Origin of the sequence: Salegentibacter sp. BDJ18 (genome assembly GCF_017579965.1) — a bacterium.
Lineage (GTDB): Bacteria > Bacteroidota > Bacteroidia > Flavobacteriales > Flavobacteriaceae > Salegentibacter.
This window is the reverse complement of sequence record NZ_JAFLQX010000013.1, coordinates 173,015-257,426: the sequence shown is the minus strand read 5'-3', so window position 1 is coordinate 257,426 and position 84,412 is coordinate 173,015. Positions and strand designations below refer to the sequence as shown.

Annotated in this window: 79 protein-coding genes and 1 tRNA gene (1 of these 80 only partly in view); 36 read left to right on the top strand and 44 right to left on the bottom strand. The window is 36.6% G+C overall.

The genetic code is table 11. The annotated features are described in order from the left end of the window. Positions 1-207: 207 nt before the first annotated feature. A tRNA-Leu gene (locus J0871_RS08370) sits at positions 208-289 on the bottom strand. A 111-nt stretch (positions 290-400) separates the two neighbouring features. Here J0871_RS08370 and J0871_RS08365 point away from each other — a divergent pair. The 3 genes from J0871_RS08365 (at position 401) to J0871_RS08355 (ending at position 4,129) form a co-directional block, all read left to right on the top strand. Beyond that, positions 401-1,792, top strand: coding sequence for a dipeptidase (locus tag J0871_RS08365; protein ID WP_208224813.1), 1,392 nt, complete (start codon positions 401-403; stop codon positions 1,790-1,792). A 367-nt stretch (positions 1,793-2,159) separates the two neighbouring features. Then, entirely contained in the window at positions 2,160-3,005 is an 846-nt protein-coding gene (locus J0871_RS08360; protein ID WP_208224812.1) for a universal stress protein, read from the top strand. Between the two features lie 119 nt (positions 3,006-3,124). Then, complete coding sequence (locus J0871_RS08355; RefSeq protein WP_208224811.1) at positions 3,125-4,129, top strand: potassium channel family protein; 1,005 nt, start codon at positions 3,125-3,127, stop codon at positions 4,127-4,129. A gap of 149 nt (positions 4,130-4,278) precedes the next feature. Here the strand turns inward: J0871_RS08355 and J0871_RS08350 are convergent, their stop codons facing one another. From J0871_RS08350 to J0871_RS08340, 3 genes are all read right to left on the bottom strand, one after another. Beyond that, positions 4,279-4,794 (bottom strand): hypothetical protein, encoded by a 516-nt coding sequence (locus J0871_RS08350; protein ID WP_208224810.1) that lies wholly within the window; start codon positions 4,792-4,794, stop codon positions 4,279-4,281. Positions 4,795-4,867: 73 nt separating this feature from the next. Continuing rightward, positions 4,868-5,032: a hypothetical protein gene (locus J0871_RS08345; protein WP_208224809.1), complete on the bottom strand. Its 165-nt coding sequence runs from the start codon at positions 5,030-5,032 to the stop codon at positions 4,868-4,870. A gap of 138 nt (positions 5,033-5,170) precedes the next feature. Further along, positions 5,171-6,784 carry a GIY-YIG nuclease family protein gene (locus J0871_RS08340; RefSeq protein ID WP_208224808.1) on the bottom strand — a complete coding sequence of 538 codons (1,614 nt, stop codon included), beginning with the start codon at positions 6,782-6,784 and terminating at the stop codon, positions 5,171-5,173. A gap of 363 nt (positions 6,785-7,147) precedes the next feature. On the opposite strand from J0871_RS08340, the gene J0871_RS08335 reads away from it, so the two are divergent. The 5 genes from J0871_RS08335 to J0871_RS08315 all read left to right on the top strand — a co-directional run bounded on the left by J0871_RS08335 (position 7,148) and on the right by J0871_RS08315 (position 12,532). Next, positions 7,148-7,711: a DUF4256 domain-containing protein gene (locus J0871_RS08335; protein ID WP_208224807.1), complete on the top strand. Its 564-nt coding sequence runs from the start codon at positions 7,148-7,150 to the stop codon at positions 7,709-7,711. A 250-nt stretch (positions 7,712-7,961) separates the two neighbouring features. Continuing rightward, on the top strand, positions 7,962-9,389 hold the full coding sequence (locus tag J0871_RS08330) for an exonuclease domain-containing protein (RefSeq protein WP_208224806.1): 1,428 nt from the start codon (positions 7,962-7,964) through the stop codon (positions 9,387-9,389). A 246-nt stretch (positions 9,390-9,635) separates the two neighbouring features. Next, on the top strand, positions 9,636-10,358 hold the full coding sequence (ric, locus tag J0871_RS08325; RefSeq protein ID WP_208224805.1) for an iron-sulfur cluster repair di-iron protein: 723 nt from the start codon (positions 9,636-9,638) through the stop codon (positions 10,356-10,358). A 285-nt stretch (positions 10,359-10,643) separates the two neighbouring features. Next, positions 10,644-11,858, top strand: coding sequence for a hypothetical protein (locus J0871_RS08320; RefSeq protein WP_208224804.1), 1,215 nt, complete (start codon positions 10,644-10,646; stop codon positions 11,856-11,858). Between the two features lie 77 nt (positions 11,859-11,935). Then, positions 11,936-12,532 carry a Crp/Fnr family transcriptional regulator gene (locus tag J0871_RS08315; protein ID WP_208224803.1) on the top strand — a complete coding sequence of 199 codons (597 nt, stop codon included), beginning with the start codon at positions 11,936-11,938 and terminating at the stop codon, positions 12,530-12,532. A gap of 6 nt (positions 12,533-12,538) precedes the next feature. Here J0871_RS08315 and J0871_RS08310 read toward each other — a convergent pair whose 3' ends face one another. From J0871_RS08310 to J0871_RS08245, 14 genes are all read right to left on the bottom strand, one after another. Then, entirely contained in the window at positions 12,539-13,321 is a 783-nt protein-coding gene (locus J0871_RS08310) for an ABC transporter permease subunit (RefSeq protein ID WP_208224802.1), read from the bottom strand. Positions 13,322-13,326: 5 nt separating this feature from the next. Continuing rightward, a complete protein-coding gene (locus J0871_RS08305) occupies positions 13,327-14,022 on the bottom strand; it encodes an ABC transporter ATP-binding protein (RefSeq protein ID WP_208224801.1) in 696 nt (231 codons plus the stop codon). Further along, positions 14,016-15,251 carry a nitrous oxide reductase family maturation protein NosD gene (locus tag J0871_RS08300; protein ID WP_208224800.1) on the bottom strand — a complete coding sequence of 412 codons (1,236 nt, stop codon included), beginning with the start codon at positions 15,249-15,251 and terminating at the stop codon, positions 14,016-14,018. Before J0871_RS08300 ends, J0871_RS08305 begins: the two co-directional genes overlap by 7 nt. 6 nt (positions 15,252-15,257) lie before the next feature. Continuing rightward, positions 15,258-15,662 carry a nitrous oxide reductase accessory protein NosL gene (locus tag J0871_RS08295; RefSeq protein ID WP_208224799.1) on the bottom strand — a complete coding sequence of 135 codons (405 nt, stop codon included), beginning with the start codon at positions 15,660-15,662 and terminating at the stop codon, positions 15,258-15,260. After that, a complete protein-coding gene (locus J0871_RS08290) occupies positions 15,662-16,276 on the bottom strand; it encodes a hypothetical protein (protein ID WP_208224798.1) in 615 nt (204 codons plus the stop codon). The genes J0871_RS08295 and J0871_RS08290 overlap by 1 nt, the downstream gene beginning before the upstream one ends. A 130-nt stretch (positions 16,277-16,406) precedes the next feature. Then, positions 16,407-18,374: a Sec-dependent nitrous-oxide reductase gene (gene nosZ, locus J0871_RS08285; RefSeq protein ID WP_208224797.1), complete on the bottom strand. Its 1,968-nt coding sequence runs from the start codon at positions 18,372-18,374 to the stop codon at positions 16,407-16,409. A 68-nt stretch (positions 18,375-18,442) separates the two neighbouring features. After that, positions 18,443-18,958 carry a cytochrome c gene (locus J0871_RS08280; protein WP_208224796.1) on the bottom strand — a complete coding sequence of 172 codons (516 nt, stop codon included), beginning with the start codon at positions 18,956-18,958 and terminating at the stop codon, positions 18,443-18,445. Positions 18,959-19,251: 293 nt separating this feature from the next. Beyond that, on the bottom strand, positions 19,252-19,668 hold the full coding sequence (locus J0871_RS08275) for a hypothetical protein (protein ID WP_208224795.1): 417 nt from the start codon (positions 19,666-19,668) through the stop codon (positions 19,252-19,254). Positions 19,669-19,674: 6 nt separating this feature from the next. Further along, positions 19,675-20,088: a GreA/GreB family elongation factor gene (locus J0871_RS08270; protein ID WP_208224794.1), complete on the bottom strand. Its 414-nt coding sequence runs from the start codon at positions 20,086-20,088 to the stop codon at positions 19,675-19,677. Between the two features lie 17 nt (positions 20,089-20,105). Beyond that, on the bottom strand, positions 20,106-21,386 hold the full coding sequence (locus tag J0871_RS08265) for a Glu/Leu/Phe/Val dehydrogenase (protein ID WP_208224793.1): 1,281 nt from the start codon (positions 21,384-21,386) through the stop codon (positions 20,106-20,108). Positions 21,387-21,398: 12 nt separating this feature from the next. Continuing rightward, complete coding sequence (locus tag J0871_RS08260; RefSeq protein WP_156858135.1) at positions 21,399-21,563, bottom strand: hypothetical protein; 165 nt, start codon at positions 21,561-21,563, stop codon at positions 21,399-21,401. A gap of 170 nt (positions 21,564-21,733) precedes the next feature. Then, on the bottom strand, positions 21,734-23,053 hold the full coding sequence (locus J0871_RS08255; RefSeq protein ID WP_208224792.1) for a sigma-54 dependent transcriptional regulator: 1,320 nt from the start codon (positions 23,051-23,053) through the stop codon (positions 21,734-21,736). Position 23,054: 1 nt separating this feature from the next. Beyond that, positions 23,055-24,155, bottom strand: a complete 1,101-nt coding sequence (locus J0871_RS08250) for a HAMP domain-containing sensor histidine kinase (RefSeq protein WP_075326066.1) — start codon at positions 24,153-24,155, stop codon at positions 23,055-23,057. A 159-nt stretch (positions 24,156-24,314) separates the two neighbouring features. Further along, positions 24,315-24,857 (bottom strand): lipid-binding SYLF domain-containing protein, encoded by a 543-nt coding sequence (locus tag J0871_RS08245; protein WP_208224790.1) that lies wholly within the window; start codon positions 24,855-24,857, stop codon positions 24,315-24,317. 317 nt (positions 24,858-25,174) lie between these two features. Here J0871_RS08245 and katG point away from each other — a divergent pair, with 317 nt between their 5' ends. Then, on the top strand, positions 25,175-27,430 hold the full coding sequence (gene katG / locus J0871_RS08240; RefSeq protein WP_208224788.1) for a catalase/peroxidase HPI: 2,256 nt from the start codon (positions 25,175-25,177) through the stop codon (positions 27,428-27,430). A 77-nt stretch (positions 27,431-27,507) separates the two neighbouring features. Here the strand turns inward: katG and J0871_RS08235 are convergent, their stop codons facing one another. The 3 genes from J0871_RS08235 to J0871_RS08225 form a co-directional block, all read right to left on the bottom strand. Beyond that, positions 27,508-28,194: an MCP four helix bundle domain-containing protein gene (locus tag J0871_RS08235; protein ID WP_208224786.1), complete on the bottom strand. Its 687-nt coding sequence runs from the start codon at positions 28,192-28,194 to the stop codon at positions 27,508-27,510. Between the two features lie 136 nt (positions 28,195-28,330). Beyond that, positions 28,331-29,017: an outer membrane beta-barrel protein gene (locus J0871_RS08230; RefSeq protein ID WP_208224784.1), complete on the bottom strand. Its 687-nt coding sequence runs from the start codon at positions 29,015-29,017 to the stop codon at positions 28,331-28,333. 227 nt (positions 29,018-29,244) lie between these two features. Continuing rightward, a complete protein-coding gene (locus J0871_RS08225; protein WP_075326062.1) occupies positions 29,245-29,688 on the bottom strand; it encodes an Hsp20/alpha crystallin family protein in 444 nt (147 codons plus the stop codon). Between the two features lie 182 nt (positions 29,689-29,870). Between J0871_RS08225 and J0871_RS08220 the strand changes: the two genes are divergently transcribed. Together J0871_RS08220 and J0871_RS08215 are read left to right on the top strand one after the other, a co-directional pair. Further along, the gene (locus J0871_RS08220) at positions 29,871-31,160 is read left to right on the top strand and encodes a DUF2254 domain-containing protein (protein ID WP_208224782.1); all 1,290 of its coding nucleotides are present in this window, start codon (positions 29,871-29,873) and stop codon (positions 31,158-31,160) included. A 33-nt stretch (positions 31,161-31,193) separates the two neighbouring features. Continuing rightward, positions 31,194-31,451, top strand: a complete 258-nt coding sequence (locus J0871_RS08215; RefSeq protein ID WP_037319632.1) for a DUF1456 family protein — start codon at positions 31,194-31,196, stop codon at positions 31,449-31,451. Between the two features lie 107 nt (positions 31,452-31,558). Here the strand turns inward: J0871_RS08215 and ettA are convergent, their stop codons facing one another. The 3 genes from ettA to J0871_RS08200 form a co-directional block, all read right to left on the bottom strand. Next, positions 31,559-33,250: an energy-dependent translational throttle protein EttA gene (ettA, locus tag J0871_RS08210; protein WP_075326060.1), complete on the bottom strand. Its 1,692-nt coding sequence runs from the start codon at positions 33,248-33,250 to the stop codon at positions 31,559-31,561. A gap of 65 nt (positions 33,251-33,315) precedes the next feature. Then, on the bottom strand, positions 33,316-33,789 hold the full coding sequence (locus J0871_RS08205) for a DinB family protein (RefSeq protein WP_208224781.1): 474 nt from the start codon (positions 33,787-33,789) through the stop codon (positions 33,316-33,318). Between the two features lie 9 nt (positions 33,790-33,798). Further along, positions 33,799-33,978, bottom strand: a complete 180-nt coding sequence (locus tag J0871_RS08200; RefSeq protein ID WP_075326058.1) for a CAL67264 family membrane protein — start codon at positions 33,976-33,978, stop codon at positions 33,799-33,801. Positions 33,979-34,154: 176 nt separating this feature from the next. Here J0871_RS08200 and J0871_RS08195 point away from each other — a divergent pair, with 176 nt between their 5' ends. Then, positions 34,155-35,798: a carboxyl transferase domain-containing protein gene (locus J0871_RS08195; protein WP_075326057.1), complete on the top strand. Its 1,644-nt coding sequence runs from the start codon at positions 34,155-34,157 to the stop codon at positions 35,796-35,798. Between the two features lie 14 nt (positions 35,799-35,812). Further along, on the top strand, positions 35,813-37,450 hold the full coding sequence (locus J0871_RS08190) for a M1 family metallopeptidase (RefSeq protein WP_208224780.1): 1,638 nt from the start codon (positions 35,813-35,815) through the stop codon (positions 37,448-37,450). 71 nt (positions 37,451-37,521) lie between these two features. On the opposite strand, the gene J0871_RS08185 is transcribed toward J0871_RS08190, so the two are convergent. The 6 genes from J0871_RS08185 to holA all read right to left on the bottom strand — a co-directional run bounded on the left by J0871_RS08185 (position 37,522) and on the right by holA (position 43,360). After that, a complete protein-coding gene (locus tag J0871_RS08185; protein WP_208224779.1) occupies positions 37,522-38,619 on the bottom strand; it encodes an AMP-binding protein in 1,098 nt (365 codons plus the stop codon). A gap of 61 nt (positions 38,620-38,680) precedes the next feature. Then, on the bottom strand, positions 38,681-39,622 hold the full coding sequence (locus J0871_RS08180; RefSeq protein WP_208224778.1) for a CPBP family intramembrane glutamic endopeptidase: 942 nt from the start codon (positions 39,620-39,622) through the stop codon (positions 38,681-38,683). Between the two features lie 3 nt (positions 39,623-39,625). Then, positions 39,626-40,660, bottom strand: coding sequence for an o-succinylbenzoate synthase (locus J0871_RS08175; RefSeq protein ID WP_208224777.1), 1,035 nt, complete (start codon positions 40,658-40,660; stop codon positions 39,626-39,628). Between the two features lie 27 nt (positions 40,661-40,687). After that, on the bottom strand, positions 40,688-41,368 hold the full coding sequence (locus J0871_RS08170; RefSeq protein WP_208224776.1) for a metal-dependent hydrolase: 681 nt from the start codon (positions 41,366-41,368) through the stop codon (positions 40,688-40,690). A gap of 83 nt (positions 41,369-41,451) precedes the next feature. Further along, positions 41,452-42,354 carry a 1,4-dihydroxy-2-naphthoate octaprenyltransferase gene (gene menA, locus J0871_RS08165; RefSeq protein WP_208224774.1) on the bottom strand — a complete coding sequence of 301 codons (903 nt, stop codon included), beginning with the start codon at positions 42,352-42,354 and terminating at the stop codon, positions 41,452-41,454. Position 42,355: 1 nt separating this feature from the next. Further along, a complete protein-coding gene (holA, locus tag J0871_RS08160) occupies positions 42,356-43,360 on the bottom strand; it encodes a DNA polymerase III subunit delta (RefSeq protein WP_208224772.1) in 1,005 nt (334 codons plus the stop codon). A 75-nt stretch (positions 43,361-43,435) separates the two neighbouring features. Between holA and J0871_RS08155 the strand changes: the two genes are divergently transcribed. The 3 genes from J0871_RS08155 to J0871_RS08145 all read left to right on the top strand — a co-directional run bounded on the left by J0871_RS08155 (position 43,436) and on the right by J0871_RS08145 (position 45,820). Next, entirely contained in the window at positions 43,436-43,903 is a 468-nt protein-coding gene (locus tag J0871_RS08155; protein ID WP_208224770.1) for a type I restriction enzyme HsdR N-terminal domain-containing protein, read from the top strand. Continuing rightward, positions 43,900-44,895, top strand: coding sequence for a glycosyltransferase family 2 protein (locus tag J0871_RS08150; protein WP_208224768.1), 996 nt, complete (start codon positions 43,900-43,902; stop codon positions 44,893-44,895). Before J0871_RS08155 ends, J0871_RS08150 begins: the two co-directional genes overlap by 4 nt. Before the next feature lie 91 nt (positions 44,896-44,986). After that, positions 44,987-45,820: an OmpA family protein gene (locus J0871_RS08145; RefSeq protein ID WP_208224766.1), complete on the top strand. Its 834-nt coding sequence runs from the start codon at positions 44,987-44,989 to the stop codon at positions 45,818-45,820. A 70-nt stretch (positions 45,821-45,890) separates the two neighbouring features. On the opposite strand, the gene J0871_RS08140 is transcribed toward J0871_RS08145, so the two are convergent. The 4 genes from J0871_RS08140 to J0871_RS08125 all read right to left on the bottom strand — a co-directional run bounded on the left by J0871_RS08140 (position 45,891) and on the right by J0871_RS08125 (position 50,114). Beyond that, complete coding sequence (locus J0871_RS08140; RefSeq protein ID WP_208224764.1) at positions 45,891-46,727, bottom strand: alpha/beta hydrolase; 837 nt, start codon at positions 46,725-46,727, stop codon at positions 45,891-45,893. Positions 46,728-46,827: 100 nt separating this feature from the next. Then, on the bottom strand, positions 46,828-47,448 hold the full coding sequence (locus J0871_RS08135; protein ID WP_208224763.1) for an L-threonylcarbamoyladenylate synthase: 621 nt from the start codon (positions 47,446-47,448) through the stop codon (positions 46,828-46,830). A 64-nt stretch (positions 47,449-47,512) separates the two neighbouring features. Next, positions 47,513-47,725 (bottom strand): DUF2945 domain-containing protein, encoded by a 213-nt coding sequence (locus tag J0871_RS08130; protein WP_208224762.1) that lies wholly within the window; start codon positions 47,723-47,725, stop codon positions 47,513-47,515. Positions 47,726-47,792: 67 nt separating this feature from the next. Beyond that, complete coding sequence (locus J0871_RS08125; protein ID WP_208224761.1) at positions 47,793-50,114, bottom strand: UvrD-helicase domain-containing protein; 2,322 nt, start codon at positions 50,112-50,114, stop codon at positions 47,793-47,795. A gap of 164 nt (positions 50,115-50,278) precedes the next feature. Between J0871_RS08125 and J0871_RS08120 the strand changes: the two genes are divergently transcribed. From J0871_RS08120 to J0871_RS08110, 3 genes are read left to right on the top strand one after another with little or no spacing between them, the layout of a single operon-like run. Next, positions 50,279-51,559, top strand: a complete 1,281-nt coding sequence (locus tag J0871_RS08120; RefSeq protein ID WP_208224760.1) for an amidohydrolase — start codon at positions 50,279-50,281, stop codon at positions 51,557-51,559. A gap of 3 nt (positions 51,560-51,562) precedes the next feature. Next, complete coding sequence (locus J0871_RS08115) at positions 51,563-53,185, top strand: FMN-binding glutamate synthase family protein (RefSeq protein WP_208224759.1); 1,623 nt, start codon at positions 51,563-51,565, stop codon at positions 53,183-53,185. Continuing rightward, positions 53,182-53,703, top strand: a complete 522-nt coding sequence (locus tag J0871_RS08110; RefSeq protein ID WP_208224758.1) for a hypothetical protein — start codon at positions 53,182-53,184, stop codon at positions 53,701-53,703. Before J0871_RS08115 ends, J0871_RS08110 begins: the two co-directional genes overlap by 4 nt. On the opposite strand, the gene J0871_RS08105 is transcribed toward J0871_RS08110, so the two are convergent. The 3 genes from J0871_RS08105 to J0871_RS08095 are packed head-to-tail and all read right to left on the bottom strand — an operon-like array spanning position 53,700 to position 57,642. Then, the gene (locus J0871_RS08105; protein ID WP_208224757.1) at positions 53,700-54,623 is read right to left on the bottom strand and encodes a patatin-like phospholipase family protein; all 924 of its coding nucleotides are present in this window, start codon (positions 54,621-54,623) and stop codon (positions 53,700-53,702) included. The two genes, J0871_RS08110 and J0871_RS08105, sit on opposite strands and share 4 nt — an antisense overlap. Further along, on the bottom strand, positions 54,623-55,525 hold the full coding sequence (locus tag J0871_RS08100; protein WP_208224756.1) for a patatin-like phospholipase family protein: 903 nt from the start codon (positions 55,523-55,525) through the stop codon (positions 54,623-54,625). The genes J0871_RS08105 and J0871_RS08100 overlap by 1 nt, the downstream gene beginning before the upstream one ends. Next, complete coding sequence (locus J0871_RS08095) at positions 55,525-57,642, bottom strand: M1 family metallopeptidase (protein ID WP_208224755.1); 2,118 nt, start codon at positions 57,640-57,642, stop codon at positions 55,525-55,527. Before J0871_RS08095 ends, J0871_RS08100 begins: the two co-directional genes overlap by 1 nt. A 119-nt stretch (positions 57,643-57,761) precedes the next feature. On the opposite strand from J0871_RS08095, the gene recG reads away from it, so the two are divergent. Continuing rightward, positions 57,762-59,861, top strand: coding sequence for an ATP-dependent DNA helicase RecG (gene recG / locus J0871_RS08090; RefSeq protein ID WP_208224753.1), 2,100 nt, complete (start codon positions 57,762-57,764; stop codon positions 59,859-59,861). 139 nt (positions 59,862-60,000) lie between these two features. Continuing rightward, complete coding sequence (pheT, locus tag J0871_RS08085) at positions 60,001-62,427, top strand: phenylalanine--tRNA ligase subunit beta (RefSeq protein WP_208224752.1); 2,427 nt, start codon at positions 60,001-60,003, stop codon at positions 62,425-62,427. Positions 62,428-62,587: 160 nt separating this feature from the next. On the opposite strand, the gene J0871_RS08080 is transcribed toward pheT, so the two are convergent. After that, positions 62,588-63,172 carry a DUF4136 domain-containing protein gene (locus J0871_RS08080; protein ID WP_208224750.1) on the bottom strand — a complete coding sequence of 195 codons (585 nt, stop codon included), beginning with the start codon at positions 63,170-63,172 and terminating at the stop codon, positions 62,588-62,590. A gap of 130 nt (positions 63,173-63,302) precedes the next feature. Continuing rightward, on the bottom strand, positions 63,303-63,800 hold the full coding sequence (locus tag J0871_RS08075) for a fasciclin domain-containing protein (RefSeq protein ID WP_243870440.1): 498 nt from the start codon (positions 63,798-63,800) through the stop codon (positions 63,303-63,305). Between the two features lie 278 nt (positions 63,801-64,078). On the opposite strand from J0871_RS08075, the gene J0871_RS08070 reads away from it, so the two are divergent. The 3 genes from J0871_RS08070 (at position 64,079) to J0871_RS08060 (ending at position 65,317) form a co-directional block, all read left to right on the top strand. After that, positions 64,079-64,807 (top strand): hypothetical protein, encoded by a 729-nt coding sequence (locus J0871_RS08070; RefSeq protein WP_208224746.1) that lies wholly within the window; start codon positions 64,079-64,081, stop codon positions 64,805-64,807. Positions 64,808-64,884: 77 nt separating this feature from the next. After that, a complete protein-coding gene (locus J0871_RS08065) occupies positions 64,885-65,130 on the top strand; it encodes a DUF2007 domain-containing protein (RefSeq protein ID WP_075326031.1) in 246 nt (81 codons plus the stop codon). Continuing rightward, positions 65,123-65,317 (top strand): hypothetical protein, encoded by a 195-nt coding sequence (locus tag J0871_RS08060; RefSeq protein ID WP_075326030.1) that lies wholly within the window; start codon positions 65,123-65,125, stop codon positions 65,315-65,317. Before J0871_RS08065 ends, J0871_RS08060 begins: the two co-directional genes overlap by 8 nt. 98 nt (positions 65,318-65,415) lie before the next feature. On the opposite strand, the gene J0871_RS08055 is transcribed toward J0871_RS08060, so the two are convergent. Continuing rightward, entirely contained in the window at positions 65,416-66,426 is a 1,011-nt protein-coding gene (locus J0871_RS08055; RefSeq protein WP_208224743.1) for a beta-ketoacyl-ACP synthase III, read from the bottom strand. A 139-nt stretch (positions 66,427-66,565) separates the two neighbouring features. On the opposite strand from J0871_RS08055, the gene J0871_RS08050 reads away from it, so the two are divergent. Beyond that, complete coding sequence (locus tag J0871_RS08050; protein ID WP_208224741.1) at positions 66,566-69,025, top strand: prolyl oligopeptidase family serine peptidase; 2,460 nt, start codon at positions 66,566-66,568, stop codon at positions 69,023-69,025. Between the two features lie 258 nt (positions 69,026-69,283). Here the strand turns inward: J0871_RS08050 and J0871_RS08045 are convergent, their stop codons facing one another. Continuing rightward, on the bottom strand, positions 69,284-70,594 hold the full coding sequence (locus J0871_RS08045; RefSeq protein WP_208224739.1) for an AarF/UbiB family protein: 1,311 nt from the start codon (positions 70,592-70,594) through the stop codon (positions 69,284-69,286). Positions 70,595-70,615: 21 nt separating this feature from the next. After that, positions 70,616-71,284 carry a TetR family transcriptional regulator C-terminal domain-containing protein gene (locus tag J0871_RS08040; protein WP_208224737.1) on the bottom strand — a complete coding sequence of 223 codons (669 nt, stop codon included), beginning with the start codon at positions 71,282-71,284 and terminating at the stop codon, positions 70,616-70,618. A gap of 226 nt (positions 71,285-71,510) precedes the next feature. Between J0871_RS08040 and htpG the strand changes: the two genes are divergently transcribed. Next, a complete protein-coding gene (gene htpG / locus J0871_RS08035; RefSeq protein ID WP_208224734.1) occupies positions 71,511-73,397 on the top strand; it encodes a molecular chaperone HtpG in 1,887 nt (628 codons plus the stop codon). Between the two features lie 184 nt (positions 73,398-73,581). Here htpG and J0871_RS08030 read toward each other — a convergent pair whose 3' ends face one another. Then, positions 73,582-75,795: a response regulator gene (locus J0871_RS08030; RefSeq protein ID WP_208224732.1), complete on the bottom strand. Its 2,214-nt coding sequence runs from the start codon at positions 75,793-75,795 to the stop codon at positions 73,582-73,584. A gap of 581 nt (positions 75,796-76,376) precedes the next feature. On the opposite strand from J0871_RS08030, the gene J0871_RS08025 reads away from it, so the two are divergent. After that, complete coding sequence (locus J0871_RS08025; protein ID WP_208224730.1) at positions 76,377-76,736, top strand: MauE/DoxX family redox-associated membrane protein; 360 nt, start codon at positions 76,377-76,379, stop codon at positions 76,734-76,736. A gap of 2 nt (positions 76,737-76,738) precedes the next feature. Beyond that, the gene (locus J0871_RS08020) at positions 76,739-77,320 is read left to right on the top strand and encodes an alpha-ketoglutarate-dependent dioxygenase AlkB (protein ID WP_208224729.1); all 582 of its coding nucleotides are present in this window, start codon (positions 76,739-76,741) and stop codon (positions 77,318-77,320) included. Positions 77,321-77,374: 54 nt separating this feature from the next. Here the strand turns inward: J0871_RS08020 and J0871_RS08015 are convergent, their stop codons facing one another. After that, positions 77,375-78,157, bottom strand: coding sequence for a S1/P1 nuclease (locus J0871_RS08015; RefSeq protein WP_208224727.1), 783 nt, complete (start codon positions 78,155-78,157; stop codon positions 77,375-77,377). A 160-nt stretch (positions 78,158-78,317) separates the two neighbouring features. Between J0871_RS08015 and J0871_RS08010 the strand changes: the two genes are divergently transcribed. From J0871_RS08010 to J0871_RS07980, 8 genes are all read left to right on the top strand, one after another. Then, positions 78,318-79,178, top strand: a complete 861-nt coding sequence (locus J0871_RS08010; RefSeq protein WP_075326019.1) for an SPFH domain-containing protein — start codon at positions 78,318-78,320, stop codon at positions 79,176-79,178. Positions 79,179-79,185: 7 nt separating this feature from the next. Continuing rightward, positions 79,186-79,605 carry a hypothetical protein gene (locus tag J0871_RS17300; RefSeq protein WP_243870434.1) on the top strand — a complete coding sequence of 140 codons (420 nt, stop codon included), beginning with the start codon at positions 79,186-79,188 and terminating at the stop codon, positions 79,603-79,605. 22 nt (positions 79,606-79,627) lie between these two features. Then, positions 79,628-80,134 carry an alpha/beta hydrolase gene (locus J0871_RS17295; RefSeq protein ID WP_243870433.1) on the top strand — a complete coding sequence of 169 codons (507 nt, stop codon included), beginning with the start codon at positions 79,628-79,630 and terminating at the stop codon, positions 80,132-80,134. Position 80,135: 1 nt separating this feature from the next. Next, positions 80,136-80,306 (top strand): Arc family DNA binding domain-containing protein, encoded by a 171-nt coding sequence (locus tag J0871_RS08000; RefSeq protein WP_075326017.1) that lies wholly within the window; start codon positions 80,136-80,138, stop codon positions 80,304-80,306. Continuing rightward, on the top strand, positions 80,306-81,115 hold the full coding sequence (locus J0871_RS07995; protein ID WP_208224725.1) for an HAD family hydrolase: 810 nt from the start codon (positions 80,306-80,308) through the stop codon (positions 81,113-81,115). The genes J0871_RS08000 and J0871_RS07995 overlap by 1 nt, the downstream gene beginning before the upstream one ends. Before the next feature lie 74 nt (positions 81,116-81,189). Then, positions 81,190-82,455 (top strand): DUF819 family protein, encoded by a 1,266-nt coding sequence (locus J0871_RS07990; RefSeq protein ID WP_075326015.1) that lies wholly within the window; start codon positions 81,190-81,192, stop codon positions 82,453-82,455. A 143-nt stretch (positions 82,456-82,598) separates the two neighbouring features. After that, positions 82,599-83,354, top strand: coding sequence for a DUF4369 domain-containing protein (locus tag J0871_RS07985; RefSeq protein ID WP_075327927.1), 756 nt, complete (start codon positions 82,599-82,601; stop codon positions 83,352-83,354). A 167-nt stretch (positions 83,355-83,521) separates the two neighbouring features. Further along, a protein-coding gene (locus tag J0871_RS07980) for an OFA family MFS transporter (protein ID WP_208224723.1) crosses the window boundary here: on the top strand, positions 83,522-84,412 show its 5' portion. Its footprint extends 384 nt past the window's final position; only the first 891 of its 1,275 coding nucleotides appear in the window; the start codon lies at positions 83,522-83,524; the stop codon falls past the right edge of the window.

The following is an 84,412-nucleotide window of genomic DNA, read 5'->3' as shown; positions in this document are numbered from 1 at the left end:
TCAGCAGAATCCTTTAATGCAAAGATAAAAGCCTTTAGGGCTCAGTTTAGAGGAGTGAAAAATGTAGAATTCTTCTTATATAGATTAACCACAATTTTTGCTTAAACACAACAATTAGGCTTGATCCATAAACTTTTCGTCTCTCCGCTTAGATTTTCATCATTTTCACAAAATAAAAAAAGCCCTTCATTCCTGAAGGGCTTTTTGTGCGGGCGGAGAGACTCGAACTCTCACACCGTAAGGCACTAGATCCTAAGTCTAGCGTGTCTACCAATTCCACCACGCCCGCATTTCAATATGTTTGCTTGTTGTAAGCGGATGCAAATATACATAAATGTTTCAATTCACAAATAGTCTGGAAATATTTTTTTTACCTTTATCTCAATCAAAATTTCAAAGAATGAAAGACATCAAATCTTACGTTGAAGAAAATAAAGATCGTTTCTTAAACGAACTCATTGATTTACTGAAAATTCCATCCATAAGCGCCGATTCTAATTACAAAGATTCTATGCTAAAAACCGCCGAAGCGGTGAAAGAAAATTTATTGCAGGCAGGCTGTGATGCTGCAGAAATTTGCGAAACTCCCGGCCATCCTGTAGTATATGCCGAAAAAATAATAGATAAAAATCTGCCCACAGTTTTGGTTTACGGGCATTACGATGTGCAACCGCCAGATCCTTTAGACCTGTGGAACTCCCCTCCTTTTGAACCCGTAATCAAGGAAACCGAAATCCATCCCGACGGAGCTATTTTTGCCCGTGGCGCTTGTGACGATAAAGGCCAAATGTTTATGCACGTAAAAGCGCTGGAATATATGACCAAAAACGATGAACTACCCTGCAACGTGAAATTTATGATTGAAGGGGAAGAAGAAGTGGGAAGTGAACATTTAGGCTGGTTTATAGAAAACAATAAAGAAAAACTGGCAAATGATGTTATCCTTATTTCAGATACAGGAATGATCGCTAAAGATACGCCTTCTATCACTACCGGACTTCGCGGCCTCTCGTATATTGAAGTGGAAGTTACCGGGCCAAACCGGGATTTACATTCAGGTTTGTATGGCGGTGCAGTAGCGAATCCTATCAATATTTTAAGTAAAATGATCGCTTCTTTAACCGATGAAAACAACCATATCACCATTCCCGGGTTTTACGACAAGGTTGAAGAGTTAAGCTGGGAAGAACGCGCTAAAATGGCTGAGGCGCCTTATAGCGAAGAAGCTTATAAAAAGAAACTCGATATTAAAGATGTGTATGGGGAAGCAGGTTACTCTACTTTAGAAAGAGCTTCCATTCGCCCAACTTTAGATGTAAACGGTATTTGGGGTGGCTATATTGGCGAAGGCGCTAAAACCGTGCTTCCGGGAAAAGCTTATGCAAAAATATCTATGCGCCTTGTTCCAAACCAGGATTGGAAAGAAATTACCCAACTCTTTAAAAAACATTTTGAAAGTATTGCTCCAGATGCGGTTAAGGTAGAAATAAAACCTCATCACGGCGGCCAGGCTTATGTAACGCCAATAGATAATATTGGGTACCGGGCAGCCAGTAAGGCTTATGAGAAATCCTTTGGGAAAACACCTATTCCGCAGCGAAGTGGGGGAAGCATTCCTATTGTGACTTTGTTTGAGAAAGAATTAAAAAGTAAAATTATTTTAATGGGCTTTGGTTTTGATACCGATGCCATCCACTCCCCTAACGAGCATTTTGGGATTTGGAATTATTTAAAAGGAATAGAAACCATCCCCTGGTTTTATAAATATTTTACTGAAATGAAGCAGGAGTAGTTTGATTTGAGGATTTATTTGTTAAGTAAACTACCTCGGAGCAAGCTCACGAGGCATTAATTAAGAACATTGTTTAATTTTCGAGGCAAGCCTCGGAGCATTTAAATCTCGATTATCGAGTAAGGATCTTAATAGCTACGTTGTCTAAAAAATCACGTCATTCTGAATTTATTTCAGAATCTAATATGTTTTAATTATCCACATGTTAGATCTCCGAATAAATTTCGGAGCAGGCTCTGAAACTAGTTCAGGATGACGTCTCCTCAGAGAACTTCGTTTTTCTACCTTTTTCCGTAGAAAAAATAGAAATAACCGGAAGTAAGTTTTAGTATATTTACAGGAATTGCTTATAAAATCAATTTTTTCTATGGAAAAGAAAATTCTTATTCCTACTAATTTCACAAAACACGCCTGGAATACCCTGGTGTATGCCTTGAACCTTTACAAAAACATTCCCTGTACTTTTTATATTCTCAATGCTTATGAAATTCCTGTAAGAATTTCACTAAAACGGAATCATAGTGCAGAACTGGAAGCTGCAAAGGCTGAATCTGAAAACGGACTGCAGAAAACATTGCAGGGTTTAAACTTCAGGAAAGAAAATTCCAAACATAAGTTTGAAACAATTTCCCGGAATAAAGAGCTGGCTGAAGCTATCCAGGAAACCATAGATGCACATAATATAGACTTGATTTTAATGGTTTCCCGGGGCGAAAATGTATCTATAAACGCAGCTTTTGAAAATGAAATTTCTGAAGTAACCGAAAAAGTAGAGCATTGTCCATTTTTAATTCTGCCCGAAAAAATGCAGGAATTGCCCACTGCTAAGCGTGAAATTGTTTTTCCTACCAATTATAAATTTCCGTTTAAAAATAAAGAAGTTGCGGCACTTATAGATATGGCCGAAAATTTAAAAGCCAGCATCAGGATCTTATATATTAATAGCGATGGCAGGCCGCTTACTAAAGAACAGGAACAAAACCAGGAGGCGCTAAAAACTTATTTTTCAGGTGTAGATTTTAGCTTTCATAAACTCACACAAACCACCGAAACTACTGGGATTCATCTTTTTATTGAAAGTCGGGATAGCAATTTCCTGGCGCTTTATAAACGCAAACAGGGGTTTTTTAGCAAATTATTCTCGCAGCGCTTTAAAGAAGAAATAGATTTTAATCCAAAGGTGCCGGTATTGATTTTAAAAGAATTGGAGTAAAAAATTAGCAATAAATATATACCTCTTTGCATCATTTCACAAAGAATTAAGTTTCCTTAAACACTGGTTTTCAGCAATACTTATTAATTTGAAAGCCAAACCACAACCAATCAATAGAGATGAGTTACCTACTAGTTCCGTTAGGCTTATTTATTCTTATAATTGCTCTTGTAGACATTTTTAAAACTATTCTTTACATTAATGGTGGCGGAAGGTTGTCTTCCTTCACCGCAAGAAAAATATGGTGGGTGTATTTTAAAATGGCCCGCGGTAAGGGAAAAGCTCCTATTTTAAATTTTGCCGGCGGTACCATTTTAATGGGCCTCGTGGCAATGTGGATCTTTCTAATTTGGGTAGGTTATAGCTTAATTTACCTTTCAGACCCCAACTCTGTTTTAGAAAGCAGTACCGGTGAAAATGCCGATATTATTGGGAATATTTATTACGTAGGCTATACGCTCACCTCTTTAGGAAACGGAGATCTTAGGGCCGGTAGCGACTTTTGGCGTATTATTTCTAACATTATGGGGATGAATAGTATGATCTTTATAAGTTTGGGAATCTCCTATTTACTGCCCGTACTCCAGGCTGTTATAGATAAAAGAACCCTTGCCGTTTATATTTATCAACTGGGAAATTCGCCAAAAGAAATTATTAATAAAGGTTTTAACGGCAAAGATTTTTCACCGCTATACAATCGCTTACAAAATCTGGAATCCCTGCTTTTAAAACACGGGGAGCATCACCTTGCCTACCCTATTCTGCACTATTTTCATACTAATAAAAGATCGCATAATATAAGATTGAATCTCGCTATTTTAGATGAAGCTTTAAATATACAGGAAGCTTATCATTTAGATAAATCGGCTAATGCATTTACCTGGCGTGTTATACGGGGAGCTATGGATAATCTTGCGGTTAGGCTTCATGAAAGTTATACCTCGCTGGCAGACGATCCGCCTGATTTTGATTATTTCAATGATTTACCCGATGAATTAAAGGCGAATTTTGAAGAAGATCCCGGAATCCCCAAAGATGAAGATTTCAATAAACGCCGGGGGAAATTGTTGGGTTATATCAAAAAAGATGGCTGGGATTGGGAAGATGTGCTGGATGATAAATAAATGGGGTTGTTAAAAAATCGTATCGAAAACTTACTTGCCCCTGCTCACCATACTTTAGGTGATTAGGGCAATCAGTACGTTAAAAGTATAAAGCTAAGAAATGCTAGTTTTTAATGCTGAAGCGGGGAAAATTCCGAAGGATCTTAAGCCTACTTTAAATCTTCCTGCTGTACCGCAACTTTTTCCTCAATTCTTCCTGAATTCACTCTTTTAAAAGAGCTCATAAGCAACCAGTAGAAGATTAAAGAGAAAATAATATCGAAGAAAAATTCCCCGGCATCTTCCCCAAAGAAATCATTGATACTATGCCATAGATCCAGCGGAATTATAAACATAATTATTTTAAAAATCAGCTTCAAAACCAGGTAGAATATTACCAGTCGAAGTCCGTTTACAAAGGAGAGTGAAAAATAGCGTTTTAGGAAATCGCGATTATCCCCGTCAGAATTTACCTTAAATACCAAATAGGTTCCTACAATGGTGATTAATAACTCCAGAATAATATAAGAGATCTCCCAGCCGTAATGGGAAAAATCGGTTTCGGGTGCATTTGCGGATAAGGTGATCAATACCAGGAAAACCAGTAAATACTGGTAAGAAATTGCTTCGGTGATCTTATTTTGAATTAATAGTCGTTCCAGTTTTTTGAGGTTAAACCAAATCATAATTTTCTAGTTGATTTTTTGCAGTTTGTGAAATTAGGAACCCAAAATTGTCCCCTTAATATTGATTTATTGGTCAAGCTGATTTCTTCTCTTTTTTAAAGTCGTTAATTGCTTTTATTGCGATTGCAGCACTCGCTACTGAACCGGCAAGCCCCATAATTTTATTTCCATTTAAGGTTAGAAATATACCCGCAATAAAACCGATGATTCCAATACTTATTAAAAAGACCTTCGGCATACTATTTTTGTTTTCACTTATAATTTATTTTTTTCTCACCTCAACTTTCGCTATACTTTCTTCTACTAACTTTCCACAGTTAAGACCAAGTTCAGCCATTTTTCCTGATATTCCTGGATTTGATTTCTTTGGGCATAATTATTTTAAAGTAGTAATAATATCCTTCACTTCTTGTGCATCTAATTCAAACCATTCTCCTCTAATTCGTTTATTGTCAAAAGTAATATGCAAAGATTTTTCTATACTTTCAGCCATTTTTCGATTTGGGAATTCTTTCGAGCATAATAATTCAATTGTTGGCTTATCAGCTTGTAAAGTTTTCTCTCGGTATTTTGGTTTGTTTGAAATACCAATTTTATGAAAATTGTTTGTTGTGTCTATCATTAAGTAAACAGAGCATTTCTCGTCTGTAAATGTTTTTAATTCTTTTAAATTTTCTCGGTTTTTAAAGGCTATATGATTTTCAATATTTTGATTAACTATCTCAATATATTCAGCTACCAAATTTTTTAAAACTTTGCTATAATTTTCGTTCTTATACCAATAATAATTGTTGGCAACACCAATAATTGAATTATTATTTGATGCAAAATCAATTTTCCACTTTGACAAATTATCTTTTGAAAAAACAGACAACTCATCTTGAGTTATTAAAATTCTTGTTTCAAATAAGTTTTTCCAATTAAGATTCGATTTTATTGGCTTTTCGATTATTTCAAAACTTAAGATATTTTGATTTTCAAACATGAAGGATACTTTATCACCAATATTTAATTTGTAATCTTTAGAGAAAAAATATAATGCCAAATAATCTCTATTATTTATATTCTCAAATGAAAAAATTAAATCTTTACCTACATCAGAATTTGAAATAATTCCTCCAATTGGTGAAGGTGTATCTGAATTATAAGGATATTTATATCCACCTACAATTTTCCATTTAATTGTTTTGGTTTGTTCAAAATCATCATTTTCTATAATGTGTCTATTAAAGTAAGTGTTCTCAAAGACAATATCTTGGTTGTCGGAAATCACATATATTGCCTCATTTTGTTCTAAACCATTGTTTAAAAAACTGGTATCGTTCTTAAAAATTGTAATTATTCCAGATTTTTTTGCCTTTAAATTGTAACTAAAATAAGTGCTTTGAGCATTACCTCCTTTTACTTGCGCAATTTCTTGATCAAAATCAACATTAGTGTTATTCTCAACAAGCCACTTTGAAAGACTTATATGTTTTTTGCCAGTTGAACTGTCCAAATTTCTTAATTCTGGAGGAATTTCATATTTGTTGAATCTTACAGTGTAAGAATTATTTTTAGGTGAATTTGAATCAGCTCTATTAGGTAAAATTTTACATATTAAATCACCATTGTTTAAAATTTCTCTTTCCTTTTTTATTATTTGGATTATTCCAGATTTCGGCGATTCAGCAGGATTTAGAACGTAAACTTCATTTAATAGTTCTTTCACAAAATCATTATTAGCTTTCCTAACCGTAAATAAAGAATTTCCCTCTTCAATAAAATCATTATCGTGAAGAGTCCATTCAAAAATTGAGTTGTAATTTAATATTTCGTCATTATATTGAGGTTCTTGAAATTTATTCCAAGCACTGTTTTCATCATAAACGTACTCACCTTTTATTTTTTTTAAATTAGAATTGTCGAAGTAAATCAAAACAGTACCACTTTCATCTTCTTCGTAAGTTATGTAGCTTCTATTTTCTTTTGTTTTGAAAAGTCCAAACATAGTTTTATTCTAATTACGCCAAACTCGTTATATATAATCTACTCCCTATTACTTTAACAGCAATTCACCCCGGATAACAGGTACCGTGCCTCGTGCAAAAATTTGCATTTTAAAAAACTTCCGGAATAAGTCAGCTTATTCCAAAAAATTCAGAAATATGAGATTTTGATAAAACAAACAGCCTGTAGGGATGGCTGTTCTGATAGTTGCTATTTTAAAAACAACTACCGCTGTTAAATTTTTAACAATATAAGAAGAAGATTAAATTTTTATAGAAAATCCCGGAGAAAATCTTTTAGGCATCAAAAGTTTATTACCTAAAGCAAATAATTATTAAATTAATGCTGGAAAATATTATTGTAGATGAGTAAGAAAAAATCACTTTCAAAAGACCGGGAAGAAGAAATAATTCAAATGCTAAATAGCCGTTTTGAGGAGCATAAAACTCGCTTTAAGCAATTAGAATGGCTTAAAATTGAAGAAAAATTAAAGACTCAGCCAGAGAAACTTTGGGTTTTAAACGAGATGGAAGAAACCGGCGGGGAACCCAATTTACTTGGTTACGATGCTAAAACCAACGAGTTTACTTTCTGTGATTTCTCAAAGGAAAGTCCCAAAGGCAGGAGAAGTCTTTGCTACGATCGCGAAGCCCTGGAATCCAGGAAAAAATTTAAACCAAAAAACAGCGCCCTGGACCTGGCTGCCGAGATAGGTATTGAAATCTTAGATGAAGCGCAATACCGGGAATTACAGCAATTGGGAGAATTTGACACTAAAACTTCCAGTTGGCTGAAAACACCAACCGAAATAAGAGAACTTGGTGGAGCTATTTTTGGAGATTTTAGATATGGAAAAGTCTTTATTTACCACAATGGCGCCGAATCTTATTACGCCGCCAGGGGTTTTCGCGGGTTTTTAAAGGTTTAGGTTGAGGTAGTTCTTATTAAAACGGCGTTTACACCGTCACCCTGAACCTGTTTCAGGGTCTAAGTTGAGATGAAATACGTTTTATGTTAGAAGCTGAAACAAGTTCAGCTTGACGTGCTATTTTAACTTTTTCAGGTAGCCGAGACCTTTTTATTTAAATTTTAGACTGTAATTTGATTCAATAAGGAATATTTCCATTATTTAGTATTTTTTCCTTTTAAACTTTCAGAAATAATCATAATTTGGCCGCATGAAAGATGTGAAATTTGCCATAACCGATATTGAAACCACCGGCGGCGGGATTAAGGGAAATAAGATCACCGAGATTTGCGTGCTGGTAGTTCAAAACGGAAAAGTTATAGACGACTACAGCTCCCTGGTAAATCCCGGGACCGAGATTCCACTATACATTGAAACGCTTACCAACATCAATGATAAAATGGTGGCCGATGCACCAAAATTCGCCGAAATAGCTTCTGAAATTGATAAAATCACCAAAGATTGTGTGTTTGTGGCGCACAATGTGAATTTTGATTATAATATTATAAAGGCAGAATTTAATAGTTTGGAACTGCCATTTCAAAGAAAACGCCTGTGTACAGTACGGCTGGCCAAAAAATTAATTCCGGGGCTTTTTTCTTATAGCCTGGGAAATATTTGCACCTCTATTAATATTCCGCACGTAGACAGGCACAGGGCGCGCGGTGATTGTGAGGCTACAGTCACGCTTTTTCAGCGTTGCCTGGACCTGGATCCCGATTATGAAGTTTTTAAAGCATTTTTAAATCAAAGAACGGCGGCTTCTTATCTTCCGCCCAATTTTAAAAATTCAGATTTCGAAAAATTACCCGCTACCACCGGAGTCTATTTCTTTAAGGATAAAGATGGGATTCCGCTATATATAGGGAAAGCTAAAAATATTAAAAGCCGCATAAAATCTCATTTTCAGGAAAAATCTAACCGGAAATATAAGCTGATGCAAGCCACTTACAGCATAGACTACGAACTTACCGGCAGTGAATTGCTGGCGCTTTTACGGGAATCTGCTTTAATTTTAAAATATTTCCCTGAATTCAATAAAGCTCAGAAAAAGGTAAGCAGGCCTTATACGCTTACCTCCTACCACAACCAAAAAGGGATTGAGCAATTTGTGATACATAAAAATAAAGTCTCACCGGTAAGCTGGATGAAGTTCTATACTCGCGAAGAAGCCATAAAATTCCTGGAAAATATTTGCCAGGAATTTGATTTATGCCCACGGTATTGCGGCTTGCAAACCGGTGTATCGCATTGCAGCCATTACAAAATAACCAGTTGCAGCGGGATGTGTAAAGGCGAAATTGATAAAGAAGAATACAACCGGCGGGTTTCTAAGGCGGTAGAATATATTCAGCAATATGAAAACTCCTGTTTGCTGGTAGAAAAAGGAAGAACTAAAGCTGAAAAATCTTTTATCTATCTCAAGAAAGGTCGCTATGCCGGCTACGGATTTGTAGAAAATTCTGATGATTTTAATGGGCCCGAGCAGTTTGAAGATTACCTGGTACCGCAAACAAATTCCAGTTATGCCGATAGGATTGTGAACCGGTATTTAATCACCAAAAAGAACATTACCCGCTTAGACCTGAATACCGGCGAAGAAGTTGAAGAACGCGAGGCCGAAGAATGGTTTGGGTAAATTAATTCATATTTTTTTAAGTTGAAATACGATACGCATCTTCCGCAGCAGAGTTAAGCGCACAATTTTTTTAAGTTGAATTTTTAATCGGTTTTTGGGAGGATTTTCAGCAAATCCACAACAAATTCAGGAAGGTTTAAATTACGTTTATTGGGCAAATTTTAGGCTTATGACCAGACTCATAAAATAGCAGGAAGTCAAGGCAGATATTTGTAGAGAAATATTGTTCAACTTAAAGTTATTATTATGAATACCGAAACTGTAAAAACCGTAGCCGATTATGTTACCGAAAATATTAAAAACGCGCACCTGTTTAAAAAACACGGGATCGATTTTTGTTGCGGTGGCGGAATTAGTTTAGCCCAGGCTGCGACAAAAGCTAATGTGAGCCTTGAGGTACTGAAGAAAGAATTAGAGGAAACAGCCACGGTTACCACTCCCGGTTACGATTACAAAAACTGGAAACTGGATTTCTTAACCGACCATATTATAAACGTACATCACCAGTATGTAGAAGAAAATATTCCCTTACTTATTCAATATGCGGCGCGTGTTGCCAAAGTGCACGGCCACGAAAGACCAGAGCTTATAAGAATTCAGCAATTATTTACTGAAGTTGCCCAGGAATTAAGCGCTCATTTAAAGAAAGAAGAACTTATTCTATTTCCGTTTATCAAGAAACTGGTAAGAGCGCAGGAAGAAGGAACACCGGCACCAAAACCGCAATTTGGAAAAATTGATAATCCTATTAAAATGATGGAAACCGAGCACGATGATGCGGGTGCCATTTTTAAAGAAATTTCAGAATTAAGCGATAATTACAATTATCCTGAATGGGCTTGTAATACTTACAGGGCATTTTACGCAAAACTGGAAGAATTTGAAACCGATCTGCACCACCACGTGCATTTAGAAAACAATATACTTTTCCCTAAAGCCATTGAGCTTGAACGCAGTTTAAACAGTTAAAGGTTGTTATATCCTGGAATCCCCATGCCAGGATAGATTTAGTTTTTTATTTTAGAATGTTTTAATTGTGTTGATGAAACCCCGTAGCAGCAATGTTACGGGGTTAATTCTTGCTAATAATTACACCAATACCGCCAAAAATCTTCATTGCAATCCCAATTTTTACCGGGAGAAGCAATCTTTAAATTTTAGTCAAACCGGGAGAGATTGCTTCACCTTACTCGGTATTTTGTTCCTAGTTCAATTTTTAAGCTAACTTCTTATCTTTTTAGTATCTTTCGGCCTATGCTGCGTTTAGATTTAAAAGCTCATCACAAAATAGCTCTCGCCTATTTTTTCCTGGCCGCTTTGCTGGGAATTTTCCTGAGATTATTTTACGTAACCCCGGTTCCTGGAAATTATAAATACATTCTTCACACACATTCCCATATTGCTTTATTAGGTTGGGTGTATCTCGCTTTAACCGGTATTATTTATGGATTGTTTTTTCATAAAACTGAACTTTCAAGAAAATACATCTATATTTTCCTGGCTACAAATATTAGTTTGTTAGGAATGTTGTTTAGTTTTCCCTTCCAGGGCTATGCGGTGATTTCCATAATTTTTTCAACCCTTTTCCTAATCTGCTCCTATTTTTATACAGCTTTTGTGCTGCGAAATATTCCGAAAAAGTATCGCAAAACCCAAAGCTTTAAACTTATAAAAGCAGCCTTATGGTATATGGTAATTTCCAGTATTGGCCCCTGGGCGCTGGGAGGTATTATGAGTACCCTGGGCAATACCTCAATTTGGTATAAACTCGCTGTATATTTCTATTTGCATTTTCAGTATAATGCCTGGTTTTTAGTAGCACTGCTGGGAATTGTATTTTATCTTTTTCAAAAATTAAATATAGATTTTGGCAGAAAGAAATTTAAACGGTTTTTCCTGTTGCTTAATTCCGGCGTTATTTTAAGCTTTTTTCTTTCTACTTACTGGACCAATCCACCGTTAATATTTTATCTAATGGGTGGGCTCGGAGTGATTTTACTCCTCCTCGCTTTTTACCAATTTTTCGCCTTTATACTGCGGAATAGAAATCTTCTAAAAACAGGATTAAGTTCTTTTAATTATCGACTTTTAATGATTTCAGGCATATTGCTAATCGGTAAAATTTTAATGCAAAGCCTTAGCGCCATACCCTTTTTCGCCGATTTGGCTTTTAATAATCTTGACTTTGTAATTGGCTATTTGCACTGGGTTTTCCTGGGTTTTGTTTCCCTGGCTTTATTCGCTTTTCTAAACTGGTTCAAGCTAATTAGAATCCCAAAAAATGCTTTTTACCTTTACCTCAGCGGTTTTCTAATTTCAGAGGCACTTATTTTCTATAAAGGCCTGGTACTTTGGTTAGGGCTGCCTTTTTTTGGTAATTACTTTCTTTTACTGGTTTTAGTAAGTGCCTTAATGCCTATTGCCGTGGGATGGATTTTAGGAGTGAATTTGTTGAAGAATAAAAAATGAATTACCAAGCTTTAATATTTTAATTCCTGTTTGGTCTCCTTGTTTTTTATAAGTTTGCTTTGATTAAAATTTAAAATATGGTTGCGGATAATATTTTACTGGAATTTGGAGCTTCAAGAGAAACCTACCATAAAGGCGATCAACTTTTTAGGGAAGGAGAAATTGCGCTTAATTTCTTTCAAATTATTTGCGGGGAGATTAAAATGAATAATTATAACGCCGACGGAAAGGAATTTATACAGGGAATGTTTACTGACGGCCAAACTTTTGGTGAACCACCCTTGCTGGCCGATGTGAAATACCCCGCCAATGCTGAAGCTATAAAAACCTCTGAAGTATTAAAACTCCCAAAACTAAATTTCCTGGAGCTACTTACAAAGCATCCCGAAACCCACCTAAAACTCACCCGCACCCTGGCTGAAAGGCTTTTTTACAAAGCGATTATGGTTTCCGAAATTTCAAGCCAGGACCCGGAGCATCGAATAATCAGGATCCTGGATTATCTAAAGCGTTACGTACATCAAATTGAAGGGCAGTTTAAATTTAAAGTAAACCTAACCCGCCAACAGATAGCCGATTTAACCGGACTTCGAGTAGAAACCGTAATTAGGGCTATGAAAGGCCTGGAAAAGAAAGGCGAACTAAAAATTAGAAGCGGAAAAGTTTATCGTTAATTCGGTTTAAAAATCTTTTTTTGAAGCCAGGCTCAGCATTCCCCAAACCGGTAGAATTACCCAGGCCAGCAACACACCAAAACTTATAATACTCCCTTTAGTTGTACCAAAAAATGATTTAAACACTGCACCGGTATATCCTAAAAGTGCTGAAATATCTAATTTTAGTAAAATTAAGGTTCGGCTTAAATCTATAGGATTTAGTACACTTGCAGCCAACGCAAAATCTTCTAAAGGATATTCCTGGAGGTACATTAAAAGTAAAAGGAAAATTCCGTCGTAAATAATTGCCAGGAAAAGCCACATTAAAATTGCCATCCCGAAACCTTTAATCTTATTCTCAAACCTAAGAGCAATTCCAAAGGAAAGTGCGGTAAAAATAAAAGTAAGAAAAGAACCAACTACCAATAAAGAAAGGAAATCCCAAATGGCTGAAGATTCAAATAAGCCATAAATTATAAAAGGAATTCCCAACCCTAAAACCAGGCTAAGAGCCAACGATATTGCCACGCCTAAATATTGCCCTAAAAAAATATGTTTTCGGGCTATGGGTTGCGCCAGGAGCAGCTCGGTAAATTCCCGGGAATTATAAAAATACATAATTCCAAAAATGGTTCCAATAAGCGGTACCAAAACAATAATAACATTCATTAAGGTAATGATCGCATTAGAAAGGTCGTTGTTTAAAAACAATAATACCAAACCTAATAACAGATAGAAGAAGAAATAAACAAAGCTCCACCGACTTCTAAAAAGATCAAAAAAACTGTATTTAAGAATTTTAAACATAAGGCTTAGGTTAAAATTTGGGCAATAGCGTGTTCAAGATCATCCTGACCGGTTTGTGTTTTTAGCTCGGTAATACTACCGTTAAAATAAATTACGCCTTCTAACAGGAATAAAATTCTATCAGCCGTTTCTTCTACGAAATTCATAATATGAGAAGTAATAATTATTGTTTTTCCGGCTGCTTTTTCCTTTTGCAATAACTCTCTGAGTTTAATTAAAGAAGCAGGATCCAGCCCTGAGGTAGGTTCATCTAAAATTATCAACGGACTGTCAAACATAAAACACAGTACGATATTCACTTTTTGGCGGGTACCACCAGAGAGTTTACTCAGTTTTTTATCCAGGAAATTTTCTATACCAAAAAAAGCAATTAGTTCTTTATCCCGGGCAGGTTTTCCCCTTAGATCTTTGATCATTCCAATCAATTCTTTTACGGTAAGGTTGCCGGGGAAATTGGCAATTTGCGGTAGATAATCAATCTCCTGCCGGTAGTCACTTTGCCGGCGAATTTTCTTACCATTTACAGCGATTTCTCCTTTTTGCGGAATTACCATACCCAGCAAGCTTTTAATAAGCGTGGTTTTTCCCGAACCATTGGGACCAAGCACCGCAATTATTCCCGGGACATTGGTCTCCAGGTTGAGGCCGTTTAAAACCTTTTGGGATCCAAAACGTTTATGAAGATTTGTTACCGTTACCATTGTATTTTTCTAATATAAGGTTGTTCGTCCAGCACATTGGCCGGTGTAAAAATGGGAGAAACTTTTTCTGAAAATTCAATTAAGTCTATAAACAGGCTCCTAAGCATCACAATACTTTCAGGCGTTTTATCTACTAAATAAGAAAATAAACTCACCGGCCTGTAAGGGATATCTCCAAAATTGTTTTTATCAAGATCGTAGCCGGAATAATTGCTCCAATAATTCCCGTTAAAAGTATTCCCGTTACTATGCCCAGTATAGGTTAAATCAAAAGAATTATATAAAAAATTATTTCGCTTAAAAACATTATTGTAGCAGCCACCTCTAATTTTTACAGCATAGCCGTTACTTTTAAAATCGTTTTCTATATAATTTATCCGGTTGGTATTATCGGCGCTAATGCCAACGGTGTTTTCTTCAAAAGTATTCTGTTTTAATTCAGAATCTGTTATGTCTTTTAGCAACAAACCGTAAGAAGCGCTTCCCCAGTTGTTTTTAAAAGTATTACGGTACATTAAAATTTCTTTTGAATACATTACCGCTACTCCTGCTCCATTGTTTTCAAAAAGATTCCCGGAATAGTTATTGCCATCAGAAAACATAAAATGCAGCCCGTATCTTAAATTATTCTTACATACATTATTTATAATTTCGGTATCGTCTGTAAATTCCAGATAAATTCCGTCGCGAACGCCTTCCAGGTGATTATCTTCAATATGCATTTCTGAAGTTTTCCAAAGATGAATAGCATTGCCGGAATGAGCCTGGCTCGTTGCTTTACCGGTCACCTGGTTACCCACTATACGCCCGTTATTAGAACGTTCTATTAAAATTCCGAAGAAAATATTATCAAAACGGTTATTCTTAACTTCAAAATTAGTGGAATTACTGACTAAAATTGCGGAAAAATCGCTGGTATGACTTCTGCCTATATTGATGATTTTGAAGCCTTCAATTGTAAATGCATCAGCCCTAAAACTAATTGCCGTACCTTGCATTTCAGCATCAATAACCGGGAAATCTTCACCTATTAGGGTTAAAGATTTATCACTTATAACAATATCATTTTCCTTGTAAACACCGGGTTTCACCCTAATGGTGTCCCCAGATTTCGCAACTTCAACCGCGTTTTTAATCGATTTGATTTCACAGGTTTCACAAACCGTAATTTCTGTAGCGTAAAAGCTGAAACTAATAAAAGAAAGGAAGATGAAGAGCACAGCTTTCATGGTAAATTACTTAAAATTATTTTTCAATTCTTCCCAGTCCTGAAGTTCTTTGCTATCACGGCTTTCTTTTTTCACAGCGGCAAGGTTAGCTCCCATTGGGCTTCGTAAACTATCATTTTGTACAAAGCCGGCATCAGAAACCGGTAGCATTTTGCCGGGTTTATCGTAATTAGAAACTAAAAGAAAAGAAGTTTGGTATTCTCTCTGGTTCATATCATTCACCAGGCATTCTATAGCATCGTATTTATACTGTTTACCCTTATCTGTTACCAGCTGGGCCGAGTAAGCCCGCTCTACAATCGTCATTTGACAAAAGTGGCAATGGTCTTTACCATACTTAATTGGTTCTGGCTCAAAACTACAGGCCGAAAAAACAAAGACTATGGCTAATATGTAAAATGAAAATTTCATTATTTCAGGGTTTTTAAAGCTTTTTTACGAATCCACCAGGCTACCAAAGTTAATGACATTCCAATAAACATAAGGTAAGCACCGGTTCTGGGATACGAATGAGCCGTAAAGTTCAGAATTTTTTGTGTACCGAATAATGGTGGTTTATAGTTTATAGGGTTGCCTTCAGAATCGGTTAATTTTATAATGGCCTTAGGATCCAGATCTGTACCATAATCTAACAACCAGTTATTGAAATCGTACATTCCCAGCAAACCAAGAACTAGCATTAAGATAAACCAACCTAAAAACCAGGAAGCGGGGATTTTTTTAAAAAATCCTAAAGCACCTAATAGAACTCCTAATATCGCCATACCCGCAATGACTATGGGAAAAACCCGGAACTCCCACATTTCAGCCGGCTTTGGAATTTTCTTCATTCCTATATAATGATTTACCCCGTCTATATTCTGAATATCAAATTCTTCTTCTCCTTCTATCCCGCTAATAAAAATATCCATTCCCATAGGATCGGGGTATTGGGGTGCGCCAAGTTGAATATTCCATAAAGGAAAATAAAACAGGCCTAACAAGAGAAGTGAGCCCAATATCATTAAAATTGCAGAACGTTTCATATGCTTATGTATTATTAAATAGATTTGGGAGGCTATAAAAAAGTATTGTCTTAGAAAGCTTTTAAAAAATAAAGGAGGGCGCAAACAACTGGCCGCCACCCTCCTTTTTCAATCTAAAAACAACCTTTAACTAGTTACTTGTATATTCGTCATCTAAGCCCCATTTCATAGGAGTATTAGCTCCTTCTGCAGAAACTCTTATGTAACCCTGCATTTCCTGGTGAAGTGCAGAACAGAAATCGGTACAATAGAATGGCCATACACCGGGTTTCTTAGGTTCCCACGTAATGGTTTTTGTTTGTCCTGGCATTATTAAAAGCTCTGAAGTATTAGCTCCAATTACTGCGAAACCGTGCGGTACATCAAAATCCTGCTCTAAGTTGGTTACGTGGAAATATACTTTATCTCCCACGTGAATACCTTCTAGGTTATCTGGCGCAAAGTGGCTTCTTACCGTGGTCATATACACGTGAACTTCATTGCCCTCACGAACCATTTTGGTTTCACTTTCATTAACAGCAGCATACTTGTGATTATTTTCATCTAAACGATAAATCTTTTTTGAATTTTCTTTGATTTTATCGGCTTTAATGGCAGCTGCGTAGTGCGGCTCACCGTGTGTTGGAAAATCAAGTAACAACTCCATTTTATCACCTGAAATATCAAACAACTGCGCAGAGTGTTCTAGCTCGGGGCCGGTTGGTAAATACCTGTCTTTGGTAATTTTGTTTAAGGAAATCATATATTTTCCATCTGGTTTTCTTGAGTTTCCTCCAGAAATCATTAAGTGACCTACAGAGTAATAACTTGGCTGTCTATCTACAACTTCCCAGGTATCTAATTTCCATTTTACAACTTCAGAAGAGATAAAGAATGTAGTATAAGCATTTCCTTTATCATCAAATTCAGTGTGCAATGGGCCTAAACCTGCTTCCTTAACGGTTCCGGCTAAGGTAGACTCAAAATTAAGTACTGGAATTCCGTAAGCATCTCCATCAAATTCTTCATTTTCAATAGCATCAAGCATTTTACTGAATGAATGCACGGTAAGGTCACTGGAAAGTTTTCCGTTACCAATAATATATTGTCCTGAAGGATCTACATCACAACCGTGAGGAGATTTGGGAGTTGGCATAAAATATACTGCACCGGGTATATCACGAGGATCTACTCTAAGCACTTCGTTTTTGGTGGTAGAAATAGTAGTTTGAGTATCGTGGTCAAACACATTATGCACATATTCGGCATCCATAGTCTCCCCGCCTCCATTTTCTACATATTCGCTTATTTTCTTCCAGTTAACTGCAGCAATAAAATCCTTATCATTTTGCGAAGCATTTACTTCCTGCATAGTATGTGATTCTTCGGTATTATAAGTGGTAAAGAAGAACCAGCCGTGAGATTCGCCGCGACCGGGGTGAGAAAGATCATAATTAAAACCGGGCATATCTATTTGAAAATCAATTTCCATATGGCCGTCATCGCCTACTGCGATAAAAGTTAAAGGTCCTCTAAAATTTCCTTTCATTTCATCTATAGGCATGTCTTTTTGAGGATAAGGCACTGAAAATCGTGTACCGGCCACCACATATTCGGTGTTTTCGGTAACATAAGAAGAAGAGTGGTTACCCGCACTATGTGGGATTTCAATAATCTCTTCGGTTTCGAATGTTTCCAGGCTTATCCTGGCAATTCTGGGGGTGTTGTTCTCATTTATAAAAATCCACCTTCCATCTATTTCCCCGTTAGTTTGGGAAATATCGGGGTGGTGAGAATCTCCCCACGGCACCATACCAAACGAGGTTTTTAGCATATCTTTAGTTTCTTCAGAATAACCATACCCATTGGTAGGAAACTGAGAAAATACAGGGATTTCTTTAAGCATTCTTCCAGACGGAAGCCCGTAAACGGTTAGGTTCCCACTGTAACCTCCAGAAAGGAAAGCGTAGTATTCGTCGTGTTCTCCAGGGCTAACATAAACTTTTTCTGCAGCACTGGAAGCCATAGCACCCGATTTCCCTCCTTCATCATTCTGGTTACAGGATGTAAAGATTGCGGCAAGTGCAAATACGGCGATAAAATTTGTGATTGTTTTCATATGATTAGGTATTATTTCAAATATGGTTCAAAACTAAAGTGTAGGTTTATAGGTTTTTATGAGTATCATCAGTTTTCGGCATCATACTGTCTAAAATATTCTACAATAGCCCTGGCCTGGTCTTCTTCCAGTCCCTGATTGGCCATAATTGCCATATTAGACTCTACCATTAATCTTTTGGCGATAGGATCTTTTTTAATCATCTCTTCGGGATTAAGAATCATATTCATAATCCATTCTGGCGATCTTCTTTCGGTTACACCTTCTATAGCCGGACCAACAAATTTCTTATCCATTTTATGGCAGGCAGAACACATATTCTTAAAGATATTGGCTCCATTGGCTGCCATATCAGAATTAATGCTTTCTGGCAATTCCAAAGATTTTACCGGGCCAATTCCTTTATTAGATAAATCGTCTCCCGAATCTGCGGCAGCTTCTTTGGTTTCAATTTCTTTTTCTTTTGGTTGTGAAGAGTAATCGTCCAGGCGTAGGCTTTCTTTTTCGTCTTTTTCAGAATTGCCACAAGCCGCAAAAGAAAATACCAGGGCTACAGCCAATCCTATTTTTACAATTAATTTCATAGTTATAGATTTTGATTTCGGTGGTAAAATTACCCGAGAAGTCAATCTTATTTTATGACCCCAATCATAAGGAAGGGGATTAACTGAAACAGAACTACTTAAACCACTGTTAATAGGATATTTACATCAAATATATGGAGTGAAGATTTACAGTAATTTTTAATAAAATATTTCTGTAATTTAAAATGAATCTAATTCTGCGTAGTAGAGGCTACTATTCATTTTTAAAAACAAAAAAGGGGCGATTAAAAATCGCCCCACATTAGTCAACCAAACACAGTCAAATTTAAAAACTAGTTGAAACTAACTTTTAAGAATTTAAATATTAAAACTTTAAGCTGTCGAAAATCTTTAAAATGTTTTCTAAGTGTGGTTTTAAAAACCAGGTGATCTTTTAAATAAAAGTTTTCACACTGCACATCGTCACATTCTTTTAATCCCTCCAGTTTATTTTTATAATCAAAGAAGGTGGTTAAATGAAACTCATTGGCTTTATTTATTAACTCCAGTTGTTTCTTTAAGTAAGAAGCATCTTCCTGGTTTATTTCTACCTTAATAGTTTCTTTTAAGCCTGATTTTAAAATATTGCTGAAGAAATTAATTTCTTCACTTATATAAATTAGGTGTTCTTCCCAGTCTTCTGCTTCAGTTTGGATACTTAAAATTTGTATTTCCTCATCATTATGATGTTCCTGAAATTTTTCCCTCATCTTCCTTTATTTTTGCATTTTCATTTCCCTTACCATCTGTTCTACTTTTATAATATTAATAGCGTTCTTACCGGTTGGGAATTCCCATTCTACCTTATCTCCCTGGGCATAGCCAAATAATGCCAGACCCATAGGAGCAAGAATAGAAATCTTATTTTCTTTAATATTGCTATGATCTGGAGTAACAATTTGGTATGTTCTATTAATACCAAAAGGAGTAGCTATTTCAACTTTAGAGTTGAATCTCACCACATCTTCGGGCATATTTTTTTCACTCACAATTTTAGCAAATTCAAGTTCGTTCTTTAGCTTTTCTATAGACGCACGGTAGGTACTATCTTTATAATATTGCGCCATGGAAACTATACGTTTTAAAAGCTCATATTCTACCTTTTCAATTATAATGACATCATATTTCATTTCTTCACAACAATTAATTAAGGAAAAATACCTCGCTGGTTATAGGCCGTCTCAATCCTGGAAATAGCCAGAATATAAGCCGCAGTTCGCCAGTCGGTTTTTCGTTCTTCAACTTCTTTTTCAACTTTCTTAAACACCTGAAGCAATTTTTTCTCTAATTTCTGCATCACTTCATCGAGTTCCCATAATTCACCATTTCTGTTTTGCAGCCATTCAAAATAACTACCAATCACACCTCCAGAATTACATAAAATATCTGGAATAATGGTGATTCCTTTCTCTAAAAGAATCGCTTCACCTTCTTCGTTTGTAGGTCCATTAGCACCTTCAGCAACTATTGAAGCTTTTATTTTGAAAGCATTATCGCCGGTAATCTGATTACCAAGAGCAGCAGGAATTAGAATATCGCATTCCAGGCCAAAGAAATCTTCAGGATTCATTTCGTTTGCTTCAGTAAAGCCCTGGATAGATCCTTTTCTAGGACTTGAATGTTCAAATAATTTTTCTACTGAAATTCCTTCTTCATTATACAATGTGGCGTGAGCATCCTGTACAGCAATCATTTTAGCGCCGTCTTCAATTAAGAATTTTGAAGCCCAGTAGCCTACATTTCCGAATCCCTGTACAATAAAGGTTTTATCTTTTAAAGATTCTCCACGAGATTTTACAAGTTCTTTAGTGGTTAAATACACTCCAAAACCAGTAGCACGATCACGGCCTTCCAAACCGCCAGAGCCTACCGGTTTTCCGGTTACCACGTGCTGATTTTGCGAACGTTCTGAAGTAGAGATTGTAGACATATAAGTATCTGCAATCCAGGCCATAGTTTGCGCATTGGTGTTTACATCTGGCGCAGGAATATCATGTTCCGGCCCTATATTTTCCCCTAATGCATAGGTAAACCTACGGGTAATACGTTCCAGTTCTGCATCAGAATAATTACGGGGATCTATTTGGATTCCTCCTTTAGCTCCGCCATAAGGTAAACCTGCTAATGAGGTTTTCCAGGTCATCCACATGGCCAGAGCTTTGGCTGCATCTACATCTACCGTTGGGTGGTAACGTAAGCCGCCTTTATATGGTCCCAGGGCATTATTATGCTGAACCCGGTAACCGGTAAAAATCTCTACTTTACCATTATCCATTTTCACGGGAAAATGTACCACGATCTCGTTATTGGTAATTTCAAGTATTTTCTTAATATTTGGATTTAGATCTATGATATCGGCTGTTTTATTAAACTGTTTAATAACCGTATCATACATACTTTGTTTGGGCATTGACTTTGTTGCTATCATTCTTTTATAATTTTATTGAAAATGTTCACAATACATTTTTCTGTTATCTTTCCAGCTGCAGTGGTGCCTTAAATCGCAATTAAAGCAAAGCGTTTTAAAGAGTTCGCTACCTGCATGCTCCAGTTCCTTTTCACTTTCTTCCAAAACTGCCGGTCTTTCCATTTCAACTATATTCATAGAATCTGTATTTTGGAATACACTGAAGCTAAAGCTGTGCCCAAAAAATTAAAAAATGAGAATATATATTTTAAAGTATTGATTATCAGGACTCAAAGAAGTAAAATTGAATTCCTATTATTTTCTGTGTTGGAAAGAAATTACCCGGGTGGGAGATAATTACCCGCAGCTTATTTAATCTTTTCTCGTAAGGTTTTACGGTCTATTTGAAGGATTTCTGCTGCTTTAGATTTGTTTTGATCTACCGCTGCAAGAACTTTTAAAATATGCTTTTTTTCTACTTCTTTTAAGGCAACTAATTCTTCATCTACAGCCGGGACCTGGTATTTTACTGAAGCAGGTAGGTCTTGCGGAAGAATTTCATCTTCACTCATAATTATGGCTCGTTGAATCACGTTTTCTAATTCCCTAATATTCCCCGGCCAATTGTAACGCTTTAAAATCTCAACAGTTTTATCTGATAATTTTAAACCGGTTTTGCCATAATCCCGCTGGTATTTATCCAGAAAAGTTTTTGCAAGGGGAACAATATCTTCTTTTCTTTCCCGTAAAGGCGGCGTAAGAATATCTACCACATTTAAACGATAATAAAGATCTTCCCTAAAAGTTCCCTTTTCTACCATTTCTCGTAAATCGCTGTTTGTTGCAGCAATTACCCGAACCTGGATTTTTTCTGAATTTCTACCGCCCAGTTTTCTCACTTCTTTTTCCTGAAGTACGCGTAATAATCTAACCTGAACCGCCAATGAGGCAGTTCCAATTTCATCTAAAAAAATAGTACCGCCATCAGCCGCCTGGAAGTAACCTTCGCGGGTTTCTGAAGCACCTGTATAAGCACCTTTAGTAGAACCAAATAATTCTGATTCCAGTAAATTCTCGGGAATAGCACCACAGTTTACCGCAATAAATGGATTTTGAGCAAAAGAACCTTTATAATGAATTGCCCGCGCCACCAGTTCTTTCCCGGTACCACTCTCTCCTCTTATTAAAATTGTAGCACGGTTATTTTTCACTCTTTCTATAATATCTACCAACTCTTCAAATTTTGCTGAAGAGCCAACCATTCCGCCATAATTATTTCTAATTTCGGGTGAAGAAGCGGTTTTTTTCGTTGATGTACGGTTAACTAAAGATTTTTTAACTGAAGTAAGTAACTCGTTTTTAGTAAATGGTTTAGGCAAATAATCTAAAGCCCCAGATTTTATTGCGGTAAGTGCATTATCTATAGAAGGATAACCGGTAATTACCAGTTTAGGAATTTCCGGATAATGATCGTCTACATATTTCACCAATTCCATTCCATTCATTCCCGGCATTTGTAAATCGGTAATCAATAAATCTATACTGCTGTGCTTTAAAATATCTATAGCTTCCATCACCGAACCCGCCTTGTAAGTATGGTAATTCTCCTGTTTTAGGTGGCGGTCCAGGACTTCAAGCATATCATAATCGTCATCTACTATAAGTAAGTTTTCTTTGCGTATAGACATATTAGAAATTCAATGGTAATTTTATTTTAAAAATAGTTCCTTTTGGAATGTTATCGGCAATGCTAATTTCTCCTTTATGACTTTTAATTATACCATGAACCACACTTAATCCAAGACCGGAACCTTCTCCCAGTGGTTTTGTAGTATAAAAAGGTTCAAAAATTTTATCTTTCACTTCAGGAGCAATTCCTTTTCCTTCATCGGCAATTTCAATAGTATAATGTGTTTCGTTATTATTAATGGAAATAACAATTTTGGAATTTTCCGGAGAATAATAAATCGCATTAATCACTAAATTAAAAAACACCTGGGTTAATTGTATAGGGTCTACCTGGGCTTTTAAAGCAGGATCCTGAATATTAAATTTAAACCGAATATTAGCTTTTTTAAAATTAGGTTTTAAAAGCGAAAGCGCCTGGGTAATAATGGGTTTTACCTTAATCTTTTTAATATCTTGCGGCATATCACAGGAGAAAAACATAAGTTTTTTTACAACTTCCCTGGAATAAATTGCTGAATTAAGGATCTTTTGCGCATCTCGTTTTGTTTGCTTTTCAGCTGTTTTTTCTTCAATAAATTCAGCAAAACCTAAAATATTACCTAACGGAGTATTAAGCTCGTGCGCTATTCCCGCGGTAATTTCTCCTAGAATAGCCAACCGGTCATTTCTTGCAGCTGTTTGTTTTAAATGCTCTTCCTGTATTTTAATATTTTGGCGTTCAAAAAACAGCGCAATTTCATCGGCTATTTTATCTAAAAGTCGCTGTTCTTCCACCAAAAAATGCGCTTTAGATAAGTCTGATGCCGGGTAATGTACTTTTATGAAACCTATTTCATTCTCTGAAATTTTAATAATACTTTTTTGAGAATAACCTTCTTTTGGAATCGGGTTAGAACTTAAATGATACGATTCACATTGTATCTCTACAGTAGCCAATTCTGGAAAACGCCAGGCATTTTTAAGAATTTTTACAATAGACTCTAAAGTAGCTTCATAAGAACCCTCAAACTCCCTTATTGCCGATGAAACCTGATAAAGACAGGAGAGTTCTTTAATTCGCTCTTGCAATTTCTCTTCTACAGAAATACTTTCAGGTATCATCTTAAACAGGGTTCTTTTAGCAAAGATAAGGGGATTTCTTAAGCTAAATTAATTTGGGTTAAGTTTGATGTAGTTAAGTAAAAATACCTTTTAAATATTAGGGTATAAAACAAAAAAGCGGCCTTTAGAGCCGCTTTCATATTTACAAATAATTATTTTCTATCTAGGTTGAAAGGAAAAACGCTGCCCTCCTACAGAAACTCCTGCCATTGCACCACCTTTTGGAATGGTAACTACGGCAACTCCGTCTTGAAAATCAATACTTTGAGAAGCTCCTTTATCAAGTATTACGGCAGATGCATTTGCAGAAAGCTCGTAATCTCCTTCTTTAAATCTTTCCAGATCGGCATCGGTTTCAAAGAAAAGCACTTCAATAAAAGCCTTTCCTCCAGCCTGCAAGCCAATATCCACCTGTTTAAGGTCTGCATATCCTATAATAGTATTGTTTTTATAAACAACGCCATTACCGGAAGCTCCTCCAATTACATAAGCTCCCTTTCCCACGTTTGGAAAAATAGCGTAACCGGCAGAGCTATTTAGCAACTCAGAGGCGTTAGTATGATTCTGCCTAATTTCATTTCTTGCATCACTAGCATCACTTCTAAGATCATCTTCAGTATTTTGCATACTTCCACAGCTTGCAAAAAGCAAAAGTGCAAATACAAATACTGGTTTGTAAAAATTGTTGGTTAGTGTTTTCATTTCTTCATTAGTTTTTGGTTTCCTTTTGAAATTAGCCATATCCATAAACAAAGATTGTTAATCGATTGTTATTTTGCTTAACATTAGCTTTTTAGCACCAAGAGTTAAAGAAAATTAAAATCCAGTGTTTTTAAATAGAATAATTTGAATAGAGGTGTTAAAAGCAGAAATTTTTTAGGTTAAAAAAAGGTTCGGCATTTTTCACTATATTATAGTTTTAACTATAACCACTATAGTTATTTAATATGAAGAATAAATTTCCATAGGAAATAATTATAGTATTTTTATCTTATTAATCCTTTAAAACTCTCCAAATTATGGAAAAAAACGATCACAGAAACCATCCCGATAATCATAAGGTATGGGAAGTAAACGAATCCAGCCGTTGCCCGTTTATGGGTGGCGCACTTGATAAAACTGCAGGTAGCGGAACCTCTAACCGCGACTGGTGGCCTAACCAATTAAACCTTTCAATTTTAAGACAGCATTCCAATTTGTCCACTCCTATGGACGAAGATTTTAATTATGCAGAAGAATTTAAAAGTCTGGACCTAAAAGCTGTAAAGAAAGATATTTTTAAGTTAATGGAAGATTCCCAGGAATGGTGGCCGGCAGATTATGGTCATTATGGTCCTTTCTTTATACGTATGGCCTGGCATAGTGCCGGAACCTACCGTATAGGTGATGGTCGCGGCGGTGCCAGTTCTGGTTCACAGCGATTTGCCCCATTAAATAGCTGGCCAGATAATGCTAACCTGGATAAAGCCCGACTTTTACTATGGCCAATTAAAGAAAAATATGGAAGAAAAATTTCCTGGGCAGATCTTATGATCCTTACCGGAAACTGCGCCCTGGAATCTATGGGATTAGAAACCTTTGGATTTGGTGGTGGCCGCGAAGACATTTGGGAACCGGAAGAAGACATCTATTGGGGTTCTGAAGGTGAATGGCTGGGAAATAAAGAAAGATATTCTGAAAATAACGAATTGGAAAGTCCGTTAGGAGCTTCCCACATGGGGCTTATCTACGTAAATCCGGAAGGACCTAACGGAAATCCCGATCCGGTTGCAGCAGCCAAAGATATTCGTGAAACTTTTGGACGCATGGCGATGAACGATTATGAAACAGTTGCACTTATAGCCGGAGGCCACACTTTTGGAAAAACTCACGGTGCCGGAGACGCCGAGCAATATGTTGGTGCAGAACCTGCAGGCAGCGCTATTGAAGAAATGGGATTAGGCTGGAAAAATAGTATGGGAAAAGGAAATGCTGAAGATACCATTACCAGTGGAATAGAAGGAGCCTGGACCAATACCCCTACCAAATGGAGCAACAGCTTCTTTGACAATCTATTTAAATATGACTGGGAATGCATTAAAGGACCGGGTGGCGCTTACCAATGGAAACCAAAAGATAATGTCGGTGCCGGTACAATTCCAGATGCACACGATCCTTCTAAAAGTCACGCTCCCTTTATGCTTACTACCGATTTATCTCTAAAGGAAGATGAGGCATACGAGAAGATTTCCAGAAATTTTTACGAGAATCCTAAAGAATTTGCAGAAGCATTTTCTAAAGCCTGGTATAAATTAACCCACCGTGATATGGGACCACTTTCGCGCTATTTGGGCCCTGAAGTTCCTTCAGAAGAGCTTATTTGGCAAGATCCTGTACCAAAAGTAGATCACGAATTAATTAATGATAAAGACGTAGCTGAACTTAAGAAAAAAATCCTTAATTCAGGTTTAACGGTATCGCAGTTGGTATCTACCGCCTGGGGATCGGCCTCTACTTTTCGAAATTCAGATAAAAGAGGTGGTGCAAATGGTGCTCGTATTAGGCTTGAACCACAAAGACATTGGGAGGTTAACAATCCGCCACAATTGCAACAGGTAATCACCAAGCTCGAAAATATTCAAAAAGAATTTAATGATGCGCAAACCGGAAACAAAAAGGTTTCCCTTGCAGATCTTATTGTACTTGGAGGCTGCGTGGCTATTAAGAAAGCTGCAGCAGATGCCGGTTTTGATATTGGGGTCCCATTTACCCCGGGACGTACAGATGCTACGGCAGAGCAAACCGATGTGGAAGCTTTTGAACCCTTAGAACCTAATGCCGACGGTTTCCGAAATTATGCGAGAAACAGGGATAATATTTCAGCTTCGGCTGAAGAAATGCTTGTAGACAGAGCTCAGCTATTAAGCTTAACCCCACCAGAAATGACTGTTTTAGTTGGAGGTATGCGTGTTTTAAATACAAACTTTGACGGCTCTAAACATGGGGTTTTTACAGATCGTCCAGGGCAGCTAACCAACGATTTCTTTAAGAACATTCTGGATATGCGAACTACCTGGAAAGCAACATCAGATTCTCAAACCGAATTCGAAGGAAGCGACCGTACCAGTAAAAAAGTGAAGTGGACCGGCACAAGAGTAGATCTTATTTTTGGATCAAATTCTGAGCTTCGTGCTTTAGCAGAAGTATACGGGTGTGACGACTCACAGGAGAAGTTTGTAAAAGACTTTGTGAAAGCCTGGGATAAGGTTATGAACTTAGATCGTTTTGATATTTAATAACTAAAAATCAGGTAATAATTTAACCCCATAATTATCAAATTATGGGGTTTATTTTTTTTTGAATTTTTTCAATATTAATTCAGCTCAAATTGCTGTTTGGGTTGACGTAATAGCTTTTCTAAACCTAAAAGACGAAGTACAAAAACACCGATTAAAATGGTTAATGCTATTTTAAAATAGTAGAGTAATGAAGTGATTCCCGAACTGGATTTATAATGTGCCATTAATTGTTGTCCTACTTCCGGTTGAATGCTGGCAATATTATGCAAATCCAGGTTTAAAACTTTAAAATAATCGTTTGCATTTTTATTAATAAGATAACTGGCAGTAGTAAAATCTTCTTCCCTTAAATTTTCAAGAATGGTGTTTTCCAAAACCAGGTATTCTTTATAATGCTTCTGAAAATCTTCAAAGTAAACCTTTTCCCGCTCTACTAAATAGGTTTGACTATAATCTTGTAAAACCTGATCCATTTTTGAATTATACGTCTTAATTTCGTTTAAATTGAAGGCCGCATTATAGTCTCCATTGTGCTTAATATCTTCAAAAAGCATTCTTTTCTCATGGAGAATTTCAGAAAGCTCATAAATTTGGGATGCAGGTAGAAGACGATCCTGATAAAGCGAAGAAAAATCCTGATCTATGCTTTTCAAACTCCTTTTCTCAATAAATTCGGTAATTAACAAGAGCGCAAAAAAAGCACTTAACAATAAAATAAGACGTTTGCGTTTTTTCGGCTTTATGGAATAGAGGTCTTTCATTTCAATAAATTTAGGCATGCAAATATAACTATCAATTTAGTGATTTTAAGCCATTTATATTATGATTATGCTCATAAAAAAAGCCTTAATTGAAAAATTAACAATTAAGGCTCTATATTCACTTTTTACTTTTCGGTTAGAAATAACATCCTCCACCTCGTCTTCGCCCGGTATTAGATTCGCTATCGCCTATTTTAAAACTAAGGCTAAGTAGAAATTGATTTAACCTGGTATCTGTAAATTCTGCCCGGTTTACACCGTAATCCCCATTATTAATATCAATGGTCTGAGTTTCTGCTGAAGCTAAACTTCTATCATAGCGTAAATCAATTTCAAACCTTCCAAATCCAACTTTAATTCCGGCCTGAGCTGCGAGTGGAGTATTCTGTACTACAATCGTTTGATTAATAGGTTCTGTACCTTCTAAACTGGAATTCATTATATTCTGGTATGCAGGTCCGGCATAAACATCTACAGGTCCCCATATATTATAACCAAATAATAATGGAATACTTAATTTTTCTACAGCATAGGTAGAATTCTGATTTGGAAAGGGAAATACAGTTTCCATAGAATTGTAAATTACTTCAGGACGAACGAAGAATTTCTCGAAATTCAATTCAAAAAATATACCGGCGTGAAAACCAAACTGCGATTCAGCATTAAAGGTATCTGAGTTAAATCCTTCCCCAGAATCAAGTCCGGTTAATTCGCCTCCCATCACATAATTACCACCACCTTTTATCCCAAAACTATACTTCTGGGCCTGAATAAAAGACACGCAAAAAATGCTAATAATAATCAGTAGAAAATATCTGTTCATAAAAATAGATTTATAGGTCTGTTCTTCGCGGGTAAATATATCAATTATCTAAAATAATAATAGAGTTCCCGGTTTCTTTTTAACGCATAAAAATTCAATTGCGTATATATCCTCCATATAAATATAATAAGACCCGATTTAAAGAAACTTTAAATACCTAAATAATCAACATAAAAAAAACGTCCGGCTAGGGACGTTTTTTTAACTAATCAAACTAATTATCTAAATTACGCAATCTCAATCATTCGTTTAGCCTGTACTTTAGCTTCTTCCCGCTTTGGCAGTTCTATAATAAGAACCCCATCTTTATAAGAAGCAGAAATTTTCTCACTGTCTACTGAATCTGGTAAACTAAAAGCTCTTTTAAAGGTACTATAGCTAAATTCCTTCCTGGTGTACCTTCCATTTTTTTCTGAAGTTTCATTTTCTTTTTTCTCTTCAGAAGAAATGGTTAATACATCGTTGTCTAGCTCAATATTAAAATCTTCTTTAGTTTTACCCGGTGCAGCAACTTCAACGCTAAAGTTGTCTTCGGTTTCCTGAATGTTTACAGCAGGAATACTGGTTCCTATACTGTTAACATTTGTAGTTCCTCCTAACCAATCGGTTTTAAACATATCGTCAAAAACCGATGGCAGCCAATTGGCCTCATTTCTTTTAATTAAACTCATAGCTTTTATGTTTTTGTTAGACTTTATTTTTTATTATTTCTGATAAATTATTAGCAATTTAAATTCCAATCTTAATTTTATGCCTTTTTGGCATTTTTATTCATAATTAAACAGACAATTTGTCAATTAAATTAAAGAAGCTTATTTCTATTGACTTTTGAGTAACTTTCCAATAAAATTAAATGAAGTATTTTTTCAATCGCATTTATATTCTCCTTTCCAACCTGCAAAGTAAAATTGCTTTTTATCCCAGTGTTTTTGCAATTTTTGGTTTCCTAATAGCTTTCGCGCTTATTTATATTGAAAATCAGGGTGTATCCAGGTATCTTTTAGATCATATCCCAATGCTGGTGGTAGATAATGGCAACACCGCACTTAGCATATTAACCGCCTGCATTACCGGCCTTATTTCTATGATGGTTTTTAGCTTTTCTATGGTGATGGTACTATTAAATCAGGCGGCGAGTAATTATTCTCCCCGGTTGCTTCCCGGACTTATTTCTGATAAAAATCATCAGGTTATTTTAGGAATCTACCTGGCCACTATACTCTACTGTATTTTCGTGGCGGTTTCTATCCAGCCCGAAGGAGACTCTTATCAAACCCCAGGTTTTTCGGTATTAGTCGGAATTATTTTTACCGTGATTTGTATTGGTGCCTTTATTTATTTTATTCATAATATTTCGCAAAGCATACAGATTAACAATATCCTGGATCGCATTTTTAGACAGGCAAAAACACGTTTAAATTTTCTGCTAAAAACTGAAGAAAACGAAGATCAGGAATTCCCTGACACGAAAGAATGGTACGAGTACCATTCTGAAAAAAGTGGGTATTTTCAGAATTTATCTTCGGATAATTTATTAGATATCTGTAACGAAAAAGACACCCAGTTTGAAATTCTTCTTGTAAAAGGAATTTTTATTTTAAAGGGAATTCCGCTTTTAAAATCAAAAGAAAAATTAGACGACGAAACATTAAAAAAAGTACTTGCTAATTTTAACCTTGCCCGCGGGGAGTTAGTAAACACCAATTATGTACTCGCATTTAAACAAATTACCGAGGTTATTGTAAAAGCCATGTCTCCCGGAATTAACGATCCCGGAACCGCCCTTAACGCGCTGGATTATTTAGCCGAACTTTTGGCTTTACGAATGCAAAAACAAGATAGGCAATTTTTAAAGGCAGATAAAAAAGTTTTAATCAAGATGAGAAGTGTAGATTTTGAAGAACTTTTATACCAGGTTTTAGCGCCTATAAGAGCATATTGCAAACACGATATAATTATTATTCAAAAACTGGGCATGCTTTTTTATTATCTGAAATCTCAAAAAGCAGTTAACGCAAAATATTATGAAGTATTAGATATTGAAGCTAAAAACCTGTTTGGCGATGCAAAGTCTGTAATTAAGAATGAGGCGGATCTCAAAAAAATAAACGCAATTGAAAAACAATTAAACCTGAAAAGTTAAAAGCAAAACTCAGGAAAAAGCTAAATTTGCGCTATGGGATTAACAAACAACGATATTTTTAAAAAATTAAGAGTCGCTCATAAATTACGAGACGACGATATTGTAAAAATTTGCGCTTTGGTAGATTTTAAAGTAACTAAAAGTGAATTAGGTGCAATATTTAGAGCCGAAGACCATCCAAAATACGTAGAGTGCGGCGATCAATTTCTTCGGAATTTCCTAAACGGACTCATAATCCACCTTCGCGGCCCTATGCCACCTAAGAAAGAAAAGAAACCAGAGAAAGAATAGCATAAAAAACCTCACAGGTTTTTAAATCTGTGAGGTTTTTTAGCTTACGTCAACCTGTCTCGAAGCTTCGGGACAGGTTGACGTTTTTTTCTGCGAGATTAAAAAAATTATCTCACCAACTTCTTATACTTAATACGTTTAGGCATAATATCTCCACCCAAACGTTTTTTCTTGTTCTCTTCGTAATCAGAGAAGCTTCCTTCAAAGAAATAGACTTGAGAATCTCCTTCAAAAGCCAGGATATGTGTACAAATTCTGTCCAGGAACCAACGGTCGTGGGAAATAACTACTGCGCAACCGGCAAAATTCTCTAAACCTTCTTCCAGCGCTCGCAGCGTATTTACATCTAAATCATTAGTAGGCTCATCGAGTAGTAGAACGTTTCCTTCCTCTTTTAACGTCATCGCCAAATGAAGTCGGTTTCTTTCTCCACCAGAAAGCATATTTACTTTCTTATTTTGTTCACTTCCGCTAAAGTTAAATCGGCTTAGATAAGCTCTTGAATTTACTTGGCGACCGCCCATCATAACCAACTCCTGCTCATCGCTAAAGTTCTGCCAAATAGTTTTTTCGGGATCAATATTAGAATGCGCCTGGTCTACATAAGCTATCTTTGCGGTTTCACCAACTTCAAAACTTCCTTTATCAGGCTCTTCTTCGCCCATAATCATTTTAAAAATCGTGGTTTTACCAGCACCGTTGGGTCCAATTACCCCAACAATTCCAGCCTGCGGAAGTTTAAAATTTAAATCTTCATAAAGCAATTTATCCCCAAAAGCTTTACTCACTCCATTGGCTTCAATCACATTGGTTCCCAACCTTGGACCGTTAGGAATATAAATTTCCAGCTGCTCATCCATTTGCTTTTGATCCTGGCTCAACAACTTATCATAATTATTTAAACGCGCTTTTTGCTTGGCCTGACGTCCTTTCGGATTCATTTTAGACCATTCCAATTCTCGTTCTAAGGTTTTTTGACGCTTACTGGCTTGTTTTTGTTCCTGCGCCATACGTTTAGACTTCTGGTCTAACCAGGAAGAATAATTTCCCTTCCATGGGATACCTTCGCCCCTGTCCAGTTCTAAAATCCAACCGGCTACGTTATCAAGGAAATAACGGTCGTGAGTTACAGCGATAACGGTCCCTTTATACTGGGCCAAATGATGCTCTAACCAATGTACAGATTCAGCATCTAAGTGGTTAGTTGGCTCATCCAGGAGTAAAATATCTGGCTCCTGAAGCAAGAGTCTACAAAGCGCCACACGCCTTCTTTCCCCTCCTGAAAGCACCGAAATCTTTTTATCGGCTTCAGGAGTTCTTAAAGCGTCCATTGCAATTTCCAGTTTTGTATCGAGTTCCCAGGCGTTAGAAGAATCAATTTTATCCTGAAGCGCAGCCTGCTTATCCATAAGCTTCTGCATCTTATCGGCATCTTCATAAACCTCGGGCAATCCAAACTGGTCGTTAATTTTATTGTACTCATCAAGAATGGCCACCGTTTCGGCGACTCCTTCTTTTACCACTTCCAGTACGGTTTTATCTTCATCTACCTTTGGTTCCTGCTCAAGGTAACCAACGGAATAGCCAGGAGAGAAAACCACATCGCCCTGGTAATTTTTATCTTCGCCGGCGATGATTCTAAGTAAAGTAGATTTACCCGAACCATTTAAACCAAGAATCCCAATTTTTGCACCGTAGAAAAAACTAAGGTATATATTTTTCAAAACCGGGGTATTCGCATTTTTATAAGTCTTGGTAACCCCAGACATTGAAAAGATCACTTTTTTATCGTCTGCCATAATGAATTTTTTAAGCTATTTTAAGATTTGCAAATATCTGAAATTAAAGTCAGAATTCGGTTTGATTATTTATAAAGGCCAAGTAAGCGCAAGATGATTAACATTTGCCCGGTGTGATAGGCCGTATGTTCTATAACCAGCATAACTTCCCGCAGTAAGCTATGATTGTCAGAGTTTTTAACCGGAAGATTTAAATCAATGTCAGCATCTAAAATAAAATTTTTAAAACGCTCCCTATCTTCAAAATAATCTTTCTTTAATTTTCCCCAGTCTTCTTTACTTGGGGGAGCCGATTCGTTCGGCCAATAGTCGTCGGGCCATTTTGAGGTTTTATAAGCTTCAGAAGTAGTATATTCCAAAATATCCTTTTGAGCATAAGAGATATGATAGAAAAGCTCGTAAAAGGAATAGGGTAAATTACAAGGCTTTTCTCCTAATTTTTCAAAAGGAATTTTATCGATAAAGTCTTCTAAAGCCATAAAAGCTTCACCTCCTTCTAAATGCTTAATTAATTGTTTTTTACTTGCGGAATCTGACATATAATTGACTTAAATTCTACCTTTTAATGCGTTAAACGCCCAGGAAATGGCAAAAAATCCAATTCCCGTGACCGAGAAACCAATGGCGTAATCTCGATATTTAAGCACACCCAATAAAATAATAGCGGCACCAATAATGAACAAAGCAAAAGATGCCCAGGCGAAAATGGTATTCTTATTCATTCCCATATTAAAGATTTTATACAAATATCGGCTATTTTACATTCCCAAACCACAACTAGAATTCACGCTATTTTGTATTTTAGCCAAAAGACGGCTGCAAATTTAAAATTTACTGAAATTTTGATAATATATCTACCTATTTAGAAGATATTTCTAATTTCAGGAATAAAAAATCATAATATATGAATATGAAATTCAATAAAAATGAAGACCATAACAAACTCCTGGTTTCTTCATTAAATCATAAACTTAAACGCGTAAAGCTCGGTGGTGGTGAAAAGCGCATTGAAAAACACCACGCCAAAGGAAAAATGACCGCCCGCGAACGTATTGATTTTCTATTAGACGATAAATCCAATGCTATTGAAATTGGGGCATTTGCTGGCGAAGGAATGTACGAGGAGCACGGGGGCTGCCCTTCGGGAGGTGTTGTTGTTAAGATAGGTTATGTTTCAGGGAAACAATGTATTGTTGTTGCCAATGATGCTACGGTAAAAGCAGGAGCATGGTTTCCTATAACCGGAAAGAAAAACTTAAGAGCGCAGGAAATAGCGATTGAAAACAGGTTGCCAATTATTTATCTTGTAGATAGCGCCGGAGTTTATTTACCAATGCAGGATGAAATTTTTCCGGACAAGGAACACTTCGGAAGAATCTTTAGGAATAATGCGGTAATGAGCAGTATGGGAATTACTCAAATTGCAGCGGTGATGGGAAGCTGTGTAGCCGGTGGCGCATATTTGCCTATTATGAGTGATGAAGCACTTATCGTCGAAAAAACCGGAAGTATTTTCCTCGCGGGAAGTTACCTGGTAAAAGCTGCAATTGGAGAATCTATAGATAATGAAACTCTTGGTGGTGCCACTACACATTCTGAAATTAGCGGGGTGACCGATTATAAAGCGAAAGATGATAAAGACGCGCTCACCCGCATTAAAAATATTATGGATAAAATGGGCGACTTCGATAAAGCCGGATTTAGCCATAAAAAACCCGTTAAACCAAAAGAAAAACAGGAAGATATTTACGGAATTCTACCTAAAAAACGAAGCGATCAATATGATGTTAGGGAAATAATTTCCCGTCTCGTAGATGGATCGGAATTTGAAGAATATAAAGAAGGTTACGGGCAAACCATTATTACCGGCTACGCCAGGATAGATGGCTGGGCCGTGGGTATTGTTGCTAATCAGCGTAAAATTGTAAAAACTACGGCATCAAAAACGAAACCTACAGAAATGCAATTTGGCGGTGTGATCTATTCAGATTCAGCCGATAAAGCAACTCGTTTTATTGCAAATTGCAACCAGAAAAAAATTCCGTTGGTTTTCCTTCAGGATGTTACCGGATTTATGGTAGGCAGCAAAAGTGAACACGGCGGCATTATTAAAGACGGCGCTAAAATGGTGAGCGCAGTTAGTAATTCTGTAGTGCCTAAATTCACCATTATCATGGGGAATTCTTATGGTGCAGGAAATTACGCCATGTGCGGAAAAGCTTACGACCCTAGACTTATCGCAGCCTGGCCTAGTGCCGAGCTTGCAGTAATGGGAGGAACACAAGCAGCAAAAGTTTTAGCGCAAATTGAAACGGCTGCAATGGAGAAAAAAGGCGAAAAGGTTGATGAAGAAAAAGAAAAAGAAGTTTTTGAGGCGATAAAATCACGTTATGATGAACAAACTTCGCCTTATTACGCTGCTGCACGTCTATGGACAGACGCCGTAATAGATCCTTTAGATACCAGGAAATGGATCTCTATGGGAATTGAAGCCGCCAACCACGCGCCTATTGAAAAAGATTTTAATTTAGGAGTGATTCAAACATAATTTCAGAAATAAATATGAAAAACTTAATTTTAATGCTGGCCGTTTTCATTGCCGCATCTAATACTTCCTGCGCCCAGGTTTTAAGCAACAAAGAAGGTAACTATACTGAAGCCGATTCACTTAGAGGATCGTTAAGACCTGAACGTGCTTTCGATGTTCAGAAGTATCATTTAAAGCTTAAAGTTGAACCCGAAAAGCAGTTTATTTCAGGTTCAAATACTATTAGTTTTATTGCTGAAGATGATCTTTCTACCATTCAAATAGATCTTTTTGAAAATATGAAAGTGGATTCTATTCTTCAGAATGACGAAGTTTTAGTTTTTGAGCGTAAACACAATGCGGTTTTTATCGATTTGGAAGAAACGCTAAAAGCCAAGGAAAAAGGAGAGATTCAATTTTATTATTCCGGAAAACCTATCGCAGCAAAAAATGCGCCATGGGATGGTGGTTTTGTGTGGGATAAAGATGATAATGGAGATCATTGGATAGGAGTTGCCGTGCAAGGCACCGGGGCCAGCCTTTGGTATCCAAATAAAGACCATCAAAGCGATGAGCCTGAAGAAGTTCAGTTAGATATCGCAGTTCCTAATGGGTTAATGAATGTATCTAATGGGCAATTCTTAGGAGAAAAAGATTTAGGCGACGGCTTTACCGAGTGGAGCTGGAAAACTGTGAACCCGATCAATAATTATAATGTAATGATCAATATCGCGAATTATAAACATTTCTCTGATTCCTACGGGGATCTAGATCTTGATTATTATGTTTTGCCTTACAACCTGGAAAAAGCTAAAGAGCAATTCAAAGAAGTTAAACCGATGATGGATTGCTTTTATGAAAAGTTTGGCGAGTATCCTTTTGTTGAAGATGGATTCAAACTAATTGAAACTCCTTACCTGGGGATGGAACACCAAAGTGCAGTAGCCTATGGAAATGAATACAAAATGGGTTATTTAGGCAACGACCTCTCCGGGACAGGGATTGGTTTGAAATGGGATTACATCATTATCCACGAATCGGGTCACGAATGGTATGGCAACAGTATTACCGCGAAAGATATTGCCGATATGTGGATTCACGAAGGTTTTACTTCATATACCGAAGCTGTTTATGTGGAGTGCCGCTGGGGAAAAGAAGAAGCCCTCGAATATCTAAAAGGCACGCGCCGCGGACTCGGGAATAACGCAACAATTATTGGTGATTATGGTGTGAATAGCGAAGGCTCTGGAGATATGTATTTTAAAGGTGCCAATCTATTGAATACCATTCGCAGCATTTATGATAACGATGAATTATGGTGGAAAACACTAAAAAATTATACCGAAACCTACAAACATCAGATCATAGATACCGAAACTACAGAGAACTTCTTTAATAAGGAAACTGAAGTAGATTTACAACCTATTTTTGATCAATATTTAAGGCATTCTGATTTGCCTAAACTTGAATTTAGAAAAAAAGAAGGTGAAACCCAGGCAAGATGGATAGCCGATGTTGAAGATTTTAAAATGCCGGTAGATATTTTGGTTGATGGAAATGAAATTAGAATTTATCCTACAAACGAGTGGCAGAATTTAAAACACAATATTGCGCTGGATAAAATAAAAGTTAACGAACTGGAATTTTATATAACTTCTGTTTATATAAAATAAATAAGAAAATTAGTTTATTCAACAACCTGCAGATTATTTAATTCTGCAGGTTTTTTTATACATATATGGAATTAATTTACCTTGCTTTTAAAGGTATTTTCTCTATGAATTTTACCCGTATGGGTTTCTTCAAATTTTTCTATAAAATAGATTTTTTTAGGCCGCTCGTATTTTTCCAGACTTTTTAATTCATTAATTTCTCTTTCTAGTTTTTGCAGAAAATCTTCTGAAAATTCATTTTCAACAAAAAGTACCAGTTTTTCACCTAAAGAATCATCTGGCATTGCCGTTACAAATAACCGCTGATCTATAATTTTGGAAAGCTTCTTTTCAATTTGTTCTGGATGAAGTTTTATTCCGCCAGAATTGATCACATTATCTATTCTCCCTTTCCAAATAAATTTCTTGTAGGTAAGAATCTCCACCACATCATTAGTGGTAATTATTTCATCTGAAAGTTTAGGAGCTTTAATCACTAAACATCCCCTATCATCTTGCGAAATATTAATATTCGGCAAAACTTTAAAAGGACGGGATTTTTTCCTGTTTTTTGATGGATTTAGCCTTTTTGCGGCAATATGGGTAACGGTTTCCGTCATTCCATAAGTTTCATAAACCTTGGTGCTAACTTCTTTTACCATTTTTTGAAGCCTGGGCGAAACCGCACCACCGCCAACAATAAGTTTCTTTATAAGATGCAAGCGCCCAACCGAGTTATCCAGCTGAAACGGTGTCATTGCACAAAAATCGTAACGTTTAAAAACCTGGTCTAAAGGATTTGAGGAAGGTGGCACCATATCTAATTGCCAGCCCAAAACCATAGCCCGAACCAGCATCATTTTCCCGGCAATATAGGTAGCGGGCAAACATAGTAAAGCAGTAGTTTTCTCGGGGAGATCAAAGAAACGGGAAGTTGCAATGGCAGAGTTGATCATCTGCTCTTTTTTAATCCTTATAGTTTTTGGTTTCCCGGTAGAACCCGAAGTTTTTACCTCAACATATTTTGAAGGTTTTATCCAGTCTAATAAAAAGCTTCCTATTTTCTCTTCAAAAGCTTCCCCTTCTTTTATAAAGCTATAGGCCACTAAATGCAGTTCGGCATTGGTATAATGACGTTTATTAAGCCTAAAATCGGGATGAGTTTCCGGTACTTTGTATTTATCTGCCATATTTAAAACCAAATATGTTACAATTCTCCATATTGAAAGTTAGCAAATTGTAATGATAAATTTAACTTTCTTCTGAAAGTTTTAAGGTTTCGGGTTTTTCTACTTTTCCGAAAAGTTTATTTTTCCAATTGCTCCAGCCATATTTTTTAGCCATAATGAAAAGAAAAAGGGGATAAATTATAAATACTGGAATGGCCACATCCCAAAAACCTGCTATAGGTGCAGAAACGTCCTTAAATATAGATTCGGTTTGGAAAGCAGTCCAGTCGGCAGTAACCAGTAGCGCTGCTACCAAATTATTGGCGGCGTGGAAGCCCAGTGCCAGTTCAAGACCTTCATCCATTAGCGTCATAATTCCCAACATAAATCCTGTGCCAATGTAGTGTATCATAATGATATCTCCCAGCTGGCCTACCTCTGGATTAAAATAATGCAGTCCACCAAAAATAATAGAGGTTAGAAATAATGGAACCCAGCGATTTTTAGCAAACACACCCAATCCCTGCATTAAATACCCCCGAAACATATATTCCTCAAAACTGGTTTGCAATGGAATAAATATAACCGCAATTCCTACCAGAATAAGAAATGAGGTGGGTTCAAAATTTAACTGATAATCTTCAGGATAAAAGAAATAATATGCCAGGGTGGTTAAGATAGTAAAGATAGCTACCAGGGTAAAAGCAAAGAAAAACCGGTTCCAATCTACTTTTTTTCGTGTAGTGGTTAAGGTTTTTAATGGCTGCGAATGCAGGTATTTTGCATTGAATAAAACCGCCACCAATCCGGCTGCAAAAGGTAATAATAAGAAAAACAACGTTAGATTAGAATCAAAGACTTTTAAAACTGCTGTTTCGTCCATAGCGGCATCAAACCCACCTTCCAAAAAAAGAGCTATCAGAAACGGGATTTGGGCCATAAAAACCGCAATCATAATTATAACTACCCCAATAATGTATCTCCATAATTCATGATGATACCGAAACGCCTGCGCTATATACATTTACTAAAAATTAAATTCCCAGCTTTTAGCCGGATTATATTGAATATTTCCTTTTTCTACCTCTAAAGGGCTTTGAATATTATTGGTATACAAACTTCCGGTGCCAAGTCCCTGGGGCATTTTATTGTTTTTTGTATAAGTAAATTGGGAAATTGCATTTAGCCCTACATTACTTTCTAAAGCACTGGTGATCCACCAGCCAATATTGTTTTCTTCGGCTAAATCTATCCATTCTTGTGTGCCTTTAAAACCACCGATTAAACTGGGTTTTAAAATTATATACTGCGGCTTTATTGTATGTAACAATTCTTTCTTCTTTGTTACATTAAAAACGCCAATCAATTCTTCGTCTAAAGCAATTGGCAGCGGAGTTTCCAGGCATAAACCTGCCATTTCCTTCAGCTGTCCCTGTTTTATAGGTTGCTCTATGCTATGTAGTTGAAATTCACTTAAACGCTTCAGTTTTTCCAGGGCTTCTTCAGGTTTAAAAGCTCCATTTGCATCTACGCGTAATTCTATTTCTTCGGAAGAAAATTCAGAGCGAATATATTTTAAAAGCTCCAGTTCGGTTTCAAAATCTATCGCGCCAATTTTCATTTTAATACAATCAAATCCCGTTTCAATTTTCTCCTGAATCTGGGATTTCATAAATGATTTCTCCCCCATCCATATTAATCCGTTAATAGGAATTGAAGCTTTTCTTTTTGTAAATTCTGAAGGGAATATTTCAAATGGATTTTCAGCTTTTAAAGATCTAAAAGCCATTTCTACTCCTATTTGAATGCTGGGGAATTCTTCTAACTCTTCCCAAAGCATCGTTTCGCCCAAACTAATATTGTTGCAAACCCACTGCAATTTTTCTTCGTAATCTGGCCTATCGTCTACACTCAGACTTCTAAGAATACCGCATTCACCAAAACCAATTTTATCGCCTTCGGTAATTTTTAAAAACCAGGTTTCTTTAGTAGTAAGAACGCCCCGCGAAGTTCCGCTGGGGCGCTTAAATTTTAAGATATACTTTTTATAATCTGCCTGCATATATTTTTATTGCGGAAAAAGTTGAAATTAAAGTTCCAGGCTCTCTCCTATTTCAAGAAGCATAAGGTCTTTACCTTCATCAAAGAATTTTCTTTTTGCTTCTTCGTGGTCTATTTCAATATAACCAAAAGTATCATAATGGCAACCCAAAACTTTGTCACATTCTACAAAATCACTGGCTACTATGGCATCTTCTACACCCATTGTAAAATTATCACCAATTGGGAGAATTGCAAGATCTAGAGTAGTGCGCTGCGGAATCAATTTCATATCCATAGTAAGAGCAGTATCGCCGGCAATATAAATATTTTTGTGTTCTCCTTCAATTACGAATCCACCGGGTTGACCGCCGTATTTTCCATCGGGAAAAGAGCTGGTATGAATTGCATTTACGTATTTTACTTTTCCGAATTCAAAATCCCAGCTTCCGCCGTGATTCATTGGGTGAACTTCAATCCCTTTTTCTTCGTAATGATTTGCGATCTCAAAATTACTCACAATTACAGCGCCAGTGTTTTGGGCAATTTCTTCAGCATCTAAGGTATGATCCTGGTGTGCGTGAGTCAGCAAAATATAATCGGCTTTAATATCTTTAATATTGATTTTATCTTTGGCCAGTTCATTCCCGGTAATGAACGGATCTACCAAAACATTGATATCTGCTATTTTAATTCCGAAGCAACTTTGTCCGTAATACGTGATTTTCATAATGTAATTTTTATGTTCGCCCTAATTTAAGGATTCGCTGAAAAAGGTTAGAAACGCCCAAATATATAATTTTGTTAAACTTCTTACCATATCTGGCCTAAACCAAAAAGTACAGCGGTGGCAAAGGTAGAAAGGGCTAAAATTTTAAGTTCAGGATCTAGTAAAGTAGCATTTTCATTTTCTACCACTCTTTTAAGATGCATTATTAAAGGAATAAAAGCCGGCAGATAAAAAAAATCGTTTACACTTTCCAGGGTAAGTACGGTGAATAAAACCAAACAAAGTATGGCTCCCAGAATAAGTGCATAATGATAGTTTTTGGCATTTTTAGCGCCGAGTTTCACTACAAGAGTATTCTTTCCCGCTTTTTCATCAGAAATTCTATCTCTCATATTATTGAGATTTAAAACCCCCATACTTAAAAAACCGATACTGAATGACGGAAGCATCACTAACCAGTTCCATTGATGTGCATATAAAAAATAAGAACCGTAAACGGCAACCAAACCAAAGAAAATAAACACAAAAACATCTCCCAGCCCACGATAACCGTAAGCCGATTTACCAACTGTATATTTTATGGCTGCAGCAATTGCCCCAACTCCCAGTAGGAAAAAAAATAAAGCATAACCTAAATTTTCTTTCCCGAAAGCAGCATAAATAAGTAAAACAGCAAATAATAAGGTAACAATTGCAGTGATTACAATTCCCTGAAACATTTCCTTTTGAGAAATAAGTCCGCTTTGTATGGCCCGTTGCGGGCCTACCCTATCTTCATTATCGGTTCCTTTTACCCCATCTCCATAATCGTTGGCAAAATTTGAAAGCACCTGTAAGCCTAAAGTGGTGGCTAGTGCAAGACTAAAAATAGTAATACTAAAAACACCTTCGTTAACCGCAATGGTGGTTCCAACAATAATCCCTGAAACCGATAATGGTAAAGTTCTTAACCTGGCAGCGCTAATCCATGAATTTATTTTACCCATTTTAGTTTAAGATCTTAACCATTAATTCTTTAAGTAAATCGCCATGAGAAATATTCACCGCGCCCACGCCTTTTCCTTTTACGTCACTTTCGTGCAGCAAGCCAATAACCTGACTCACTTTTTTCATCGGGTAATTTTTTGCTGCGGCTATATAATCCCCAACAAAATAAGGATGCACTTTAAGCTGTTTGGCCACGTTAGCCTTAGATTTATCGGGCAGCCCATGATATTGCATAATTTGTGAGAAATAAGAAAATAAAAGCGAAATAGTCACCACCATTGGGTTGTCTTTCGGGTTTTGGGCAAAGTAATTTACAATGCGGTGCGCCTTTAAAGAATCTCGCATTCCAATGGCTTTCCGCAGTTCAAAATTGTTAAAGTCTTTACTTATTCCTATATTTTGCTCAATAAGCTCGGGAGTGATTTGAGTTCCTTCAGGCGTAATTAATTGAAGTTTATTCAATTCGTTATCAATTTTTCCTAGATCAATTCCTAAAAATTCTACCAACATCTGTGCTGCTTTTGGAGAAATGGTATAGTTTCTTGCCTTCAGGGTTTTCATGATCCAGTCGGCCACCTGGTTTTCATAAAGGCGTTTACTTTCAAATAGAATCCCGTTTTTCTTTAAAACTTTAGAAAGCTTCTTCCTTTTATCAAGGCTTTTATATTTGTAGCAAAAAACCAAAGTGGTGGTAGGCTGCGGATTTTCGGCATAATCTACCAGTTTCTCTATGCTTCTGGAAAGATCTTGTGCTTCTTTAACAATAATCACCTGTCTTTCAGCCATCATAGGGTAGCGCTTGGCATTGCTCACAATTTCATCTATATTGGTATCGCGACCATACATAATGATTTGGTTAAAACCTTTTTCTTCTTCTGCCAGTAAATTTTGCGCTATAAAATCTGAGATCCTGTCTATATAATAAGGTTCTTCGCCCATTAAAAAGTAAAGCGGCGATACACTACCTTTTTGAATATTATTTACAATCTCTTTTGCTTCTTCCATTAAGGTGAAGGATTTTTGAATTTTAAATTAAACTGAAGCTTGCTGCGCTGTGGTTTTCTTTTTTACTTTTGGCCTATGTTAGCGCTTAATTTTCCAAAATATTCGTTCCGGTTCAAAAATAGTGAAAATAAAATAGCCGTTTTTGATGAACTCCGGAAAAAATTTGTGGTTTTAACTCCCGAAGAATGGGTGAGACAACACGTGGTTAAATTCCTTACTTTAGATAAGAATTATCCTAAAAACCATATTAATGTTGAAAAACAATTAAAACTGGGAAAGCTTACTAAACGCTATGATGCGGTAGTTTTTTATCCTGACGGAAGAATAAAAGTGGTGGTAGAATGTAAAGCCCCACATATTAAAATAACCCAGGAAGTTTTTGACCAGATCGCCAGGTATAATTTGAGTTTAAAAGCCGATTATTTAATGCTTACCAATGGATTGCAGCACTACTTCTGCAAACTGGATTACAAAGAAGAGAAATATCATTTTCTACCTGAAATTCCCAATTATATTTCTTCTAAAACTTCTGAAAAATCATGACCACTGCAGTAGTAATTTTAAATTGGAATGGCCGAAGTTTACTGGAGCAGTTTCTGCCTTCGGTAATTCGTTTTTCTGAAGAAGCTAATATTTACGTAGCCGATAATGCTTCTACAGATGATTCAGTAGAATTTGTACAGGAAAATTTTCCGCAGGTAAAAATTATTCAGAATAAAGAGAACGGCGGATTCGCCAAAGGTTATAACGATGCGCTTTCCGGTTTATCCGAAGATATTTTTGTCTTGCTAAATAGTGACGTAGAAGTTACTAAAAACTGGCTAAACCCTATTCTTGAAATCTTTAAAAACGAACCTAAAACGGCTGCAGTTCAACCAAAAATACTTGATTTTAAAAGAAAAAACTACTTTGAATATGCCGGGGCCGCCGGGGGCTATATTGACAAATACGGTTATCCATTTTGCCGTGGGAGGATCTTTGAAACTTTAGAAGAAGACCAAGGGCAGTATAATGACGATACTCCTATTTTTTGGGCCAGTGGTGCTTGTTTCGCAATTAGAAATACAGTTTATTGGGAGGCCGGTGCGCTCGACGAAGATTTTTTTGCCCATCAGGAAGAAATAGATCTATGTTGGCGCATCCGTAATTTGGGCTATCAAATAAAATTTTCTGGAATTTCCAACGTTTACCACGTGGGTGGTGCTACCCTGGATAGTATGAATCCCCGGAAGACGTTTTTCAACTTTAGAAACAGTTTATATATGCTTTTAAAGAATGTTCCCACACCCAATGTTTACAGCATTTTAATTATGAGAATGATCCTGGATGGGATTGCGGGAATCAAATTTCTGGTAAATGGGAAATTCTCACATTTACATGCAATCCTGCAGGCGCATACCGCCTTTTACCGTAATTTTCAAAAAATGCATAGAAAACGAAGAAGAATTACAAAAAACTCTGAATATTATCAGGTAAAATCTATTATTTGGTCTTATTTTTGTTTAGGCAAAAATGAATTTTCTAAATTAAAATAAAGGTATTCAAACTTATAGTAAAGCTTCTTTTTCCGCTTTACTTTTTTTTGATACTTTTGAATCATCTAACATTAATAACAATTACAAGATTATGAAACGAATTATGCTTTTATCGGCAACCGCCGTTCTTTTGTTTTCCTCTTGCGTATCTAATAAGAAATACGCTGAACTGGAAGAAAAACAAAAACAAACCCAGGATGAACTAAACACTGCAACCATTAAATTAAACGCGTGTTTAGAAGATAAACAAAACCTTAACCAGCAAATCACAAGACTTAACAATACCAACGCGGCATTGCTTAACAACGTAGGTGACCTTGCCACTCTTTCTAAGAAAGAAGCAGAAAACCTTGAGCGTTCTCTTGAAAGCATTAAAGAAAAAGATCTTGCTATCCAGAGTATGCGTGATGCTATTAGCAAAAAAGACTCTGTAACTTTAGCGCTTGTAACAAGCTTAAAAGGTGCTTTGGGTAATATGGCCGATGAAGACATTGAAATAAATGTTGAAAAAGGTGTAGTTTACGTTTCTATTTCTGACAAACTTTTATTTGACAGTGGAAGATACAATGTAACCGACCGTGCTAAAGAAGTACTTGGTAAAGTTGCTACTGTAGTTAAAAATAAGCCAGACATCGAGTTTATGGTAGAAGGACATACTGATGATAAAGCTATCAAAACTTCAATGTTTGAAGATAACTGGGATCTTAGTGTGAAAAGAGCTACTTCTGTAGTTAGAATTCTTCAGGATGAGTTTGGTGTAGCACCAGCTAGAATGACTGCCGCTGGTAGAAGTTACTATGTTCCTGTAGCAACTAACGAAACTGCTGAAGGTCGTGCAAAAAACAGAAGAACAAGAATTGTAGTTCTTCCTAAACTTGATCAATTCTACGGAATGATCGAAGAAGGAATGAAATCTGCTAAATAAGCTTTGATTCTTTTAAATATAAAAAAACCCCGCAATTGCGGGGTTTTTTACTTTCTAATAAGGGATAATGCTATTTCTTTAAAAAGCGCAATAAGATCTCATTAAACTCCTTTTTGTGCGTCATCACCAGGCCGTGTGGTGCGCCTTTAATTACTTCAAAAGTATTATCTTTAACCAGATCTTTACTTTTCTTACCGGCAATATCTATTGGCACAATTTCATCGTCATCTCCATGGACTATTAGCGTTGGTACATCAAACTGTTTTAAATCTTCTCTAAAATCTGTTAATCCAAAAGAATCTACACAATCCAGGGTGGCTTTAGCTGAAGCTTTGCAGGCAATACTCCAATCGTAATGTTTTTGATCTTTACTAATACGATCTTTATTTTTATCATAATTGTAAAACTTATCGCCAAATCCAGCTAAGAAACCTGCGCGGTCTTTTCTAATCTCCTCTTTAAAACCTTCAAAAACTTCTTTCTCAAGCCCATCGGGATTATCATCGGTTTTCAGCATAAAAGGTGGTACTGCAGAGATTAATGCAGCTTTAGATACATTGGCGGTTCCATATTTCCCTATAAAACGGGCAACTTCTCCTCCACCCATAGAGAAACCTACAATAATTGTATCAGAAAGTCCCAGTGCTGTAATTACATCGTTTAAATCTGAAGCCAATGTATCGTAATCGTAACCTTCCCAGGGTTTGTCACTATCCCCAAAGCCGCGGCGATCGTAACTTATACATCTAAACCCTGCATCTACAATTTTCTCTACCTGGTATTCCCACATTCTGTGACTTAGAGGCCAGCCGTGAATAAGAATTACCGGTTGCCCTTCCCCATAATCTTCATAAAAAAGTTTAATTTTATTACCTTTTTCTTCGTTTTTAGTCTCTATATAATTCATTGCTTATTTTTTTAATAAGGTATGCACTAAAAATCCCGATAAAAAAGTAAAGCCTGCATTTAGCAGGCTTTTAACGTGTTATCAAAAATTTTATTTAAAACTACATAATTTCAATACTTCCTTTTCCCTCCCTTATTACTTCAGGTTCAGAATTTGTGAGATCTATAACGGTAGATGGAATGTTATCACCATACCCACCATCAATTACAAGGTCTACCAGGTGATCCCATTTCTCTTTAATTAATTCGGGATCTGTGGTGTATTCTATAACCTCATCTTCATCATAAATAGAAGTTGAAACAATTGGATTTCCTAAAGTAGCCACAATACTTTTACAAATATTATTGTCTGGCACCCTAATCCCAACGGTTTTCTTCTTTTTAAAGACATTTGGAAGATTATTATTTCCGGGTAAAATAAAAGTATATGGTCCTGGAAGATTTCTTTTGAGAATTTTAAAGGTAGCCGAGTCTATTTGTTTTACGTAATCCGATAGATTGCTTAAGTCTTCGCAAATAAAGGAGAAATTAGCTTTTTCTAGTTTTACCCCCTTAATTTGAGCAATTTTTTCTAAAGCTGAGGTATTGGTAATATCACATCCAAGGCCATAAACGGTATCGGTTGGATAAATAATAAGTCCACCATTCTTCAGGACTTCTACTACTTTATTAATATGTTTTTGACTCGGATTTTCGTCATAAATTTTAAGTAATTCAGCCATAATTATGATTTTTAGTAATTGAGAATTTACAAATTTTCGTGCAGATAATTTTGAAATAGCCTGATTAATCTAATTTAGAAACTTCACTTTCCAACTTCAGTACTTTGCTTCCGTCTTTCTGCTCTATAAAAAGTGCTTTGTTGTCTTCTTCGCCTTTTCGGGTAATTTCACTGCCGGCTATTGTTTTGGTGACTTCTTTGGTACAAGTTTCGGTCACTTTTCCTTTTGCTTCTCCATCACCCCATTTCCAACTAACATTGCTACCTTCTCTAATCATTTTTTTATTTTGAAGATAAAAAGAAAGCCGCGTGAAGCGGCTTTATATAACAGAAGTTTAACGAGATTTAGGAGATCAATTTCAATTTAGCAAACCTTAGCAGTAACTTTTTAATTCCGCCATTTTCAAAATCTATTTCGGCTTTTTTATCCTGCCCAACACCATCTATGGCCAGCACTTTTCCTTTCCCAAAACGCATATGTTCTACCACGTTACCGGCTTCCAGTTTTATAGCATTTGTAGCTTTTTCTGGCTCCGGGCTTGCGGGTTTTAATTTCCGAAGTTTTCTTAACTGCGACTCGCTTGGTTTATGTGCAGGCGGCGGAGTTCCTTTTTTAGGCTTGGTTTGTCGCAGTTTACTTTTATCAATATCATCCCCAAAAATATCGGTATCTATAAGCGGTTTGTATTTATAATCATCCTGCGGAATCATATAATCCATATACTGCTCATCTACTTCTTCTATAAACCTACTTGGTTCAGCATCTACCAATTTCCCCCAACGGTATCGAGATTGCGTATAAGTTAAGTAAGCCTGTTTTTCGGCACGGGTAAGTGCCACATAGAATAATCGGCGTTCTTCTTCCAGTTCGCTTCGGGTATTCATACTCATTCCTGAAGGAAAAAGATCTTCTTCCAACCCAACAATATACACATATGGGAACTCCAAACCTTTTGCCAGGTGAATGGTCATTAAAGCCACGCGGTCGTCATCGCCGGTATCTTTATCCATATCTGTAGCAAGCGCTACATCTTCCAGGAATTCAGCCAGAGAACCATCGGCATCTGCCAGTTCTTTTTGACCTTCCACAAAATCCTTGATCCCGTTTAATAATTCCTCGATATTTTCAATTCGAGCAATTCCTTCCGGAGTACCATCTTTCTTTAATTCCTGAACCAAACCGGTTTTTTTGGTCACAGTATCGGCTACAGTAAAAGCATCGGCGTTTTCGGCTAAAATCGTGAAACTCTTAATCATATTCACGAAATTATTAAGCTTGGTCTGGGTACTTCTATTTATTTTTAGATCCAGATGATCTATATTTTCAATAATTTCAAAAATGGTCTTGCCATATTGATTTCCGGCAATGCTCAATTTATCCATGGTAGTTTGCCCAATTCCACGGGCAGGATAATTAATTACCCGCTTAAGCGCTTCCTCATCTTTCGGGTTAATCAAAAGTCTTAAATAAGAGAGTACATCTTTAATTTCCTTTCGCTGGTAGAATGAAAGTCCGCCGTAAATCCTATACGGAATTTCCTTTTTTCTGAGAGCGTCTTCCATCGCCCTACTCTGGGCGTTGGTTCGATAAAGAATCGCAAAATCGCCGTTATTCATCTGGTTTTGCATTCTATTTTCAAAAATAGAACCCGCAACAAAACGGCCTTCTTCCCCATCGGTAAGCAAACGATTTACTACAATTTTTGGCCCTTCATCATTGGCTGTCCAAACTACTTTTTCAAGCTTAGTTTTATTCTTTTCAATAATGGAGTTTGCAGCGTTTACAATATTTTTGGTAGAGCGGTAATTTTGCTCCAGCCGGTACATCTGCACATTCTCGTAATCTTTCTGAAAATTCAGAATATTATTAATGTTCGCCCCGCGGAAAGCATAAATACTCTGCGCATCATCTCCCACCACGCATATATTCTGAAACTTATCGGAAAGTGCTTTTACAATTAAATACTGAGAATGGTTAGTATCCTGGTACTCATCTACCAAAATATACCTGAAACGGTTTTGGTATTTATGAAGCACTTCAGGAAACCTGTTTAAAAGTTCGTTGGTTTTCAGCAGCAAATCATCAAAATCCATCGCGCCGGCTTTAAAACAACGCTCTACATATTCCTGGTAGATTTCCCCTAAACGCGGTTTTTTAGACATCGCATCGGCTTCCTTTAATTCCGGATTTTGGAAATAGGCTTTTACCGTGATTAAACTGTTTTTATAAGAAGAAATTCTGCTATAAACCTGCTTGTATTTGTAAACATCCTTATCCAGGCGCATATCTTTTATAATCGCCCTAATTACACTTTGCGAATCCTGTGTATCGTAAATCGTGAAGTTTGAGGGATAGCCCAATTTATCAGCTTCAAAGCGTAAGATCTTAGCAAAAATGGAGTGAAAAGTACCCATCCAAAGGTTCTTCGCTTCACTGTTCCCTACAATCTTAGCGATACGGGTTTTCATTTCCCTTGCAGCCTTATTCGTAAAGGTTAAAGACAAAATATTAAAGGGATCTACACCCTGGCTCATAAGGTAAGCAATACGGTAAGTAAGTACCCGCGTTTTTCCAGATCCTGCTCCTGCAATCACAATCATTGCGCCATCCTTTTGCAGTACAGGCGCGCGTTGTGCATCATTTAATTCGGCTAAATAAGCTTCCAATCTCTTCAGTTTTTTAAATGCGTGAAATTAACCAAAATGATACAATTTATAAACCCGTAAACCTACTTTGTTTTAAACAAACTCAGATTAGCTTTGAGCAATTGCTTAAGTTTTTAATATCTTTAAAATTCTGCAATTCAAATTGAGCGCTAAATAAATTTACTATGAAAAAAATTATATGCAGCTTTCTTGGGCTTTTCAGCTTTACTTTAGCGGCGCAGGAGATTAATCCCGAAATTAATTCGGCTGCTGAAGAAATAGAAGAACAGGTGATTGAGTGGCGAAGGGATTTTCATCAGCACCCTGAACTTTCCAACCGGGAAACCGAAACCGCTAAAAAAATTGCAGCTCATTTACAAAGTTTGGGAATTGAAACTACTACCGGAATTGCAAAAACCGGCGTGGTAGGAATTCTAAAAGGCGATAATGAAGGCAAAACCGTGGCTTTAAGAGCAGATATTGATGCGCTCCCAGTAACCGAAAGAAATGATCTCCCATTTAAATCTGAAGTAAGAACAGAATTTTTAGGTTCAGAAACCGGGGTAATGCACGCCTGTGGTCACGATACTCACATCGCAATTATGATGGGTGTTGCTGAAGTGCTTTCAAAGCATAAAGATAAAATAAATGGCACGGTAAAGTTTATCTTCCAACCCGCCGAGGAAGGTCCGCCGCCGGGCGAAGAAGGTGGTGCTTCGCTTATGATCAAAGAGGGTGTGCTAAAAAATCCTGATGTAGATGCAATTTTCGGGCTTCATATAAATTCGGAAACACCCGTGGGAACAATTCGTTATAAACCTGAAGGCACTATGGCTGCTGTAGAACGTTTTGTAATAAATGTAAAAGGAAAACAAACCCACGGATCTGCTCCCTGGAGCGGGACCGATCCTATTCTTATTTCAGCAAAAATCATAGATGGTTTGCAAACCATCATTAGCCGGGAATCGAAACTGGTATCTGCCGCTGCGGTAATTTCCGTAGGAAAAATCACCAGTGGCGTTCGCTTTAATATAATTCCGGAAACTGCCGAAATGATTGGTACAATAAGAACTCTTGATCCAGATATGAAAAAATTAATTCTGAAAAGAATGAACGAAATGGTTCCGGCAATCGCGAAAGCTTATGGCGGGGAAGCTACGGTAGAAATTCAAAATAATACCGCCATTACTTATAACGATCCTGAACTTACCAGCAAAATGTTACCTACGTTACAGAAGGTCGCTGGAGAAGAAAACGTGGTTTTAGCCAAAGCCACCACCGGCGGGGAAGATTTTTCTTTCTTTCAGGAAGAAGTACCCGGTTTTTACTATTTTCTTGGCGGAAAACCTTTAGATTCTACCGAACCCGCACCGCATCACACCCCCGACTTTTTTATTGACGAAAGCGGAATGTTACTGGGTGTAAAAACAATGTCTCAACTGGCTATAGATTACCTAAACCAATAATTTATGGAAAGTATTTTAGATTTTTTTGCAAGTATTCCCTGGTGGGGATGGATTCTTATCGCTATTGTTTTAATTGCTATAAAAGATATCTTCTTTAGCCGTGCGCACACCATAAAACACAATTTTCCTGTGGTAGGGCATTTGCGGTATTTCCTGGAAGGAATTGGCCCGGAACTGCGGCAATATATCGTTGCCAGCAATCGGGAAGAATTACCCTTTAACCGGGTAGAACGAGGCTGGATTTATGCTTCAGCAAAAAATGAAAACAATTATGAAGGTTTTGGAACCGATCAGGATATTTTTTCTACGCATTATATTTTTATAAATAATGCCATGATTCCTTATAAACTGGATGAAAAACATCCTAATTCAATAGACCCTAATTTTATTGCCTGCGCAAAAGTAATGGGCGAATTTAATAAAAGAAAACGCCCGTTTAGACCGGCCTCTATCATCAATGTGTCGGCTATGAGCTTTGGTTCACTTTCTGCCAGAGCCATAGAATCTTTAAACGCTGGCTGTAAGGAAGCCGGGGCTTATCACAACACCGGTGAAGGCGGACTTTCGCAATACCATAAGAAAGGGGCCGATGTAGTTTTTCATTTTGGAACCGGATATTTTGGAGTTCGGGACGAAAATGGAAACTTTTCTATGGAAAGAATGGTGGCACTCGTAAAAGAAAACCCTCAAATACGCGCCATTGAAATTAAACTTTCTCAAGGTGCCAAACCCGGTAAAGGCGGTGTATTACCCGCTTCAAAAATTACTAAAGAAATTTCTGAAATTAGACACGTGCCTATAGGTAAGGATGTACTTTCCCCGCCAAACCATTCAGCCTTTAGTAACATTCCAGAACTAGTAGATTTTATTGAAGATATCGCTGAAGCAACCGGACTTCCTGTAGGGATTAAATCGGCCGTGGGAAGGTTAAATCAATGGGAAGAACTTGCCGCTCTTATGGCAAAAACCAAACGAGGACCCGATTTTATTACTATTGATGGTGGCGAAGGCGGAACCGGGGCCGCGCCTCCAAGTTTTGCCGATCACGTTTCATTACCCTGGATTTACGCATTTACCGATGTTTACCAAATATTCTTAAATGAAGGAATTACCGATAGAATTGTCTTTATTGGAAGTGGAAAACTCGGTTTTCCAGCAAAAGCTGCAATGGCCTTTGCCCTGGGCGCAGATTGTATAAATGTAGCCAGGGAAGCAATGATGAGTATTGGATGTATACAGGCACAAGCCTGCCACAATAACACCTGCCCTACTGGCGTTGCTACCCAGAACAAATGGTTGCAGGCGGGGATTAATGTAAAAGACAAGGCCCGGCGGGTAAATTATTATTTTACCAAGTTTAGAAAAGAGCTTTTAGAGATTACCCATGCCTGCGGTTACGAGCATCCTTCACAATTTACTATGGACGATGTAGAGATAAATTTAAGCGATAAGAACCTGGCAAAAACCCTGGCCACCACTTTTGGATATCATAAAGAAAAAGTACCTTTCGACGGTATTCAAATGCATATGGATAGCCCACATCTGGGTGGCATTCAGAAGCAAAAAGAAGTGACAACCAAAGAAGCTGAAACCGAAGAAACCGCACCCCATAATAAAAACGAATGAACCAGATAGAACTTTCTCAAATACTTTTAGCCATTTTGCCGGCTTTAATTGTTGGTGTAGTAGCCTTTTATTTTTTTAGTTCATATAATAAAAATGAAGAAAACAGAAGACGTTTTCTATTGCATAGAGAAAACCAGAAAACCGCGCTTCCTTTAAAGTTGCAGGCTTATGAAAGGATGACGTTATTTTTGGAAAGAATTTCACCCGGAAAAATTTTATTTAGGGTAAAGCCGAATTCTAATGATAAAGAAGCTTATGAGCGGGCATTAATAAATACTATTGAACAGGAATTTGAGCACAACCTTGCGCAACAAATCTATCTTTCGGTTGAATGTTGGGATTATATTAAAACGGCTAAAAATGCTACTATTGGTATTATTAGAAAGGCTAACCAACAGGAAGGAGTTACTGATGCCGATAAATTAAGAGAAATAATTCTTAAAAATTTAATCGAAAAACAATCTCCTACTGAAGCTGCAATCGCTTACCTAAAAAACGAGGTAAAACGCTTTATTTAAAACAATCCGAAGAAACTTTTGCGTTTGGTAGCCAAAAATTGCAGATGCTTCTCTTTGGCGTGATCGTAACCTTGCTGCCACCATTCTCCCATTAACTTTTTATTGAAAACCAATGAGTTTTCAGTCAGTTTTGTAGGCGTGTAATAGGTATTTAGTTTTACTTTTTTGTTTAAAGCGGCTAGTTTTCCTTCTACAATATCGTGGTATTCTACCTGGTCCAGTAAAAACCCAAAAAGGTTAATCATTAAAGAAAACGGATTTTTCCCCAAAACCTTATTATACTCCATATTTTCGGCTTCAAGAATAATCGCATCCACTTCAGTAGCCCCTCGTTTTATAGCTTCTCTAATAGGCACCACACATCCAAGTCCGCCATCGGCATATTCAAATCCGTCTTTATTGGCAAGGCTCATAAACGGAATATAATTACAACTTATCCAGATCCAGTCACAAAAATCTTCATAAGCAAAATCGTTAATCGACTTATATTCTACGCGGTTTTTAGATAAATTAGAAACCGTAACAATCACATCTTCTACCTGATTTTTAAGCTTATCAAAATCTTCTTCAGAAAAATTCTTTTTAATATGTTTTCTAAGGTTCTGGCTTTCTCCAAAAGTTCTTTTCTTCCGCACAAATTGCCAGAACATATTAAAGTAATTAATAGTCACATACTCCCTACCTTCTTTGCGCTTCACCACAAAAGGATTTATGCTGAAAATTTTACGCTGATTTACATTCGTGTAAATCTCGTAAACCTTATCTATATTCCCCATCGCGAGGTGCGGAATAAGCAAGCTCCCGGTTGAAGTGCCCAGAAATAAATCGTATTTCTTGCCTTCCTCCTGAATTAAATATTGAGCAACGCCTCCTGCGAAGGCGCCTTTACTGCCCCCGCCAGATATTACCAGTGCACGCATTAAGGTTCAATTTGATTAATTTCCTCGCTTTTATCTTCGGCAAATTTATAACCGCTTTTCCACCAGGATTTCATTTGCTTTTCATCAAAAATAAGGGAATTGGTAGTTAATACCGTAGGCGTGTAGTAAAAATTTATTGTTACATTTTTATTGGCAGCAGCAAATTTCCCTATTTTAATATTTTGTGCCTCGATTCTATCTAACATAAACCGAAACAAATTTGTAATTAATCCAAAGACATTTTTAGAGGCCATTCTATTATAAAAAGTAGCTTCAGTTTGTAAAATAATCGCATCAATATGGGTGGCGCCCCGTTTTATTGCTTCTTCAATTGGCACCATGGTACCCAAACCACCATCGGCATATTCGCAACCATTTTTATACACTAAACTCATAAAAGGCGTGTAATTACACGAAATCCAAATCCATTCGCAAAACTCTTCGTATTCAAAATCTTTAATAGATTTATATTCTACCGTATTTAAAGAAATATTAGAAACCGTTACCACAATATCCTTTTTCGCGGCTTGTAAACTTAAGAATTCTTCTTTGGTTAAAGTGGCTTCAATAAGTTTTTTAAGGTTTTTACTTTCACCAAAAGTCTTTTTTCCTTTTAGAAAATTTAGAAGTACGTTTAAGTGATTTATGCTAATTTGATCGTAGCCGTGACGTCTTTTTATAAGAAAAGGGCGATTACTAAAGATACTACTTTGATTTACCGTAGTATAAATGTTTTTTATTTTTTCACACTTATTTAAAGCAAGATGAGAAATAAGTAAACTCCCCGTAGAAGTTCCTAAATATAGTTCGTAATCGCGCTGTAATTCTTCAATTAAATACTGGGCTACCCCACCGGCAAAAGCGCCTTTACTGCCTCCTCCCGATATTACCAATGCCCTCATTAATTGAGTTTTGTTTGCAAATAATCCTGTTCTTTTTGAGAAAGACTATCCTTTAAAGCTAAGAATTTCTTACGATATTCTTCGTTTTTAAGCAGCTCATTTAATAACTGCCTGGAATAATTTCTAAACCTGTAAGTTGGGTGCTGGGTTCCCTGCATCAAGTCCAGCAGGTTTTGATTGGTAAAACTATTTATCTGGTATAAATAGCCAAAAGCATTCTCCCTTACTTCAATGGGAAAATGGGTAGCGGTATAACCCGAAAGCTCATTATATGTTTCCTGTTGTTTCTCAGGTTCGTAATTTGGTGTCACCAGGTTTAAGGTAAGCCAGAGCATTCGTACATTTTTATTGGTAAATCCTTCGATTCCCTTGGTCTGATCTAAATAGGTGGAAACTTCTTGGGGAAAATTCATCCATAATTTAAGTAGAGCGGCTTCTTTAGTAACATAGGATTCATCCTTGAGCAGAGATTCAAATTTTGATTTTAATTCCTGCGGAATTCTCTCCATACTGGTGGCAATAGCCTGGCGAACGTAAATATTGTTTGTTTCAAATGCTTTTTTGTAAAGATTTATAGCTCTGGCAGAAGTTTCACCTTCTAATTGATAAACCACTTCCTGGCCGGTATAATCGCTTACCGGGAAATCGAGTTCTGCACTTAAAAGTTCTTCCTTTTTTTCTATAGGTGTTTCTCGCAGTGCCAGAATATTTAAATGATTTTGAATGAATTCTGAATTCTTCAAAGAATTTAAAGCTGCAAAACCCTGAAAAGCGGCTTGGTTTAACCATTTTGCCATAAAATCGGATAGGCTAACATTCCCAGCGGCTTCAACCTCAGCAATAAAATTCTCTGTAGTAGCGGTTTGAAACTTGTAGCGTTCCAAATAATTTTTCACCGCTTTTTTAAACGCCCCATCTCCCACTCGCTCACGCAAAATATGCAAAACCCAGGCTCCTTTTTGATAATAGGTTAAGGATGTTGCCCTAGCTTTGGTAACCGGTTCACCTTTTCCGCTATCGCTTATTTCTTTCAGTTTTTCACCAGATTCATAAAGTTGCCAGTAATAGTAATCATCTCCAAAGATTTCACGTTCGGCCAGCAGCGCGTAATAAGTAGAAAATCCTTCGTGTAGCCAGTGATCGTTATTCGTTTCAGCGGTCACCAAATTTCCAAACCATTGGTGGGCCAGTTCGTGTGCATTGACGCTCACATAATTTCGGTCTGTAAAACCTATCGAATCGGTAATAAAAGCGTGGTCAAAAATAGTAGCCGTAGTATTTTCCATTCCAGAATATAGAAAATCGCGTACCGGTGCCTGCTTGTAATTTTGCCACGGATATGCTACCCCAATTTCAGTTTCGAGAAAGTCGAAAATCTCTTTACTGTGCCTATAAGTCGGTTCCATATTTTTCTTTTCTGAAACCGGCATATAAAACTGTAAAGAAACCCCTGAAGCAGATTTCTTTTCTTCCACAACATAATTTGCCGCTGCAAAAGCCAGTAAATAACTGCTCATAGGCTGTTGCATATCAAAATTCCAACTTTTTAAAGAATCACTAACCGATGTGCCAGAAAGTTTTCCGTTGGCCATCACTTCTAAATCATTCGGAAAATGATAGGTGATATCAAATTCTACTTTTTCCCGCTGATCATCAAAAGAAGGCAACCAATTAGACGTGTATTTCCCCTGTCCCTGCGTCCATATTTGTTTTTGTGCCTTTATAGAATCGGCAATATTCCAGTTAATAAAATAAACCGCTTCTTTTGGTCTTACAGAATATTTAAGTTGAAGAGAATTATTTTCTGATGGATTTATTTCATTTTCTATCCAAATACGTCCCCCGGAATTCCTGAAGTTTTTTTGTTCCCCGTTCAGCAAAACCTCATCAAAATTCATATTACGCGCATCAACATAAAAGGAATCGATGCTTTTTAAAACATTAAAACTATAAGTTATCTCCCCCGTAATCTCCTCGCTAACAGTATTTACAAAGACATCTGCATCAGCTTTTATAAAATCTATGTTTTCAACTTGATTAAGGGAATCTGCAATGGGAGCCTGGCTATAAAAGTTCCAGCTACAGCAAAAAAGGAGGGCGATAAATGAATATTTCATACTAAAAAACTACAGGGCACAAATTACAAAAACTGGATAAATTTAATCGCTGAAAATTTCAGGTTTAATTTTTAAGCGAAATTCAGCCTAAAAAACCTGATTTTAATATCTTCGTTTGCATGAACGCCAATATTTTGCAAACACCCATAGATTATCTAAAAGGGGTAGGTCCAAACCGCGCCGATCTACTGCGGAAGGAACTTGGCATTCACACCTACCAGGATCTATTAAATTTATTTCCAAACCGTTACCTGGACAAAACCCGTTTTTATAAAATAAACGAGTTGCAAAGAAACTCGGCTGAAGTTCAGGTGGTAGGCAAAATCACCCATATAAGAAGTGTAGAACAAAAACGCGGAAAGCGCCTGGTAGCCGATTTTATTGATGATACCGGAAAAATGGAACTGGTTTGGTTTCGTGGCCAAAAATGGATTCGGGAGAATTTAAAGATCAATACACCTTATGTTATTTTTGGTAAAACCAATTGGTTTAACGGGCTCTTTAGTATGCCGCATCCAGAAATGGAACCGGTAGAGGAATATAAAAAACAACTGCGTACCGCGATGCAGCCTATTTATCCTTCTACCGAAAAACTGGCAAAATCGGGGATTACCAACCGGGTTATCAATAAACTGATGCAACAGCTTTTTATTGAAACCAAAGGAAAATTCTACAATACGCTTTCTGAAGAAATCACTTCAGAATTAAAACTGATCCCAAAGGCAGAAGCCGTATTTAATATTCATTTTCCGCAGAGCCAGGAACTGCTGGCTAAAGCACAATTTCGATTAAAATTTGAGGAACTCTTTTATATTCAGTTGCAATTGCTGATTAAAAATATGCTTCAGAAGCAAAAAATAAAAGGTTTTGTTTTTGAAGAAATTGGGCAAAATTTCAGCGAATTCTACAGCAATCATCTGCCTTTTGAACTAACCGGCGCGCAAAAACGAGTAATCAAAGAAATACGCGCCGATCTTGGCAGCGGTGCGCAAATGAACCGTTTGCTACAAGGTGATGTGGGTTCAGGAAAAACCATTGTTGCTTTGATGTCTATGTTTATTGCATTGGATAATGGTTTCCAGGCCTGCTTAATGGCACCTACAGAAATTCTCGCAATTCAGCATTATAACGGTCTTGTAGAACTTTGCGAAAACCTGGACACCAGTATTTATTTACTTACCGGTTCTTCTAAAACTAAAGCCCGCCGCGAAATTCACGAAAAGCTTGAAAATGGGGAAATAGATATCCTAATTGGCACCCATGCATTGCTGGAAGACAAAGTGAAATTTAAAAATTTAGGGCTGGCAGTTATAGATGAACAACATCGTTTTGGCGTGGCGCAACGGGCCAAATTATGGCGCAAAAACCAGGTGCCACCCCATATTTTAGTGATGACGGCAACGCCAATTCCCAGAACTTTAGCAATGAGTCTCTATGGGGATCTGGATATTTCGGTAATTGATGAATTACCGCCGGGAAGAAAACCCATCAAAACCGTACATCGCTACGACAGCAACCGACTTAAAGTTTTCGCTTTTATAAAAGATGAAATAAAAAAAGGTCGGCAGGTTTATGTAGTCTATCCATTAATCCAGGAATCGGAAAAAATGGATTACAAAGATTTAATGGATGGTTATGAAAGTATTGCCCGCGAGTTTGCAGATGAACAAATTTCTATAGTTCATGGCCAGATGAAATCTGACGCCAAAGACTATGAAATGGAGCGTTTTGTAAAAGGCGAAACTCAAATTATGGTGGCAACTACTGTTATAGAAGTTGGAGTAAATATACCAAATGCCAGTGTCATGATTATTGAAAGTGCCGAGCGATTTGGCCTTTCTCAACTTCACCAACTTAGAGGCCGTGTAGGCCGTGGTGCCGAGCAGAGTTTCTGTATTTTAATGACAGGACATAAATTATCTAATGATAGCAAAACCAGGCTGGAAACAATGACCGCTACCAACGATGGTTTCGAGATCGCTGAAGTAGATCTAAAATTACGTGGCCCCGGCGATATTATGGGCACGCAGCAAAGTGGCGTTTTAAACCTGAAAATCGCTGATATTGTAAAAGACAACCAGATATTAAAATCGGCTCGTTATCACGCTATGAAGATTTTAAAAGAGGATCCTAACCTCTCTATGGAAAAGAATAAAGTGCTTCGTTTTACTTACGCGCAGGTGGCAAAACATAAAAATATCTGGAATTATATTAGTTAGACTTAAGGTTTTAAAAAATGATGAATCTACTTCCTCATTCTTAATTCTCACAATTCTTAAAATAAGGCATAAAATTAAAATTTGAAATTATGCCAAAACTATTCGTAATACTATCTTTGCCAACTGAAAATATTGAGACATGAAAATTTCATATAACTGGCTTAAACAATTTATTAAACTTCCCGAAGATCCGGAGAAAACGGGAGAATTACTCACCGATCTTGGCCTCGAAGTAGAAGGACTACAGTCTTTTCAAAGCATTAAAGGTGGTCTTGAAGGTATTGTTGTGGGCCACGTGCTGGAATGTAAAAGTCATCCAAATGCCGATAAGCTACAACTTACTAACGTAGATCTTGGAAATGGCGAGCAGGTACAAATTGTTTGCGGTGCACCAAATATTGCTGCTGGGCAAAAAGTTCCTGTAGCGACTATTGGTACAACTCTCTATGATGAAAAAGGTGAAGCCTGGCCAATTAAGAAAGGTAAAATTAGAGGTGAAGCCAGTTACGGGATGATTTGTTCTGAAAAAGAACTTGGCCTGGGACAAAGCCATGAAGGAATTATGGTAATGCAAGACGACCTAATTCCAGGAACTCCAGTAGCCGAAATTTTTGATGTTGAAAATGACCAGGTTTTTGAAATTGGTCTTACTCCAAACCGTGCCGATGCTATGAGCCACTGGGGCGTGGCCAGAGATTTAAAAGCCGGTTACACCCAACAAGGCAGGAATTTAGAGCTTATCACCCCTTCAGTTAGTAGTTTTCATGTAGACAACAGAAGTTTAAAAGTACAGATACAGGTAGAAGATTCCGCGCTGGCACCAAGATATTGCGGCGTTACTATATCGGGGCTTAAAGTAGAAGAATCTCCAAAATGGCTTCAGAATAGGTTAAAGGCAATAGGTCTTAGCCCTAAAAACAACGTGGTAGATGCTACCAATTACGTGATGCACGAGCTTGGGCAACCGCTACATGCATTTGATGCTGCAAAAATTGCCGGTAACGAAATCAATGTAAAAACATTAGAAAAAGGAACAAAATTTACCACTTTAGATGAGGTAGAAAGAGACCTTCACGAAGAAGATCTTATGATTTGTGATGCCGAAAAACCGCTTTGTATTGCAGGAGTTTTTGGTGGTGCTACCAGCGGAGTAACCCAGGCTACCACACAAATCTTTTTAGAAAGCGCCTATTTTAACCCGGTGAGCGTTAGAAAAACTGCAAAAAGACACGGTTTAAATACCGATGCTTCTTTTAGATTTGAACGGGGAATTGATCCTAATATTACTGAATATGCTTTAAAACGCGCTGCTCTTCTAATTACAGAAATCGCCGGCGGTGAAGTAACCAGTGATATTGATGATCTTTATCCTAAGAAAATTGAAGATTTCCAGGTTTTCTTAACCTTTGATAAAGTGAATAAATTAATTGGGGAAAATCTTGAAGAAGAAACTATAAAATCTATCCTGGCATCACTTGAAATAAGGGTAAATAATGTTACCGAAACCGGGATGGGACTTACCATTCCTTCTTATCGTGTAGACGTGCAACGGGAAGCTGATGTGATTGAGGAGATTTTAAGGGTTTATGGCTATAACAATATAAAGTTTGGCGAAAAACTAAATGCCTCAGTTGCTAATTCTTCTAAATACGAGGATTATAAACTTCAAAATATAATTGCGAACCAATTGGTGGGACAGGGTTTTTACGAGACCATGGCCAATTCTTTAACCACACCGACTTATTCAGAATTAAGTGAGCAAATTAAAGAATCTCAAAATGTAAAAATGCTAAATCCGTTGAGTCAGGATTTATCGGTTTTGAGACAATCTATGCTGTATTCCGGTTTAGAATCTGTGAGTTATAATATTAACAGGAAACGCAGTGATCTTAAATTATTTGAATTCGGGAAAACGTATCACGATTTTAATGGTAGCCGTGTAGAAAACAAACACCTCTCCATTTTTATTAGCGGAAACCGAAATGCCGAACGTTGGAATTCAGTTTCTGCCAGAACAGATTTCTTTTTATTGAAAGGAGTAATTCAGTCAATTTTTCAAAGATTTGGAATTGAAAATTTAAAGCCTTCCGCAGTAAAATCTGACGTGTTTTCTGAAGGACTTATATTTTCTTCAGCAAAAAATAATTTGGTTTCTTTTGGAGTGATTCGCAAAAAGGTTTTAAAGCATTTTGATATTGAGCAGGAAGTACTTTATGCCGATATCAACTGGGATGCTTTACTGGACGTTGTAAAATCCAGGAAAACTAATTTTAGCGCAATTCCTAAATATCCGGCCGTAAGACGTGATTTTGCCTTATTGCTGAATAATAATATTTCTTACGATCAAATTGAAGAAATAGCTTTAAAAACAGAGAAAAAACTCTTAAAAGAAATTGATCTTTTTGATGTTTACCAGGGAAAGAATCTTCCCGAAGGCAAGAAAAGTTACGCTGTGAGTTTTAAATTTCAGGATGAACACAAAACTCTAACCGATAAGCAGGTAGATAAAATGATGAAAAAACTTCAGCAAAGATTTGAAGAAGAACTTCAGGCTGAGTTGAGGTAATTATATAAAATTGGCTGTTTAAATTTCCATCTTACGTCAACCTGAATTTATTTCAGGTTCTAACTTGAATTAAGTTTCAATTTAGCCTAGACTCTGAAACAAGTTCAGAGTGACGTTAGGAGCATTTAAACAGCCAATTTTTATTTTTAGCTAAGAAAAACTATGGAAACTTTTTAAAGATTTCATCTACATAATTTCTTAGATCTCTTTCTAATCTTCTTGACCCAATTTCCTCATCGGCGGTTCCACGCCATAAGATTTGATTGGTTCTGCGGTCTATAAAATCTATAACAATAGATTTTTCTTTATAAGGTATTTGTTTAATGGCACCATCGGCCCCAATACGCTGAATCGTAAAATAATTCTCGTAGGTATAATCTTCATAATATGGCCCTATATAAAGTCCCGGACGATAATATGAGAAATTTGTATACACAGGATTCGCATTTACATCTACCTTTTCATCAAACATAGTGTGCACATAGACTAACACATCGGGTTGACGATTATCTATTGCAAAATCTTCGCTAGACATATTATTGTTTATGGTAGAGATAATCACCTCGTGTACACGGTTATTATTATAATCCCGATTCAAAATAGTGTCCTGATTTGGCAAATAAGAATAGGTATCGTAATTTTTTAATTTTCTGGCAGAATCTTTAGAAATATTGCTTCCAGAGCCGCAAGACATCAAAAAAGCAGCCGCCATAATTGTGGTAATAAAAAGTTTCAATTTCTTCATAGGTTTCAATTTTAAATGAAAATAAGTTTTACTTTATAATTAAAAAAAGGATCTTTCCTAATTGATATTTAATTAACAAACAAAAGCGGCCATTTAGGCCGCTCTTAAGTTTTCTTTTTCAATTAGCAATTTATTTCCCCGGTAATACTACAGTATCAATTACGTGAATAACCCCGTTAGATTGGTTTACATTTGCAATAGTTACCGTTGCAACATTCCCTGAAGCATCTTTAAGTTTCACTTTACCATCTTCCATCATAGCATAAAGTTTTGCACCGCTTACCGTTTCAAAAGTGGCTTTTCCGTCAGCCTCTTTAATTGCCGCTACCACATCGTTAGCACTAAAATTACCAGCTATTACGTGGTATGTAAGTACTGCTTGTAGTTTAGCCTTATTCTCTGGCTTTAGTAAAGTTTCCACGGTTCCAGAAGGTAACTTTTCAAATGCCGCATTAGTGGGAGCAAATACGGTAAAAGGACCATCGCCCTGTAAAGTCTCTACCAAACCGGCAGCTTTTACTGCTGCTACCAAAGTTGTATGATCTTTAGATTGTGAAGCATTTTCCACAATATTCTTGCTGGGATACATTTCTGCACCACCAACCATTGTAGCTCCGTTTTGGGCCATTAAAGTCCCACCAATAAATAGGAAACAAAGAATTCCTAAGTGTTTTAATTTTCTCATAACAATAATTTTTAAGTGTTTTATTAGATAAAATCTGTTCTGCGAATATTTATACAGAATAACCTACTTATCTAATTTTTGTCTAATTTAATTCTATTTTAGTTAAACAGTTTTTAAATTTAACCAATTATGAAAGGTTTAACATGCATTCGGTTAAAAAAATGGATTGCATGAATCATCTTAATTACTTAATTTAGTGATAGATGCTAAAGAAAAAGAAAATGAAGTTGAAGTTAGGCTTGCGCCGCACTAATCTGGAAGAGCAATTATATAAATCCCGAAAACAAAGAGTTTCTTCTGAAAATATTCTGCAACAGGTCCAGGAAATCTTTGAACAGGAAACCACTAAGGACGATACTATTCTAAAAGAAATTCAAGGTGGAAATTCTGGAAATAATCATTTTAGTCTTGATTTATTAGAAAGCTCTAGAATTTTTCATCTCTCAGATATTGAAAAACTATGTATTGATTATCGTCTACGCTTCTTAGACAGCAGTTATTTTAAAGGTAAAATTCCTTATGAAGCCCTGAGCAGGATTAAGGCTATAGAAAAGGAACAACAAATTACCCTGAAAGGTTTTAAAATAGTTGCACCATCTAAACTTTTTAAACTGGAAAATGCTGACGATCCCTTACTTTTCGCTCCCATGGGGAACGATTATTTTTACCTAATACATAAATGGGGCAATGACCTACATCCATTGAGAAAATTATTAATGTGGCCGTTTAGACATCTTGAGAATTTTGTTGGCTTCTTACTTGTGCTAAGTTTTATAATTGCACTTTTAATTCCCGACGGACTTTTCTCACCACAGCAAACCACTACCCAGTTTTTTTTGATCTTTTTCTTTGTTTTTAAATGGGTGGCAGGACTTTCAATTTTCTATGGCTTCAAAAAAGGAAAGAATTTTAGTTCGGCTATTTGGCGAAGTAAATATTATAACTCATAGAACGTTAAACTCAGTATAAAATACACATTAAGCTATATTGTTATTTGTATTTTAGATAGGACTAAAAACTATTAATTATGAGTTTAGACGAATCTTACGAAAGAGTATATACGGGTTCGGAACCCAATGTGCAATATTTGCAGGAATTATTTGATAAAGCCAATATTTCTTCCCGGGTTAGAAACGATTTTGATTCAGGATTACGAGCCGGATTTGGCGGCGGCCTACGAGGACAGGTGCAACTTTTTGTGGTTAAAAATCATTACGATGAAGCCTTGAAAATAGCTAAAACCACCTTCCCAAAAGATTATACAGATGAGTAACCTCAACGAAGGAGGAAGACGCAATAAATGGTATTTAATACTGGGAATTCTATTCCTGGTTTATGGAGTTTATAGACTCTATTCACACCTATCTGCAGAAGAAACCGATAATTTTGGCTCGGTACTCGCGGTTGGTTTTATAGTTTTTGGACTTTACGATCTATTTAGATATTTCAGGAAAGTTTGAATCAATTTTTCAGAAGAAATTTCTATAAGAATTTAGAAAATAAAAAAGGTTATTTCGCGCAACGAAATAACCTTTTTTAATCTTAGTAATTAATATTCTTACCAGCTAATTACAGCACTTGCCCAGGTAAATCCGCTACCAAAAGCTGCAAGAACCACTATATCTTCATTTTTAATTTTGCCCTGTTCCCAGGCTTCGCATAAAGCAATAGGAATAGAAGCCGCAGTAGTGTTCCCATACTTTTGAATATTATTGTGCACCTGGTCGTCACTCAATTTAAATTTTTGCTGAACATATTGTGAAATACGCAAATTTGCCTGGTGCGGAATTAACATATCAATATCTTTCACTTCAAGTCCGTTCGCTTTTAAACCTTCCATAATAACGTCAGAAAAACGCTGAATGGCATTTTTAAAAACAAATTGCCCATTCATATATGGATAATAAGGAATATCGTCTCCCTGTGGGTTTTCAGCAATAATTTCAGGAACCCAGTGCTCTGTACTTGGGCCTTTTAAAGAAAGTTCTAAAGCGTGTTTTCCTTCAGAATGTAAGTGTGTAGAAAGTATTCCCTCTCCATTATGGTCGCTTCGGGTTAGAACCACTGCTCCTGCTCCATCTCCAAAAATCACTGAAACAGACCGGCCACGTGTGGTAAAATCGAGTCCCCCGCTATGGTTTTCACTTCCAATAACCAAAACGTTTTTATACATTCCGGTTTTAATAAATTGGTCGGCTGTAGAAAGCGCATAGATGAATCCGCTGCATTGGTTTCTAACATCTAATGCCGGACAGGTTTTTATATCTAACATTTCCTGAACCTGCACCCCGCAACCAGGAAAATAATAATCTGGACTTAGGGTTGCAAAAACGATTAGGTCTATATCGTCTTTATCTATTTTAGCACATTTAATAGCAATTTTAGCGGCTTTTACGCCCATTTTAGCGGTACTATTACCATCGCCTTTTTTAATATGTCGGCGTTCTTTGATACCCGTTCTTTCCTGGATCCATTCATCGTTGGTATCCATTCTTTTAGCCAAATCATCATTAGTAACAACATTTTCTGGCACGTAACTCCCAACTCCGGCTATTTTAGATTGATACATATTTTATTGTTTAGTATATTTAGACCTTATTGAATTTAAATTTAAGCATTTAATAAAAAATGGGTCCGCAATATACTAAAGATTAGCATGACTGCGATTATGACGCATTTTTATTTTCATTTCCTAAAACCACAAATTTATGAGAAAAATTATTTTAAGCATTTTTAGCCTATTGCTAAGTTTGCCCACGCTTTTTGCCCAGGAAAATTTAACTTACCAGAAACCGCCACAGGAGATCCTGGATTTGGTAGATGTACCCCTGGCGCCTTCTACAATTTTAGATAGTGATGGGGAAATGATGATCTTTTTATATCGCGACCAATATAAATCTATTGCTGAATTAAGCGAAGAAGAATTGAGACTGGGCGGATTAAGAATTAACCCTGTAACTAATATTAGCAGCCGTGCAACTTATTATAACAATCTTGAAGTAAAAGAAATTGAAGCCGAAACGCCAACCCAGGTACAAGGCCTGCCTGAAAATCCCAGGTTATCAAATTTTAGCTGGTCTCCAGACGAATCTAAGATCGCTTTTACCCATACTACAAATACCGGCGTAGAACTTTGGGTATTGGACATTCATAATGCACAAGCGAGAAAATTAACCGATGCAAACCTAAACGCAAATATGCGTGATGTTATTAACTGGTTTAAAGACAACTCGTCTGTTTTAGTAAAAATGCTCCCAGAGGATCGTAAAGATTTAATTGATCCCGAAACCGCAGTTCCAACCGGACCAACAATTTCTGTGAGTGACGGCAAAGAAGCTCAGAACCGTACTTACCAGGATTTACTTAAAAATCCTAATGATGAATATAATTTTGAACAATTAGCGCGTTCAGAATTGGTGAAAATTAATTTAGACGGTACTTCAGAAAAGTGGATGGATGCTAAAATGTATAGCAGCGTTTCGTTTTCTCCCAATGGAGAATATGTGATGGTTAATCATATCAAAAAACCCTTTTCCTACCTGGTACCTTATTATAGATTCCCTTCAGAAACTAATATTTATAAAGTTTCTGGAGAATTGGTAAACCAGGTAAACGACGAACCGCTATTAGAAGATCTTCCGCAAGGTTTTATGTCTACTCAAACCGGGAGAAGAAGCGTGCAATGGAGAAACGACAAACCGGCAAGCCTGGTTTACGTAAAAGCTTTGGATGAAGGTGATCCTGAGGTAGAAGTAGATTATAGAGATGAGGTTTTTGTTTTGGAAGCTCCGTTTAAAGGTGAAGGAAAATCTATTTTAAAAACAAAAGATCGTTTTTCTGGAATTACATGGGGAAATGATGAAATTGCTCTTGCTGATGATTACTGGTGGAATACAAGAAATACCAGAACGTATGTATTTAATCCATCTGATGCGTCAGAAGAACCTGAAGTTATTTTTGACAGAAATTACCAGGATAGATATAGCGATCCAGGGAGATTTGTAACCACTAAAAATGAATTTGGACAAAATGTATTAAAATTAGACGGAGAAGATGCTTTTTTACTTGGCGCAGGTTATAGTGAAGAAGGCCAGTTTCCATTTGCCGATAAAATAGATCTGGAAAATGGTGAAACTGAACGTTTATACCAATCTGAATACAACGATAAAAAAGAAACTCTTGTAGAAGCATTAGATATTGAAGATGGGGAAATCCTGGTAAGAATAGAATCGGCTACCGAATATCCTAATTATTACATTAGGGATATAGACGATAAAGAAGACTTAACACAAATCACTTCTTTTAAAAATCCTTTTAAAAGTCTTGAGAACGTTAGTAAAGAAGTGATTACGTACGAGCGCGAAGATGGCCTGGAATTAAACGGAACGCTTTATCTTCCGGCAGGTTTTGATAAAGAAAACCCCGAAGAACACCCTATGATTGTTTGGGCTTACCCAAGAGAATACAAGGATAAAAATTCAGCTTCACAGAATACTTCTAACGCCAACGATTTCACTTATCCTTATTATGGATCGCCAATCTACTGGGTAAATCGAGGTTATGTGGTATTAGATGATGCGTCTTTCCCAATTATTGGCGAAGGTGATGAACAACCAAACGATAGTTTTAGAGAACAATTAGTGGCAAATGGAAAGGCTGCAATAGATGCCGTTGCAGAAAAAGGTTATGTAGATCGTGATCGTGTTGCCGTGGGTGGCCACAGTTATGGTGCATTTATGACGGCAAACCTGTTATCACACTCCAATCTTTTTGCAGCGGGAATTGCCAGAAGTGGTGCTTATAATAGAACGCTAACTCCATTTGGTTTCCAAAGTGAAGAAAGAAACTACTGGGAAGCACCAGAAGTTTACTATAATATGTCTCCTTTTATGCACGCCGATAAAATGAAGACTCCACTACTATTAATTCACGGCGAGGCCGATAATAATTCGGGTACTTACCCTATGCAAAGTGAACGTTATTTTAATGCGTTAAAAGGGCTGGGAGCAACAGCCCGCCTGGTGATGCTACCAAAAGAAAGCCACGGCTATAGCGCAAAAGAATCTGTTTTGCACGTGCTTTGGGAACAAGACCAATGGTTAGAGAAATATGTGAAAAACAGAGAAAAATCTGGAAATATTGAAGCTTCGGCAGAATTAAAAGACTAAAATTCTAAATTTTAGCCAACCTTTTAGGCTGTTTGAAAAGCGTTTTTATCTGTCAGGCTGAACTTGTTTCAGCTTCTAACATGAGTACAGTAATCAACTTGTTAGATCCTGAAATAAATTCAGGATGACGTTTTTAAAAACTTCTCAAACAGCTTTTTTATTTCACAAAGTCAATTAGGTTTAAAAATAGGAAAAGCGCCACTACCAGAGATGGTAATAACGCTTTTCCACAACCTAACCAATAAATAAAACCAACAATTATGACATGTAATCGCGGAACTTGTTAACCTCGATCTTCGCTTCCAGATCGTGCAATAAATTATATAAGCCGAAAAATGTTCTATTAATATAAAGGAAATGCTTACTTCCTCTATTCCCATTCATTTTTCGTAATTCCGTGTCTTTACTATACTTTTCACTCAATGCTGTTATTGAATTCCAAAAGGTTTCATCGGCAAAATCAAAAGTTTCTTCGTGAAACGGACTCGTAAATAAATTCAGCATTTGATAAAATAATTCTGAAAAATATTTGATTTCTCTTTCAGAATCATCTTCCCTCAAAATTTCCAATTCAAATAATTTCTCGTTGAAAAATTCAGGATTATTAATATTTTCCTTTTTTGCCAATTCAAAATATGGTACATAAAAATCTTCGGGAACCTGCTTTATGCAACCAAAATCTATAGCGATAAGGTTTGCATCTTTATCAATTAGAAAATTCCCTGGGTGAGGATCGGCGTGTACTTCTTTCAAGCCGTGCATTTGGTACATATAAAAGTCCCAAAGCGCCTGCCCTACCTTATTAGCTTTTTCCTGATCTTTATTTTCTTTCGCAAATTCACTTAGATGCTTTCCATCCATCCAATCCATCGTGATAATTCGCTCACTGGATAAATCTTCGTAATATTTTGGAAATTTTAAGTTTGGAATATGCGCACAGGCTTCAGAAATTTCTTTACTCTGTTTTACTTCCAAAATATAATCGGTTTCCTCAAGTAATTTTCCTTCTACTTCCTTAAAATATTTAGCGGAATCCTTACCCTGAAGATTAAACATTCTGGTAGCAATAGGTTTAACCATCGCCAAATCTGAACTTATACTATCTGCCACGCCGGGATATTGAATTTTCACAGCAAGTTTTTTCCCATCTTTTTCGGCTCTATGAACCTGGCCAATACTGGCCGCATTCACAGAATCTGAAGCAAATTTATCGTACAACTCTTCAGGGTAAGCTCCGTTATATTTTTTAAAAGTTTTTCTCACCAAAGGCGCTGAGAGTGGCGGCACACTAAATTGTGCCAGGCTAAATTTCTCAACGTAAGCGTTCGGTAAAAGGCTTTTTTCCATAGAAAGCATTTGTGCTACTTTTAGCGCGCTTCCTTTTAAACTTTTTAGGCTGTCGTAAATATCATCGGCATTGCTTTGGTCTAATTCATCGCGGGTAAGCTCAGAATCAAAAGCTCTTTTACTGTAATATTTAAGGTAATTGCCTCCTAACTTCACCCCGGTTTGCACCAGTTTTGAAGTTCGGCCAATTTTGCCTGTTGGTATTTTATCTATAGTTTTCATGATAATTTGGGGTAGACTTTATTAAGCCATTTTTTCTTTCCAGAGGAATTTTCCTAAATCAATAACCCGTTCCAGTGGTGTATTATCAAATACATCAAAAACAGTGTTTACCGATTTTTCTATCGCCACATCGGTACTTTCAAATTGGGCAGAATTATCATCCATCCAAAATTTCATTAAAAACATGAGTTGTACCCAGGTAGCTTCAGAAAACACTCTTTCAGATTGCTGTAAAGCGGATATTGCTTTTTCTGAATTTTCATCCTGAATAAGATCTCTTGCAAAAGATTTTACGTTTTTCCTTAATCCTTTTAACTGCTGAAGGTTCTTTAACTGGCTCTCGTGTTCTTTTAATGAAAACAAGACGTAACTTCTATTGGCAGTTAAAATTTCAAAGAAGGTGTAATAGAATGTGAGCATTTTTTCCCTGTTAGAAAAACTATCAAATTCAGGACTTTTATTAATCACATTCATGGTATGCTCATAAAATCGCTCCCAAATTCCTTTTTGCAAACCTTCAAAACTTCCGTAGAAATTATAAAATTCCTCTTCCTTGATCTTATTCTCCTTGCAAAATTTATAAACCGTTTTAGGACGCTTCTCTTCTTCCAATACATAATCCATATACATCGCAATAAGCTTGTCTTTATCTAAAACTTTCCTGGTTGTATTTTTTTTAGCTGTAGCCATAGTTTTTATTTCTTTTTCAAAGATACACTTTTGTTTAAGTTTTAATTCATAATATTAAACAAAATGTTTGTTAAAAATATCTCTGCCTATTAAAATTGAATTTCAGCAGTTTAGACGAAATTATATTTTATTAATTACAGGCTATGTCAGTTTGTCAGCGGAGTTTTAATGGTATTTTTTTTGACTGTAGGTAAGCAACAATAAATAGTATTAAAAACGAAAATATATGGCAACCGGAAAAATTAATGTTTCTGTAGAAAACATTTTCCCACTGATAAAGAAATTTCTTTACAGTGATCATGAAATCTTTCTAAGAGAATTGATTTCTAACGCAACAGATGCAACTCTAAAGCTAAAACACCTTACCGATATTGGGGAAACCGATGTAAAGTACGGTAACCCGGTAATTGAGGTTAAAGTAGACAAGGAAGGAAAGAAACTTCACGTTATAGACCAGGGAGTTGGAATGACGAAAGAAGAAGTTGAGAAATACATCAACGAAGTAGCTTTCTCTGGCGCTGAGGAATTCCTTGAAAAATATAAAGATTCAGCTAAAGACAGCGGGATTATTGGCCATTTTGGACTTGGCTTCTACTCTGCCTTTATGGTGGCGAATAAAGTAGAAATCATTACCAAATCTTACAAAGACGAACCTGCAGCGCATTGGGTTTGTGAGGGTACAACCGAGTTCACACTTGGCGACGCCGATAAAAAAGAGCGAGGAACCGAGATCATTCTTCATATAAATGAAGAAGATGAAGAGTTTTTGGAAGAAAACAGAATCCAGGAATTATTGGTGAAGTATAACAAGTTTATGCCTATCCCAATTAAATTTGGAACCAAAGAAGAAACTTTACCACTTCCGGAAGACGCTCCTGAAGACGCCGAAGCAGAAACCAAAACGGTAGATAATATTATCAATAATCCTGAACCGGCGTGGACTAAACAACCAACCGATTTAGAAGATAAAGATTATAAAAGTTTTTACCGCGAATTGTACCCAATGCAGTTCGAGGAACCTCTATTCCACATTCACCTTAATGTAGATTATCCTTTTAATCTTACCGGGATTCTTTATTTCCCTAAGATGACGCAGGATATGAATATTCAAAAGGATAAAATTCAACTTTACCAGAACCAGGTTTATGTAACCGATAATGTTGAAGGAATTGTTCCTGAATTTTTAACAATGCTTCGCGGGGTTATAGATTCTCCAGATATTCCATTGAACGTTTCCCGTTCTTACCTTCAGGCAGATGGTGCTGTGAAGAAAATCTCCAGTTACATTACCCGTAAGGTTGCCGATAAATTGAAATCTCTTTTCAATAATAATCGTGAGGATTTTGAGCAAAAATGGAACGATATTAAAATCGTTATTGAATACGGAATGCTTTCTGAAGACAAATTCTACGAAAAAGCACAGAAGTTTGCACTTTACCCAACGGTAGAAAATGAATACTTCACTTTTGAAGAACTTCAGGAGAAAATAAAAGACAACCAAACCGATAAAGATGGAAACCTGGTTGTGCTTTATGCTTCTAATCAAGACGAGCAACACAGTTATATTGAGGCAGCTAAAACCAAAGGTTACAAAGTGTTGTTATTAGATTCTCCAATTATTTCTCACCTGCTTCAAAAAATGGAAGGTGAAAAAGAGAAAATCACTTTTGTTCGTGTAGATTCAGATCAGGTAGATAACCTTATCAAAAAAGACGAAGAGAAAATTTCTAAGCTTTCTGAAGAAGAAAAAGAGAAGTTAAAGGGAGATTTCGAAAAAGTAATTCCGAAGGAAAAATATACCGTACAACTGGAAGCTATGGATAGCGATGCTGCTCCATTGTTAATCACGCAACCGGAATTTATGCGCCGAATGAAAGAGATGCAGCAAACCGGTGGCGGTGGTATGTTTGGAATGGGGAATATGCCAGAAATGTATAACCTGGTGGTAAATACCAACCACCCGTTAATTTCTGATATTCTAAATACCAAAACCGAAAAGAAACAGGAACGCTTAATTAAGCATTCTTTAGATCTTGCGAGATTATCTCAAAACCTGCTTAAAGGGGAAGAGCTAACCAATTTCGTAAAACGTAGTTTTGATATGGTAAAATAATTTCCTTGAAAAGGAAAATTTAGAAAAGGTCTGGAAAGTTGTTTTAATCGTCATCTTGAACCTGGTTCAGGAATCTAAGATATTAGAAGCTGAAACAAGTTCAGCTTGACGGTAACAAGACTTTCCAGGCCTTTTTATTTTATATGATTAAGCTTTATGCAAAGGGAAAGTTTGCCAACAGATTTTAATTCTTAGAGCTTGTCTCTAAATTTGCGTTTAGGTTACGCTTTATGGTTTGGTAGAATCGTTCTATATCATAAGGTTTTACGATAATATCATTCATTCCGGCTGCGAAGATTTCATTTCTTACTTCTTCAATTTCTACTGCAGTAAGTGCAACAATGGGTACGTCTTTACTCAGGTTTCTAATGCGCTGGGTAGTTTCCATACCATTAATTCCCGGCATATTTAGATCCATTAAAATAAGATCAAAATCCATGGCAGTAACTCTTTCAATAGCTTCTACCCCGTTGCCAACAACCACGCATTCAAAATTCTGTTTCTCTAATATTCGTCGCGTTACAACCTGGTTTATTCGATTGTCATCTACAATAAGTATTTTTTGTTTTTCTTTTAGATTATCCAAATATACTTCGTGCGCAAATCCAGCTTTTTTTGTTGAAGATTTATCTTCTTTAAGGCTTAAACTAAAACAAAAAACAGAACCTTCTCCTTCTTTACTTTTTAAATGAATTTGAGATTCAAATAACTGTAATAGGCGTTTTACTATAGGCAAACCTAAGCCGGTTCCCTGGTAATTATAATTTGAAGGTTTAAGCTGAGAAAATTCTTCAAAAATTAATTTTTGTTTGCTTTTTGGAATACCAATTCCGTCATCTTTTACTTCAAAATAGATTATCGCCCTATCCTCTATCTTAGCCTGTAACTCTACATTTATATAAATGTTACCATTTTCGGTAAACTTCACCGCATTTCCCACCAGGTTCATTAAAATTTGAGAAAGCCTTACGGGGTCTCCAATAAGATTTTGGGGTACGTTTTCATCTATATTATAATGTACCTTATTCTTGTTCTGGAGTCGCGTAAATTCAAAAGTATTTACAATACTTAATATTAATTCATGAAGATTAAATGAAACATTTTCCAGTTTTACCTGTTTAGATTCCATTTTATTCATTTGCAGCACGTCATTAATTAGCGCCAAAAGATAATCGGCTGAGAATTTTAAGGATTTTAAATCGCTTTCGTGTTTCTTCAGGCTTTTATCATCCAGCAATAACGAGGTAAGTCCTACTACCCCATAGAGCGGGGTTCTTAACTCGTGACTTACCGTAGAGAAAAACTGGCTTTTCAGCATAGATAAACGTTCTGCTTCTTCTTTAGCCGAAAATAATTCGCTGTTTTTATTTTTTAGTTGGGAAATTAGCTTTTTCCTTGTATTGTTATTTCTAACAAGCAGGATTATAAAAAATAACATCACGATTAAAGAAATAATCATGATTATAGAATTTTGCTGAGATTTGGCAATTACCTCATCTTTATACTTTTGCTCCCTTTTGGCTATTTCAAGATTTTCGCGATAGCGCTTGGTTTCAAACCGCGCCTGCGCAGCTTCCATTTGTTCCAGCTTTTCCTTTTCATAAAGTTCAGCATCGTATTCTATGTACTTATCTAACGCGTTATAAGCTTCTTTAAATTCGTTATTTTTAAACAAAGCTTCAGCATAACCATCATAAGCCGTTACCGCCTCATAATACAGGGAATCTTTTTCAGCTATTTTAATAGCTTTTTCATAATATTTTTTAGATTCTTCTAAATTCTCTTTTCCTAAATAGTAGGTTCCAAAAAGGGACGCAACCTGGCTTAGCATATAAGGATCTTTGATATCTTCTACCAGTTTTTCGACTTTTTTTAGATAGGGATAAGCTTCATCATACTCTTCTAAATATAGATGAGTCCAGCCTTTATTCATAAGCGGTGTGGCTCTACTATCTGCATCTTCAAGGTTAGACGCAGCTTTTATCGCTTTATCGTAATATGCAAAACCCTGGTCTATAGTTTGCTTGTTGGAAGTAAACATATTACCAAGATTGTTGTATGCCCACCAAAGTAAAGTATCGTTCTCTACAATCTTAGCATACTTAAGCGCGTTTTCATAACTTTCTTTCGCCCTTATAGTATCATACAATTCATCGTACGTAATTCCCAGGTTATTATAGCCGTGGTAAAGGTGGTAGTAATCTTTTTCTTCCTCAGCAAGCTCAATTAAGTTAAAGGAATAATCAATGGCCTTGTTATATTCATAGGAATACATGGCATCTGTAGATAAGTCTAGTAGTTGCTTAATACTATCACAGCTTTCACTTTCTTTAGACTGTGAGAAAGCAAGGCCGGATACCAGGGAAATTAGTAAAACAGAAATGTATTTTATACTCAATTATTTTCCATGTTAAGTTCTTACCCAGGGGCTATAGGTTATGTTAAATTAACTTTTTTTTAATATTTGACCAACCAATAGTTCCCTTAATTTTAGGATTCCTCTTAAAACGGTAAAAGTTTTGTCAAAAAAGATATTTTTTTAAAAATCCTTATTTCCTTTTAAAAAGACCAATAATATTAAGTATCTATCTTTTTTAAGATAGATAAATTTAGTGCTGAAAATTCCCGATTTATTAGCCTTACTTTCTAAGACTGAAACTGTGTAGAGATTAGAGAAAGTTCCCTTTTTATTCAGAAAACAATCTTGAGCTATATAACTTATTCCAACACGCGACTTCGATTTAACGAGCCGTTGTAGCGAACAAATTATTTAATGTATGAGACAAACCTCAGGGCATTTTAATCTCAATTATCTAATAAAAATAGCAGGTAATTATGTTTCAATATAGATTAAGTTAGGTTGTAAATTGGGAGCCGAAAATTACTCTATTTTAGCGAATTACACAAAATTTTTAATACCTGGCGGCATTATTATTATAATTACACGCTCTCATAAAAATATATTTTTATCTTTAAATTATGCAATATCCCTGGCACTTTTACCTAATGGGCGCGATGTACATCGTAGCCGGTATTATTCACTTTATAAAACCTAAAATGTATATGCGAATTATGCCGCGTTATTTACCGGCGCATAAACCACTGGTTTTTTTAAGCGGATTGGCAGAAATTTTTCTGGGTTTTCTACTCTTTTTTCCTGAAACCAAAGACCTGGCAATCTACGGGATTATTTTAATGCTCGTAGTTTTTCTACTTGTGCATTTTTACATGCTTTCATCCAAAAAAGCCGGCCCGGGAATCCCAAAATGGGCTTTAATTTTAAGAATACCGTTACAGTTTTTTCTAATGTATTGGGCCTGGTTTTATTTACAATTATAAAGATGAAGTCTAAAATTTTTAGCTTGCCACAAGCAGAATTAGAATATTTCCCCCATTTTCTTAAGACTGAAAAGGCCAATCTTTTATTCGAAAAATTGCTGAAGGAAGTTTCCTGGCAACAGCAAAATATTAAACTCTTCGGAAAAGAAATTCCGCAGCCACGTTTAACCGCTTTTTTTGCTGAAAAAGGAATTTCTTATACCTATTCGGGCCTACAATTAAAACCCGAAACTTTTTCAGCTGAAATTTTAGATCTAAAACAAAAAACCGAAGAAATTTCCGGCTTTGAATTCAATACCTGCCTGGCAAATCTTTATCGCGATGGAAACGACAGTATGGGCTGGCACGCCGATGACGAACAAGTTTTAGGCACAAACCCCGTCATTGCTTCTATAAGCCTGGGCGGCGTTCGTAGCTTTCAGTTTAAACATAAAACCAAAAACCTGAAAGAAAAAATTGAACTTCAGCACGGCAGCCTCTTAATTATGAAAGGCAGTATGCAACATTATTGGAAACACCAGCTGCCAAAAACCAAAAAAGAAGTTTCACCCAGAATTAATCTAACTTTTAGAAAAATTCAATAAAAAAAGCCATTGTAGAAGTTTCCACAATGGCTTTTTTGAATGTTTGGACTCAAATTATCCGTAAATCTCGTTTAATATTTTTGCCAAACGAATTCCGCCTTTTTGCAGTTGCTGCAAAACAGTAGGCAGGTGATGATACATATATTCATAACCTAATTTCTCCCCCATTTCAACTGAATCATAAAGCTCGCTTGCCATTTCACCAGACTCATACACCCAATCTATAACTTCTCCTTCTTCAATAGCTTTAATTTGAGCTCTGCTTAATTGTTTGGTATTTGCTGCAAGCTCGGTATAGCTCATTTGGTAAGAATCTATCATCTGGCTATCCCAAACCCGGTGAATGTTAGATCCCTCGTTATACCAACGAACCTGCACATCATTACCGCCTTTATCGGCAGCTCTTCCCACGTGAAAAGGTTGGTGAAGGTCACCTACAAAATGAACCAGCATTTTCAGATAAAACTGCCTGTCTTCTTTTGAAGCATTTTCATCTTTTAATACCTCTTTACATTTTAAAATAGCCTGATAAAGATCTCCTTTTGGGTTGGCGGTTTTCTCATTATATTGAGTTTGTCCTTCGGCTAAATTCACATAATGCCAGGGGCCATATTGCCTAAAATCTGGGTCACTTTTAATATCATCGGCATAATTCGCCACAAAGGCCAAACTTTGTCCGTTTAGAATTTTATCTATTGCTTTTTTAGCTTTTTTATTTAAATAATTTTCGGCGATTTCTCCTGTAGCCCTGTGCCCGGTTTTCCCCCAATCATTATCATTCGAGAAACCGGTGTTTCCAATTATAACCAACAAAGCAAATAGCAGTAATTTTTTCATTTATTGAAATTTTAAAGATTAAGAAGATATAGGTGAATCTCCTTTAGATTTTCGGCAAATATAGCAAAGCCCAAATTTTTAATATGTTAAATTTTTCTGAGTTAAAAATTAATGCAATATATTTATGATATCATTTTAATATCAACCAATTTTAAATATTATGACTCAGGAAAAAGATCTCCATGCTTCAAACGGCTATATTATGTTGTTTGTTTTTCTATTATTATTCTTCGGAAGCATTATCGGTTTTATTATTTTAAATAATGCGTGGTTTATTTTAGGAATCATTATTTCGCTTTTTATCCTACCGGGGCTAATCCTGGTAAATCCAAATGGCTCCCGAGTGCTTTTACTCTTTGGTGATTACAAGGGAACGGTTAAAAAGAACGGACTCTTTTGGGTGAACCCATTTTACACCAAAAAGAAAATTTCTTTAAGGGCCCGAAACTTTGATAGCGAACGCCTAAAAGTGAACGACAAGCTGGGGAACCCGGTAATGATAAGTACCATCCTGGTTTGGCGGGTTCGTGACACCTATAAAGCTTCTTTTGATGTAGATAATTATGAAAATTTTGTGGTGGTACAAACCGATGCTGCAGTTAGAAAACTTGCCAGTCTCTATCCTTATGATAATTTTGCAGACGAAGGCTTAGACGAGGATATCACCTTGCGTTCTAGCGTAAACGAAGTAAGTGACGCCCTGGAAAAAGAGCTCGAAGAACGTTTAAATATTGCCGGAATTGAAGTTTTGGAAGCAAGAATTGGTTACCTGGCGTATGCTAATGAGATTGCCAGCGCAATGCTTAAACGCCAGCAAGCAACCGCAATAGTTGCCGCCCGTCATAAAATTGTACAGGGTGCCGTGGGAATGGTAGAGATGGCGTTACACCAGTTAAGCGAAAAGAATCTTGTAGATCTTGATGCCGAAAGACGTGCCGCTATGGTAAGCAATTTAATGGTGGTACTTTGTAGCGATAAAGATGCAACGCCGGTGGTAAACGCGGGCACTTTAAATCATTAGAAATTGTATGAGAAATTCTATCCTCAGCATATTCTTAATTTTCTTCGGAAGTTTTATTGTTTCCGCACAAGAAACATTTACCGAAGAAGAAATTACGGTAGATAAATTTACCGACGGAACCCTTACATCTCCTTCTGAAGTTGAAAATCCATCACTGGTAATTTTCATTCAGGGTTCGGGGCCTACAAATCGGGATGGGAATTCTCTCGAAGGGATGAATAATAAAAGTGATTTTGCTAAAAAAATCGCACACGAATTAGCAGCTGAAGGAATTGCAAGTTTCAGATTTGATAAACGTATCATGAAAGCGAAGGAGTTAAATTTAGATTCACTTTCGTTTGAAGACCTTATACTGGATGTTGAAAATATTTTAATTCACTTTAAAAAAAAACAGAAATTTCAGCAATATAATTATTGCCGGGCATAGCCAGGGCTCTTTAATAGGCATTTTGGCTGCAAAAAATAATGCCGATGCCCTTATTTCTATTGCCGGTGCGGGAGAAAGTATAGACCATATTCTGGCTGCACAACTTTCGGCTCAATTACCTCAGCTTAAAGATGATATTGAGCAAACCCTGAAAGAGATAAAAGAAAATGGAAGTACTTCTGAATATCCTCCAATATTAGGTTCGTTTTTTAGTCCTAAAAACCAGGCTTTTTTAGCTTCCTGGATAAAATATGATCCTGCTGAAGAAATTGCAAAAATGCAAATTCCTGTTTTGATTATAAACGGAACAAATGATGCCCAGGTAAAGAAAGAACAGGCTGAATTACTGCATACAGCAGCCAAAAATTCAGAATTAGTTTTATTAGAAGATATGAACCACGTTTTTAGAAAAGTCAGTTCTAAAGATTTGACTAAAAACTATCAAACTTATAATAATCCTGAATTACCATTGCATCCCGAAATAATTCCGGTTTTAACCGATTTTATTAAGAATCTGGAAAATAAATAAAATGAGTAATAAAAAAGCATTCGCCCTAAGAGTTGATGAGAAGATGCTGAAAGCCATTGAAAAATGGGCTGCTGATGAATTCAGGAGTACCAATGGGCAGATTGAGTGGATGCTAAATAAGGCCCTAAAAGAAGCAAAACGTCACCCAAAAAATAAAAAAGAAGAAGAATAATGCAATATAAGATCGTTTTTTCAGACATAGATGGAACCCTACTAAACCACGACCGGGAATTATCTCCCAACACAATTTCAACAATAAAAAATTTAAAAGACAGTTTACCATTCGTGCTTATTTCAGCCCGAATGCCAGCAGCAATGAGACATTTGCAAGCCGATCTTGAAATAAAAGAACAGCCTATTATTTGTTACAACGGCGGATTAATTTTGGTAGACGGGAAAGCTATAAGCTCTACTGAAATTCCTTTAAATACGCTGGAAAATCTTTCTGATTTCAATAAAAAAATGAACTGCCATTTAAGTTTATATAATAGTGACGAATGGTACGTGCCGCAATACGACCAGTGGGCGGCACGCGAAGAAAATAACACAAAAGTAAAGCCCGAACTTAGATCTAACCGCGAAGTAATTTCAGAATGGAAGAAAGATAACAAAGGAGCTCATAAAATTATGGCAATGGGAGACGAAGCCCATATTGATAAAATTAAAGATTATTTATCAGAGAATTTTCCTGGAGAACTTCATTTATACCGTTCCAAACCTACCTATCTTGAAATTGCCAATAAAAAGATTTCAAAACTTACGGCTATTAAATTTTTATTGAAAAATCATTTCAATCTAACGCCAGAGCAAAGTATTGCTTTTGGAGATAATTATAATGATGTAGAAATGATAAAAGGCGTAGGAATGGGCGTTGCCGTTGGTAATGCTAGAAAAGAAGTTTTGGAAGTTGCTAATATTGTTACCCAAAGCGGAAAGGAAGATGGCGTAGCCAATAGCCTAAAAGAGTTGTTTCAAATCTAACAGAAGGATTCCCGTAATTCTTTAAGAAGAGTTTAAGAAAAATTGTATTTTGGCGCCGCTTATAAAAAATTTCTATGGAAGATACTCCCGTTTTTACCAATGATGCTATAGTCTTTGGACTTTTAATGCTCGCTTTGGGTTTTGTGTTTTATACCTCTTCTAAAGAAGCTGGTTTCTGGAAAAAATTCTATGGCATTGTACCGGCTCTTTTAATGTGCTATTTAATTCCCGCAATCTTTAATTCCCTGGGACTTATAGACGATGGTACTTCTCAACTTTACTATGTAGCCAGTAGATTCCTATTGCCGGCTGCCCTTGTTTTAATGACTTTAAGCATAGACCTGAAAGCAATTTTCAACCTAGGTCCAAAAGCCTTAATTATGTTTTTTGCGGGTACGGTAGGAATTATTGTAGGTGGGCCGCTAGCTATTCTAATTGTTTCAGCCATTTCTCCGGAAACAGTGGGTGGTGTTGGTCCCGATGCTATTTGGCGTGGTCTCTCTACCATTGCCGGTAGTTGGATTGGTGGTGGCGCAAACCAGGCTGCTATGCTGGAAATTTACGAATACAACCCTGATCTATACGGCGGCATGGTCTTAGTAGATATTGTAGTAGCCAACCTCCTTATGGCAGGACTGTTAATGGGAATTGGTAAAACCGAAAAAATTGATAAATGGCTAAAAGCCGATAATTCAGCAATTACAGAACTTAAAAACAAAGTTTCTAATTATGCTGAAAGTGTAACCAGAAATCCCAACCTACCCGATTATATGATTATGCTTGCCCTGGCCTTTGTAACGGTGGGAATTGCACATTGGGGAGCCGATGAAATTTCGGTATATCTATCTTCAAATTTTGAAATTTTTAATGATAGTAAAAGTGCGCTTTCATCCTTTTCCTCTTCCTTCTTTTGGATGATCACCATCGCTACCGCAATTGGAATAGGGCTTTCGTTTACACGATTCAAAACCTACGAAGGTGCGGGAGCAAGTAAGTTAGGCAGTATTTTTATTTATATTTTGGTAGCTACCATAGGTATGAAAATGGACCTTGGGATGGTATTCGATAATCCAGGACTAATTGGTATTGGACTTATTTGGATGTCTATTCACGTTATTTTTCTCTTTGGTACCGCAAAACTCATTAAAGCACCTTACTTTTTCCTCGCTGTAGGAAGTCAGGCTAACGTTGGTGGTGCAGCCTCGGCCCCTGTTGTAGCTGCGGCATTTCACCCTTCCCTGGCAACCGTTGGAGTTTTATTAGCCGTATTTGGATACGTAGTTGGAACCTATGGAGCAATTCTTACTACTATTTTAATGCAAATCGCCGCCGGGAGTTAGTTTAAAATAGAAAATTATAAGATATTTGCCGCCTAAATCAGAAACCTGAAACCAGCAAGTTGCCGGAGAGTAAATATAGGAGTTCACAGTATGAATTATTAGCTTGTGATAAATTCCCAATACCAGAGAAAATTATAAAACACATGAAAAAATTAAGCATTCTTTTATTGGCTATTATCGCCCTTACTTCCTGTAATAATAAAGAAAGCAACTTAATAGTAAATGCCAATATTGACGGCCTAAAAAAAGGAACCGTTTATCTTCAAAAGATAGAGGATACTCTTATGATTGATGTAGACTCAGTAGCAATTGACGGCAATGCTAATATAACCCTGGAAACCTATATAGGGAGCCCTCAAATGATGTATCTCTATCTTAAAAAAGTAAGCAACTCTCAATATGACGACCGTATAGATTTTTTTGCTGAAGAAGGTGAAGTAACCATCAACACTACTTTAGAGAATTTTGTGACCGATGCTGAAATTATCGGCGCTAAAAATCAGGAAAAATTAGAAGAATATCGCACAATGATGCAACGCTTCAACGATAAAAACCTGGAACTTATTCAGCAAAACTTTGAAGCCCAACGCGATGAAAACGAAGAACAGCTGATTGACGTGAATAAACAGTATGAAAGTTTACTTAAACGTAAATATCTTTACACCGTTAATTTTGCGATTAACAATAAAGACCTGGAAATAGCTCCTTATCTCGCTCTTTCTGAAGTTTTTGATGCTAACATTAAGTATTTAGATACCATCTATAAATCTTTAGAGCCAAAGGTGAAAAAATCTATGTACGGGAAAGAATTGAAAGATTTCCTTGAAGAAAGACGGGAGGAAGAAGAAGCAAGCGAAAGCGTTGAACCCGTAGAAACTGAAGAAAACGATATTAGTTAATTCAGCGTCTTAACTTAATAATCTTAAAGCCCGAAATATTAATTTCGGGCTTTTTTATTACCTCATTAATAATACTGCAGCCAATTCATTTATATTTCCGCAATAAAAACTTATACTTGTTGTCCTATTCAATTTAATAACAATATAACCTTGCAAAATTCTTTAAAATGAGTGCTCCAAACAAAAACCGATGGCTTATTGCCGCTTCGGCAGTTTTTATTCATATTTCAATAGGTGCTGCTTACGCCTACAGTGTTTATACCCAACCCCTTGTAGAAACCAAGGGCTGGTCTATGGCATCGGTTACCACCGCCTTTACCATAATGATGGTTCTTGGTGGAGGATCTGCTGCATTATTCGGAAAATTTGTAGAGCGAAGCGGCCCAAAGAAATCGGCTATGCTGGCCGCAGTTTTATTTGGTTTAGGCCAGGCGGGATCGGGATTTGCCATTTCAATGGATTCATTAACAGGATTTCTACTATCCTATGGTTTATTAAGCGGACTCGGCCTTGGAATTGGTTATATAGCGCCAGTTTCAACCTTAGTAAAATGGTTCCCAGACAAAAGAGGTTTAGCCACAGGAATGGCTGTTCTGGGATTTGGTACCGGAGCTCTGGTAACTGCTCCTGTTGCAGCGAGTTTAATAGAATCTATAGGAATTAGTACTACTTTTTACATTTTAGGAGCCTCTTATTTCATTTTAATGATGCTTGGCGCTTCTTATATCGCACCACCGCCCAAAAACTGGATGCCAACGGGAATGGAAGCAGCGGTAAAAGCCGGGACCAAAAAAATAAAAAGAGATCTGTCGCAAGCTACATCTGGTGAAGCCGTTAGAACCAAGCATTTCTGGATGCTTTGGACGATGATGCTTATAAACACCAGCGCAGGAATTATGATGATTTCTGTAGCTTCGCCAATGGCTCAAAATATCGTTGGCCTCTCAGCCGGTGCAGCAGCTACTATGGTAGGAATTATGGGGATTTTTAATGGCGGAGGAAGATTAGGTTGGGCTGCCGCTTCAGATTATATTTCGCGCCCTAAAGTGTTTATTATT

Bases quoted from the DNA above. Each gene is read 5' to 3' on its own strand.
- J0871_RS08000 (WP_075326017.1), top strand. From the start codon at position 80,136: ATGAGTAATAAAAAAGCATTCGCCCTAAGAGTTGATGAGAAGATGCTG.
- menA (WP_208224774.1), bottom strand. From the start codon at position 42,354: ATGGGTAAAATAAATTCATGGATTAGCGCTGCCAGGTTAAGAACTTTA.
- ettA (WP_075326060.1), bottom strand. From the start codon at position 33,250: ATGGCAGACGATAAAAAAGTGATCTTTTCAATGTCTGGGGTTACCAAG.
- pheT (WP_208224752.1), top strand. From the start codon at position 60,001: ATGAAAATTTCATATAACTGGCTTAAACAATTTATTAAACTTCCCGAA.
- J0871_RS08075 (WP_243870440.1), bottom strand. From the start codon at position 63,800: ATGGCCCAAAACGGAGCTACAATGGTTGGTGGTGCAGAAATGTATCCC.
- J0871_RS08185 (WP_208224779.1), bottom strand. From the start codon at position 38,619: ATGGCAGATAAATACAAAGTACCGGAAACTCATCCCGATTTTAGGCTT.
- J0871_RS08320 (WP_208224804.1), top strand. From the start codon at position 10,644: ATGCTGCGTTTAGATTTAAAAGCTCATCACAAAATAGCTCTCGCCTAT.
- J0871_RS08260 (WP_156858135.1), bottom strand. From the start codon at position 21,563: ATGAATATAGTTGAAATGGAAAGACCGGCAGTTTTGGAAGAAAGTGAA.
- J0871_RS08220 (WP_208224782.1), top strand. From the start codon at position 29,871: ATGAAGTATTTTTTCAATCGCATTTATATTCTCCTTTCCAACCTGCAA.
- J0871_RS08040 (WP_208224737.1), bottom strand. From the start codon at position 71,284: ATGGCTACAGCTAAAAAAAATACAACCAGGAAAGTTTTAGATAAAGAC.
- J0871_RS08055 (WP_208224743.1), bottom strand. From the start codon at position 66,426: ATGTATCAATCTAAAATAGCCGGAGTTGGGAGTTACGTGCCAGAAAAT.
- J0871_RS08360 (WP_208224812.1), top strand. From the start codon at position 2,160: ATGGAAAAGAAAATTCTTATTCCTACTAATTTCACAAAACACGCCTGG.
- J0871_RS08105 (WP_208224757.1), bottom strand. From the start codon at position 54,623: ATGCGTGCACTGGTAATATCTGGCGGGGGCAGTAAAGGCGCCTTCGCA.
- J0871_RS08205 (WP_208224781.1), bottom strand. From the start codon at position 33,789: ATGTCAGATTCCGCAAGTAAAAAACAATTAATTAAGCATTTAGAAGGA.
- J0871_RS08170 (WP_208224776.1), bottom strand. From the start codon at position 41,368: ATGAAAATCACGTATTACGGACAAAGTTGCTTCGGAATTAAAATAGCA.
- J0871_RS08095 (WP_208224755.1), bottom strand. From the start codon at position 57,642: ATGAAATATTCATTTATCGCCCTCCTTTTTTGCTGTAGCTGGAACTTT.
- holA (WP_208224772.1), bottom strand. From the start codon at position 43,360: ATGGAAGAAGCAAAAGAGATTGTAAATAATATTCAAAAAGGTAGTGTA.
- J0871_RS08305 (WP_208224801.1), bottom strand. From the start codon at position 14,022: ATGGTAACGGTAACAAATCTTCATAAACGTTTTGGATCCCAAAAGGTT.
- J0871_RS08280 (WP_208224796.1), bottom strand. From the start codon at position 18,958: ATGAAATTAATTGTAAAAATAGGATTGGCTGTAGCCCTGGTATTTTCT.
- J0871_RS08010 (WP_075326019.1), top strand. From the start codon at position 78,318: ATGACTCAGGAAAAAGATCTCCATGCTTCAAACGGCTATATTATGTTG.
- J0871_RS08245 (WP_208224790.1), bottom strand. From the start codon at position 24,857: ATGAAAACACTAACCAACAATTTTTACAAACCAGTATTTGTATTTGCA.
- J0871_RS08340 (WP_208224808.1), bottom strand. From the start codon at position 6,784: ATGTTTGGACTTTTCAAAACAAAAGAAAATAGAAGCTACATAACTTAC.
- J0871_RS08330 (WP_208224806.1), top strand. From the start codon at position 7,962: ATGAAAGATGTGAAATTTGCCATAACCGATATTGAAACCACCGGCGGC.
- J0871_RS08230 (WP_208224784.1), bottom strand. From the start codon at position 29,017: ATGAACAGATATTTTCTACTGATTATTATTAGCATTTTTTGCGTGTCT.
- J0871_RS08070 (WP_208224746.1), top strand. From the start codon at position 64,079: ATGAAGTTGAAGTTAGGCTTGCGCCGCACTAATCTGGAAGAGCAATTA.
- J0871_RS08315 (WP_208224803.1), top strand. From the start codon at position 11,936: ATGGTTGCGGATAATATTTTACTGGAATTTGGAGCTTCAAGAGAAACC.
- J0871_RS08190 (WP_208224780.1), top strand. From the start codon at position 35,813: ATGAAAAACTTAATTTTAATGCTGGCCGTTTTCATTGCCGCATCTAAT.
- recG (WP_208224753.1), top strand. From the start codon at position 57,762: ATGAACGCCAATATTTTGCAAACACCCATAGATTATCTAAAAGGGGTA.
- J0871_RS08180 (WP_208224778.1), bottom strand. From the start codon at position 39,622: ATGTATATAGCGCAGGCGTTTCGGTATCATCATGAATTATGGAGATAC.
- J0871_RS08175 (WP_208224777.1), bottom strand. From the start codon at position 40,660: ATGCAGGCAGATTATAAAAAGTATATCTTAAAATTTAAGCGCCCCAGC.
- J0871_RS08100 (WP_208224756.1), bottom strand. From the start codon at position 55,525: ATGAGGGCATTGGTAATATCGGGAGGAGGCAGTAAAGGCGCTTTTGCC.
- J0871_RS08270 (WP_208224794.1), bottom strand. From the start codon at position 20,088: ATGAAATATGATGTCATTATAATTGAAAAGGTAGAATATGAGCTTTTA.
- J0871_RS08020 (WP_208224729.1), top strand. From the start codon at position 76,739: ATGAAGTCTAAAATTTTTAGCTTGCCACAAGCAGAATTAGAATATTTC.
- J0871_RS08310 (WP_208224802.1), bottom strand. From the start codon at position 13,321: ATGTTTAAAATTCTTAAATACAGTTTTTTTGATCTTTTTAGAAGTCGG.
- J0871_RS07990 (WP_075326015.1), top strand. From the start codon at position 81,190: ATGGAAGATACTCCCGTTTTTACCAATGATGCTATAGTCTTTGGACTT.
- katG (WP_208224788.1), top strand. From the start codon at position 25,175: ATGGAAAAAAACGATCACAGAAACCATCCCGATAATCATAAGGTATGG.
- J0871_RS08025 (WP_208224730.1), top strand. From the start codon at position 76,377: ATGCAATATCCCTGGCACTTTTACCTAATGGGCGCGATGTACATCGTA.
- htpG (WP_208224734.1), top strand. From the start codon at position 71,511: ATGGCAACCGGAAAAATTAATGTTTCTGTAGAAAACATTTTCCCACTG.
- J0871_RS08065 (WP_075326031.1), top strand. From the start codon at position 64,885: ATGAGTTTAGACGAATCTTACGAAAGAGTATATACGGGTTCGGAACCC.
- J0871_RS08265 (WP_208224793.1), bottom strand. From the start codon at position 21,386: ATGATAGCAACAAAGTCAATGCCCAAACAAAGTATGTATGATACGGTT.
- J0871_RS08130 (WP_208224762.1), bottom strand. From the start codon at position 47,725: ATGATTAGAGAAGGTAGCAATGTTAGTTGGAAATGGGGTGATGGAGAA.
- J0871_RS08350 (WP_208224810.1), bottom strand. From the start codon at position 4,794: ATGATTTGGTTTAACCTCAAAAAACTGGAACGACTATTAATTCAAAAT.
- J0871_RS08365 (WP_208224813.1), top strand. From the start codon at position 401: ATGAAAGACATCAAATCTTACGTTGAAGAAAATAAAGATCGTTTCTTA.
- J0871_RS17300 (WP_243870434.1), top strand. From the start codon at position 79,186: ATGAGAAATTCTATCCTCAGCATATTCTTAATTTTCTTCGGAAGTTTT.
- J0871_RS08215 (WP_037319632.1), top strand. From the start codon at position 31,194: ATGGGATTAACAAACAACGATATTTTTAAAAAATTAAGAGTCGCTCAT.
- J0871_RS08300 (WP_208224800.1), bottom strand. From the start codon at position 15,251: ATGAAAGCTGTGCTCTTCATCTTCCTTTCTTTTATTAGTTTCAGCTTT.
- J0871_RS08335 (WP_208224807.1), top strand. From the start codon at position 7,148: ATGAGTAAGAAAAAATCACTTTCAAAAGACCGGGAAGAAGAAATAATT.
- J0871_RS08195 (WP_075326057.1), top strand. From the start codon at position 34,155: ATGAATATGAAATTCAATAAAAATGAAGACCATAACAAACTCCTGGTT.
- J0871_RS08145 (WP_208224766.1), top strand. From the start codon at position 44,987: ATGAAACGAATTATGCTTTTATCGGCAACCGCCGTTCTTTTGTTTTCC.
- J0871_RS08345 (WP_208224809.1), bottom strand. From the start codon at position 5,032: ATGCCGAAGGTCTTTTTAATAAGTATTGGAATCATCGGTTTTATTGCG.
- J0871_RS08250 (WP_075326066.1), bottom strand. From the start codon at position 24,155: ATGATACCTGAAAGTATTTCTGTAGAAGAGAAATTGCAAGAGCGAATT.
- J0871_RS08155 (WP_208224770.1), top strand. From the start codon at position 43,436: ATGTTAGCGCTTAATTTTCCAAAATATTCGTTCCGGTTCAAAAATAGT.
- J0871_RS08135 (WP_208224763.1), bottom strand. From the start codon at position 47,448: ATGGCTGAATTACTTAAAATTTATGACGAAAATCCGAGTCAAAAACAT.
- J0871_RS08275 (WP_208224795.1), bottom strand. From the start codon at position 19,668: ATGAGGGAAAAATTTCAGGAACATCATAATGATGAGGAAATACAAATT.
- J0871_RS08045 (WP_208224739.1), bottom strand. From the start codon at position 70,594: ATGAAAACTATAGATAAAATACCAACAGGCAAAATTGGCCGAACTTCA.
- J0871_RS08120 (WP_208224760.1), top strand. From the start codon at position 50,279: ATGAAAAAAATTATATGCAGCTTTCTTGGGCTTTTCAGCTTTACTTTA.
- J0871_RS08225 (WP_075326062.1), bottom strand. From the start codon at position 29,688: ATGAGTTTAATTAAAAGAAATGAGGCCAATTGGCTGCCATCGGTTTTT.
- J0871_RS08080 (WP_208224750.1), bottom strand. From the start codon at position 63,172: ATGAAGAAATTGAAACTTTTTATTACCACAATTATGGCGGCTGCTTTT.
- J0871_RS08060 (WP_075326030.1), top strand. From the start codon at position 65,123: ATGAGTAACCTCAACGAAGGAGGAAGACGCAATAAATGGTATTTAATA.
- J0871_RS08355 (WP_208224811.1), top strand. From the start codon at position 3,125: ATGAGTTACCTACTAGTTCCGTTAGGCTTATTTATTCTTATAATTGCT.
- J0871_RS08150 (WP_208224768.1), top strand. From the start codon at position 43,900: ATGACCACTGCAGTAGTAATTTTAAATTGGAATGGCCGAAGTTTACTG.
- J0871_RS08140 (WP_208224764.1), bottom strand. From the start codon at position 46,727: ATGAATTATATAGAGACTAAAAACGAAGAAAAAGGTAATAAAATTAAA.
- J0871_RS08290 (WP_208224798.1), bottom strand. From the start codon at position 16,276: ATGAAACGTTCTGCAATTTTAATGATATTGGGCTCACTTCTCTTGTTA.
- J0871_RS08110 (WP_208224758.1), top strand. From the start codon at position 53,182: ATGAACCAGATAGAACTTTCTCAAATACTTTTAGCCATTTTGCCGGCT.
- nosZ (WP_208224797.1), bottom strand. From the start codon at position 18,374: ATGAAAACAATCACAAATTTTATCGCCGTATTTGCACTTGCCGCAATC.
- J0871_RS08015 (WP_208224727.1), bottom strand. From the start codon at position 78,157: ATGAAAAAATTACTGCTATTTGCTTTGTTGGTTATAATTGGAAACACC.
- J0871_RS08050 (WP_208224741.1), top strand. From the start codon at position 66,566: ATGAGAAAAATTATTTTAAGCATTTTTAGCCTATTGCTAAGTTTGCCC.
- J0871_RS08235 (WP_208224786.1), bottom strand. From the start codon at position 28,194: ATGAAAGACCTCTATTCCATAAAGCCGAAAAAACGCAAACGTCTTATT.
- J0871_RS07985 (WP_075327927.1), top strand. From the start codon at position 82,599: ATGAAAAAATTAAGCATTCTTTTATTGGCTATTATCGCCCTTACTTCC.
- J0871_RS08255 (WP_208224792.1), bottom strand. From the start codon at position 23,053: ATGTCTATACGCAAAGAAAACTTACTTATAGTAGATGACGATTATGAT.
- J0871_RS08200 (WP_075326058.1), bottom strand. From the start codon at position 33,978: ATGGGAATGAATAAGAATACCATTTTCGCCTGGGCATCTTTTGCTTTG.
- J0871_RS08115 (WP_208224759.1), top strand. From the start codon at position 51,563: ATGGAAAGTATTTTAGATTTTTTTGCAAGTATTCCCTGGTGGGGATGG.
- ric (WP_208224805.1), top strand. From the start codon at position 9,636: ATGAATACCGAAACTGTAAAAACCGTAGCCGATTATGTTACCGAAAAT.
- J0871_RS07995 (WP_208224725.1), top strand. From the start codon at position 80,306: ATGCAATATAAGATCGTTTTTTCAGACATAGATGGAACCCTACTAAAC.
- J0871_RS08295 (WP_208224799.1), bottom strand. From the start codon at position 15,662: ATGAAATTTTCATTTTACATATTAGCCATAGTCTTTGTTTTTTCGGCC.